The 85027-nt window shown below is 60.1% G+C and carries 48 protein-coding genes and 1 tRNA gene; 24 read left to right on the forward strand and 25 right to left on the reverse strand.

Annotation, left to right across the window (positions count from 1 at the left end):
- The 4 genes from WAW39_RS18990 to asnB all read left to right on the forward strand — a co-directional run.
- The coding region (locus WAW39_RS18990; protein WP_422320742.1) for a lipid II flippase MurJ at window positions 1-568 on the forward strand (568 nt) is incomplete at its 5' end.
- The gene (locus tag WAW39_RS18995) at window positions 565-1836 is read left to right on the forward strand and encodes an O-antigen ligase family protein (protein WP_422320743.1); all 1272 of its coding nucleotides are present in this window, start codon (window positions 565-567) and stop codon (window positions 1834-1836) included. The genes WAW39_RS18990 and WAW39_RS18995, both read left to right, overlap by 4 nt.
- A complete protein-coding gene (locus tag WAW39_RS19000; protein ID WP_422320744.1) occupies window positions 1833-3971 on the forward strand; it encodes a glycosyltransferase in 2139 nt (712 codons plus the stop codon). The genes WAW39_RS18995 and WAW39_RS19000 overlap by 4 nt, the downstream gene beginning before the upstream one ends.
- A 3-nt stretch (window positions 3972-3974) precedes the next feature.
- The gene (gene asnB / locus WAW39_RS19005; protein ID WP_422320745.1) at window positions 3975-5927 is read left to right on the forward strand and encodes an asparagine synthase (glutamine-hydrolyzing); all 1953 of its coding nucleotides are present in this window, start codon (window positions 3975-3977) and stop codon (window positions 5925-5927) included.
- A 147-nt stretch (window positions 5928-6074) separates the two neighbouring features.
- Here asnB and WAW39_RS19010 read toward each other — a convergent pair whose 3' ends face one another.
- The 8 genes from WAW39_RS19010 to WAW39_RS19045 all read right to left on the reverse strand — a co-directional run bounded on the left by WAW39_RS19010 (window position 6075) and on the right by WAW39_RS19045 (window position 15899).
- On the reverse strand, window positions 6075-7127 hold the full coding sequence (locus WAW39_RS19010) for an acyltransferase family protein (protein ID WP_422320746.1): 1053 nt from the start codon (window positions 7125-7127) through the stop codon (window positions 6075-6077).
- Entirely contained in the window at window positions 7124-7825 is a 702-nt protein-coding gene (locus WAW39_RS19015; RefSeq protein WP_422320747.1) for a GDSL-type esterase/lipase family protein, read from the reverse strand. The genes WAW39_RS19010 and WAW39_RS19015 overlap by 4 nt, the downstream gene beginning before the upstream one ends.
- A gap of 358 nt (window positions 7826-8183) precedes the next feature.
- Entirely contained in the window at window positions 8184-9326 is a 1143-nt protein-coding gene (locus WAW39_RS19020) for a glycosyltransferase (protein ID WP_422320748.1), read from the reverse strand.
- 164 nt (window positions 9327-9490) lie between these two features.
- Complete coding sequence (gene lpxA, locus WAW39_RS19025; RefSeq protein ID WP_422320749.1) at window positions 9491-10291, reverse strand: acyl-ACP--UDP-N-acetylglucosamine O-acyltransferase; 801 nt, start codon at window positions 10289-10291, stop codon at window positions 9491-9493.
- 18 nt (window positions 10292-10309) lie between these two features.
- Window positions 10310-11629 (reverse strand): bifunctional UDP-3-O-[3-hydroxymyristoyl] N-acetylglucosamine deacetylase/3-hydroxyacyl-ACP dehydratase, encoded by a 1320-nt coding sequence (locus WAW39_RS19030; RefSeq protein ID WP_422320750.1) that lies wholly within the window; start codon window positions 11627-11629, stop codon window positions 10310-10312.
- Between the two features lie 97 nt (window positions 11630-11726).
- On the reverse strand, window positions 11727-12968 hold the full coding sequence (locus tag WAW39_RS19035; RefSeq protein ID WP_422320751.1) for a PQQ-binding-like beta-propeller repeat protein: 1242 nt from the start codon (window positions 12966-12968) through the stop codon (window positions 11727-11729).
- Between the two features lie 30 nt (window positions 12969-12998).
- Complete coding sequence (locus WAW39_RS19040) at window positions 12999-14726, reverse strand: hypothetical protein (RefSeq protein ID WP_422320752.1); 1728 nt, start codon at window positions 14724-14726, stop codon at window positions 12999-13001.
- 27 nt (window positions 14727-14753) lie between these two features.
- The gene (locus tag WAW39_RS19045; RefSeq protein WP_422320753.1) at window positions 14754-15899 is read right to left on the reverse strand and encodes a glycoside hydrolase family 75 protein; all 1146 of its coding nucleotides are present in this window, start codon (window positions 15897-15899) and stop codon (window positions 14754-14756) included.
- Window positions 15900-16057: 158 nt separating this feature from the next.
- On the opposite strand from WAW39_RS19045, the gene WAW39_RS19050 reads away from it, so the two are divergent.
- A complete protein-coding gene (locus WAW39_RS19050; protein ID WP_422320754.1) occupies window positions 16058-17434 on the forward strand; it encodes an apolipoprotein N-acyltransferase in 1377 nt (458 codons plus the stop codon).
- Here WAW39_RS19050 and acs read toward each other — a convergent pair.
- Complete coding sequence (gene acs, locus WAW39_RS19055; RefSeq protein WP_422320786.1) at window positions 17431-19359, reverse strand: acetate--CoA ligase; 1929 nt, start codon at window positions 19357-19359, stop codon at window positions 17431-17433. The two genes, WAW39_RS19050 and acs, sit on opposite strands and share 4 nt — an antisense overlap.
- A gap of 230 nt (window positions 19360-19589) precedes the next feature.
- On the opposite strand from acs, the gene WAW39_RS19060 reads away from it, so the two are divergent.
- The 3 genes from WAW39_RS19060 to WAW39_RS19070 are packed head-to-tail and all read left to right on the forward strand — an operon-like array spanning window position 19590 to window position 22189.
- On the forward strand, window positions 19590-20597 hold the full coding sequence (locus WAW39_RS19060; RefSeq protein ID WP_422320755.1) for a peptidylprolyl isomerase: 1008 nt from the start codon (window positions 19590-19592) through the stop codon (window positions 20595-20597).
- Window positions 20594-20965, forward strand: coding sequence for a type II toxin-antitoxin system RelE family toxin (locus WAW39_RS19065; RefSeq protein ID WP_422320756.1), 372 nt, complete (start codon window positions 20594-20596; stop codon window positions 20963-20965). The genes WAW39_RS19060 and WAW39_RS19065 overlap by 4 nt, the downstream gene beginning before the upstream one ends.
- A gap of 57 nt (window positions 20966-21022) precedes the next feature.
- A complete protein-coding gene (locus WAW39_RS19070; RefSeq protein ID WP_422320757.1) occupies window positions 21023-22189 on the forward strand; it encodes an aminotransferase class V-fold PLP-dependent enzyme in 1167 nt (388 codons plus the stop codon).
- A 6-nt stretch (window positions 22190-22195) separates the two neighbouring features.
- Here WAW39_RS19070 and WAW39_RS19075 read toward each other — a convergent pair whose 3' ends face one another.
- The 8 genes from WAW39_RS19075 to rpmI all read right to left on the reverse strand — a co-directional run bounded on the left by WAW39_RS19075 (window position 22196) and on the right by rpmI (window position 28854).
- Window positions 22196-22663, reverse strand: a complete 468-nt coding sequence (locus WAW39_RS19075; RefSeq protein WP_422320758.1) for a DUF3368 domain-containing protein — start codon at window positions 22661-22663, stop codon at window positions 22196-22198.
- A 7-nt stretch (window positions 22664-22670) separates the two neighbouring features.
- Entirely contained in the window at window positions 22671-22913 is a 243-nt protein-coding gene (locus tag WAW39_RS19080; RefSeq protein ID WP_422320759.1) for a UPF0175 family protein, read from the reverse strand.
- Between the two features lie 37 nt (window positions 22914-22950).
- Entirely contained in the window at window positions 22951-25344 is a 2394-nt protein-coding gene (gene pheT, locus WAW39_RS19085) for a phenylalanine--tRNA ligase subunit beta (RefSeq protein ID WP_422320760.1), read from the reverse strand.
- 81 nt (window positions 25345-25425) lie between these two features.
- The gene (locus tag WAW39_RS19090; protein WP_422320761.1) at window positions 25426-25833 is read right to left on the reverse strand and encodes a GxxExxY protein; all 408 of its coding nucleotides are present in this window, start codon (window positions 25831-25833) and stop codon (window positions 25426-25428) included.
- A 64-nt stretch (window positions 25834-25897) separates the two neighbouring features.
- A complete protein-coding gene (gene pheS / locus WAW39_RS19095) occupies window positions 25898-26923 on the reverse strand; it encodes a phenylalanine--tRNA ligase subunit alpha (protein WP_422320762.1) in 1026 nt (341 codons plus the stop codon).
- A 68-nt stretch (window positions 26924-26991) separates the two neighbouring features.
- The gene (locus WAW39_RS19100) at window positions 26992-27849 is read right to left on the reverse strand and encodes a metallophosphoesterase (protein WP_422320763.1); all 858 of its coding nucleotides are present in this window, start codon (window positions 27847-27849) and stop codon (window positions 26992-26994) included.
- Between the two features lie 272 nt (window positions 27850-28121).
- On the reverse strand, window positions 28122-28517 hold the full coding sequence (gene rplT / locus WAW39_RS19105; protein WP_397380479.1) for a 50S ribosomal protein L20: 396 nt from the start codon (window positions 28515-28517) through the stop codon (window positions 28122-28124).
- 121 nt (window positions 28518-28638) lie between these two features.
- The gene (gene rpmI, locus WAW39_RS19110) at window positions 28639-28854 is read right to left on the reverse strand and encodes a 50S ribosomal protein L35 (RefSeq protein ID WP_377164684.1); all 216 of its coding nucleotides are present in this window, start codon (window positions 28852-28854) and stop codon (window positions 28639-28641) included.
- Window positions 28855-29042: 188 nt separating this feature from the next.
- Between rpmI and WAW39_RS19115 the strand changes: the two genes are divergently transcribed.
- From WAW39_RS19115 to WAW39_RS19130, 4 genes are all read left to right on the forward strand, one after another.
- A complete protein-coding gene (locus WAW39_RS19115) occupies window positions 29043-30710 on the forward strand; it encodes a hybrid sensor histidine kinase/response regulator (RefSeq protein ID WP_422320764.1) in 1668 nt (555 codons plus the stop codon).
- Window positions 30711-30751: 41 nt separating this feature from the next.
- Window positions 30752-31855 carry a 6-bladed beta-propeller gene (locus tag WAW39_RS19120; protein ID WP_422320765.1) on the forward strand — a complete coding sequence of 368 codons (1104 nt, stop codon included), beginning with the start codon at window positions 30752-30754 and terminating at the stop codon, window positions 31853-31855.
- A gap of 123 nt (window positions 31856-31978) precedes the next feature.
- Window positions 31979-32557 (forward strand): SixA phosphatase family protein, encoded by a 579-nt coding sequence (locus tag WAW39_RS19125; protein ID WP_422320766.1) that lies wholly within the window; start codon window positions 31979-31981, stop codon window positions 32555-32557.
- Window positions 32558-32679: 122 nt separating this feature from the next.
- Window positions 32680-32880, forward strand: a complete 201-nt coding sequence (locus WAW39_RS19130) for a hypothetical protein (RefSeq protein ID WP_422320767.1) — start codon at window positions 32680-32682, stop codon at window positions 32878-32880.
- 32 nt (window positions 32881-32912) lie between these two features.
- On the opposite strand, the gene WAW39_RS19135 is transcribed toward WAW39_RS19130, so the two are convergent.
- Window positions 32913-33800 carry a helix-turn-helix transcriptional regulator gene (locus WAW39_RS19135; protein ID WP_422320768.1) on the reverse strand — a complete coding sequence of 296 codons (888 nt, stop codon included), beginning with the start codon at window positions 33798-33800 and terminating at the stop codon, window positions 32913-32915.
- A gap of 108 nt (window positions 33801-33908) precedes the next feature.
- Here WAW39_RS19135 and WAW39_RS19140 point away from each other — a divergent pair, with 108 nt between their 5' ends.
- Together WAW39_RS19140 and ftsH are read left to right on the forward strand one after the other, a co-directional pair.
- On the forward strand, window positions 33909-34772 hold the full coding sequence (locus tag WAW39_RS19140; protein ID WP_397384479.1) for a phosphoenolpyruvate hydrolase family protein: 864 nt from the start codon (window positions 33909-33911) through the stop codon (window positions 34770-34772).
- A gap of 116 nt (window positions 34773-34888) precedes the next feature.
- A complete protein-coding gene (ftsH, locus tag WAW39_RS19145) occupies window positions 34889-37036 on the forward strand; it encodes an ATP-dependent zinc metalloprotease FtsH (protein WP_422320769.1) in 2148 nt (715 codons plus the stop codon).
- Between the two features lie 582 nt (window positions 37037-37618).
- Here the strand turns inward: ftsH and rapA are convergent.
- Together rapA and WAW39_RS19155 are read right to left on the reverse strand one after the other, a co-directional pair.
- Window positions 37619-40354 carry an RNA polymerase-associated protein RapA gene (gene rapA / locus WAW39_RS19150; protein ID WP_422320770.1) on the reverse strand — a complete coding sequence of 912 codons (2736 nt, stop codon included), beginning with the start codon at window positions 40352-40354 and terminating at the stop codon, window positions 37619-37621.
- Between the two features lie 21 nt (window positions 40355-40375).
- The gene (locus tag WAW39_RS19155) at window positions 40376-40951 is read right to left on the reverse strand and encodes a hypothetical protein (protein WP_422320771.1); all 576 of its coding nucleotides are present in this window, start codon (window positions 40949-40951) and stop codon (window positions 40376-40378) included.
- Between the two features lie 84 nt (window positions 40952-41035).
- On the opposite strand from WAW39_RS19155, the gene WAW39_RS19160 reads away from it, so the two are divergent.
- The gene (locus WAW39_RS19160) at window positions 41036-41473 is read left to right on the forward strand and encodes a GAF domain-containing protein (protein WP_422320772.1); all 438 of its coding nucleotides are present in this window, start codon (window positions 41036-41038) and stop codon (window positions 41471-41473) included.
- 112 nt (window positions 41474-41585) lie between these two features.
- On the opposite strand, the gene WAW39_RS19165 is transcribed toward WAW39_RS19160, so the two are convergent.
- The 3 genes from WAW39_RS19165 to WAW39_RS19175 all read right to left on the reverse strand — a co-directional run bounded on the left by WAW39_RS19165 (window position 41586) and on the right by WAW39_RS19175 (window position 77582).
- The gene (locus WAW39_RS19165) at window positions 41586-76229 is read right to left on the reverse strand and encodes a beta strand repeat-containing protein (RefSeq protein ID WP_422320773.1); all 34644 of its coding nucleotides are present in this window, start codon (window positions 76227-76229) and stop codon (window positions 41586-41588) included.
- Window positions 76230-76616: 387 nt separating this feature from the next.
- A tRNA-Arg gene (locus WAW39_RS19170) sits at window positions 76617-76688 on the reverse strand.
- A 348-nt stretch (window positions 76689-77036) separates the two neighbouring features.
- Complete coding sequence (locus tag WAW39_RS19175; protein WP_422320774.1) at window positions 77037-77582, reverse strand: HNH endonuclease; 546 nt, start codon at window positions 77580-77582, stop codon at window positions 77037-77039.
- Between the two features lie 116 nt (window positions 77583-77698).
- Between WAW39_RS19175 and WAW39_RS19180 the strand changes: the two genes are divergently transcribed.
- The 7 genes from WAW39_RS19180 (at window position 77699) to WAW39_RS19210 (ending at window position 82130) form a co-directional block, all read left to right on the forward strand.
- Window positions 77699-77941: a hypothetical protein gene (locus WAW39_RS19180; RefSeq protein ID WP_422320775.1), complete on the forward strand. Its 243-nt coding sequence runs from the start codon at window positions 77699-77701 to the stop codon at window positions 77939-77941.
- Window positions 77941-78399, forward strand: a complete 459-nt coding sequence (locus tag WAW39_RS19185) for a type II toxin-antitoxin system VapC family toxin (RefSeq protein ID WP_422320776.1) — start codon at window positions 77941-77943, stop codon at window positions 78397-78399. The genes WAW39_RS19180 and WAW39_RS19185 overlap by 1 nt, the downstream gene beginning before the upstream one ends.
- Before the next feature lie 102 nt (window positions 78400-78501).
- A complete protein-coding gene (locus WAW39_RS19190) occupies window positions 78502-79329 on the forward strand; it encodes a hypothetical protein (RefSeq protein ID WP_422320777.1) in 828 nt (275 codons plus the stop codon).
- 202 nt (window positions 79330-79531) lie between these two features.
- The gene (locus WAW39_RS19195) at window positions 79532-79783 is read left to right on the forward strand and encodes a helix-turn-helix domain-containing protein (protein WP_422320778.1); all 252 of its coding nucleotides are present in this window, start codon (window positions 79532-79534) and stop codon (window positions 79781-79783) included.
- A gap of 105 nt (window positions 79784-79888) precedes the next feature.
- Entirely contained in the window at window positions 79889-80713 is an 825-nt protein-coding gene (locus tag WAW39_RS19200) for a hypothetical protein (protein WP_422320779.1), read from the forward strand.
- Between the two features lie 222 nt (window positions 80714-80935).
- Window positions 80936-81481: a hypothetical protein gene (locus WAW39_RS19205; protein WP_422320780.1), complete on the forward strand. Its 546-nt coding sequence runs from the start codon at window positions 80936-80938 to the stop codon at window positions 81479-81481.
- Window positions 81482-81806: 325 nt separating this feature from the next.
- Window positions 81807-82130 (forward strand): hypothetical protein, encoded by a 324-nt coding sequence (locus WAW39_RS19210; RefSeq protein WP_422320781.1) that lies wholly within the window; start codon window positions 81807-81809, stop codon window positions 82128-82130.
- A gap of 27 nt (window positions 82131-82157) precedes the next feature.
- On the opposite strand, the gene WAW39_RS19215 is transcribed toward WAW39_RS19210, so the two are convergent.
- The gene (locus WAW39_RS19215) at window positions 82158-82394 is read right to left on the reverse strand and encodes a helix-turn-helix domain-containing protein (RefSeq protein WP_422320782.1); all 237 of its coding nucleotides are present in this window, start codon (window positions 82392-82394) and stop codon (window positions 82158-82160) included.
- Window positions 82395-82463: 69 nt separating this feature from the next.
- Here WAW39_RS19215 and WAW39_RS19220 point away from each other — a divergent pair, with 69 nt between their 5' ends.
- Window positions 82464-83207, forward strand: coding sequence for a DUF4339 domain-containing protein (locus WAW39_RS19220; RefSeq protein WP_422320783.1), 744 nt, complete (start codon window positions 82464-82466; stop codon window positions 83205-83207).
- Window positions 83208-83281: 74 nt separating this feature from the next.
- Here WAW39_RS19220 and WAW39_RS19225 read toward each other — a convergent pair whose 3' ends face one another.
- Window positions 83282-84466, reverse strand: coding sequence for a tyrosine-type recombinase/integrase (locus WAW39_RS19225; RefSeq protein WP_422320784.1), 1185 nt, complete (start codon window positions 84464-84466; stop codon window positions 83282-83284).
- A gap of 273 nt (window positions 84467-84739) precedes the next feature.
- Here WAW39_RS19225 and WAW39_RS19230 point away from each other — a divergent pair.
- Window positions 84740-85027, forward strand: a 288-nt coding sequence (locus WAW39_RS19230; protein WP_422320785.1) for a twin-arginine translocation signal domain-containing protein, incomplete at its 3' end; no start/stop codon positions are given.

Consider the following 85027-nt stretch of genomic DNA (forward strand, 5'->3'; position numbering starts at 1 on the left):
AACCATGGCGGCATGGCTCACCGCAGGCTCCGTGGCCGTGATGGGCTACTCGGACAAAGTCTGCGCCATCGTCCTCGCCGTCACCGCCGGGCCCGCCTCGGACGTGCTCTTCCCCCACTTCGCCGAGCTCGTCGCCCGCCGTGATTGGAACGGCCTGCGCAAGCGGCTCTTCGCCAGCGCCGGGATCATCGTCAGCGCCTCGCTGCCCATGACGCTGGCCATGTGCTTCCTCGCCCCGTGGATCGTCCGCATCCTCTTTGAGCGCGGTGCCTTCGGCCCGCAGGACACCCAGCGCGTGGCCGAGGTGCTGCGCTACGCGGCCTTCCAGATTCCCTTCTACATTCTCGGCACCGTGGCCGCACGCATCGTCATCTCCTTGCAGGCCTCGCGCCACATGCTCACCATCGCGTTCAGCGCCCTCTTTCTCAATGCTTCGCTCAACTGGCTCTTCATGCGCCATCTGGGTGCTGCGGGCATCGCGCTTTCCACCACCATCGTGCACTGCATCTGCGCCTTCGCCACCTGCGCCACCTGCCTGCTGGTGATCCGCCGAAAGGAGGCCGCATGAACACCGCCCCCAGGATGCCCGCCTACATGCAGATCGCCGCGAAACGCCGCGAGCGCCTGGTGAAGTTTCTCCTCCTGGCCGCGCTCGCGCTGCTGGTGCCTGCCATGACCAAGGCCTTGTACTGGGCCGATGGCGCAGGCGTCATTCCCTTCAAGCCACGCGACTACACCCTGCTCACGCTGGCGGGTGCCGGAGTGATGTCTCTGCTGAACAAGCCCAGCATCTGCCCGCCCGCTTTTCTGATGCTCATCGTGCCGCTGCTGCGCGTGCTGGATGCCGCGTTTCTGCAGCGCTTCACCATCACGGCCCTGGGGGATCACAGCATTGTGGTGATGTCCCTGCTCTCCAACTTCCTCGTCACCTTCACCACCGTGCTGCTGCTTTCCACGGAGCCATGGCGGCGCGTGGCCATGTGGGCCGCCGTTTGCACCGCCGTGCTCTCCGCAGGCTGCGTGTATTACGAATGGCTGGGCTTCCGCTCCTTCACGCGCATCCCAGGCCGCATGGCCGGCTTCCCGGACGATCCCAATGACCCGCCGATCATCATCACGCTGATGCTCTCGGTCATCTTCACGCTGAATCCCCGCTTCTGGTGGAACGTCGTGCTCATCGGCTTCGTCGCGCCCGCCATCGCGCTCACCCTCAGCCGCAGCGGCATGGCGGTGTTTTCCTGCCTGATGCTCTGCTACATCATTGGAAATCTGCGCAAGCACTTCATGGGCATGCTGCTCCTCGTCGTCATCAGCGTTCCCCTCGCCATCGGTGGCGTGGCGATCCTGGCCCAGACTTCCACCAAGGTCGGGATCATGACCAACAAGGACACGACGGACCGTCTCAAGGCCATCTACGAACTCGACTTCGAGCGCATCAAATCCCCCGAACGCGGCAAGGATCTGCAGGACGGCTGGGAGGCCGCCGGCAAAAAACCTCTGTGGGGTCATGGCACCGGCGCAGGCACCAGCATCTGGAAGCCGCACAATCAAATCGTCTCCCTCTGGATCGACATCGGCATCCCCGGCGTGCTGCTCTACATCGGCGGCCTGCTGGTGCTGACCATCCGCTGCTTCTTGGTCAAGATGCGTGGTTTCTACTGCCTCGTCCCGCTGTGGCTCTTCATCCCCTGCAGCCAGATTCTCGTGGAATCCCCGCACTACTGGTTCGCCGCCGCCGTGTGCTGCAATCTGGTATACAGTGGGCGCTTCCGCCTCGTTCTCTCCGCTCCTCCGAAGGCGCAGGCCACGCCTCACTCCCCGCTGCCGCAGCCATGAAGATCGCCTTCATCATTCGTGATCTCGGCCATGGCGGCGCCCAGCGCCAGCTCGTGCTGCTCGCGGGTGGTCTGGTCAAGGAGGGCCACGAAGTCTGCGTACTGCATTTCTACGACGGTCCCTTTCGTGCGGAACTCGAGGCCTCCGGTGTGCAGACGATCTGCGTTGGTAAAAAAAGCCGCTGGGATCTCACCGGCTTTTTCATCCGCCTCATCAAAGCCGCCCGCAGCGTCCGCCCCGAGGTGCTCCACGGTTACCTCGCGGAGTCCAATCTCATGGCGCTGTTCCTGAAGCCCTTCTGCGGCTTTCCACGCATCGTCTGGGGCGTGCGTGATTCCCAGTCAGACGCGCACCTCTGGGGCATCCTCAGCAAGGCCAGCTTCCGCCTCAACTGCCTCCTCGCCCGCTTCGCCGATCTCATCCTCTGCAATTCGCAGGCCGGGCGCGACTACTACGCCGCCCGTGGTTATCCGCTCCAGAGGATGCACGTCATCCCCAACGGCATCGACACCGAGCGCTTCAAGCCGCAGCCGCGCACTCCGAACAAGGAGCTCACCTTCGGCCTCGTCGGCCGCATGAACCCGATGAAGGACCACGCCACCTTCCTCGCCGCCGCAGCCCTCGATCCGCATGCCAGATTCATCATCGTCGGCTCGGGTGATGCCGCCTACGAGCAGCAGATGCGCGACCTCGCCGCCAGACTCGGCATCGCCGACCGCGTCACCTGGCTGCCAGCGCAGGACGACATGCCCGCCGTTTACGCGAAGTTCGACTGCCTCGTGAATTCCAGCGCCTTCGGCGAAGGCTTCTCCAACGTCATCGGCGAGGCCATGGCCTGCGGCGTGCCCTGCATCGCCAGCAACGTGGGCGACAGCGCCTGGATCATCGGCGACAAAACACAGGTCTTCCCCGTGGGCGATCACACCGCGCTCGCCCACTGCATGCTCGCCTTCCACCCGCACAACCCACGCCAGCGCATCGTGGATGAATTCAGCGTGGCAAAGCTGGTGGAGCGCACCAGCCGCCTGCTTTCCAAAAAAGTGCTCTGGCTCACCACCGGCCTCGGCAGCGGCGGCGCGGAGATGATGCTGGTCCAGCTCATTCGCGGACTGCCGCAGTTTCAGCACGTCGTCATCTCCCTCACCGCAGGCGGCAAACACGCCACCGCTTTGCGCGACGCCGGCATTGAAGTCCACAGCCTCGACATGCCCGCCGGCAAACCCACGCTGAGCTCCCTCTGGCGCTTGTTCAAACTGGTCCGGCAGACCCGTGCGGATGTGATGATGGGCTGGATGTACCATGGCTGCTTCGCCGCCGTACTCGCACGCTTCATGCGTTTCAAAAGCGTGCCCATCATCTGGAATGTGCGCCAGAGCCTCTACGATCTGAAACACGAAAAGCGCGGCTCCGCTCTCGTCATCCGTGCCCTCGCCAAACTGTCCTGGCTGCCGCAGCGCATCACCTACAACACGCAGACAGGTGCGCGTCAGCACGAAGACATTGGCTTCCGCGCCAGCAAAACGCAGCTCATTCCAAACGGCTTTGATCTCGCCAAATGGCAGCCCGGCAAGCCCGTCCCCGGACGCATCGGCCGCTTTGGCCGCAATGCCCCCATGAAGGATTACGCCACCTTCATCGCCGCTGCGAAACTCATCGCTGAAAAACGCCCTGACACGCAGTTCATCATCGTCGGTGCTGACACCGAAACACTCGACGTTCCTCCCAACATCCAGCTTTTGGGCGAGCGCCACGACCTGCCCGAGCTCACCGCCTCGCTCAACATCGCCGTGTCATCCTCCGCTTTTGGCGAAGGCTTCCCCAACGTCGTCGGCGAAGCCATGGCCTGCGCCGTTCCCGTCGTCGCCACTGACATCGGCGACACCCGCTGGGTCACCGGTGAGGCCGGCCACCTGGTGCCGCCAGGCGATCCCGCTGCACTTGCCAAAGCCTGCATCGAATTGCTCGATTCCGGCATCACTCAAGATCTTGCCGCACGCACACGCATTGAGCAGCAGTTCTCCATCGAAAGCGTCCTGCAAAAATTCGCGGCCCTCCTAAACTCTCCCCATCAATCCGCCGCAGCTCCCGTAGTCCCGGTGCCGCATCCTCTCGCATCCCCCCTTCCCCATCCCTGACCCATGTGCGGCATTGCTGGCTTCTTCAATCCTCCCTCAGCGTGCCCCGCGCACGAGATGAATGCCATCGTCACCGCGATGACCGACGCCATCATCCTGCGCGGCCCCGATGACGCCGGAGCCTGGGTCGATTCATCCAGCGGCATCGCATTGGGCCATCGCCGCCTTTCCATTCTCGATCTCTCACCCCTCGGCCACCAGCCGATGAACAGCGCGGATGGCCGCTTCGTCATCGTCTTCAATGGGGAGATCTACAACTTCCAGGATCTGCGCGCCGAACTCGAGCCCCTCGGCCACACCTGGCGCGGCCACTCCGACACCGAGGTCATGCTCGCGGCCTTTTGCCATTGGGGTGTCGTCGAAGCCACCCGGCGCTTCAACGGCATGTTTGCCTTCGCCGTGTGGGACAAGCAGGAACGCATGCTGCATCTCGCCCGCGATCGCATGGGCGAAAAGCCCCTCTACTACGGCTGGATCGGTGAAACGTTCGTCTTCGCCTCCGAATTAAAAGCCATCCAGCGCTTCCCCGGCTTCAACGCCGCTGTGGATCGCGAGGCCCTCACCTCTCTGCTTCGCTTCAATTACATCCCCGATCCGCTCTGCATCTATCAGGGTTTCAAAAAGCTGCCACCCGCTGCAATGCTGAGCTTCAAAGCGCCCTCCGAACGCCCGCATCCCGGCTACTACTGGAGCCTGCCGCACGTCGTTGAACACGGTCTCGACAATCCCTTCAAGGGCACCGAGGCCGAGGCCATCGACACCTTTGAGTCCATGCTGAAAAAAGCCGTGGGCATGCGCATGATCTCCGACGTGCCGCTCGGTGCCTTCCTCAGCGGCGGCATCGATTCCTCCCTCATCGTGGCGATGATGCAGAAGCAAAGCGCCCGCCCCGTGCGCACTTTCACCATCGGCTTTCACGAGAAGCAGTACAACGAAGCCGAAATCGCCAAGAGCGTGGCCAAGCATCTCGGCACCGAACACACCGAAATGTACGTCACCGGTGAGGACGCGCTGAATGTCATCCCACAGCTTCCCGCGCTCTACGATGAACCCTTTGCCGACTACTCGCAGATCCCGACACATCTCGTCTGCAAGATGGCGAAGCAGCATGTCACTGTCGCCCTCAGCGGAGACGCCGGCGATGAACTCTTCGGTGGCTACGAACGCTACGCCATGGGCCGCAGCCTCCACAGCAAGTTCGCCTGGATGCCCCCTGCATTGAAAAAGCTCACCGCAGCCGCACTCACCGCAGTGCCTCCCGGCCCGCTCAACACCCTCGGAGCGAAACTCCTGCCCAAGAGCAAACGCCACATTCCCGTCGGCGATAAGTTGCACAAACTTGCCGAAGTCGTCGCCGCTCCCGGCATCGAGACGCTTTACCTCAATCTCATGTCCTACTGGAAAAAGCCCACGGACATCGTCATCGACGGCAAAGACCCCGTCACCGCGATCACCAACACCAAGGCATGGCCGCGCGTGAGTGACTTCACCCACCGCATGATGTATCTCGACATGGAGACCTACCTCCCCGGCGACATCCTCACCAAAGTGGACCGCGCCGCCATGGGCGTCAGTCTCGAAGGCCGCATCCCGCTGCTCGACACCAACCTCATCGAGTTCGCCTGGACCATCCCGTATTCCATGAAAGTGCGCGATGGCAAAGGCAAATGGCTCATGCGCGAAACGCTCTACCGCCACGTGCCCAAGGCCCTGATCGACCGCCCCAAGCAAGGCTTCGGCATCCCATTGGAAATCTGGCTGCGCGGCCCCCTGCGCGAATGGGCCGAGGATCTGCTCAGCGAGTCACGCCTCAAACGCGAAGGCTTCTTCCACCCTGCCCCCATCCGCCAGAAGTGGCAGGAACACCTCAGCGGCACCCGCAACTGGCACTTTTACCTCTGGGACATCCTCATGTTCCAGGCCTGGCTCCAGGCGCAGAAGGAGCGCGGACTTTAGTCCGCAGCAGGTCGCTCACGCCTAGCGTTAGTCATCCCAGACAGAAAGCCGCAAGCACGAGATCTTCGGCGCGGCGAAAGCCCCAAGCGAATGTGACGCCTCTGGTGTTGCGGAATGCTGCGGACTAAAGTTCGCGCTCCGTACACCTCACGTAAACCGTCGCAGCCTGTCCCGCACCCACCGCATGGACGGCCGCTCAATGCAAACCGAGATCACCCACGCCAGCACCACCATCGCAGCCACCGTGATACCAAGCCTCAACCACGCCGAGTCCGTCACACCACCCAGCGCATTCAAAAGCACCAGTCCGATGTTTTGATGAATGAGGTACAGCGGATACGAAATCGCTCCCAAAAACACCAGCGGCTTCGCATTGAGAAAAGGCAGCCATCCCGTCGTCGCCAGATGCAGCAGCAGCCCAAAGCCAACGACAAACACAAAGTGCAGCGGAAACGCCGCCTTCCACCATGCCAGCACCGCGCAGGACACCAGCACCAGTGTATGCCCAAGGCTCCACGCACGCCGGCGATGCGCATCGTATAAAATCATGCCCACGCCAAACAGGTGAATGTAGTCGAGACTCGTGACCGCCTTGATCTTCCCCGTCAGTCGATAAACCAACGACTCCGGCTGCCCGTAAGTGAGCACACCATGCGCCGCCGCCGCTGCACCAAGCCAGAGCAGCAGCACCGGCACCGTCAGCTTCTTGAACGCCCCCAGCCGATGCAGCATGAGCATGGCCACGTAAAATAAGATCTCAAACTCCAGCGACCAGTACGCACCATCAATCATCTGCGCCCGCGCAAAACGCGGCAGCAGCGTGATGTTCCAAAGCGCATCACGCGGCGTGACCTCCATCCCCGGCAGCCCATAGTTGGCGGTGACCAGCAGCGTGATCAGCGCGCAGGCCCAGAACGTCGGATACAAACGTGAAAACCGCCCCACCGCGAAGTGCATCGCGGACCTCGCACGATCCAGTGTCATGAAGATGACGAAGCCGCTGATCATGAAAAACAGATCCACCCCCGTGCCGCCATAAGGAAACTCAAAAGGCGGGTCGTAGAGATGAAACCACGATTGCTCAAACGCCCAGTTCTTCGCGATGCCGCTGGTGAAATGAAACAGGATGACCGCCATGGCCGCAATGCCGCGCAAAGCATCCAGTTCAGCGATTCGCAGCGTGGGATTGATCGACTTCATGGCAGGGCGGCAGGCAGTTTGAGAACAGGCGTAAGCTCACGAGCCAGCACGACATAACCCGCCTTGGAAAGATGCAGATGATCCTCCTGATAAAGCTGCAGTCGCTGATTGCCGTCCGTTTCCAAAAATGCGGACGAAAAATCAAAGAACTCCACCTTCTTCTGACCATCGAGCTTTTTGAGCCCCCCGTTGATCTCACCAATCCAGGGCCGTATCGGCGATGCCGCTTCATACACAGGCAGCAGGCCCAGCAGCACGATGCGCGTCGTCGGATGCTGCGTGTGAATGCGCTCCACAATGGTTTCAATTCCACGTGTGGTATCCGCAGCGCTGAAGTGCCGCCAGAAGTTGTTGATGCCGATCATGAGCACCAGCGTCTCAGGCGACGGCCCGTCCAGAATGCCATGCTCCAGCCGCCACAGCACATGCTGCGGACCTTCACCACCGATGCCAAAATTCAGCGCCTGCGCAGGTGCGATGCGCCTCTGCCAGATCTCCTTGTCCCAGCTCTCCGTCAGCGAATCCCCAATGAAAATGAGTTTCGCCTGCGCTTGCTTCATCGTCTCAGCCTGCTGCTTCACCGTATTCGCCCAATACTCCGTATCATCCCGCATCGCGGGCTCCCACGACACTTCCGCTGCATTCACCCCCAGGGCGGCAAGGCAGAACAGACCCAGAAGATGTCGGAACAATGACATGAAAGCCGAAAAGCTAAGCGCCTGCCCTCACGAGATCAAGCTGCGTGGCAAAACAACCGAGCGCAGATGTTTACACTTGGCTGTCACCTTCCAAAGAGCGCGACAGCGTCTTGGAGTGCGGTGACAGAGATGCACGGCGCAAGCCTGCATCGACGGCACCGCTTTCGCGGGGTGTCGAATGCTCTGAGGCCCCAGCAAGTCGTCCAGCCTGCGAAAGCAGCAGTGCTTGCGCGTGGCACAGCGTGCTTTTCTTCTTACCCACCCCTCCAGCCTGCGAAAGCGGCGTCGCGCCTAGGCTTGCCGCCGCACTCCAAGACGCTCCGCGCTCGCGTGGGCGCTGGATTTTTCCAGCCCAGAATTATCGCCCCACCTTCTGCTCATACTCCCGCACAATCGCCCCGAAACAAGCCTCCTGGCTGAACCTCGTCTCCGCGATCTGCCGATGATTCGAAACCCGCCCCAGCACACAATCCTGCGCCCATTGCCCGATCACCTCCGCGAATCCATCCACATCCTCCTTGCCCGCCGACCAGCAGTGAGACAGCCCCATCTCCGTGAAATCATTGTTCCCCGGCACCCGGCTCAAAATCACCGGCAGGTCACAGGCCAGCGCCTCCAGCACGGCAAAGGACAGCCCCTCGTAGCGTGAGGTCAGAATCATCCCATCCAGCGCCTGATAAAACGACAGCGGCTCCGACAAGTAAGTCTGGCGCACAATGCGCGAACGAATGCCCAGTTGGTCCGCCAGAGCCGCACACTCAGCCGAAAGCTCGCCCTCGCCCAGATGATACAGCCACAGCTCAGGCCTTTTTTGGCAGGCTTTGGCAAAGGCGTGATACAGCGTCAGCGGGTCCTTTTGAAACGCCAGCCGCCCCACCGATCCCAGCAGGATCGCCCCCGCCGGAACACCCAGCGCTGCACGAATCTCCTGCCGCTTCGCAGCATCAGCAGGCCGAAACCGCACACAGTCCACCGGGTTCGCGATCAAGCGCAGCCGCGCCTGCGGAATCTTTAAAGAGTCCCTCGCAAACGCCCGCTCCCCCTCAGACAAATTGATCGTCGTGCCGATGCGTCCGAGCACCGTCTCCACCGCATTGAACACCCGCGACTTCATCCCGCCCTTGCCAGACAAGCCGTAATACGCATGCGGCGTGTAGAAAACCGGCTGTCTCACACCGAGCAAGACCAGCGCACGCGCCAGCGCGCCAGCCTTGGAACTGTGCGCATGGATCACATCCGGCCGCGCCTCCCTCACCAGCTTGCGCAGTTTAAGCAGCGCCACCACATCATCTGGACCGGGCGCATTGCTCACCGCGAGATTCATCGTCATGCCACCCGCCGCAGAAACCTTCTCCACCAGCTGCGTCAGCCGGTCCGAACCCCGCACATCCGAATACGCCAGATGGATGCGATGACCCCGCTCCATCAAAAACGACGCCAGTGCCTCGACGTGCCGGAACACGCCATCCACTCCGGGTTCAGTGACTAGAAGGATTTGCATCGCAAAAAGCCACTTTAGCACCATTCAGCGCAGGCACGAAAGCAAGGATGCAGTGAAAGTAGCCTTGTGGCTGTACAACAAGGACAGCTCAACGTGGCCCCAGATTTCAAGACGCTCCCAGCCGTAATGTTTGCACCACACTCCACTGTTCCGCAGGAGCAGGGCTACTCTTCCTCTGCCTCGGCCTTGCCGCCGAAAATGATGCCCCGCTTCGTCGTGGCGACGAAGTCGGCGAAGGCCGCCGCCTCCGGCGTCAGCTCTCCAGCACGAAGTTCCTCCACGGCCTGGGCGTTATTCAATCCATTGCGATAAACTTTGCGAAACGCCTCACGCAGGGAGCGCATCTGCTCGCGGCTGAATCCCGCACGCTGCAGCCCGACGATGTTCAAGCCACGCGCACGCGCCGGGTTGCCATCCGCCGTGCAAAAAGGCGGGATGTCCTGCACCACTTTGGCACAGCCCCCGATGATCGAGCGTGTGCCGATGCGGCAAAACTGATGCACCGCCGTCAGACCACCGATGATGACATGATCCTCAACGACCACATGCCCCGCGAGGGTGCCGTTGTTGGAAAAGATGACGTGATTCCCCACGATGCAGTCATGCGCGATGTGCACGTAGGAGAGGAAGTTGTTGTGGCTGCCGATCACCGTCTTGTCCCCGGCAGACGTCGCACGGTGCACGGAGCAAAACTCACGGAAGGTGTTGTTGTCACCCACTTCCAGCCAGGTCGGCTCGGCGCTGTATTTCAAATCCTGCGTCTGCTGGCCGATGGAGCCGTAGGCGAAGAACTTGTTGTTCTTCCCGATCTTCGAAGGCCCCATCACCGTCACGTGGTGCTGCAGCCAGCATCCGTCTCCGAGCTCCACGTCCGCGCCAATGATGCAATACGGACCGATGTGGACATCCGCACCGATTTTGGCGGAGGGATCAATGATGGCGGTCGGGTGGATCGTGGCGGGCATGCGTGAACAATCTAACTTTTAACGATCCACCACGCTGAACATCAGCTCGGCCTCGGAAACGACCTGCCCATTCACACTGCAACGGCCAATGCCGCTGGCGATGCTGCGCTTGGTCTTGAGGATTTCCGTTTCGATGAGGAGCGTGTCACCAGGAAGCACCGGCCTGCGCCACTTCACATTGTTGGCGCTCATGAAGTAGCCGATCTTGCCCTGATTGCCTGGCATGCGCAGCAGCACGATGCTGGCCACCTGCGCCATCGCTTCGAGTTGCAGCACGCCGGGCATGATCGGATGGCCGGGGAAATGCCCCTGGAAATACGGCTCGTTGATCGTGACATTCTTGATGCCCGTGCACTTCGATTCGCCTTCGAATCCGATGATGCGGTCCACCAGCAGGAAGGGATAGCGGTGCGGCAGGATGTTCATCACCTCGTTGATGTCGAGGACGGCCTCGCCACCCGGGATGTGCACCGGCGCCGGCACCATGCTGCGCATCTGGTTGTACTGCGCCACGATGGCGCGGGCCAGCTCAGTGTTCGGCCCATGGCCCGGACGCACGGCAATGACGTGACCCTGGATGCGTTTGCCGGAGAGCATCAAGTCTCCCACGATGTCCAGAATCTTGTGCCGGACAAACTCGTCCGCAAAGCGCAGCGGCTGCTTCGAGAGCAGCGTGTCCCCGCGAATGACCACAGCCGCTTCCAGCGTGCCGCCTTTGATCAGCCCCTTCTCCATCAGCGGGGCGATGTCCTCATAGTACACAAAGGTGCGCGCAGCCGCGATTTCCTTCTCGTAGGTCTCAGGATTGATCTCCGTGCTGAAATACTGCGTGAAGCGTCCGCCCGGGCCCACGTTCGTGCAGGAGATGCGGAATTTTTTATCAGGAACGATGGTCAGGATCGTGCCGTCACGGGTTTCCTGGTAGATCGGCTCACGCACTTCGAAAACCTTGCGCGCCTCCTTTTGCTCCTGCAGTCCGGCAGACTTGATCAGTTCCACAAAGGGCATCGAGCTGCCATCCGCGATGGGCGGCTCGTTGGCATCCATTTCAATGATCGCATTGTCCACGCCCATCCCCGCCAGCGCAGAGATCACGTGCTCGACCGTGTGCACATTCACCCCGCCCTCGGCAATGGTCGTGGCACGCTCGACTTTCTGGACTTTCTCGACCAGCGCCGGAATGAAGGGTTTGTCCTCCAGATCGATGCGGCGAAACTTGAAGCCAAAGTTCTCCGGGGCGGGTTGGAGGGTGAGTGTGACCTGTTCGCCGGTATGCAGCGAGGTGCCCGTCATCGAGACGGACTTGGCGAGTGTGTGCTGACGGTCTGAGGCGGCCATAGGCGGGAGCGCGTTCGTTAGCGTCGCGGCCCGGTGGGGTCAAAGGGAAATGCTGGGCATGCACCTCCCCTCCCCGGGCTAATCCCGATACCCGCCGCTACTTCTTCCCGATGCACCACAGGTGCTTGTAGCCCCGGATGAAAAGCTGGCCTTCGCTAACGGCGATGGAGCCGATGATTTTCTCCCCCAGTGAATTCGTCGCCAGCAGTTCAAATTTCGGGCTGGCCTTGAAGACGAAGCAGTCGCCGATTTGATTCGCCGCATAGCATTTGCCATCCGCGCTCAGCACCAGCGAAGACCAGTTGTTCCCCTTGAGACGCTCCTGAAACACCATCGCTCCCGTCTTGAGGTCCCGGCACTCGGCGATCCCGCCATCACTCAGGATGTAGTGGTAGCCGCCATGCACCACCCCGCTGCCGATGCGCTGGCTGACTTTCGGCAGATGCCAGACTCGGTTCTTTTCCGTCACATCCCCGTCGCCACCGGTCTTCACCGCCAGTGCAGCGCCGCCGTAGCCGCTCATGGCGATCATCACACCATCCGCATAAAGCGGAGAATTATAAACGAGGTCAGTCAGGCCGCTGGAGGTCCACAGTTCCTTGCCAGTCTGCGGATCAAAGGCACAAGCACGCCGGGGGTAGCTCATCAGCAGTTCATACCGCGCGCCGGTTTTGCGCAGCAGCGGATCGCTCCACGAGCCCAGCCACTTCTTGTCCGCCCCCTCGCCAGATGCCCCGCCCGGCTCCTTGTGCTGCCAGAGAGTCTTGCCCGTCTTTTTGTCAAAGCAGTACAGCACCGTGTTCTCTCCGGGCCCGAAGTTCAGAAACACCCGGTCCCCCGCGAGCACCGGCGATGTCCCATTGCCCCAGATGTGGTGCTGCTTGCCCAGATCTGTGCGCTTCCACACTTCCTTGCCATTCATGTCATAGCAAAACACACCCGCCGAGGCAAAGAACACGATCACACGCTCGCCATCCGTCGCGGGTGAGGCTGCGCAGTAGGGGTTCGTCCCATGCGTGAGCTCCGGCTCTTTGTAGATCGTCCCCGCCTCCCAGAGTTGCTTGCCCGTCTTTTTGTCAAAGCACAGCAGCAGCCGCTTCCCTTCCTTCTCAATCGCCTGCGTCACCAGCACCTTGTCCCCCCATACCACCGGCGTCGAGTTCCCCCGCTCCGGCAGCTCCACCTTCCACACCACATTCTCCGTCTGGCTCCACTTCTCCGGCAGCTTTGACTCCGCAGAGGTGCCGTCCCCGTTCGCCCCCCGCCACATCGGCCAGTTCTCAGCATGCAGTGCGGCCAGGGGACCAAGAGCGAGGGTCAGTAGAAGTGTGAGTTTCATAAGGAGAGAGTATACGCTGTTACTTGGCTGTTACTTGGCTGCAACTTTGTACCCAACGTAAGCGGTGGAGCTGATGCCCAGGAGGGTGGTGAGGTAGGGATCAAAGGTTGGCATCTGCCAGTCGGCAAGGCTTTGCCAGATGAAGACGAGACCGAGGACGCCATTCCAGATGATCATCTGCAGGCGTGAGATTTCCGCCTCTCCGCCTTCGGAGACGATGTCTTCCAGAAAGGAGCGGCTGCGCACGGACCTTCTGTTGGACCCCACGAAGGAGGCTGCCAGCAGGGTGCCGCCATTGATGCCAAGGAGCAGCGGTGCGGAGCCGGAAAGCACGTCCATCTGCGCTTTCATGGCCCACAGAAACAGATAGCAGCCGGTGCAGATGGCGAGCCACCAGGCGAAGACGACGCGTGAGGCGCTCCAGGGGCTTTGAGTCCAGTGTGTGATCAACGGATCATTCTCCGGCACGCTGGTGCGCAAAGTGCCGGTCTGCATGGAGACGAGGACGATGAGCCACAGCACGCCGGCCATGGCCGCCCAGGCGATGGAGCGCATAAGCACAGGACGCAGGGGGAGCGTCACGATGCAGTCATGCTGCAGCGTTCCGCCGTTCACCACGCTGGGCATCTTCAGAGTGGTGATGCGGCCCTCGGCATCCGCAGTGCGCAGGGAAACGGTGATGGAGGCCTTGCTGTCCACGCCATAGGTGGTGACGAGATCGCGCCATTGATCCACCTCCGTGCTGACGGGCGAGATGCGGCGGAAGAGCAGCACATTGATCGTGTCATCGTCGGTCTGGCCCTTGAGCGTGGCGCCGGCCAGGGTGCTGTGGCCCTTGGTATCCGGCTTCATGCTGGCAAACTCACGCCCGCCGATGGTAAGGCACAGGTTGTGCCTGCTGCTCTCCAGCCACGACTGAAACTTGAGCTTGTCATCCTTGAGCTTTTGCTCCCAGCGCATGCCCCGTTCCGCAAGGAAGCGGGCAAAGGTTTCCGGATTGTGCGCGAGCTTGTCGCTGATCATGAAGGTGCCGATCAGCTCGGGGTTTTTCTGCACCATCTCCAGCAGCCGGGCCTGAAAGGTGAGCATGCTGGGGGTGAGCGTGACCGGAGCCATTTCAGGGCGTTTGTCTGTCTGGCCGCGAACATCTGCATCGTTGAACATCTGCTCCAGCGTGGCGGGCTCAGGCACGCCGGGTTTTCCAAGAAGGCGGGGGTCAACGATGATCTCCCGCAGCCATGTGCGAAAGGCAGCCTCCTGCGCGGCGCTCTGCACCCGGCCTTTGTTGGATCGCAGAGAAAGATAGGTGCGGTAGGAGGCCGGGGTGAAGCCGGAGTCTTTGAGCAGGGCTTCGTTTCCTTCCGCACGATCCATCAGCCAACCGTCAAAATTGCGCACCCACACCGTGAGCATCGGCGGCATGAAAATCCCGCGCGCACCGTCCATCTGCTCCCCTTTGTCACCACATTCGCCGAGGCGCGCGGCAAAGACGACCTGTGGCGGCACATCCGCGCCCACAGGCACCACGAGCTCGCCCAGCGGCCGCGTCATGATCATGCCGCTGTTGAAAGCCGCGTGCAGGCCAAAGACGAGCAGCGGCACGGTGATGAGCGCCAGAAAGCTGAATTTGGGATTGAACGTTTCAGGCGCCAGGAGGGTGCGCAAATGCTCGATCAGCAAGGTGAGGCGGCGCTTTCTGACGGGAACAGCGGAGGGTGGCGGCAGCACTGCGGGCGGTGGTGTCACGTCATTGCTCATGGGATGTCTTTGGGGTGTCGGTTCGTGTTACTGCCAGCGGTGCAAAGTCGTGCCGGTGCCGAGTCCGCCGATTTCTTCCAGCAAACGGGCCACCTCGCTCTGGAAGACTGACAGGTCGGGTGCGGCCATGGCAAGCCTTGTTTGTGGAAAAATGACGTAGGTCACAGTTACATTATCCGCCGCACTGTTTCTGCCCGTGGCCTTGGGATTGACGGCCTGCGCGACCTTGAGCGAGGCCTCGCCCATCTTGGCATCGCCACCAGTGTCGCCGATCACACAGGGATAGACCTTCCCACCGGCAATGACGGCCACGAAATCTCCCACCTGCACGCTGAAGGGCAGCTTCAAGCGGTCCGGCCAGGTCTGCGGCACCACGATGAATGGATCCAGACTGCCCACCAATGAGCGCCGGGTGCGCAGATCCTCATCATAGTACTTCGCGCGGCGGTCCAAGGCGGAAATCGTCTCCTCAAACTGCTTTTGCACCGACTGCCAGATGTAGCCGTGGTCATGAGCAGCCTCATCGGACACCTGCTTGTGGAGAGTCCGCAGCTTGGTCAGCGTGTCGGCGTAGTATTGCACGAAAGGATTGGCGGCCTGCTGACCTGCGGACTGTGCCCACGAATAAGCCAGCAGAGGCTGAAAGCTCCGCGAGATGCGTGCATCATCGTAATCCTGCAGGCGTGCGAGCCTCACGGGATCCGTGCCATCGGTGTCCACGTCCATGTCGGACTGAAAGAGCACCGCCTTGCGCCCGGTGGTCGGAGCGGTGAGATGCAGCACCGTCGCGCAGTCAAAGTAGTCGTCCGTGCTCATGGACTCTCCTGCCGCAAGAGCGCTGATCTTCGCATCATAGAACGATTTGAATTTCGGCGAGACCTCCGCAGTGCGCAGCAGTTCGGTCAATTGGGGGAGGGCCGAAAAAAGTCCCGGATTGAGCTTTTCCAAGGCCTCGATCTTCCTCAGCGGCTCGGGGCGAATGACCGAAGCAGTCTTTTGCACTTGGAGGTAGGCAGGAGTGGCTGATTTCTTCAGCGGCAGCGGTTCACTCGTGCCCTCCACCCATTCGGGCAGGCCTGCAGCGCGCTCCTGCGGGGGTGGCTGCTGCTGCTTTGAGCAGCCGAAGAAAGGCAGGATGGAGAGCATCAGCAGAAAGGTGCGCAGCAGGATCATGAGAATGATGGGATGAGTAAGGCATGCTTCGATCTATTTGCCGCCTGCGTCGAAGCAAAAAGGGAAACTCCTCAATGTGAAGAGAGAGGTATGGCAGCGCTGATGGCTGTGAATGGGGCTTGCACATGAGGGCTGGATTTACATAAGCTCGCCGCAACATGGAGCATGCGAACCGAATCCTCCTGCTGATGGCCAGCGCGGTCACGTATGCGTTTGCCTTTCCACCTTATGGATGGTGGCCGCTGGCAATTGTCAGCGTCGCTGTGCTGAACGGCTTTCTTTATTACAACCATGTGAGCGCGGTGCATGGGCTCATGGCAGGCTTCTGGTGGGGCATGCTGGCGTTTGGCACCGGGCTGTCATGGATGTGGAATATTTTTGGGCCGTTAAGCCTGCTGCTGTGGGGCATGCTGGCGGTGTTTCCGGCGGCGTTTGGCTGCGTGGTGGCGCTGGCATGGAAACGGGGCTTGAAGGGCTGGCGGATGGCGCTGTTCATTGCACTGGCGTGGACTGGCACGGAATTTGTGCGCTGTGAACTTATGCCCCTGCGTTTTCCCTGGATGAACCTCGGGCTGGCGCTCGAACCCTGGCCGCTGGTCTCATGGGTGGGGGGGTATGGACTGGGCTTTCTTTGCATGCTGACCGTGGCGGCCATCATCTTCAAGGCGGCCAGAGCTCGGTGGCTCATTTTGATCTGGGTGTTGATCACATCATCGCCAGGAATGAGGGAGCCGATTCAAGCAGACACGGTGGTCAAAGTCGCCGCCGTTCAGGCGGAAGGAGCAGCCACCGAAACCTACATCACGCTGGCAAACAAGGCTCCTGCTGAAACACAGCTCATCGTCTGGCCGGAGAACACAATCCCCATCGATGTTCGCAACGTCGCCAAAAGTGAACTCGCCAAAGTTCAGGCATTCGCGTTGCAACGAAAGGCATTGCTCGTCTTCGGCACCCAGACCCGTCTCGAAGGCCCCAAGTGGCAGAACACCGCCCTCACCATTGATGGTTCTTCTGTTCTCGGTGAGCACGGAAAAAATCATCCCGTTCACCTGTTCAACGACGGTGAGCACGGCAAGACCGCCCTGCCCATCATCACCACCCTCGGCAAAATCGGCACCCCGATCTGCTTTGACTGTGACTTCCACGACGTGGTGCGAAAGATGACCCTGGCCGGGGCGGAGTTTTTCGCCGTGCCCTCCATGGACGCCGCAGGCTGGCCGGCACGGCAGCACATCCAGCACTCCCAGCTATTCCGGGTGCGGGCTGCGGAGAACCATCGCAGCATGGTTGTAGCTGCATCCTCGGGCGTCTCGCAGATCATCGACTCCAAGGGCACCGTCATCCAATCACTGGCACCCATGAAGTCTGGCATCATCAGCGGCTCGATTGAGCGCCGAAACGACCTGACCTTTTACACCCGCACAGGATGGCTGACGCCGTGGGTGGCGCTGGCCTTGTCACTCATCTGGACCGTCCGGCTGCTGGCATTTTCAAAACCGAAAATGCCGCAGCCAGCCGATGTCAGTTTGAATTAGTCTTCCCCACCCGCAGCAAGCTGCGCAATAACGTTGATGTCTTCCAGCGTCGTGGTGTCGCCCTTGATCAGCTCGCCGGCGGCGATCTGCTTCAGGAGGCGGCGCATGATTTTGCCAGAGCGCGTCTTCGGCAGCGCCGCAGCAAAGCGGACCTCATCCGGAGTGGCCACAGGGCCGATGACTTTGCGGACGTGCTTCTTCAGCTCTTCTGCAAGTTCGCGGCTGGACTTGATGCCTTCCTTCACGGTCACAAAGCACACGACGCCCTGGCCCTTCATCTCATCAGGGCGGCCCACCACAGCGGCTTCCGCCACGGCAGGATGGGACACGAGGGCGCTTTCCACTTCGGCGGTGCCGAGGCGATGACCGGCCACGTTGAGCACGTCGTCGATGCGGCCGATGATCCAGAAGTTGCCCTGCTTGTCACGGCGGGCTCCGTCACCAGCGAAGTACCAGCCTTTGAACTCGCTCCAGTAAGCCTCTTGATAGCGCGCTTTGTCTCCCCAGATGCCCCGCAGCATGGAAGGCCACGGCTTGCGGATGACCAGCTTGCCCTGCTCATTGACGCCGACCTCTTTGCCAAGGTCATCGACGATGGCCGCATCCACGCCGAAGAACGGCAGTGTCGCGGTGCCAGGCGTTGTCGGTGTGGCACCCGGCAGCGGCGTGATCATGTGACCGCCGGTTTCCGTCTGCCACCAGGTGTCCACGATCGGGCATTTGCCGCCGCCGACCTTGTTGTGGTACCACATCCACGCCTCAGGATTGATCGGCTCACCCACGGTGCCAAGCAGGCGCAGGCTGCTGAGGTCATGCTTCTTCAGCCACTCATCCCCCCACTTCATGAAGGCGCGGATCGCCGTCGGGGCGGTGTAGAACACCGTCACGGCGTATTCTTCGATGATCTTCCAGAAACGGTCGTTCTCAGGCCAGTTTGGCGCACCCTCAAACATGAGCGAGGTGGCACCCAGGGCGAGCGGGCCATAGACCATGTAGGTGTGACCGGTTACCCAGCCGATGTCGGCGGTGCACCAGTACACATCGTCGTCGCGCAGATCGAAGACGTATTTGCAGGTCATCTGCGCGTGCAGCAAATAACCGCCCGTGGTGTGCAGAATGCCCTTCGGCTTGCCCGTGCTGCCGCTGGTGTAAAGAATGAACAAAGGCGACTCCGCATCCATCGCGGCCGCTGCGCAGCGTGCGTCCACGTATTCCAGTTCACGGTGCCACCAGACGTCGCGGCCCTCTTCGATATGGATGTCCTGGCCGGTACGCTTGTACACGATCACCGTTTCCACGGGCGTGTCCTTGGCCTTGAGGGCGTCATCCACATTCTTCTTCAGTGGCACCACGGCACCACGGCGGTAGCCGCCATCGGCGGTGATGACAATCTTCGCACCGCAGTCCAGCACGCGGTCCTTGATCGACTCGGCGCTGAAGCCGCCGAAGATCACGCTGTGCATCGCGCCGATGCGGGTGCAGGCCAGCATGGCAATGGCGGCCTCAGGGATCATCGGCATGTAAATGATGACGCGGTCGCCCTTCTTGACCTTGTGGCGCTTCAGCACGTTGGCAAAGCGGCACACTTCGCGGTGCAGCTGCTGGTAGGTGAGCACACGCTTCTCTCCGGGTTCGCCTTCCCAGATCAGGGCGGCCTTGGTCTTGCGCGGGCCGTCCAGATGGCGGTCGAGGCAGTTCTCACTGACGTTCAGCTTGCCGCCGATGAACCACTTGGCGTTCGGGCACTTCCAGTCGAGCACCTTGGTGAAGGGCTTCGTCCAGTGCAGTTCCTTGGCTTCACGTCCGAAGAACTTGTCCGGATGCTTGATCGACTCCTCATGCATCTTCTTGTACTGCGCCATCGAGCTGATTCGGGCCTTCTTGGAAAACTCAGCGCTCGGTTTAAACACCCGGCTTTCAGTCATCAGGGATTTGGAATTGCTGGCTGCCTGGGGGGCGGTTTTGGCAGCTTTCTTGGGGGAGGATTTGGCGGCGGCTTTCTTGCTCATGGCTGGTTGGGGTCGGCGATTGGGAGGCGCAGATTAGAAACCGGAGCCGCCCGCGTGCAAGGTGAAGCTGCATCTACACGCTCCTGACAGGCGAACTTCACCTTGCCACAGCCGCCCCAAGCCTTACGATAAGCTCCTCATTTGTCATGATTCCCCTGCGCATAAGCCTGTTTGCCCTCCTCTCCGCCTGCTCCAGCGTCCTCGCCCAGCAGTACACCAACAGCATTGCGGCTGTCGTCGATGGCATCCCCATCGCCTCTTCCGAAGTGGAGGAAACCATCAAGGCCCAGGAGCAGGTGATCCAGTTCCAGTTCCGCAATGACCCCGCACGCATCAAAAAGGAAATCGCTCTCCTGCGCGAAGGAGCCATCGAAACGCTCATCGACCGCGAAATCCTGCTCGCCGAGTTCCGCAAGATCGGCGGCGTCATCAAGGCCCAGTACGTCGATGACGACATCAACGGCATCATCCGCGAGAGCTTCAAGGGCAACCGCGACGCCTTCGTGGATGAACTGACCAAGGGCGGCATGACCGTGAAAAAGTTCCGCGAACTGCGCGAGAAAATGGTCATCATGAACGTCATGCGTGCGCGCAATGCCGGTGACCACCCCCCCGCCACCCCCCGCGAAGTTCAGGAGTACTACGACAAAAACGTGGATAAATGGCGCGAAGGCGATCAGATCAAAATCTCCACCATCACCATCCCCAAGTTCACCGGGGACAAAACCCCTGAGCAGCAGCAAAAATTCGCCCAGGAGCTGCGCACCAGAATCGTTCAAGGCGCTGATTTTGCCAAAATGGCGAAAACCAATTCACAAGACAGCCATGCTGAAAATGGCGGCGCCTGGGACTGGATGTCCAAAACCGACCTGATGCCCGCCATCGCCAATGCCGCCATGGAACTTAAAACCGGCGGCGTCAGCCCGGTTCTTGATCTGGAATCCAATTTCATCATTGTCTCCTGCGATGCCAAAAAGCTCGGTGCCGCCCCGGACATCGAAAAGCTGCGCCCGGAAATCGAAAAAATGATCAACCAGGAAAAATCCAAGGCCAACATCGACAAGTGGATGGAAACCGTGCGCAAAAAGCACGTCATCAAACGCTACAAGACCTCCAACACCCCGCTCGCCCCTATCCCTGCCGCACAACAATGATCCAGATCGTTTTCAATGACATCAGCGCCGCAGAGCTCTCCCACCTGCCCACCCAGGTGCAGTTCCATCTGCTGGAAGCGCTGAACATTCAGCCCGCCGATATCGACGAATCGATCCTCAGCAAACGCTACGGCGTGCTCGAGCGCGGCGGCAAAAAACTCTACCGCTGCCGTGCCGGCGACCACCGCATCTATTTTGCCGTGGTCGATGGCAATGTCAGCGTGCACCGCGTGCTGCACAAAAACACCCTCACCGACTTCCTCTTTCGCAGCAATCTGCCCGGTGGCGGCGAAGACGAGGCCCTGAGCCAGTCCAAAAGCTTTTGGCACCTCATCGATGAAGGCGCCAAGACCTTGAAGGTCGCCTAGCCCGCCTGCCTTGGCGAATTCGTCACCCAGGGTCATGCGGCATTCGTTGTATTAGCCATGCTCACTCTCGATGCCCTCCTTTCCGATGAAGCCCTGCGCCAGCAGGAGTTTCCCGTGATCAAGGACAGCCTGTTCCTCGCCCACGCCGGTGTCACCATCCTGCCGCGCCGCGTCACACGCACCATGCAGGAATACCTCGACCAATGCTGCCTGCGCATGCAGGAGTATCCTGAGGCCTGGAAAGCGGTGAACGAAACACGCGTCGTTGCCGCCGAATTGATCGGTGCCAAAGCCAGCGAAATCGCCCTCATCGGCCCCACCTCCGTCGGCCTCAGCTTGGTGGCCAATGGCCTGCCCTGGCAGGCCGGTGACGAAGTCGTCTGCTACCTCGATGACTATCCCGCCAACGTTTACCCCTGGACCGATCTCGAACGCCATGGCGTCGTTTTAGAGCGCCTCCAGCCCGCAGCCCCCGGTGCCATCACCCCCGAACTCGTCGAGGCGGCGCTGACACCCAAAACCAAGCTCGTCGCCCTCGCCTCCTGCCATTTCCTCAGCGGCTACCGCATTGAAATCGACCGCATCGGCCGCATGCTGCGGGAGCGCGGCATCCTCTTCTGCCTCGATGCCATCCAGACCGTCGGTGCCTTCGAGACCCGTGTCGACCACGTCGATTTCCTCTCCGCCGACTCCCACAAATGGATGCTCGGCCCCATGAGCGCCGGCATCTTTTACGTCCGCGAAGAACTGCAGGACAGGCTGCGCCCCAGCCTCCTCGGCTCCTGGAACGTACGCAGCCCCAACTTCATCGCGCAGGAAGAGATCGCCTTCGAGCGCGGCGGCCGTCGCTACGAACCCGGTGCCCTCAACATCTCCGGCATCCTCGGCATGAAAGCCGGCATCGACCTGATTCAGGAGGTCGGACTCCCCGCCATCAGCGCCCAGCTTTTAAAGCTCAAAGCCCGCCTGCATGCCAGACTCCAGCCCCTAGGCTTCACCTTCCTAGGCCCCGATCCGCGCAGCATCAACGCCTCCTGCATCACTACAGTGCAACATGCCGAGCGCTCGTTGGCGGACATCTCCGCACATCTCACCGCTCACAACATCACCACCTCCCTGCGCCACAACCGCGCCGGCCAGCCCCTCCTTCGCTTCAGCCCCCACTTCTACAATACAGAAGCGGAGATGGACCGAGTGGCACAGGTGATTGGTGAGGCTGCCTGAGCAAACTCAGCTCCATTTCTCCCCCACGGAGTTGCAGACGGTTTCCAGCAGCGCTTGGTCAAACCAGCAGCTGCCTTTATCAATCATTTCATGAATCAAAGGCCGGACTTCCTCGATCAATTGTTTCTGTCTGGCCATGACCAGAAGTCCAAGAAGACCCGTGACTTTCAAGCCATGCCGGGCAGCGAGCCTTCGTCCCAATCGTTCGTCCATCAAAATGGCATCCGGACGCAGTTCCAATGCCAGTGCAATAGCCTCTGTTTCACCTGGATCCAACCCCGCCTCCGACACGCTCGATGGAATAACTGGCGGTGACAAAATTTCAAGCCAGGCAGGCAGCGCATCATGGGCGCGCAAAAGTTCTCTTTCGACCGCAGGAGGAATCACCACCCGCTCAAACATTTGTTTCAGCAATGACTCCCGCCCTGCGAGCAGAAGTGCGCTGAGCGGGGATGTATCACTGATGACCAGCATATCCTAGTCAGCCGTTTAAAGTCGCAATCGTCTTCAGATCTTCGGCAAAATCCGCTTCATCGTAGTGCAATGAAATGCGTCTGCGCGCCAGCTCACCCATCATTTCAGTTTGAGAGATGCCCGCGATGTCGGCGGCCTGCCCCAGAGTCACTTCTTCGGCAGCAAAAGCCCCCACTGCCAGATGCAGCTTTGCCTTTTGCGGCTGCATCTTCTGTTCCAAAGATGCTGGCAGCGGGAAGGTCAGAGTCATGATGTCACTATGACACCATGACTCCGGAATTCAATCTTTACCTCCGCACCGTCGCAGGCAACGTCTTCTCCAACGCCGTAAGGATCGCCGTATGCGCGGCATCCACCTCGGCAGTTTCGAGGGTCTTCTCCGAAGACCTGTAAGTCAGCGTCCAGGCGATGGACTTGCGGTCCTTCGCCATCTTGGTTCCCGACGGATCAGCAAAGACGTCAAAGACCTCAGCACCCACAAACAACGGATGTTTCTGGGAGGCAAAGAACGCGGCCACTTTGGCGTGCGGAAGATCCGCGGGGACTTCCATGGCGACGTCACGCGTCATGCCAGGGAAGCGCGGCAGCTCCTCAAACTTCGTCGGGCCCGTGCTGCCCTGACGCAGAGCGCTGATGAGCAGTTCGGCGACATAGACGGGATGACGCGCATTGATTTCACGCGCACGTGCAGGATGCATTTGCGCGATCCAGCCCAGGATGCGGTTCCCGGCACGCAGCTCGCTCGTCAGCAGGTAGTTGGCGCTGTTCTCCTTCGCGGGACGCACTTCGAGAGGCGTGCGCGTGAGGTGTTGGATCTGCCCCACCAGTTCATGAATGTCCGCAGCCTGCGGCTCGCGGCCATGCCAGCTTGTCGGCGAAACAGGGCCACTAAGCAGCACGGCGAGGCGCTCCTCTTCACGGCTGCCGCCTTTCGGCAAAGTGAGGAAGACGCGGCCCAGTTCAAAGAAACGCAGGCGGTGCAATCCCTGCCGGATGTTGAGCGCCGCTGTGGCGACAAGACCCGGAACAATGCTCGGGCGCAGCGTGGTATGATCTTCACTGAGCGGGTTTTTCACCGCCACACCCTGGCCACCTCCGAGACTGTCGGCAAGCTGCGCATCCGCAATAAGCCGCAGCGTTTGCGCTTCGAAGAAGCCGCGCGCGGCAAGCGACTGCCGCAGGTTCATCGCGAAATCATACGTGCGGTCAGCAGCTTCGACCGGCGATGCGACCGCAACCTGACGTGATGGCACGCGATCCAATCCAATCACGCGGGCGATTTCCTCCATGAGATCAACCGGACGTTGAAGATCGAGGCGATAGCTGGGAATACCCCAGTGGCTCTCATTCTTGCTGGCGGACTTCTTGCTGAGGCCGAGCTTTTCGAGGATGGCGTGAATCTCATCGCCAGTCATGTCCGGCGTGCCGAGCAGCTTGCGCGCACGGTTTTCATCCAGCGTCACTTCTCCGACGAGCTTGGGCGCTTCGCCCGCAACTTGCACCACATCCTCAGCGGTGCCACCCGCGATGGTGAGAATCAGCTTCGTGGCGAGTTCCGAACCTCCCTGCACCTGCTGCGGATCAATGCCGCGCTCAAAGCGGTAGCTGCTGTCGCTGCTCAGGCCGAGGCGGCGCGAAGTGCGGCGGATGCCGCTCGGGGCGAAATAGGCGCTCTCCAGCAAAACGTTCACAGTGCCTTCCGTGACACCCGTTTCTTCACCACCCATGACACCCGCAATGGCGACCGGACGACCACCATCCGCGATCACAAGGTCATCAGTCTGCAAAGCGTACGTCTGCCCATCAAGCGCGAGGAACTTCTCACCTTCAACAGCCATGCGGACAACGATGCCACCGTTCAGCTTGCCCAGATCGAAGCAATGCAACGACTGCCCCATCTCCATCATCACATAGTTCGTGATGTCCACGATGCTGTTGATCGGGCGCAGGCCGATGCTTTCCAGACGACGACGCAGCCACTCCGGACTTGGGCCGACTTTCACGCCCTTGATGAGGCGCGCGGTGTACAGCGGGCAGGCTTCAGCCGCCTTGATCTCGATCTGCTCTTCATCCGCCTTCTTCGTCTTCGTGCTCGCATTCGCATGATGGCGCTCGCCCTTCAATGGCAAGCCCGTAAGAGCCGCGAGTTCACGGGCAAGCCCCAGATGGCTGAGAAGATCCGGACGGTTCGGCGTGATCTCCAGATCGAACAGCACGTCGGCCGGATTGAGCTGGTTGAAAGGCGTCCCGACCGGTGAATCAGCCGCCATGATGAGCAGGCCGCCGGTGTCCTCGCCAATGCCAAGTTCCTTGCCGCTGCACAGCATGCCAAGGGAATCGACCCCGCGCAGCTTGCCTTCCTTGATGGCGAATCCGCCGGGCAAAACAGCCCCCGGCAGCGCCAGCGGCACCTTGTCGCCCGCTTTGAAATTCTTCGCACCACACACGATCTGACGCAGAGTGCCACTGCCGTCATCCACCTGACAAACACTGAGTTTGTCAGCATTCGGATGCTGCTCAAAAGACTGAATCTGCGCCACGACGACCTTGTCAGTCGCGACCCCGCGTTCTTCGATGCCTTCGACTTCCACACCCGCAAAGGTGAGGAGATCAGAAAGCTGCGGGACAGTGTAGGAACTCAGGTCAAGATGAGTGCTGAGCCAGGAGAGGGAAACTTGCATAATGCGGAACGGGGTTGGACAGGATTAACAGAATTACAAAATGGATCAGGATTAACGCGATGTATGGCGGAGCACCGTTCACTAAGCCATGGTCTGGAGTTGGGATTTAGGGCGGTAAGTTCGGAACTTATGGCGCCAGTCGAGACTCTTGGCGCCAAAGTTGATGATGAGGCCATCTTCGATGCCGGTGGTAGCCAGGTAGTTCACCGTTTGAGTTTCATGAATCTTGGAGATTGCCTCACAGGATTTGAGTTCCAACAACAGCCTCAGATCCCCTGCGGCGATGATAATATCTGCTTCGAACTTTCCGACCAGCTTGCCTTTGCAGAAAACATTCAGCGGCACATTCGACTCAAAGCCAAGGCCAGACTCGGCAAGCTCGATCTCCATGGCACGATGATACACCGACTCCAAAAATCCAGCACCCAGCTCACGATGGATCCCCATCGCCATGCCAATCACCCGGTGTGTCAATTCATCGATCGTCATCAATCGTCCCTACGTTAATCCTGAAATTCCGAAATCTTGTAAATCCTGTCAAAAAACAGCTTCCTCACACCGCAAACTGCTGCAGAAACCGCACATCATTCTCAATGAGATGCCGGATGTCAGTGATGCCATGCATGATCATGGCCAGGCGGTCGAGCCCAAGACCAAAGGCAAAGCCCGTGGTGGTCTCCGGATCAAAAAGGTTGTCGCCACGCGCTTTGTTGATCTCAGCGAAAACAGCCGGATCAACCATTCCGCAGCCCGCGATTTCAATCCAGCGCGCATCCTTGCCCTTCGCTTCCAGCTTCACATCAATCTCAAAGCTCGGCTCCGTGAACGGGAAGAAGTGCGGGCGAAAACGCACCGCCGTGCCGACACCAAAGATCTCGCGGAAGAAGTATTCCAGCGTGCCTTTGAGGTCGCCGAGGCTGACGTCCTGATTCACATAAAGTCCTTCCAGCTGGTTGAAAACACTCAGGTGCGTGGCGTCGATTTCATCACGCCGATAAGCAGCCCCCGGCGCAATGATGCGGATCGGCAGCGCTTTGGCAGCCTCCATGGTACGGACCTGTACGCTGGAGGTATGCGTGCGCAGCAGTCGGCCATCAGGAAGATAGAACGTGTCCTTCTCATTGCGTGCCGGATGGTCGGCAGGCGTGTTCAGCGCATCAAAGCAATGCCATTCGGTTTCAATCTCCGGGCCTTCCGCCAAAGCGAAGCCCATGCGGCGCAGCGTGCGGATGGCAAGATCACGAATCTGCGTGAGCGGATGCAGCGCACCAACGCCTGCTCCCGGACGCCCCGGCAGCGTGATGTCGATGCCTTCCACCGCCTTCGCATCCTGTGCGGCCTGCAGCGCGAGTTTCTTCGTGTCGATGCCTTCCGTGATGGCGGTGCGCACTTCGTTGAGCTTGGCGCCCACTTCCTTCTTCTGCTCTACCGGTACATCCTTCATGCCCTGGCTGAGAGCGGTGACACTGCCTTTCTTGCCCAGAAAGTTCACCCGCACAGCTTCGAGGGCGGTTTCATCCTGCGCAGCGTCAAGGGCGGCAAGGGCTGCGGTTTTGAGAGAGTCGAGTTCGGAAAGCATGGAACCGGTCACTTAGCTGCGACATGGCCCGCATGCAACTGTTGGAACCACCGGCCTGCTCTTTCAAATCACGCCCGCAGCAGCTCCGGGCTGCGCAGAGTCAGCTCCGTCACCTCCGGCGGGGCGCCGATGCGCAGTGGCACTCCCACGCAGCCGATGCCGCGGTTCACATACATCTGCAGGCCCTCCACCTTGTAATGTCCGGCGAGGTACTTTTTGCCAAACTTGGCGCGACGCAGTGACATCGGCGCCTTGCCACGGAAGACGAGCTGCCCGCCATGCGTGTGCCCGGAAATTTGCAGCGCCTTCACGCCGGCCGCAGCGATTGTGTCAGCAGCATCCGGCTCATGCATCATCAGCACCAGCGGCTGGTGCTGCTTCCAGTCCTGCAGCGTTTTACGCACATCAGGTTTGTTCACATACCTGGAGTCAAACCCGCCGAGCACCAGCGTCCCGTTCTCCGTATGAATGCGACGAATCTCATTGCGCAGCACCGGAATATTTCGCTCTGTGAGCGCCCGAATGACCTCAGGGGCACCACTGGCGAAATCATGGTTGCCCAGGCTGGCATACACGCCGTAGGGCGCTTTCAGTTGGGAGAGAATTTCCGCCACCTTCGGCGCAGGACGCGCAGTGTGGGTCACAAAATCACCGGTCAAAGCCACCATGTCCGGAAGCAGTGAATTGCAGACCTCCACACTGTGCAAAATATCCTCCTCCGTGGTGAAGGGCTCCAGATGCAGATCACTCAATTGGGCGATGCGAAAGCCATCCATCGCCGGCGGCAGTCCGGGAACCAAAATTTCGACACGCTCAACCAGCAGCTTCAGCTTTCGCTCACGCGCGAATGCGGGCGAAGCGGAAGCTACTGCGGCCAGAACAGTGAACTGGCGCAGGATGCTACGACGGGAGTAAGGTGCAGACATGATGGATCAGCAGGCTGGCTCAATGAGAGCGTTGAAGCGCATCTCATGATACGCAGGGGGATGGAGGAACGACGTGCAGAAAGCCACGTCTTCTTCAAGCACTCGTGCTGGGGAAAAGCCGTGCATTGATTAATGACCGACAGTTCGCCCAAAAGTTCAAAGATTCAACCCATGCACGGGTTTCACACCCCTTGCCCGGTGTGACGCGGGCACAACAAAACAGCCGGAGCTTGCGCCCCGGCTGTTGAGAATCTTGTAGGTTCCGTTGGAGCTTACGCTGCTGCGGTTTCCTTCGGCGCTTCGGCGGCCTTCTTTTCCAGCGCGGCCTTGGCCTGCTGAACGAGAGCTTCGATGGCGGCGATGTCTTTGACGGCGAGGTCCGCGAGGACTTTACGGTCAAGATCGATACCAGCGAACTTGAGGCCTTCCATGAAACGGGAATAGCTCAAGCCGAGAGGACGGGTGGCGGCGTTGATGCGCTGCACCCACAGGTTGCGGAAGCTGCGCTTCTTGGCCTTGCGGTCACGAGTTGCGTAGGTTTCGGCTTTACGGACGGCGTCCTTCGCATAGCGGAAATGCGTGGAACGGAAGCCGCGGTAACCTTTGGCTTTTGCCAGCACGCGCTTACGGCGCTTCCGGCTGGCGGGGGAGTTGGTGGCTCTTGACATGTATCTTTATCTATGATCAGGCTGTTGTTTGGGTAGCGATGGCTTGCCTCACCTGGTCGAAGGCCTCCCAAAGGAAGCCAGGCAAGTTCATCGTGGTCTCTATTGAGAGACCGTGGTCGTCTTAGCGATGGGAGAACGGCATGTTCGCCTTGATTGCTTTGACATCCACTTCCGCCACGAGGGCGACTTTACCGAGGTTACGTTTACGCTTGCGGCTCTTATTCTGCAGAATATGGCGCTTGCCTTGTTTACGGCGCAGCACCTTACCCGTGGCAGTTATTTTGAACCGCTTGGCGTAAGCTTTCCTCGTCTTGGCGATACCGGCATTTTTGGACATAGGGGCGGCGATGGTAAAGGAGAAGCCCGGTTCGGCAAGGTGTTTTTCACCTTCTCATGCACTCTCATCAAATTTCCTGCATACGTTTGCTCTCAAATATGGGAGTCAGAAATATCTAGAATATCAAAAATTAAAGTTGTCTTAATTATCTAAGATTGCTAAATGAGTCGGAATCACGCGGATAATTCATGACTTCCTCCCTCTCCACTTCCTCCGCAACTCCAGCAGCATTCGCTGAACTGGAGCAGGGGCTGGAGCACCTCAAGGTGGCCAATTATTACCTTCGTGTCGCACTCGATCAGGTCGCCGATGGCGTAGTGATCGTGGAAAGCGAAGCCAGTGACGCCAAAAGCGGCCAAAAGGTCCTTTTTAGCAACGCCGCCGCCGCCATGCTGGCAGGTGCAGACCCCGAGGCAGGACTCCGCGGCCTGGGCCTCAATGATCTCGTCGCCAACGTTAAAGACGCTGCCACGCTCCAGCAAAGCCTCCGCCTCGCCGTGGATCAAGGCGGCTGCCATGAGTGTGAATGCCAGCTGCAGAGCCTGCGCACCCAAACCCCGGTGCCCAGCAAGTGGCGCGTGCGCGCCGTTTTCAACAGCATGCGCAAGCTGCTGAACTTCACCATCCTCATCAGCCCTGCTCAGGCCGCTGCCACGACGGCGAGCTCCAAGCCTGAGCCTAAACCCGCCGCCGACGATCTGGACGCACAGTCTGCACAGATGCGTAAAGACAACCTCGCAGCGCTCGCCCAGGGCATCGCCCATGATGTGAACAATCTGCTCGGCCCCGTCACGGTGCGCCTCTCCGCGCTGATTCAGCAGGTGCAGGAGCATCCGGCCCTGGCTCAGGAACTGCAGCTCGTGTTCGCCGGCCTGAAGCGCGCCAAGCAGTTCACCTCCCAGGTCGTCACCGCCTCCAAGTCCTCCCCTCGCAAGCTGGAACCCACCGACATCGTCTCCTTGATGCGCGACACCGTGGAATTCGCCGGTGCCGGCTCCAACGTCCATGTCTGCGTGCGCAACGATGAGAATCTGCGACAGGCCATTGCCGATCCCGTCAAGCTCAGCCAGGTGCTCCAAAATCTCGTCATGAACGGTATCCAGGCCATGCCACACGGCGGCTACATGGATGTGCAGGCGGCAAACCATCTGGTGGGCCCGGCTGGAGACGGCAAACTCAAGCCCGGCAAGCATGTCCACATCATCGTGCGCGATCGCGGCTGCGGCATCGCCCGGGAAAATCTCGACCGCCTTTTCCGCGAATCCTTCACCACCAAGGCCGACGGCAACGGCATCGGCCTTACCACCTGCAAACGTTTCGTGGATGAAATGGGCGGAGACATTCGCGTGACCTCCACCCCGAACATCGGCACCGAGTTCAGCGTCTTTCTTCCTGCCGCCGCAGGCTCCGGTGGCACCCGGCCTCTCACGCCTGCGGATTCGGCCCCCGTTCCGCTGAAGCATGGTAAAGGCAAGGTGCTCATCGTCGATGACGAGGACGACCTCCGCAAAGTCGCCCACATGATCCTCACCCGCTGCGGCTACGAAGTCGTGCAGTGTGACAACGGCCAGGACGCCGTGCGCATTTACCAGAGCCTCTTCCGCACTGGCACTCCGCCCGATGTGGTGCTCATGGATCTCACCCTGCGTGGCGGCATGAACGGCACCGAAACCGCCGCCGAAATCCTGCACCTTGATCCCGAGGCACGCATCGTCTGCACCAGCGGCAGCGTGACCGAGGAAGTGCAGATGATCTTCCTCGAACGCGGCTTTGTCGGCGTCCTGCCCAAGCCCTACGAAGCCGGCGAGCTCACGCAGGTCGTGCATCGTGTGGCCACCATGATGAAACGTCATTGAGCCGCGGCACATGCGTGCTTGAGTGAAAATTTCCGCTCCGCATGAAAACACGCCGCCACTTCCTCTCCGGTCTCGCCACCGCCGCCGCCGCCAGTTTCACTGAAACACTGCGCGCTGCACCTGACCCCAAGAAGGACGTCGTCATCGGCCACGGCAGTCATCGCTACAAGGTGAACAAAGAATGGGTGCCCGCAGGTCAGGGCCGCCATCACCCCATCCTCAACTGCCACGAGATGGTGCAGGTCAAAGACGGCCGCCTCTTTATGATTGGCGACCACTGGGACAATCAGATGCTCGTCTTCAAACCCGACGGCACCATCCTCGACTCCTGGGGCAGCGTCTGGCCCGGCGGCCATGGACTGACCCTCTCCAATGAAAACGGCGAAGAGTTCCTCTTCGTCACCGACAGCGGCCTCTGGAAGTCCGGCAGTGGCGGTTACCGTCAGACCGGCCGCATCACTAAGACCGATCTCGGCGGCAAAGAAATCTTCTCCATCAGCCATCCCATGAGCGCCGGCGCGTATGAGCCCGACATGATCTTCAATCCCACCGAAACCGCCATCGCCCCCAATGGCGACATCTACGTCGTGGACGGCTACGGCTCGCAGTTTGTGCTGCGTTACGATGCACGCGGCAAGTTCATTCAGCGCTTCGGCGGCAAAGACGGCGTCCCCGCCGAAGAACGCCTCAACAACGCCCACGGCATCGCCATCGACACCCGTCAGGGCGCTGACAAAGCCACCGTCATCGTCACCTCACGCGTCGACAACTGCTTCCGCCGTTTCACCCTCGACGGCAAATACCTCGAAACCCTCGCCGTCCCCGGTGCCATGGTTTGTCGCCCCGTCATCGCCGGACAAGAGCTCTACGCCGGCGTCTGCTGGTCCAAGACCCCCGAGATCAACAAGCTCCCGCAAAACCCCAGCGGCTTCACCGTCATCCTCGATGCCACCGGCAAAGTCGTCAGCGCCCCCGGCGGCACCGAACCCGTGTATGAGGAAGGCAAACTCAAGCCCCTCATGCAGGCCGAACGGATTTTCGATCATGGGCACGATGTCTGCGTTCTCGACAACGGTGATCTCATCGTCTGCCAGTGGAATGCCTTCCAAACCTACCCGATTAAACTCGAAAAAGTGGCCGCATAATCAGGTCTGGCCAACTTCTGTGTTTGCGCTGCGGCAAATGACGAATGAGTAAGTGCGAATGACAAAAAACCCGGACCTCATCGGCCCGCGGTCTTCCTCCGCCCCGCCCCTCGCTCTTAATTCATGAAATACCTCACCATCGTGCGTCATGCCAAATCCAGCTGGGGACAGCCTGGACTCGCAGATCATGATCGCCCGCTCAATGAGCGTGGGCAGCGGGCCGCCCCGGCAGTCGCCACATTTTTGCATCGCACTTACTTCGGCGGCGCCGATTCCCCTCCCCTGCTGCCGCTGCCAGATCGGCTCGTCACCAGCACCGCCCTGCGCGCCCTGAGCACCGCGCAGATTATGCGCGAGACCTTTGCCATGCCCGTGGAAAGCCTCCTGCTGGAGTCCCGCCTCTACCTCGCCGATGCCGACCGCATTCTCGACGTCATGCGCGGCTTTGAGGAAAGCTGGAATCACACCATGATCTTCGGCCACAATCCCGGCCTGCACGACTTCGCCGAGCACATCCTAGCCCGCGCCAACATCCCCAAGGTCCCCACCTGCACCGCCATCATCATGGCCTTTCCCCACGAGTACTGGGGCCTCGCCGACTGGAACGAAGCCCAGCTCATCGGCTACATCACCCCCAAGTCCCTCGAACGCCGCTTCCCTGAACTCTACGCCGGCATCTCACGCGAAGACGGGGACGATTGAGCTCAGCTCCATTCCAGCCCTGCTCGCGTCGGTACTTTTCGCTTCGAATCTGATACTTTGCTACCCCTTCAAATTCAAGATGTGAGAGTCGTAACTAGCATGACGTAGCGCTGTGCACGCGAATGAAACAAAAACTGGAAGCCATTGAACTGGCCGCCCTTCGCATTGCATGCGAAAACGAGTTGCCAAAGTCCACCTCGGACAATCTCAACCTGCTGTTTCGTTCCTTGGTGCCTCTTCTCAGACGGCAGCAGGATGAGATCGAACGGCTGCAACAGCACATCGCTCACTCTTGCATGAATCGCTCGGTCACGGAAACTTGAGCGAGTGCGGCCATTCTCACTCCCTCTCCATTTCACCCATCCACCCGGCTCCGGTGCTCGCTCGGCCGCCACCCGATCCACTTCTTGAACGTGTTGCTGAACACAAACGGGTTCTGATACCCCACCTCGTGCGAGATCGTTTCGATCTTCAAATTTGTCGTGCTCAGCAGCTCAGCCGCCTTGCGCATCCTCAGCCACGTCACGTGATGCATCGGCGTGCGCCCCAGCGCCTTCCGGCAGAGCCGGCGCAGGTGCTCGGCACTCACATGCGCTTGATGCGCCAGTTCATCCAGCGTCCAGTCATAGCCCACATTGGCGGAAACCTTTTCCCAGATGCGGTGCAGCCGGTCGTCCACCTGCCAGGGCTGCGCAAAGCGCTCGATGTAATGCTGCACCAGTTCCACCCAGTGAAACATGGCGGCGGGCTGCGCTGCGTTCCCAGCTTCCTCAACGAGTCCCTCAATCGCATTCCACAGCGCCGCACCGGCAAAGGGGGCCATCAGCGGCGAGCTGCTGCTGAGGATCGGCGTCTGCTCCGGCTGCTGTTCATAGCGCACCCAGCAGCAGCGCCAGATCTTGCCCGGCACCGCATGAAAGGCGTTCACCATGAAAGGCGGCAGCGCCACGGCCATGCCTGCGGTGCATTTCTTCCACACACCATCCACCAGCACACGCCCCTCCCCTTCCAGGCAGGCCAGGAAATACAGGCCGCCTTGGTGCATCCGCACGATGCGGTACGGCGCACGCGCCGTCATCACCCCCGCATGCGCGATCCGGTGCGTCGCCAGCGTCCCACACAGCGGCGCACTGCGCAGCCACGCCCTCGTGTCCCTCTCCGACCCACGCACCATCCGGTACTCCGTGTCAGGCCCGTGGGTGTGCGTTTCGGATAGCTCTTGGATGGCGGCGCGGGCGTGCATAGGGCGGAGTTTACGGTTGTTTACAATTGTTGACCGTAGTTGACGATGGTTGCAAACCACTGTCATCCACCGTCAACTATCGTAAACCACCGTCAACCACATCAAGTCATGCCCAATCCCTGGACCGGAATCGGAAACCCCTACACGAAGCAAGAAGTCGTGGACCGTCTCAAAGCCACTCGCGCCAAGGGTGAGCCGATCATCGCCGCCGGTGCAGGCACGGGCATCAGCGCCAAGTTCATCGAAAAAGGCGGGGCCGATCTGATCATCATCTACAACAGCGGCCGCTTCCGCATGATGGGCCACGGCAGCACCTGCGGCCTCATGGCTTATGGAGATGCCAACGCCATCGCCATGGAGATCGGCGAGTACGAAGTCCTGCCCGTCGTCAAAGAGATCCCCGTCGTGTGCGGTGTTCACGCCACCGATCCTCGTCGCCGCATGTGGCACTGGCTGGGCCGCGTCAAGGAAATGGGCTTCTCCGGCGTGAACAACTTCCCCACCCACACCATCGTCGACGGCCATTTCCGCGGCGTCCTCGAAGAAACGGGCATGAGCGTGGAGAAAGAATTCGAAATGGTCGGACTCGCCACTCGCATGGACATGTTCAGCATCGTCTATGTCGCGACCCCTGAAGAAGCCATCAAAATGGCCAAGAACGGCGCAGACGCCATCATCGCGCACGTCGGCACCACCGTCGGCGGCAGCATCGGCGTCACCAATGCTGTGGTCAGCTGGGACCACACCGTCAAAGTCACTCAGGACATCATCGATGCCGCCAAAAGCGTGAATCCAAACGTGTTCACCCTCACCCACGGCGGCCCAATCAACACGCCTAAGGATGTGGAATTCATCCTCAGCAAGACCTCGGCAGACGGTTTCGTGGGTGCCAGCAGTCTGGAGCGCATGGGCGTTGAGGATTCGCTGACCAGCCTCACACGCGAGTTCAAACGCATCCCTATCGGGCGTTAGCCCCCGGCTTTACCCCCTCAAAAGGGTGTCCTTATCCCCGGCGAATCGCATTTTGCAAAAAAATTACCGGCGTGTATGGTCGGACTCGCGTTACTTAGCTGTAACAACCCCCGCACATGTCCGACGACCCCTTCAACAATCGCCCCGACGGCCCCAACCGTCGCAACCAAGATCCGCAGTTCAACTGGCGTGGTTTCATGCTCTTCGCACTCGCGATCACCCTGCTGATCTCGGGCTTCATGATGAACAAGGGACTGACCGGAAGCCGCAAGGTATTCGACTACGCAGAATTCAAGAAGCACGTTGAAGCTGACCGCATCGACCCGAACAAGCCGCTGTCCCTCATCAATTCCGACGCCACCTCAAAGCAAACCATTGAGGGCAGCTATTTCCCACTGCCTGCCAGCGTCACGCCTCCCGTGGTCGCCGCAGCAGGCAGCCCCGAGCCCGCAACGCCCGGCGTGATCAAACCTGTTCCTGCTGAGCCAGCCAAGGAAATCACTGAGAAACCCGCCTCCGAAGCCGCCAAAGCGGACTCGAAAGCTTTCAGTGTGGCCGTGAACATCGAGTTCCAAAAGGAGGAGCTCCACAAGCTGCTCGACGCTCACAAGCTCGTGCTCATCCCCGTTTATGACAACGAGATGTGGTCCTCCCTCATTGGCTTCCTTCTGCCTCTGCTGGTCATCCTCGCCTTCTTCTACTTCCTCGTGCGCCAGCAGCTTCGCAGCGCAGGCCGTGGCGCCATGAGCTTCGGCAAGAGCAAGGCCAAGATGCTCGCCCAGGACCGCAACAAGGTCACCTTCAAGGACGTGGCCGGCGTTGAGGAAGCCAAGGAAGAAGTGCAGGAAATCGTCGAGTTCCTCAAGGATCCGAAGAAGTTCCAGCGCCTCGGCGGCAAGATCCCCAAAGGCGTCCTCATGACCGGCCCTCCCGGCACCGGCAAGACCCTCCTCGCCAAAGCCATCGCTGGCGAGGCCGACGTTCCCTTCTTCAGCATCAGCGGCTCTGACTTCGTCGAAATGTTCGTCGGTGTCGGTGCCAGCCGTGTGCGTGACATGTTTGAACAGGGCAAAAAGAACGCCCCCTGCCTCATCTTCATCGACGAAATCGACGCCGTGGGCCGTCATCGCGGTCACGGCATGGGCGGTGGTCACGACGAACGTGAGCAGACTCTCAATGCATTGCTCGTCGAAATGGACGGCTTTGACACCCAGGAAGGCATCATCATCATCGCCGCCACCAACCGCGCCGATGTGCTTGATCCCGCCCTGCTTCGCCCCGGCCGTTTCGACCGTCAGGTCACCGTCAATCTTCCCGATGTGAAAGGCCGCGAGGAAATCCTCCGCGTTCACGCCAAGAAGGTGAAGCTGGCCGACAGCGCCGACCTTTCCAAGATCGCCCGTGGCACCCCCGGATTCTCCGGTGCCGAACTGGCCAACCTGCTCAACGAAGCCGCCCTGCTCGCCGCACGCCGAAACATGAAGTCCATCACCAACCCCGAGCTCGAAGAAGCCCGTGACAAGGTGCGCTGGGGCCGCGAACGCCGCAGCATGGCCCTCACCGAGAAGGAAAAGGAAAACACCGCCTATCATGAGGCCGGCCACGCCATCCTCAACGAGGTGCTGGAACACACCGACCCCCTCCACAAGGTCACCATCATCCCTCGCGGCCCCTCTCTCGGCGTCACCATGATGCTTCCTGAAGAGGACAAATTCACCCACCGTAAGAGCGAGCTCATCTCCAATCTCATCGTCACCATGGGCGGCCGTGTGGCCGAAGAAATCCAGTTTGGCGATGTCACGAGCGGGGCCAGCGGAGACATCCGCATGGCCTCACGCATCGCCCGCAGCATGATCTGCTCCTGGGGCATGAGCACCAAGCTCGGCATGATCGAATACGGCGAAAACGAAAGCAACGCCTTCATGGGTCGTGGCAGCAGCAACTACAGCGAGGACACCGCGCAGAAGATCGACGAGGAAGTGAAACGCCTCATCGACGAAGCCTACGCCAAAGCCAAGGAAGTCCTCCTCCAGCACAAGGACAAGCTCGACGTCCTCGCCCACGCCTTGCTCGAGTACGAAACCCTCGACGGCACTCACATCAAGGAAATCATGGCCCACGGCCGCCTCCTCAATCCCCCGGAAAACAAGAGCAAGCCGCCACCCCCGCCCCCCCTTCCCAAATCCCCAGACGCACGCCCAGTAAAGCGTGAAGACGAGGACGACGGCGGCATGGCCCCAGGCCTGACCGGCGTGCCGGCCTGACCAGCACAGGGATCATCCTGATCCCTTCAATTCAACACTCATCGAAGGGGGATCAGCAATGATCCCCCTTTTTCTTTCGCCTTCAAAGCTGCCAACTCGCCAAACTCTTTTCCGCTTGAAAGCCTGACACTTGTTCCAAAGTCATGGTTTCGATGCTGGCTTGTGGGCAGCACAAGGCACCAGACGTGCAAGCTCCCAGGTATGGAGGTAGGGAGGCTTGTCCTCAAGCCTCCGCCGAACGTCTCCAGGATAAGTTTGCCGAAATCAGTTTCGCAAAACGCTACGCTACAAAGTGGGATGCTCTTGTGGTGGAGAAGTTTGCACGCCGCCAGAACCACTTGGAATCCTGCACAATCTCGCCCCGCGCACCAGCCCTGAAAGGGCTGCGTAATTGAGCCCAGGGTCAGCCGAGCCTCAGCGAGGCGACCCTGGGTACAGCACCACACGACCGGCAAGCAAACCCGGCACTCCGACGCACCCAACGTCCACCAGCAGCGCCTGCAAAGAGCTCCGCAGCAAGTTTGCGCCGCGATCGGACAACACTCTTACCCACCCTAGACGTCGTCCAATCGCCCCCCTTCCTCACTTCAACCGCAACACCAGCCGCACCGCATCCAGTCTCACCGTGGTCGCACCAATGGCCGCTGCCAGCGCATCCCGCTGATCACGCAAGGCATCGATCTCCTCAGAACGCACATGCGGATTGCGCGCCTGCAAATCTTCCAGTCGCGCGATCTCTTCATCCATCTGCTTTCGCATGGACGCCACCGCTCTCTGCTGCAGCGTCTTGAGCTGCGCCTCGGCAAGCTGCTGCGCCTTGCCCAGCATGGTGGGCAGCAGCTTGTGGCGCACCGTTTCGTTCTCCACCGTGCGTGTCGGATCCCCCGGCGTGAGCTTGGCTCGTGTAAAGGCAGGATCAGCGCTCAGATCCTTGCCCAGATGATCCACCGCGACCCGCAAAGGCATGGCAGGCATGAAGCGCGTGGCATGCAAGGCAGGCGGCGCGATGCACTCCGCAATAAAACACGTTTGCAGCACCAGCCCTTCGCCACCTGACGCCTTCCAAAACGCAAATCCAGCATTGCCAGCAGGCGAGCCGAGCAGCACATCCAGGCCCGCGCAAACCAGCGGATGATCCCAGGTCAGAAACGCCTCATGATCACGCGAGAGCGCACGCTCACGATCAAAGGAAAAAGTAAGCCCTTCTTCCGGCAATGATGGCAGCGCGTCCGTGATCAGATTGTCAGGACGAATGTACCACGTCCGGTGCGTCATCTCCTCGATGTGCATGCCAAAGTGGTCGAGCAGCCGGATGAAGAAGCGCTCGAAATCCAGCCCCGCATCCACATCGCGAATGCGCTCGATCATGCGTGCCGCAAGGCGCGGCTTGCACGAGTTCAGCTCCAGCAGCCGGTTGTGACCCCGCTCGAGCTTCTGGCGCACTTCAAGACTCAGCGCCTCCGTGCGCCGGATGCAGTCGGCCAGTTTTTTGGCATTGAAGCCGGTGCAGAGTCCTTCAATCTCCGCCGCAAAGCTGTGCAGCAGCTGCGTCGCCCCCTGCAGGCTGTGTTCAAAGGCGTCCAGGCCTTCATGATACCAGCGCGCCAGCACCTCCCCTTCACTGCCTGCGATGAACGGCACATGAATGTTGATCGTCCCCTTTTGGCCAATGCGGTCCAGTCGTCCGATGCGTTGCTCCAGCAGTTCCGGATCTCGCGGCAGATCGTACAAAACAAGATGCTGCGCGAACTGGAAATTGCGGCCTTCGCTGCCGATCTCGGAGCAGATCAAAATGCGTGCCCCTTCGGGATCGGCGAACGCCGCCGCGTGCCTGTCCCGCTGCATCAAGGTGAGTCCTTCGTGAAACAGCACGGCATGCACATTGATCTCGCGCAGCAGGCGCTCATGGGTGTCTTCCGCGAGCTTGCGCGTGCGGCAGATGAGCAAAACTTTGGCTTCACCAAGTTCGCGCAGCGTCGCGGCAAGCCAGCGGGCAAGCGCCTCGTCGGGTGTCGCCCCAGCCTCAAGCACAAGCTCCCGCAGATGGCACTTCCTCGGCGGGAACCCCTGAATCACGGCACGGGTGTTCCGAAACATCACGCGACCAGTTCCAAATTCATCCAGAAGGTCCGCCACAAGTCGCTGACGTGCGGTTTCATCGCCTCCGACAAGCTCGGCGGCATGCTGCTGCACCCGCGGCGAATGGCTGCCAAAGAGTTCACGATCCGCCGCGCTCATGAGCCCGCCTTGCAGGATGCGATCCACCACCTGCGCCACCTGCTCATAGCGGGTGGATTCCGCCAGGAAGGCGTCCAGATCGCCATAGCGGTCCGGGTCCAGCAGACGCAGACGGGCAAAGTGGCCTTCAGCACCAAGCTGCTGCGGCGTGGCGGTCAGCAGCAGCACGCCAGGCACCCGCTGCGCGATGGCTTCGACCACCTGATAAGCAACCCCCGGCGCTCCGACAGCCCACTCCAGATGATGCGCTTCATCCACAATCAGCAAATCCCAAGCCGCATCCGCAGCCTGCTGCGCACGCTTGGGTGAGCCGCTCAGAAGCGACAGCGGGCAGAGTACCAGCTGGCTGTCCAGAAAAGGATTGCCCTCAGGATCTCCCGCTTCGATGGCCGCGCAGCGCTCTTCATCAAACAGGCTGAACATCAGATTGAACCGGCGCAGAAGCTCCACAAACCACTGGTGCGGCAGCGCATCAGGAACCAGCACCAGAATGCGCGAGGCACGCCCCGTGAGGTTCAGGCGATGGAGGATCAGCCCGGCTTCGATCGTCTTGCCCAGCCCCACTTCATCCGCCAGCAGGACGCGCGGCAGCAGGCGCCCCGTGACGTCGGCAGCGATGGACATCTGATGCGGGATGGGATCGACCCGCCCCCCGATGAAACCACGCACCGGCGAGGCCTGCATGCGGCAGCGCCATTCCACCGCCTCGGCACGCAGGGCAAAGGCCTGCAGATCGTCGACACTCGCCGCCAGCAGGCGCTCCTGCGGCCCGCCAAGGCTTAGCGTATCGGCAAGGTCGGACTCAGGGACGCTGCGTGTACCACAGTGGTAGAGCAAGGCCCCGTCTATCGAGGCAACAGAGTCGATCTGCAGTTCCGTCCCATCGCGCAGGGTGATTTTATCACCAGCCTTGAAACTGGCGCGGCGCAGGGGAGCCCCGTTGCGGGCGTAGCGCCGTTTTTCACCTGCGGCAGGAAAGCGCAGGTCAATAAAATTGCCTTCGATGCTGCTGACGATTCCGAGACCCAGTTCGGGCTCGCTTTGACTGATCCAGCGCTGGCCGGGTGCGGGGGCTTCCATCAATGCCGTGTTTGTATTTTCCTATTTGCCGAACAACCGCCCAAAGAAGGATTTTTTCTTCGGTTCCGCCGGGGCCTGGGTCGGTGCCTGGGCAGGCGCGCCCTGCTGCGGTGGCACCATTCCAGGAGCCGCATTGTTGGTGAAATCGATGACGCCGGGCTTGATCGAGGGGGCGGCACTGGGATTCACATTGATGACTTTCGGCTTCTTTGCGACGCCCTGGGCATCGTACTCATAGATCACCTGCTGATAGCACTGGCCGTTGAGATTGAAGGAGCGCATCTCCGTGGCGCGTCCATACGCATCAAAATAGACCTGGGACCGGGCCACAAGGTTGCCACGTCCGTCGTAGATGTGCCCCTGGGTGGGCAGCCCGCGTTCATTGAGCAGGTAGTGCTTCTTCGATATCAGCGCCCCGCCCGCATTGTAGGTGGACTCGATGAGCTCGTTCGTGGTTTTGTCAACGATGGTCTCCGAGTGCGAGTTGTCGGGGTGGTAGGTGCTTTTGGCCACAATGGGGGTGCCAGCCGGGGCGGCGGGCTGCGCGATGGCAGAGGTCACCCAAAGAAGGACAAAAAAAGCAGAGCAGGTTTTCATGACAGAAACGAAGATGGCGGCAGAATAACGCCCCGTTTCGCCGCGACAACGACAAATCCCGACTTCACACCCCTTCCCTGCGTCATGTTTTCCTCCACCGACCCCTCCTGGGCTGAATTTCTCACCCAAACCATCGCGGATTTCGGCTGTACCACGGGCACACTTCACCGTCTGGACCCGGCGGACCGCCATCTCAAGCTGGTGGCCCATCAGGGCATCCCGGAAGCGCTCATGCCCATCATCCAGTCCATCCCCGTGGGCAAAGGCATTGCTGGCGTGGCCGCAGAGCGCAAGGAACCCGTGGAAATGTGCAATCTGCAGACAGACACCTCCGGCGTGGCCAAACCCGGCGCGAAACAGACGCAGGTGCAGGGCACCTTGGCCGTCCCGGTGCTGGATGGCGAACGCCTCTGTGGCACCTTGGGCATCGGCAAGCTGGCGCCGTATGACTTCACTTCGGAGGAGAAGGAAAAGCTGATTCAAACCGCCCGCAATATCGCCGCCAGGCTCTTGCCCGGCTGATTTTCTCCGCCATCCCTAATCCTCCCTGTAGCCTGTCCGGTTGACCCGCAGGCAGCAAAAAGCCCGATCGCGCCACTGAGGCCGACCGGGCTTTTTGATGAATCAGACCCGCTTACAGGCGGCTGTAACGGCGGCGGCGGTTGTAGAAGAGGCCCAGGAGTCCAAACATCAGGAACAGCATCCGGGAAGGCTCAGGCACCACAACGATGACGCCGTAGGTGCTGAAGGCGCTGACATCCCATGCCAGTCCTGCACCAAGCGCTGCAAGATCGAGATCGCCGGCAATGACACTGGTGCTTGCATCGTAGGTGTTGAAAGCCCCGACACTGAAGCCACCGCTCAGGTTGGCACCGCTCCAGTCAATCAGGTTGAAGACCTGGCCTTGCTGCGCTGAAACACTGCCGACCGAGTTCACCACGATGGCTCCCTGACCCCAGGCGGCGCCTGCACGGTTGCCAACACTCAGAGTGCTGTTAGTGCCGCTGAGATTAATGAAGTCATGATTCGTGGAGGATGTCGGTGCCCCCTTGGTGTAGATGTCTGCACCTGATCCCAAAGCGTCGAAGTAGTCCTTGGCGTTGGTGTAGGTGGTGGCACCGATGTTGAAGGTGTAGCTGTAGTCTGTCACCGCAGCGGTGGTCGGAGTGGTGATGCCCAGCTGAATCTGCGAACCGGTGGCCACCGTCAGTGCTGTGTTATCAGCCGTGATCGTCAGAGTGCCCTTGTCTGCATTCAAGGAGGTGACTCCAGGAGTGAGAATGCCCACGCTGTTCACTCCACCCACCGTCACCGCACCAGCGATGACGCCGGTGGTGGTGCCGTCGCCAGCACCTGCAAGAACTGCCGCGTTGGTCAGCGAACCACCGCTTTCACCCACAATCACCGACCCGGCTCCCGTCAGACTGCCTGTGACACGCAGCTCACCGTTGGAGACCGCAGTGCCGCCGGAGTAGCTGTTGCCAGTCGTGGACAATGTGGTGACACCCGTGCCGGTCTGGGCGAATCCACCCGCACCCGTGATGGTGCTGGCGCTGAAATCAGTGCCCTGTGCGACGGCATTGCTGCGATTGACTGCAAAGACCGCACCTGTGCCGACACTAACCGTGCTGTTAATGTCCAGTGCGCCGGTCGTGCCGCCGTTGCCGAGCTGCAAGGTGCCTCCCGAAACCGTTGTTGTGCCAGTATAGGTGTTAGCCGTGGCGGCAGCGAGGATCACCGTGCCGGCACCGACCTTGGTCAGGTTCATGCCAGAGCCAGAGATCACGTCGCTGATTGTCAGAACGTCCGTGGCGTTGGTGGCTCCAATGGAGCTGCTGCTTTGCAGGACGACCGATCCACCCGTTACGGCAGACACTCCGGTGCCGGTGAGTGCGCCATTTCCACCTACCCCGGTGCCGTTCAAATTCACCGGTGTTTCAGCCACCGTCACACCACTGATGTTGAGCGTAGCCCCGCTGGCGACCGTGACGCCACCCGCCACCGTTCCAAGACCTGTGGCATTGGAGACAATCACCGTGCCGCCGTTGATGCTGGTGGCACCAGTGTAGGTGTTGGCGTTGGCGAGGGTCAGTGTGCCCGAGTCGTTCTTGGTCAGAGTGCCGGCACCCGTGCCAATGATCCCGTTGATCACCGTGTTTCCGGCACCTGATACTGTCAGGCCGAAAGCACCACTGATGCCGCCATTGATGCTCAGGGTTCCTGCGTCCGACTGGATGGTCGAGGCGCTGCCGAGGGCGACGGTGCCATTGTAGATGTTGTCACCGCTAAGGTTGCGGAGGGCACCACTGTTCGAGGCACCCGTTCCATTGATGGTCAGCGCCTCACCGACGATGTTGATGCCGCCCTGGAGTTCCAGAGAAGCTCCACTGGAGACCGTGGTGGCTCCTGCCGTCGTGCCCAGCGCCAGATTGTTGGCGGCACTCAGCACACCAGCGCTGACAGTGGTCACACCGGTGTAGGTGTTGATTCCGCCGAGAACCAAGGTGCCGGCACCTGCCTTCGTGATGGCCGTGCCGCTCACACCACCATTGAGGGCAAGCGCGTTGGACGAGTTGACCGTGATGGTGGCGGTGGCGGCGCTGAGGGCCACGTTGCTGTTGATCGTCGCGGCGCTGGATCCTGCGTCCGTGGTGATGCCGTTGGCAATGGTCAGGGTGTAACCACCGTCGCTGTTCAGCACCACCGCACTGCCGGTGCTTTGTGCGTTCACCGTGAGGCTCTTGATGCTCATGTTGGCGCCCAGAACCATGTTGCTCTGGTTCGAGTTAACGGTGGCGGAGAGGAACACATCCGTGCTGACGTTAGGAACGAGTCCCGTGGCGGTGCCGGCCAGATCTGTCGCCCAGTTGCTGGCCGTGGAGCCATTGGAAACCGCCCAGACATTGGCCGCACCGCTGTAGCCACCCGTCCAGTAGGCCGCCGTGAGCGCTGTCGTCGGTGCAGTGTTGAAATACACCAGCGTGTCCGTGGCAGTGATGCTGGTGACCTTGAAATTGGTGACGTTGTAAAGGTTGCCCACGGTATAAGTTCCTGAACTAGTTCCTGAACTGCTGGTGCCGTTCACAAGGCCGCCGGAAGCAGCAGCGAGGATCGTGGAGGTGGCCCCCGGCGTCTGCCCGCTGAGGAAGTAGGCGTCCACGGTGACATTGCCGGTCACATACGCCATCGCTCCGGCATTCAGCAGAATGCTGCTGCCGATGGTTCCCACTTCGACACCCAGGCGGCTGCCCCCTGCGAGATTGAGGATGGTGCCGGTATAAGGCGCCAGTGTCAGCACACCGCCAGTGGTGCCGGTCAGCAGGTTGAAGGTGGCTCCGCTGGCAACTGTAAGCGAAGAGGTGCCGGAAATGCCATCAATGACGCCAGCAGTGACATGACTGACTTCCAGAACACCGCCATTCACCGTGGTGTCACCATTGTAGGTGTTTAGGTTGGTGAAGATGAGCTTCTTGGTGCCACTCTTGACGACGTTGATGTTGTTCTGGACGACACCGCTGTAGGAACTGTCCGTCGTCGGAGTGACGGTGAGGGTCTTCATGACCGTGGCACTGTTGGTGATGAAACCGCTGGAACTGCTGAAAGCCGCACCCGTGATCACCGAGGAGTTGAGATTGCCGATGGAGGCGTTGAACCCGCCAAGATCAAGGACACCGCGGCTGGAGGTGGTGACGTTGGTGCCGGTGGGCAGGGCGGCGGCCGAAGCGAGCCGGAGGGTGCCGTTGGCGATGTTGGTGCCACCATTGTAGGTGTTCGTGCCCGAGAGGATGACGGTGTCAATGCTCTGCTTGGTCAGACTGCCTGCGCCACTGATGTTACCCTTGATTTCAAGAATCGCGCCACGGGCGGTATCGGTCAGCTCGCTGCTGTTGTTGGTGTCGGAGCCGACGCCAGTGGTCAGGGTGGTCGTGCGTCCGTTGTCAGTGCCGTTCGGGCCATCGGTGAAGGCGTTCTGGCCGACGAAGGAGTTGCCCAGCAGGCTGATGCTCACACCGGCTCCCAAGGTGCGGAAGACCGTGCCAGAGTTGCCGCTGGAGACGTCATCCGTGCGGAGGAAGCCTTCAATGGCACCACCGTTGATCAGAATGGTGGCCACCGTGGTGTTCTGGTCGGCGTTCACCTGGAGCGAGCCGGCGCCGAGGTTGATGGTGCCGCTGCGGGCATTGTCCACGCTCCAGCGTTCGATGGAGCCGGCCTCATAGTTGATCGAGCCGGCGGTGGCTACGGCGGCGGTAGCCTTGGTGAAGCCGGTGGTCAGGATGTCCAGCACACCGTAGCGCTTGACCGTGATGCTCGTGGAGGCGTTGGCGAAGGCGTTGGCGTTGGTCACGCCGATGGCACCTTCCTCGATGCTCACATTGCCCGTGAAGCTGGTGCTGTTGTTGCCGCCGACCCAGAGGTAACCGTTGCCCCACTTGATGAGGTCACGGCTGCCGTTGAGGCCCAGGACGTTCAGGCCGGAACCCGTGGCACCAGAGGTGATCTGGTTGTTCACAGCACCCGCGTTGATGTCGAGGATTGAGTTACCCGCGCCGGTGAGGAAAAGCGTTCCTGCATTCAACACGGAACGGGTGTTGCCGGTTTGCACACGGAGGCGGGCCGGTGAGAGACCGGTCGTGTCTGTCGAGAAGGACTCAAGGTCACTAATGCCCACGACACTGTCAGTCAGGTTCGGCGTCGACACGATGATCGAGTTGTCCACCGAGATGATGCGGCCCATCGTGTATTGTCCGTTGAGCGAGTTGCCGGGCTGCGCCAGCAGGTTCAGCGTGGTCCCGGAGGCCGTGTTCGCGCTGCTGGAGTTGAGGGTGATCGTGCCGCCGTCACCGGATGCGCCGAAGGTGTTCAGAGTCAGTGCACCGCCGTTGACCGTCCAGTTGCCAGAGAAGCCCGTGCCGTTGGCGGCTGCGGTCTGATCCTTTCCAATCACAAGCGCACCAGCACCGAATTTGACGATGCTGCCCGCGTAGATGTCACCTGTGAGTGTGGTCGTGCCAGGATTGAAGATGATGCCTTCCTTGGTTCCGGTGGTTCCGAACCTCAGGTTGGTGGCGATGGTGGTCGTGCCCGTGCTGATGAGGCCGCCACGGTCTGCATCCGTAGCGCCGTCGGCGAAGGTAATGGTGTTGTATTGACCCACACCGCTGTTGATCCCGAAAGCGGTGCGCAATGCATAGACCGTTTGATCTTGCGTCAGCGTCACGACAGCGGTGGTGATGTCCACCACGCTGCTGGCATTGGTGTTGGTGCTGAAGACACCACCGGCGAAGATGTTGCTGTAGGCCACCTGATTGGTGGTGGGGGTCAGCGTGCTCTGCACGGACTGGAAGCCGGTCGTCGAGTTATAGCTCAGGAAGGTGTTGTTCGTCGCATCAATGTAATAAGCAGGCAGGATCCCGTTGGCCGCAAAGCCCGGGGTCACATTGCGGTTCACCGTGCCCGAAAGCGTCGGAGGCGTGGTGTTCCATGCCGTCACAAACAAACGTTCGGTTTCATCGTTCCCAGTGTTGAGCCCAAGGAAGTTTCCATTGGGCACGATGGAGAGGGTACTTCCCACGCCAGCGCGATTCAGGCTGGCCACGGTCAATTGTGCCACACCGTTGGTGATCCGACGGTCAATACGGATCGAGGAGCCTCTGGAATAGTTGATGGCTCCCACGGTTTCCGTGCTCGTGACGGCAGCGTCGTTGCGGGCACGGAAGTAAAGCTGTCCGCCATTGAGGTTGATGGCCGTGTTGTCATCCCAGCGATCCGTCAGGTTGGTGGCATCGTTGTCGAGCCAGAGCACGGAACCGGGGTGGAGGTTGACGGCGTAGGCGTTGGCCGTTCCGTTCACGTTGCGCAGAGTGGCGCTGCCGTAAACCTGCAGGGTGCCAAAAATGTCCACCGCCCCGCCCACACCCAGAGGTCCTGCGGTCGCCGTGGCGTTCTGCCGGATGACCATGGAGGAGCTGCGGCTGATGATCGTGCCACCGGTGTAAGTGAAGAGATCCTGGCTGTCGATGCCGCCGTTCACATTGGCCGCCTGACCACCCACGAGGAGTTTCGTGCCACCAGAATCCACGAGCACGCCCAACAACCCTGCGGCAGTGGAGTCGAGTGTCAGGGTCTGGCCATTGCCGCCAATTCGGTAGATGTTTCCGGCTCCCACACCAAGTGCGGTGCCAGTGTAGCTGCGGGCCGCACCCGTCGCCGCGAAGTAGAATTTGCCGTTGCCGATGGTGGCAAGATTGAAGTTGTTGGCGTTGTTCACGTCCAGCCCGATCACGCCTTCAGAATCAGCACTGATGGCGTTCTGGAGGTAGGATTGGCTCAGGGCGGCGTTGGCAAAACGCAGGACAGCCAGTTGCACTCCGGATCCCAGCACTTGCAGCTGACCCGTGCCAAAATTGATGTTGGCAAGGTTGGTCAGATACATGTTGCCGGTCGGATTGATCCGGATCGTGCTGCCGCGGAGCATGGCGCTCAGGTTCAGGAACGTGCCGTTCTCGCTGTTGACGTCACCAAAGCGCAGCAGACCGCCGTTGACCACAATGCCGAGGCCGTTTGCCCCCACCGTGCCGGCGTAGAGACCACCAAAGGTGCTCGCGGCGCTGTTGAGCCAGAGGTCGCTGCCGCCGCCCTTGATGATGGCCTGGCCAATGCTGCCTGGAGCTGAACCTGCACCGTCATTGATGACACCGTTCAGAAGAAGCGGTGCGCTGCTGACATTGAGCGTCGGCGTCCCGGTCAGATTGGTAAGGCCGTTGATTTCCAAGCCGTAAGTGTTGCCGCCAGTCACCGTCAGCGTGGAGCTGCCGATGGTGAGATCCTTGAAGGCAAGGAGTTTGTTCGCCGCAGTGCTGGCGATGTTTCTGTTCACATCGATCGTGCTGCTGCCGTTGATGATCAGGTTGTTGCCTGCGGCGTTGTTGCCAATGACGTAGCGCTCACGGGTGGTGGTGTTCGCTCCGTCGATCCGCAGATTAAGGATGCCAGAATACAGGGTCACATCACCTGCACCGATACCGCCATTGTTGATGCCGCTGAAGAGCGCGGCGAAGTTGGCCGGCGTGCCCGTGGTGGTGCCGCGCACCGTGATCGAACCCTGCACGTTCTGCAGGCCACCAGTGAAGGTGTTGATGCCGTTGTTGAATGCGGTGAAGCCGTTGCCGAGTTCGAGGGTGCCGCCGCCGGTGTGGACCAAAGTCGCACCACCGGTGACCTGACCATAGACGGTGAGGGTCGGCTGATTGGTGAAGAGGTAGTTATAAGCCGGTGCGCCTTCCATGGTGGCGGCGCTCAATGCGAGCGGTCCGTTCACCTGGAGGTTGACGTTGTTGCCGGCGTTGTTGAACAGCAAGGTCTGGCCTTGCTCACCAGGAGAGCCACCGAAGCGGATACCACCGGTCAGGATGCTCAGCGCATTTGCAGCACCTGCGGCGCGGTCGTTGTTGATCACGGCGTAAGGATTGCCTTCACCGATCACCAGACCGAGGTTGAACACCGTGTTGGCAGCATCAGCACGGAGCTGGAGCTGGCCGCCGTGGTTATTGATCACCACGAGGCCGTTGGTCCCGGCGTTCATCTGCGAGAGGGTGGCCGTGCCGCCGAGGTTGGCCTGCACCGTCGCGGACCGGAAGGCAATGCTGCCCTGATTCACGATCCAGTTGCCGCTGAAGCTGGCCTGCGGGGAGTCGATGACCAAGGTGCCGCCCCCCTGCTTGACAACGTTGCTGGCGTTCGTGATCTGACCCGTGGTCGTAGGCGACAATCCCGGCAGGGTGCTGGATTTCGTCTGGGTCGTGATCGTGCCGATCGTGACGGTGTTCTGGTTGTAAATGTTGAACTCCTTCAGGCCGCTGCCCGCGACCCCGACTTCAATGCCGGTGAAGATCTGGACTGCCGCATTGGGGTTGATAAAGCCACCGCTCTGGAGGCGGATGCGGTCCGTGGCGGCTGCATTGTTGTTGTTGCCGAAGGTGATGCCCGTGTCAAAGCGGCCGGCATAGACATCCAGGCCGATGCCAAGGCCCTCTGCGTTGAAGACAAGAACCGCCGTGTTGAGGAGGAAGCGGTCATTGGCACCGATGAGCTGCCCGGCGGCGGCGATGTTGCCACCGGCCGAAGTGCGGTCGAAGCCTGCGTTCACGAAACCATTATCCGCCGTGTAGGTGAGGAATTGCGCATCCGTGGCGTTGACGATCCAAGGAGCCACCATGCCATTGGTGACGCCGCCGAGGGCGACGAGGCCATTGGCCCCGATGCCGCTGAAGAGCTTTACGCGCTCATCGCTGCCGAGGACGCCGCCGTTGGCCGGGTTGATCTGAAGCGAGGCCGCGTTGCCGGCAATGGCAAGTCCGTTGTTCGTCTGCGTGAGACGGGTGATGTCAGCGCCGGCTCCGCCACCGATGATGAGGTTCACGGTGCGGTCGATCAAGTCGCGCTGAACGGCGAGCTGGCCGAACTTGCCCACGGTCACGTCACCCACGGTTTCCGTGACTTCGATGTCGCGGTTGCCAATGAGGCGGATCGTGGAGTTGTTGAGGTCGACGGCCTGAGTGTCGAGCCAGCGGCCCTGGCCGCCGTAACCTTCGAGCTTGGTGGTGGCGAGCAGGCCGGTGGAGTAGTCGAAGCGCACTTCCGAGGTGTTGCGCAGAGTGACCGGGGCCAGCATGGCTGTGCCAGCCGCATTGAGGAAGGTACCGCCCAGGCCACCGGCCGTCAGGATGCCCCAGGTGTCAAAACTGCTCGTCGTCAGGCTGCCGCGGAATTCCAGCGTGCTGGCGCGGTTCACCAACGTGCTGCCGGTGTAGTTGTTTGCGGTCATGAGGATCGCAGTGCCACGACCGTTGCTAGCGGTGATATTGTCCCCGTTCAGACCGCTGTGAGGCAGGCCCACGATGAGAGCCGTGCCCGCTCCCGTGAGCACGTTGCTGTTGGCCATGTCACTGGAGACATAGAGAATGCTGCCACCCGCACCGAGGCGGTAGGTGTTGCCCGCGCCGACTCCAAGGGTGGCGGCGTTGTAGCTGCCGTTCAGACCCACACCGTTCTGAGTGCTGCCGAGGAAGGCGGTGCCGTCGCCGATCATCGCGAGGTTGATCGTCTGCGTATAGACCGTGTTCAGTGCAATGATGGCCGAACCGGCGTTCTTGCCGCCACCGTTGAGCCCATTGCCGCCGGCCAGGCCAAAGTAGGAGGTGTTCTGCGGGCCACCAAGGTTGCCGATGAGGAGTTTGAAGTCGGAGAGCGGTGCATTGGCCGCCATGCGGAGGATGCCGTAGTTCGCCATGGCATTGCTGCGCAGGTCGATGCTGCCGGCTCCGACGGCGATGTTGCTGGTGCTGTTGTATTGAATGGCGGAGCCCGGCTGGATGAGGGTGTTGCCGGCTCCCAGGTTGGAAGTGGCCACGAGTCCTGCGATGCCGGGGGTGTCGCTCAGGGTGATCACATTGCCTTCGAAGGTGCCGAAGAATGTGGTGCCGCCATTGCTCACGTAGCCGCCCTTGAAGGTGGCGCTGTTGTCGCTGTTGATGAACAGACCGCCACCGCCGCCCTTCAAAAGGGTGCCGTTGCCGCTTACCGGTCCATTGATGGTGACGTTGCCGTTGCCGCCTGTGCGGCTGTTGTTGGTGATCTCGGCATCCTTGATAAAGCTCAGGCCGGTGAAGCTGTACGAGAGCTGCTGGTTGTCCGCAACGTTGTTGAGGGTCAGGAGAGGAGAGCCCAAAGGTCCGCCGAAGGCCAGCGTGCCGAACTGAACAGTCTTGTTCGAAGCGGAAGATGCCCGGGTCAGATTCAGAGCCGTCCCGCCGCTGCCGATGTAGCTGCCGCCGCCGAGCGTGGCGGTCGAACCGATGGTCAGGTTGTTGTTCGCAAAGGTGGTCAGCACCTGCATGTTGGCGGTGTTGTCACCTTCATGGCTGATGACAAGCGTCGCTCCATTCAGGGTGATCGGAGCGCTGGCTCCAAGCGGATTGGAGGCCCCGTTGGAGAGGCGGACTTCCGTCGTGCCAGCCATGAGTTTCCAAGCGCCCACCGCATTAGCACCGGCACCGCTGTCGCCATTGGTCAGGAAGAGGGTCTGACCGCCGATTTTCACCAGAGTCTTGCCCGCAGCCGCGATCTGCCCGCTGATCACGCCATTCGCAGCCGTGTTGAGGGTCGTTTCACCGGCCGCATTGACAGCGAGAATGCCGTTGATCTGGACGTTCGTGGAATTGCCAGTCCAGCTCAGGGCCGCAGCGTTCAGCGTCACGTTGTTGATCAACGACCAAGCCACGGGAGCGACACCCACCGAGAGCGTGGAAGTCGTATTGGCGTAGGTCGAGCCGTTGCCGAAGCTGTTGAACTGGTCGACGATGATGTTGTAGCCGCTGCCGGAGCCAAACTGAATGGTGGCAATGTTGTCCGTGACTTCGCCCGCCGCGTAGCCAGCCGCTGATGTGGCTGCGAGGTCAAGAATCCCACCCTTGAGGGTGATGGGACCGGTCCCGAGCGCAAGGGTGTTGCGCACGGCAAGTGTGCCGGTGCTGACCGGGGCGACGACGTTCGCGCTGGTGACACGCCCCGCATTGATGATCGTACCACCGGTGTAGGTGTTGGCCAGCGGAGCTCCATCCGCGATGGGGGCCTGATTGAGGGTCAGCGTGCCGTTCCCTGACTTGGTGAGGCCGACGTTGCCATCAATCGTTCCAAGATAGGTGGTGCTCTGACCGATGCCGGTGTTCACCGTCAGGGTGGAGGAGGAGCCCGTGTTCGTCACCCGTCCGACGCCGGACAGACCGCCGATGGTGACGTTCTGACCGTTGAGATCAAGGCCATTGGCGCTGCTGTTAATGACAAGGTTGACCAGACCGCTGGAAGGCACCGCGCTGGCGCTGGCAAACTGCAAGGTGCCTTCCTGCACAGTCAGGTTGCGCAGGCCGGTGGTCTGCGGAGCCATGATGTTGCCGGTGCCAGAGAGCAGCAGGGTGCCCGCGCCGGCCTTGGTGAAGTCGGTGGCTTCAAAGTTGCCGGAGATGACGGAGGCGCTGGTCTGACCGCCGCTGATAAATACGAGAGCTTCCGTTGGCGTCGCACCCGTGCCGAATCGCAGGTTGCTGCTGATAGTCTGGCCGGCGGACGTCACTGCGCCGCCGTTCATGATCAGGCCCGCACCCGCAATGCGGAGCAGCGAGGAGCCACCACCAGCGGCGATGTTGCTGTTCGTACGCAGGTCCAGCACATCGATGGTGCTGTTGTCCACGATTTGGTCGCTGGTGATGTCGGCCAGCGAGGTCGCGGCCGAGGCACTCAACACACCCACCGTGGTGGCATTGTTCAGGAGGAAGCCGTTGATGGCATCGTAGCGCAGGAAGTTCAGTGAGTTGGTGTCCGCACCCGTCGAGGAACGACCGACGATGGAAGGTGTGGCAAGGATGAATCCACCGCCGCTTGCCGTATTGGCCGGCGCAGAATTCGTCACCTTGAAGAACTCATTCACTCCGAGATCCGCAGCCAGGTCGGAAGAGATGATCGTCATCATGCCGTTGGTGCCGCGGGTCAGCGCCGTCGCCGTCAGCGCGGAAGTCACACCGGTTCCCTTGGTCAACTGGACGCGGCCTGCGTTGTAGGTCATCGAGGTCACCGTGAGGGCCTGGTTGACGACACCGAACGTCAGCGCATCAGACGCCGCCACAATCCCCGCCGTCGGAGCACTCAGGGTGAGGACGTTGCCATTGACCGCTGTGACCAGCGTTCCCGCCGTGATATTGGCGGGATTAGTGGAATCAGCGATGGTCATGCCAGGGACGATGCCCGCAGCGTTGCTGACTGTGAGGATGTAGCTGACCGCCGTCTGTGCGCTTGCGGTGACACCCACTGGGGCTGTCCCCACCGTGCCCTGAAGCTGCAGGGTGCCGTCGGTAAGGGTGATCGCGCCTGTGCCGAACGGCGTGCCGCTCGTCATCTGAGTCATCACGGTTCCGCTGCTGCCGATGCCGCCGATGGTCAGGCTGTTGTTGGCATTCACGGTCGAATTGAGCACCAGAGTGCCGCCGCCGAGCTTGGTCAGGCCGAAGGCACCGGTGATGGGCAGCGGCACTCCGAAAGTGGACCCAGTTGAAACGCCAATCGCACTGGCCGCAGTCTGGATCAGCTGATGGGAGGTGGTGAAGGAACCGCCCACGGAGAGCACACCGCCGCGCAGACGCACGTCCGTAGGCAGGCCGGCCACAGTGTGAGCGGTGGAGGTACCGACAGCGATCGGCGTGGTATCACCCAGGTTGATGTCGGCGGTCACCCGCAGCATGCCCGCATCAATAAACCATGAAGTGCCATAGTTGGCGTCCGCAGTGGTCTTGTTGTAGGCCGCATTGTTGCCCGTGATCACCAAAATGCCGGGGCCTTGCTTGAGCAGGTTGCTGCCCCCTGCGCCGCTTGCCGTGAAACCAGCATCAAATTGGATCGCCCCCTGCGTGGTGTTCACCACGAAGTTGCGGTTGCGCAGCGTCGCGTCGGAATTGAGGTTCCACGTCGACGCCGTGTTGATGAAGGTCAGGTTGCCGCGGCCTTCAAAGGTCATCGAGAGCGTGGCGGCGGTGCTGAGCGTGCCGAGAGCGTTCGGGACGATCCGGTCTGCGCCATTCGAGCCAATGAAGGTGCCGCCGTTGTTATTGCCTGAGCCGAAAGTGAGCGTGCCGGCACCGAAGGGACCGCTGATGATGGTCAGCGCATTCGGCGCACCCGAGTAGTAGGAATTGGCACCGACCACCACGCGGGCGTTGTTCAGAGTCGTGTTGCCCGTGTAGGTGTTCTGCGAGTAACCGTTTGGATCCGCTCCGATGAAGACCACGCCGTTGCCCAATTGTCCGGTGGTCGCGGTGCTGCCGATGAGGATGCTGTGCAGGTTGCCGTTGCTGGAAATCGGTCCAAGCAGTTCAAGGCGGCCACTGGTGATGGCGAAGAGGGTCAGGGTGCGGTCCGCGCTCCCGGAGACGATGCCGATGCCCCCGGTGATCTTCGACCCGTAGAGCGAGTTGCTGAAGATCGACATGTTCGACCCGGCATTCGGGTTGCTGATGATGATGTCGCGACCAAAAGTGATCTGCCCGGAAAGGCCCAGGGCGGCGAAGGTGGTCGCAGCGACGGAGCCCGCGGCGACATTGGTGATGAACAGCGGCGAGTCGGTGTTGCCGAGGGCGCCAGCGACGTTCGGCAGCACGTCTGTGCCGACATAGAGGATGCCCGCCTGGGCCTGGTTGCCGTTGACAGAGGTGCCCGTCAGCGTCGTCGTGCCAGTGTAGGTGTTCATGCCATTGAGCACCAGGTTGCTGGTGCCGCTCTTGATCAGGTTGCCGTCCACGCCGCTGATCACGCCGAGGATGCTCAATTCCGCCGTGTTTTCAATCGTGCGGGTGCCTCCCACGCCAGCCGGCGTGAGGTTGACGTTGCCGCGCAGCACGAAGTTCGTGCCGGCCGAGCGGAAGTCAGCCACCAGATCCACGTTGTTGAGAAGGCTGATGCCACCAGCACTCACTGCACCCGTCTGTCCCTGGCCAATGTTAAAACCGCCGTCCGTGGTGTTGTTGATGATCAGCTTGCCGCTGCCCAGGGCGAAGTTGTTGCCGATGTTCAGCGTCGAGCTGCGGTTGGCCCAGGTGTCGCCGGTGTAGTTGTTCCGGGTGTTGAGCGTGATGTTGGTGTTGCCGTTGATGACGGGCTGGTTGGCATAGGCGTTGCCCGCCACCATGGCCCCGATCTGGACAGAGTTGGAACCCGTGAGGACGTTTTCAAACGCGTTCACACCGATCTGCATGGTTCCCTGGTTGCCGCCGCCGCCGAAGCGATAGACGCCGTCCGTGGAGGCACCCAGCGTCGGGGCAAAGTAGTATTGGTTGATCGCGCCGCTGGTCGAGGTGCCGAGCCAGAGATGTTCCACCGCCCCACTCTGATTGAGAGCGGTTTCCATCGCGCCGATGTCGAGCGCTCCATACTGCACACCGTTGTCGAGGGAAATGACGCCGAGGCTGGAGCCCGTGGTGCTGAACTGCACTTTGCCGTCGGCCGCAGGACCGGTGGTCAGCACAGCAAGGATGTTGGCCTGGGTCAGCGCGGTGCCGTTGTTGTTGTTGCCAAAGGCGATGCCGCCAAAGGCCCAGTCATCGCTGACAGCGGTGACTTTCTGGAAGGCGATGTTGCCGATGTCCGCAAGGCGGAGCTGTGCTCCAGCGAGGATGTTAATGTCACCCACACCAAACACGCCCGTGGTCGCGGTGCCTGCGGTGAGCGAGGTGGAACCCACAATGCTGGTCGCGGTGTTCTGGGTGCTGGCCCAGATTTCCAGCCCGATCTGGCCGTTCGTGCCGAAGGTGTTGGCTCCGTTGGCGAGGAAGAGGCCGCCGTTGCCATACTTGACCAGCTTGCCATTCGCGCCGCCCACCACCAGGCCTTCAAGGATGCTCTGATTGGCTGCACCAAAGGAGGAACCGATGAAGTTGCTGTTGGCTCCCAATGTCGTGGTGCCGGTGACTGTGATGCCGTTCTGCGAGAAGTTCAGGTAGATCGGTGAATTGGCCCCGAGATCGGCAATCGTCAGGTTGTTGATCCGCTGCATGGTCCCCTGGTTGTTGCTGGTGATGCTCGCATCACCATTGACGAAAACGTTGCTGCCAAGGTTGCCGGTGAGACGCACGCCGCTCGGGAGGTTGGAGTCACGCCCGGCGTCGTTGGAGAGCAGGCTGTCGATGACCAGACTGCCGGAGTTGATGATGATGTCCTGGCCGTTGGTCGTGCTGGCGATGGCCACGCCGGAATTCGAAACCGGGTTCTGCAGCAGCAGGGTGCCTTCGTTCAGCGTGATCGTGCCAGTCAGACCTGGGTTGCTGGAGGAAATCGTCAGTTGGTTCGGGCCGAACTTGGTCAGGCCGTTGCTGCCGGTGATCTGCGCATTGATCACGCTGGTGGCCACACCAACATAGATGACGGCTTCGTTGGCTCCAAAGGCCAGGGTCATCGGCAGGGTGATGGGTCCATTGGTCGTGCCAGCGGTCTGGACGGGGTTGATGGTGCCGCCCGTCAGCAGCAGGCCGCCGCCGAGGTTGCCCGCACCGCTGTCAAACGTGATGGTGTTGAAGGCAGCCGTCGGGGTGATGTTGAAGCCGCTGCGAAGAGCATAGACAGTCGAATTGGCCGACAAGGTGGCCGCCGCACGCACATCCAAGGTGGTGCCGGCACCAAGCGCGCCGATCGTACCACCCGTGCTGACCGAGCTGTAACCCAGCTGGCCGGCACCCAGAGTGGCGGCACCAGGGATCATCAGAGTCTGGAAGCCTGTCGTGGCCGCCGTTGGATTGTATCCCACGTAGGAGTTGCTGGTCCGATCCACGATCCACACCGGGGCAATGCCACCGTTGATGACACCCGTTCCGTTGGCCGTTGTCCCAGCGACTGCGACACCAGACGTGACGAGCAGCCGGTCATACGAGGTTGGCGCAATCCCGCTGGTGATCACCCCGCTGCCAGCAACTGCAGCAGCACTGATGGTGATGGTGGTGCCGTTGGTGATGGCCGTGATCGTGGCGTTCGCAGGAATCCCGGCGCCAGAAATCGCCTGACCAACCAACATTCCCGCCGTCGAAGCGACGGTAACTGTCGTGCTGGCGGTGGTGGTGCCGGTCGTCGCCACGTAGTTTGGAATCCCAAGGGTGCCCACACCAGAGGTCGCAAGACCAAGAGTTCCATTCGAGCCACGGGTCAGACCTGCGGTTTCCAAAGTGGTGGAGCCTGAGCCGGCCGGCCGAACCACCGTAACGGTGGATCCTTTGTTCACTCCAAAGGTGCCAACGAGTTCGTAGGACTGGGCATTGGCCACGCCATCGAAACGGAAAGTGCCGCCGTTCAGGTCCTGTCCTGTGGCATCCGCCCAGCGGCCCTGGCCGTTGGGTTCGCGACCGAGCTGGTCGAAGATGCGGATCTGACCGCCGGGACGAAGGGTGATCAGGTTGTTGTTGAAGCCGGTGGTCGGGTTGTAGAACGACGACGCGCTCGCGATCCCTGTGACCGGCGCGACGACCTGGATGGTGCCATAGACTTCAACGCTGCCCGTTCCGAGCGGGGTCCGCCCCAACGCACCGACTTCGATCGATACGGCCGAACCCTTGCTGATGGTGGTGCCGCCGCTGAAGTCATTGGAGTTGCGGATGGAAAGCGTGCCGCCACCGTTCGTGATGGCGCTGCCTTGGAGATTGCTCAACTGGGAGCCGACGATGAGGCGGGCGGTGCCAGTCAGCACATTGTCCGCGCCGGAGAGGGCCAGCGTGCCGCCGTTGTTTCCACCCAGGCGATAAGTGTTGTCCGCGCCGACGCCCAGTGTCGGAGCCATGTATTCGACGACGGTATTGTTGAAGTAACCACCGAGGAAAAGACGTCCATTGCCGATGTCTGACAAATTAAGCGCCGTGGTGAACGTAGGAACCGCGAGTTGGAGGGCGGCGCCGAAGCCACCTTGCTGCTTGATCTGCGCGTTCAAGCCCGTGCCGGGGTTGTAGTCGCTGTCGAGCACGATGGCCGGCAGGCTGTTGACATTGCTGTTGAGCAGCAAGCCATTGAGGGCAACACCACCAAAGCTGCCGTTGCCGGCGATGCGCAGAGCCGCGCCCGGATTGACATTGATCAGCGCATCGCTGCCCGTGCCGCCCAGCGGCGTGCCTGTGGTCCCGGTAATCTGAAGTGCACCAGCCAGCACATTGGTCCCGCCGGTGTAGGTGTTGGCCGTGCCGGAGATCCGCAGCGTGCCGTAGCCGGTGGTGGCGCCGCCGTATTTGTTGAAGGTGCCTGCGCCGACGATCGGCCCGGCCAGTTCAAGAAAAGTCGTGCCGCCTGTGGAGGTGTTGATGTTGGAAGAAGAGCCTCCAATGGTCGTCGTGCCGGCCACCCGCAGGGAGTAGCTGTTGCCGCCGGTCAGGGTCAGGGTCGCAGCGCTGAGGTCGAGGTCGCCAATCTGGATTTGGTTGCCCGTGTTCGCGCTCACCCGGTCCACATTGATCGTGGCAAACCCGGCCGCCACAACGTTGATGCCGTTGGTGTTCGGATTGCCAAAGATGATGGTGCCGTTCGGGCCGCCACCATTGCTGTTGAGCGCCAGAATGCCGCCGTTCACAGTCACCGTGCCTGGGGTGCTGTAGTTGGTGCCGCCCACGACGAGCGGATCCGCACCGCCAAGACCGAACGGATCCTGCACCGTCAGCTGACCTTGGTTGATTCTCACACCACCCGTGAAGCTGTTCTGACCTGCATAAGTGAAGGTGCTGGTGATCGTGCCAAGGGTCAGTGTGCTCGAACCATTCTTCACCAGCCTCGTCGTCTTAGTCCCCGCGCCAAGTGCATCGACAATGTTGCCGGTAAAGGTCGTGTTATTGATGCTGTTGACGACCAGCACGCCATTGGACGTGGTCGATTGGTTGCCCACTGTGCCTCCAGTGCCGGACAGTCCCGCTGTCACCACTCGGATGCCGTTGAGGTCGAGGTTGCCAATGTCGTTGAGCACCAGTCCCCCGGTAAGCGAAGGAAGGGAATCCGCGTTGGCAATGGTCAGGAAACCCTCGTTGACCGTGATGTTGCCAAAGATGTTGTTGACGCCAGACAGGATCAGGTCTCCCGCCCCGCCGATGGTCAAGTTCTTCGCCGTGATGTTGCCGCTGATCGTGGCCGCATTGGTGCCAAGGTAACCACCACTGACGTAGATGATGCCTTCTCCCGCGTTCACGCCGCCCGTGGCGCCAAAGGGGTTGATGAAGATGTTGGAACTGATGTTCGGAGCCGCACTGCCCACACCATTGATGAGCAGGCCGCCCATTTCATTGGTGTTGCGCGAGAGGATGCTGATCGTGCCTCCACTGATGCTGGCCGAGGTGCGGACACCAAATGTATCAGCCCTGCCAGGGACGACAGTGGCGGTATTGATGTCGACGACGCTGGAAACGGTGGAACCGGCGAAGGTGTTGGTCAGCGGATTCGCACCCATGGAGGTCACAAATCCAATCACAGGATCGTAGCGGACGAAGCTCGCGGTTGCATCCGTGCTGGAGGCCAGACGCAGGATGGACGCGGCGGTCACCTCGGCATTGATCCCGGAAACAGTGCCTAAGTTGTTCAGGGCTGCGAGACCCGCGACGGTCGTGGTGCTCTGACCGAGGATGGTCGTCCCGAGGACGCGTGCGTCCGCACCGGCAGTGTTGCCGACGTTGCCATCCACTCCAGGAACAATCGTGAGAACGCCGGATCCCACGCGGGCGAGAGTGGTGGCGGTGATCTGAATGTCATTGCCCATCTGTGCGTCGAGTCGGAGGTAGGCCGCTCCTGTGAAGTTGACGGCCGGAATGACGAAGGCTGCGCCTGGTCCGTTGGTGTTCACACGGAGGGAGCCGCCGTTGATGGTGACAGTGTTGGCCGCACCATCACCGAATGGAGTACCCCCTGTTGCCTGAGTCATCACCGTTGCGCCGTTGCTGATGGCGATGCTGTCATGAAGATTGAGGCCGGTCTGGTTGCCATTAAGAATCGCCGTGCCACCTCCATTGAAGGTCAGTAGGCCAGTATTGTTGCCGGTAATGCCGTTGATGATCAACGTCTTGCCCGCCTTCACACTGATGCTGCCTGCACCGGTCATGGTGATGACACGATTCGTGGTCATGTCTTCAGTAACTCGCAGAATGCCGCCGTTGAAGGTGATGCCGCCAGGGGTGACGTTCAGACCACCCGTTGAGCCAAGGTTTGCATCGCTGCTGATGCTCAGGATACCCGCGTTGATGGTGGTGGTGCCGAGGTAGGTGTTGCTGCCGCTGAGCACCAGGGTGCCGAGGCCGGTCTTTGTCAGGCCCGTCGGCGCACCAACGTAGGTGAAGTCGCCGCTGATCACGCCAGAACTGGTCAGCGTGGTCGAGGCACCCACGTCGATCGTGCTGGTCTGGATCAACTGCATGTTATTGGCAACCGTGAAGTTGCGGTCCCAACCGGCAAGCGTGCCGGAGTTGAGGAGGATCGTGCCCGGAATGACTCCAGTGCTGCTGAGGGCCAGAGTACCCTGGCTGATGGCGATGCCGTTGGAACTGTTGCTGGCATTGGTCAGGCGCAGGATGCCCACCCCGGTCTTGACCAGGATGGAGGCTCCGCTGATGGCGCCGGAGAGCGTGACGATGCGGTCCGTACCCGCGATGCTCAGAGCACGATAAGTGGCCCCGGAGAGGTCCACGGCACCCGTCAGGATCAGATCCGTCTGGCCGAGCGGACCTGCGCCGATGAAGGCATCGGCGGCAAAGGCACCCTGCAAGTTGCCCGAGCCTGCAAGAGCAGTAAGAACACCACCGGCGGAGAAATTGATGTTGTTGGCCAGCGTGAAAGGCTGACGCAGAATGATATTGCCCGTCGTACCCAGGCCTCTCTGGTTAGGCTGCAAGGTACCGCCATTGAAGGTGATCGCACCCGTGCCAAATGCGTTCGCATCGCCGATCTGCACGACGGCGTTGCCGTTGATCGTGGTGCCACCGCCATAGCTGTTGGCCGTGTTGAGCACCACGGTGCCGCCGTTGCCGATGAGGTTCGCACCCGGGGTGCCGGTGACCGCGCCGATCACGACCGAGTTTCCGGCACCGGTCAGAACTGCACTGTTGATGTTCAAGATGCCGCCGCCCGTGCCGAGACGATAGACGTTGCCCGTGCCGGGGGTCAGCGTTGCCGCCGTGTAGGCACCGCTCAGTGTGGAACCGAGAAAGAGCTTCGTGCCCGCCTGGCTCACCGCAGTGTCGTAACCGCTCACATCAATCGCGAGTGTACCATCGTAGTTCGGGTTGGTCGAATTCCACGTAACCGTTCCAGAAGCGCCCGCATAGGCCAGGCTCAGAATCCCAAGACCGTTGATATCCGTGTTCACGGTCACCGAACTGGCGGTGGCCAGATTGCTTGGGCTGATCACCCGCAGCACTGCGCCCGGGTTGACCACCACAGCCCCGGTCGTCAGGGCGTTGTTGCCAATGCGCGCCTCCAAGGTGCCCTGCTCAACCGTGATGGCACCCGTGTAGGTGGACGTCCCGCCCAGCATCAAAGTCGCAGTACCCGTCTTGGTGATCGAAGGCGTGGTGCCGGAGAAGGCACCAAGCACGTTCAACTGGTTGAACGTATAGATCGTCGTGCCAGTGGTGCCATTCACCGTCAATCCACCGAAAATGGTGTTGGTGTTGCCACCCTGAATTGCGAGGGCGGTGCTGCCTGCCGCCATCGTCACAGCCCCAATGGCAGTATTGCCAACCGAAGCGTGCAGGATGCCGTTGGCGCTGAAGTTGACGGCATTCTGGACGAAGACGTTCGTGGCACCATTGAGGTAGGAGCCGCCATTGAAGTTGAGAGCGGGGCCTGCGGTGTAGGTGGAACCTCCCAGGCCATACTGCGTGGTGGTCGCGAGCCAGCCATCATTGATGGTGATCGGCGCGGTGAGGGTCGGATTGCTGGTGGCGCTGATGACCAGTTGGCCAGGACCAGATTTGGTGAAGGTGTTGAATCCGCCTCCCGCTGCGAAGGGTGCACCCAGGGTCATGGCGATGCCACCATTGCCAGCGAAGTTGTTCTCCACCGTGATGGTCGGGTTCGCCGTGCCAAAGGTGATGGTGCCGTTCAAGGTCAGATTCTGAGCCGAAACACCAAAGATGAGCTGGGTGTTGACGGTGATGTTGTTGGCGATGGTGCGCGCAGCTCCACCGGCGAGGATCTTGGCCCCGTCGGTGATGACCAGATTGCCCAGACCGACCGGACTGGCCGTGATGGTGGAACCCACGGTGTTCGGCGTGCTGTCAGCACCGAAGATCAAGGAACCGGAGGAGAGCGTCGTGGATGTCGAGCCCGCGACGCCAAAGGTGTTGGCCCCCGCGAGGACCACGCTGCCCGTGCCGGCCAGATTCAGGACGTTGGAAGAACCTGTTCCGGAAACGATGGCGTTGACGATCAAGCTGTTCGGGGACAGACCGCCCGTCGTGATGGTGCGGGTGCCGCTGTTCAGATCGACGGTGCCGGCAATGGTCGGCGTGAAGCTGAAGCTGTCGTTGTTCGAGATGATGTTGCCGCCGAGGGACAGCAGGCCGCCAGTGGTGACGGTCGGTGTCGCCGCCCCGCCAATGTTGTTGAAGGTCAGCGTGCCGGCCATGGTGTTGGCACCAGTGTAGGTCAGCGAGGAGCCCCCGTTGAGGTTGATGTTGGTGGCGTTGGCGATCTGACCAGCAGCGCTGATCGTGACTGCCGAGTTGTTGATCGTGAGTCCGCCTGCGGAAGGAATTACCGTCACGGCGGCCGCGCCGGCGGTATTGACCGTGGTGCCGTTGATGACCGTGCCGCCGCCATACGTGTTGGCCACCTGCGGGGCCAGCGTGACCGTAGCACCGCCCGAAATCACCAGCGCGGTGGATCCACCAAAGATTTGGGAGTTGATCGTGAGCGTGTTGGCGGTGTTGGTGATGAAGAGCTCTCCCGTGGCGCTCAAGGCACCGCGCGCACCGGCCCCAGTCGCGCCGATCGACGCGCTGGCACCGCTGTGCAGCAGGCCACCACTGACAAGAGTCAGCCCATTCGTCGTCAAGTCGGACGTGAAGGTCAGTCCAATCCCCACCAAGTTCAGGGAATTGATAGTGTAACCTGCGACGACCGGCACTGCACCTGCGGCAGTGAGGCGGTAGTTGCCCGTGGCGGTGGAGGCTCCCGGCAGCGTCGTGCCGGTATACCCCGCATACCCAGTCTGGTTCAAGGCACCCACACCGGTGGCACCAACATAACTGGCGAATTCCGTGCCACCCGTGATGGCCCAGCCGCCGATGAGGTTTTGGGTCAGCGCTGGAGCGCTGCCATTGATGTTGGTCAGGAAGATCGAGGAGGTCGCGATGCCGGCAGCCAGGGGCTGGCCCAGATTTGCACCGGTGAAGTTGACCGTGCTGCCAGCCGTGCCGCGCACGAGGTTGGTGATCGTGAGCTGGGCATTGCCCACAGGAGAAGCGTTGGTCGCATTGATGACATTGAAGCCACCCGAATTGGCTCCGCCCTGAAGAGTGACAGTACCGACGGTGGCGGCGCTCTGCGCACCCGCGTAGGTCAGCGTGCCGCCTTGGAGGGTGATGCCATTGACCACTCGGTTACCCGTAAGAAGGTTGGAGGTGTAGAGGCCGGTGTCGTCCAGCGTCAGGGTGCCGAACAAGTTGGTCACAGATGAGGAGCCGCTCAACCGTCCCTGATCACGCAGGGTTAGCCCACCCCCGCGGATGATGGTCGCTCCGAAGTAGGTGTTGTCGCTGGTGAGCGTGGTGGTGGAATTGCCAGACCGGGTGAAGGCCAAATTGCCTGTGATGGTGCCTGCAAAAGTGCCTCCAGGGCTCGCCGTGAGAGTGGCAGCCGTGAGGCTGGAGTTCGTCACGATGCCACCGGTGCCCGCAAGAGAAGTGGTGGTGTCCAAAGTGCCGATGGCCTGGTTCTTGCCGAACAAATCCAGCGTGCCTCCACTGACACGCACGGACTGGAGAGTCGGCGTCGTGTTCGTCGCGATCACCGTCAGGGTGTTGTCCACCCCGCTGTTCAGGGTGAGCAGGCCGTCATTGATCGTGGTCTGGCTGTTGTTGGTGAAGAACTGCTGCTTGTTGATGCTCATCGCACCCGCCCCGGCCTTGATGAAACCGTTGCTGCCCAGCACCTGGGCGTTGAAGTCGAGAGTATTGCCAGTGTCGAGCTGATGAATGATGAGCTGATTGCCACCGGACTGGATGAGGCCGCCCGTGAAGTCGGTGCCGCTGGCGTTGAGGACAAGGATGCCGCCACTGCCGAGGTTAAGGATGGCTTGATCGCGGATCGCGTTCAGGGCGGTGGGACCCTTGATCGTCAAACTGTTCATGGTCACCGAGCCGAAGAGCTGGGTGCTGTTAACCGCGACGTTGGAGTTGGTGGCAAAAACGCGGAAGAGGCCTGGAGCGAGTTCGCTGGCCGCGAGCGGACGCACACCACCGATGGCGGAATACGTGGCAAAGGCGGTTCCATTGCCAGTCGCGCTGGCGTCGGCAATGGTGTCCACGCGGATGCTGATGGTGTTCGATCCGTTGCCGCCCCCACCCCCGATGAAGCCGTTGCCCATGTTAGGGGCAAACAAATTGGCCACGCCAGCACCTGGAGCGCTGCCCAGGTTGTCCCCGCGCACGAGCAAGGAACCACCACCGGAAAGTGAGGCGAAGTTGCCCGCATTCAAGGTCAAGGACTGGGCCGCATTGGCATCCAAGGTCAGGATGGACCCACCGGAAACGACGTTGATGGCGCCCACGGTGCCGAGGTTGATCGTTTCCACCGTCGCCGCACCGGCGTTGCCGATGATCTTGAACTCACCACCCTGCAGGGTGATGTTGCGCACCAAGCCCGCGCCGACAGCGAAGTCGGTGCCGCCAAGGCGGTTGTTCAGATTAGTGCCGCTGTTGTCAAGGATCAGCGTCCCACCCTCAAGAACGGTGTAGGTTGTGAACTTCGTGCTGCCGGCTGCGCCGCTCAGCACCGAAGTGCCTTGGGAGGTGGTGAAAGTACCGATGCCCATCGTGCCAGTGCCAGCGGCGCTGTCGATGGTCATGGTGCCTGTGCCTATCTTGTTCAGGTTGAAGTTCGTGCTGGTCTGGTTGGCGGAGCCGAAGCGACCTGAGAAAATGAAGTTGCTGTTGTCGAAACCGGTCGCCAGGGTGGAAGCAGCAGCGTTGTTGGTCACCAAGCCCGTGCCGGTGATGGAACCGGTAACCACATTGGTGTTGTTGATGTCCAGCGTGCCGCCCGTGGCGAGGTTGATGTTCGAGAATCGGGACAAGCCGTTGGTCGCACCGGAACGCAGGGTGCCGTTGTTGACCTGGGTGATGCCCGTGTAGTCGTTCGCAACATTGCTCAGCGACAGAATGCCGGCTCCTTCCTTGATGAAGGTGAAGGCTCCCGTGTATTTGTTGCCGAGTGTGGCAACGACCGCAGGGCTTTCCACGGTGATCGTCGGCGTTCCAGCGCCGAAAGTGATCGCGCCGTTGAGGGCGAGATTGTTCGAGGAAACACCGCTGATGATCAGGTTGTTGCCCGCGAGCGAGATCGCATTGTAGATCGTGGTACTGACACCGGTAAGCTTGAGGCCGGCGGCAACCGAGAGCGTGCCAAGACCGAGCGGACCACCGGTCTTGAGTCCTGAGGCAAGCGTGTCATTGGCACCGATGATGATGGAACCAACGTTGAGGTTCACACCACCTGCGAAGGTGCTGGTGGCGTTGCTCAGAGAGAGCGCGCCCGCACCGGTCTTGGTCAGAGTCCCGTTCAGAATCTGAGCGGAGATGTTCAAGTTGTTCAGCGAGAGACCAGACGCGTCCACGGTGCGGGTGCCGCCATTGAAGTCCACGACCCCGGCGATGGTCGGCGTGAAGCTGAAGCTGTCGTTCACCGAAGTGATGTTGTTGTTCAGCGTAAGGGTGCCGCCGGTCGTGATGGTCGGCGCTGCAGTACCACCGGTGTTGTTGAAGGTGATGGTGCCGCTGAGGGTGTTGGCGCCCACGTAGGTCAGCACACCACCGCCATTGATGACAATGTTACCAGCGCTGGCGATCTGGCCTGCATTCGTCGCCATGGTCACCGTTGCATTGTTGATGGTCAGGTTGCCAGGAATCTGCGCAACGGATGCAGCCCCCCCCAGGGTCAGCGTCCCCTGGTTGACGATGGTTCCGCCGCCGTAAGTGTTGGCCACCGTCGCGGCCAATGTCAGCGTCGACCCACCATTCTTGACGAGGGCGACTGAGCCCCCTGTGATCTGGCTGCTGATCGTCGAGGCCGCGTTCGTATAGACAAAGAGTTCGGTGCCGCTGGTCGTGAGAATGCCCCCTGTCAGCGTCGTGGCCGCACCGAAGAGCAATCCACCCGAGGTGAGGCTGATGGTTGTCGCAGCGGTTTGGGTGATGGTCGCTGCTGCGCTGACGCGGAGGGAGTTGATCGTCTGCGCAAGGGCCGTCACATTGGCAGCGACGGTCACGTTGCTTGCCCCTGCAATTGAGGCCGTGCTCAGTGCAGTGGTCACATAGGCACCGTAACCGGTCGTGCCAACTGCTCCGACACCACCCTGAGTCGCACCTGGTGTGACATAACTCGCGAAATCGGTTCCGTTCACCGTGGCCCAGCCACCGAGGATGCCGTTGACGAGAGCGGGAGCCCCACCATTGATCTGCGTCAATTCGATTCCGCCGGATCCAATGGCAATGACGCCGGCGGAGGCACGCTGGCCAAGGTTGAGATTGCTGCTGGTGAAGTTGACGCCTGATCCGGCGCTGCGGACGAGATTGCCGATGGTGAGCAAAGCTGTGCCGGTATTGCCCGGAGTGGCGGTGATGGTGGTCTGCCCCGCCTGGACAGTGACGGTGCCGAGGGCTTCCGCGACCGTCTGGCCTTGCACACCCGTCAGGGTGATGGTGCCGCCTCGGGTGCTCACGGCATTCCCCAAATCAACGCGTCCTCCAAGGTTCGCAAGATTGGAGTTGTCCAGATTCAGGGCGCCAAATTCAAGGTTCAATCCAGCGGTGCTGGCAAGCGTGGCGCTGTCGCGCAGTTGCAGCGTGCCGCCACGAACGTTGGTGGCTCCGGTGTATGTCTGCGCCGTGGTGAGCAGTGTCGTGTTGTTCCCGGAACGAGTGAAGGCAAGGCTGCCCCCAATGACGCCGCCAAAGTTGCCACCACCGGTGGAGGTCAGCGTGGCTGTGCTGGCGCTGGTGATTGTGCCTCCGGTGCCGGGGAGGATGTTGGCGCTGGCGAGAGTTCCTACCGCCTGATTGCGACCGTTCAAGTCGAGGGTGCCACCATTCACCGTCAGAGCCTGCGTTCCCACCGCAGCAGCGGTCTGATTGACCACGATGGTGTTATCAGCCGAACCATTGAGGATCATCATACCCTGATCCACAATGTGCGTGCCGATGGTGAACATCGAAAGATTCATGGTGAGCGTGCCCGCGCCCGCCTTGGTGAATCCGTTGGCCGTGTTGATGAGGTAGCTGTTAACCGTCAGATCGCCTGGCGTATGCGCCCAGAAGTGGGATCCACCACTGGAGATCTGTCCGCCGCTGAGGCCGGTGTTCCCTGTTTTGGCCAGAAGAGCGATGCCGCCCAGCGTCAGGATGCTGCCAGTGTTATAGCCAGTGGCACCACCACCGCTCTCAAGCGTAAGAACGTTGATGGAGTTCGTGGTGAACTCCTGTCCGCCGGTAAGGGTTAGGTTCGCGTTGGTGACAAAGATCGAGTTGATGTTGGAAATCGACTCGTTGGCGGCAAGCACTTGGAAACCAAATCCGGGTGTGTAAGTGGCAAAGGAGGCGCCCGTGCCTGTGGCCGATGTATCGGCTAGCGTATCAGAACGAATGCTGCGGTTGGCGAGACCTGGGATAGCCCCACCGCCGCTGGATACCACGGTTCCCGAGACGAACACATTCGCCACACCTGCTCCGGGAGCCGATCCGAGATTGTCCCCTCGGATGACAAGCACGGTACCGCTCGTAGTCAGGGCCGGGATGGAGGCAAAATTAACCGTGGTGGAGCCAGAACCCGGGATCAGTGTAAGAAGGCCGGCACCCGATCCAATCGTCAGCGCATTCAGCGATTCGCTCGTGCCTGCCGCGTTGCCGATCACCATGAACTCGCCACCGGCGATCGTCAGGCCCTTCAACAGGCCACCGAGACGGTTGTTCTCGTTGGTCGCGCTGTTGTCGAGGATGAGCATGCCGCTCTGGTTGACCACGTTGGTGGTGAAGACCGAACTGGCGGTGCCAGAGTAGATGGCCGCACCACCATTGATGGTAAAGTTTCCGGTGGAGGTGCTGTCACCGCCTGTGAGAGCGAACGAACCGGCGCCGATCTTGGTGACGTTGAGGGTCGTAAGAACGCTGTCATTGTAGCCCAGGAAACGGCCGTTGAAACTGGTGCCGGCGTTGTTCAAGCCGAAGGTCAGTGTGCGGGCCGTGCCAGAGTTGTTGGTAATGTCCCCTGCACCGGAAAGCTGGCTCAAAATTTGATCGAAGTTGTTTAGATCCAGGCGGCTGGTGCCGTCTATGTTGAAAGTCGAAGCATAGGGGATCGCATTGGTTGCACCGATGAAGATCGTGCCAGCGCTCAGGGTTGTGTCACCCGTGTAGTAGTTGACGCCATCAAGACGGACTCCGCCATTGCCCAGCTTGGTGATGCCGCCTGTCGTTCCGATCATGGTCGGCAGAATCAAAGCGAGTGTGGAATTGGCCGTGCTGGTTGCCGTAATGTTGTGGTTGCTGCTGCCGATGTTCATCAGACCGCTCGTACTGACGCTGAATGTCGGTGCGCCGTTTGATTGCCCGACGGCTGAAGTGATATCGCCGGTCAGCGTCAATGTGCTGCCAAAGGTCACCGCAGTGTTGGTGGCGGCCCCGGTGGCGGCCTGGGACAGAGTCACCGTGGTCGAGTTGGGGATGGCGGCGATGGTGGTGCCCGCTGGAATGTTGGTGCCGGTCACAGGCATGCCAACCACGAGACCATCGGAACTGCTCACGGTCAGCGTGGTGCTGCCGGCAACCGTGGTGGAGTTGCCCCCGGTGACGCTTGCCGTGCGGACGGTGGCAGCACCGTTGGCACTGGTGGAATCAAAGATGAAGTTGTTAAGGCTGCTGTTGCCCCACAGGTTTAATGTACCACTGCCATTGATCGTGATGTTGGCACCCGTGCCAATTTTGCCGCTCTGTCCGACATTGTAGGATAGCGTGGCGTTGTTGATCAAAATCCCGCCTGCGGCTGGGAGAACCACCGTCCCGTTCGTGCCGGAGAGCGTGGTCGTGGTGTTGATGACGGTGCCTCCTGTGTGGGTGTTCGTACCGGCCAGCACAAAGGTGCCACCGCTGGGGCCGCTGAGCACGAGGCGGGTGTTTCCTCCACCAGCGTTGTCCACAATGGTCGAGTTTACGGTGAGAGCGTTTTGGTTGTTGGTCAGGAAGAGTTCCTTCACCCCGGCACCCACACCCGCGCTAAGACGGCCGGAATTCACCGTGGCACCGATGTTTCCGTCGAACGCACCCGACTTCAAAAAGCCGCCGGACGTCAGGTTCAATGTATCCGTGCCCGTCGTGAAGTTGATGCTTTGAGCGGCGGTATTGGTGAGGAAGTTCAACGAGTTCAGTGAGTAGACCCCATTGGTGGTCGGAACGCTGAAGCTGTTGTTTGCCAGCCTGATGTTCTGTGTGGCGCCTCCCGGTGCCGCAGGGAAGGCAGTTCCCGTGTAACCAGCGTAGCCGGTCTGGTTCAGCGCACCCACACCGGTGCCTGCCAGATAACTGGCAAACTCGGTGCCACCCACGATGGCCCAGCCGCCAATGATATTGTTCGTGAGCGTCGGGGCGGTGCCAAATTTGATCTCCGAATTGCCTGCATTGAGGGAGATGCCAAGGTTGCTGCCGCTGAAATTCAGCACCGAATTCTGATTGCGCGTAAGGCTGGTGAAAGTCAGCAGCGCTGAACCGCCAGAACCGACGGTTGACCCCACAAACGACATGCCTGAGTTCACCGTCAGGGCACCGAGATTCTGCACGGAGTCCAAACCGTTGCCACTGAAGTATTGGAAGCTGGCCGCCTGGAGCGTGACAGGAACCACACCGAGGCGGGTCAGACCCACCAATCCGCGATTGTCCAGGTTGAAAGTGCTTCCGGTCAGAACTTCCACGGCCGTGGTATTCTCAAAGGTGCCGCTGTCGATCAAGGTCGTGGTGCCACCGCGCAGGCTGGTGGTGCCGGTGAAGCTGTTGGCATTGGTGAAGATGGCCGTGTTGTTGCCGGACTTCACCAGGTTGATATTGCCATTGATCGAGCCGCTGAAGCCCGCGCCATTGGCGGCAGTCGTGGTGCCGCCGGCAATCGTGAAGAGTGCGGTGGTGCCGCTGCTGTTATTGATCGTGCCACCCATGCCCGCGAGATTGCTGGCGCTGCCGAGAGTATTCACCGCCTGATTGTTGCCGTTCAGTTCAACCGTGCCGGAATTCACCTGCAGGCTGTTCGGGCCGCCAATGGCATTCACGAAAAGCGTGTTGGCTCCTCCGTTCAAGCTCAAGGTGCCATTGTTGACCGTGGTCGTACCGGTGTAGAATTGAGGACGGTTGAGGTTCAACGTGCCGAGCCCCCCCTTGGCCAGACCACCACTGCCGGTGATGCCAGCTGAGAAAGTGGTGTCGCCGTTGGCATAGATGAACCCTGGAGCAGATCCAAAGGCCACGAGCCCCCCGGAGATTCCCCGATTGCCCGCCTGGGCAATGATGCCGCCGCTGGTGATGGTGAGAGCCGTGTTTTGCGAAATAGGTCCTGCGGCCTGTGTGCCGCCGTATTGATTGAGCGTCAGGCTGTTGATTGTCGTCCCGGTGATGAACGCACCACCGTTCTGGTAGCCCATGGCCACGTTGGTGGTGGCACCCGAGCTTAGGAAGGGTGCGAGTTCCGCTGCGGTAAGTGCGCGGAATCCATTGCCACCGACGGCACCCGCCGCTCCCCCTGCACCGACATACGTAGCGAAAGAGGTGCCAGTGCCAGTCAAAGACGTGTCCACGATAATATCAGGACGGATCGACATCGTTGTCGATCCAACCGCACCAGCGCCACCGATTTGGACCGGAGCTGTGCCAGTAAATGTGAAGTTGGCCACGCCTGCACCTGCAGTGCCACCAAGATTCGTACCACGCAGCAAAAGTGAACTGCCCGTGGTGACAGCACCAAGAACACCACCATTCAGGACCGTTCCCTGGGTGCTGGTCGGTGTCAGATTGATGGTGCTGGCACCCGAGGCCATGGTCACCAGGCCGCCCTGGATCGTCAGGGCCGAGTTAAGCGGAACCGTGGCGGCCACACTCAAGGTGAGCGTATTGGTGGCTTGGTTGATCGCCGTAATGGTCGTGTTGGCAGCAATGCCGGTGCCCGAAATACCCATGCCCACAACAAGATTGTCCACATTCGCAACCGTCAGAGTAGTCGATGCAGACGTCGCCGCACCTGACGTCCCTGAGATCAGCCGGCCCAGCGACTCGGTAGTGCTCGCCGCGCTGTTGCCGATGAGGGTCAGCGTTCCGCCGTTCAGAGTGAGGCCGACGCTGTCCGTCGCCGTGTCCACCTGGCCGCCGAGGCGGCTGTTGACGTTGGTGCCGGAGTTGTCCAGCACCAGCGTGCCGCCATCCAGAACATTGTTCGTGGCAAAGAGGCTGTTGGCCGCGCCGCTGTAGGTCAGGGTGCCCTGCCCGGCCACCAAAATGCCGGTCGAGGTGCTGGTGCCGGTGAGAGTCAGATTCCCGGTGCCCATCTTGATCACGTTCAGCGTATTTGGCGCTGCCGCACTGAAGGCGGCAAAGGAACCGGCGAACGCAGAGTTGGTATTGTCATAACCGACCAGCAAAGCCCCGGCCGTGCTCGCCGCGTTGGTCACCGTGCCGCTGCCGGTGATGGAACCGAAAAGCGCGCTGGCTCCGTTGAGATTGAGATAAGAAGTGGCACTGGCGAGGTCGAGACGCGAATAGCGGGCTCCAGCAAACGCACCCGACGGGTTGGCGGTGATGGCGATGGTGCCAGCACTGACAGTGGTGTTGCCGGTGTAGAGGTTCTGCGCCTGGAGGCCGAGGACTCCCGCGCCAGACTTGGTGAGGCCTGCTGTGCCGAGCATAGCCGCCTGGATGTTCAGCGCCGGCAGGAGGGCGGAGACATCCTGACCATTCCATAGGGTGGAAGCGACGTTGAAGGTGCGGTTGCTGGCGCCCAGATCCACACGGCCTACGATCTGTGCAATCGCCCCGGGATTGCTGGAGGTGACGTTGACATTCCCGTTCAAGAACAGCGTTCCGCCGAAGTCAGCCCCACCCGCCACCACGTCACCTTGGTAGGAACTGATGAGCGCGCCCTGATTGCCGCCGTTGTTGTTGATGTTGAAGCCCGCCAGCGTGTTGTTCCCCGCGAGCAGGAGAAAGCCGGGGCCGTTGATGGTGACGACATTGTTCGGGTCAATCTGCCCGCCATTCACATCGACAGTGATCCGGGCATCCGTGCCGTTGACACCCCCGTTGATGATGACGCCATTGGTGGAGTAAGGGATCGTGATCACGCCGGCAGCGCCGTCGAGGCGAAGATTGCTCTGATCGACAATCGTGCCGCCGCTGTAAGTGTTTGCCGCAGTCAGGCTGAGGGTCCCGGCGCCAGACTTGACCAATGAAACCGTGGCCGTGCCCGCATTCATGGCACGGGCATCAAAGGTATCCACGATGACCGAATTGATCGTGATCGTGTTTTGATTGTTGTAGGTGATAAGTTCGGTGTTGCCTGAAAGTGCGCTGGCTCCGGCAGTCAGGATACCGCGGTTGGTGGTGGTGCCGAAAACGATCGCGCCGTTTTCGTTGGTTTTTAGGATGCCGCCCAAGCCAAGATTGAGGTAATCGGGACCACCAGTGGTCGTACCGTTGGTGAATGTGTAATTGACCGTCGCCGTTCCAGAAGAGCGCAGACTGCCGATGGTCGTGTCTGCGGCAAGGGCGACGCTGGCGCTGTTCGTAGATATGTTGGTCGGCAGGTTGTTACCACTGGCAAGGGCCGCCGCGTAGGGCTGATAACCGGCCTGCCCCATCGCCCCGATGCCAAGATCAGGGATGTAGCTCGCGTATTCGCCATGATTGGTAATCGCCCAGGCACCAATGCCGCCGCCCGTCAATGTGGGAGCGCTGTTGATCAGAATGGTCGGATTACTGCCGATGGTACCAAGGGTTCCAACAGACGCCGCGATGAAAGTGCTGAAATTGACGGTCGCACCCGAGTTGGCGGGGCGGAAAAGGTTGTTCAGGGTGAGAACGGATGAACTGACCCCGACGTTGCCATGCTGCACGGTGATGGCAGAAGCACCTTGGACAAGTGTCACATCTCCGAGGGTTTCGGTGGATGCCATCTGCGCACGTCCAACGTAGTTCAGCGTACCGCCACGCAGGTTAATCGCGGCTGCGTTGTTGATACGATCGTTGTCATTGATGGTTCCGACGTTGTTGTCCAACTGAAGAATGGCATAATTGATGTCGAGGTTGCTGGTGCCGGAGAAGCGGGCACCATCACGCATTGTCGTGGTGCCGGCCGCGATAAGGATGTCACCAGTGGTGTTGCTGTCGGAAAACAGCGAAAGCGCCACGTTTGCGCCGGTCTTCTGGAAGGCGACAGCGCCGGTGATGTTGCCGGAAAAGTTTCTGGCAGCATCCAAGTTCTCGACAAACGTCGATCCTGCGACGCCCGTGATGGTCCCGCCACCATTGACCACCGCGCCCACGTCAAACAGACGCGATGTCTGGGCCGTGCCGTTCAGGTCGAGCGTCCCCCCGAAGTTGATGTTCAGGAAGTTGTTGAAGTAGATCGTATTGTTACCGCCAGCCATCTTCAGCGTGCCCTGGTTGATGACGGTCTGGCCACCGGCGACGTTGCCCGCCACGCCCGTGATCGCACTGGCCGTCGGCGCAAGTGTCAGGATGCCGTCGCCCGCTTTGATAAAGGCGATGTTGCCGTTGCCCTGGCCGTTGCCGCCCTGGAGCAGGCTGGTGATGGTGGTGTTGTCCGTGGCCAGGCCGACGGTGTGGATGATGAGAGGAGCACCGCCCGCAGCATAGGAGAGGACACCGCCGCTGATGCCTGCATTGCCCGCCTTGGTGAGGATACCACCGCTCTGGATCGAAAGAAGGTCGAGGGACTTCATGGTCACACCACCACCGCTTTCCAGTGTCAGCGAGTTGATCCTGCGAGTGTCGATGGCGGCCGGGGCCGTCGTCAGGCGGACGTTGGTGTCCACGGTCAGCGTTGCCACCATTTCCGTGCTGGTGTTCAGCGCACGCAGGATCGCTGTGCCAGTGCCCGCAGCAGCGGCTGCGGCATCCGCAGTGGCGAAGGACACGCCGAGGCCTGTGGCGCTGTTATCAACGAGTGCCCAGGGAACAACGCTCTTGTTCGTCGTGCCGGTTGCCCCGGTCTGACCCACAAACGTATATCCGGCACCGGTTGCTGCAATCGTGGAAACACCGGCACCCGCCGCCGTTCCAAGATTGGTGCCACGGAACAAGGCGGTCGCACCCGCAGGAACCGTCGTGTTATTGATCGTTGTCGATGGGTTGTTCGGGAGACCCGTGACGAGGTTGGTCCCGCCTGCGGCGGACGTGACCGTAATGATGCTCTGACCACGGGAGAATGTGGGAACAGCGAGCGTTTCCGTGACCGTGGTTCCGCCCCCGATCAAGTTGAAGTTCCCGCTCGTGAAAGTGATCGCCCTGTTGGAACCTAAGCGGTTGGAAAGAACGCCTGCCGAGTTGTCAATGGTCAGCGTGCCACCCGGGTTGATCGCAATCGCTCCGGTGCCACCGACAGCTCCCGCCGCACCCGAAATTTCGAGGACGCCCTTGTTGACCGTGAGCGTTCCGACAAACGCAGCGTCAGCCACATTGATCGTCGTCTTCCCGGTGCCGATCTTCGTGAGGTTCGTGACCGCAGCCGCCAGTCCGGTCCCGCCAATGATGATGTTACCAGCACCAGTGGTCGTCAGCGCAAAGGCCCCGGCCACTCCGCCTGAGAGCGTCAATGTTCCAGCGTCGGAACCAATGGCCGAAGCCGAGGCCATCGTGATGGTTCCGGCGTAAGTGTTGCTGCCGGAGACGTTTTGCAGCGCACCACCCGTGTTGATGCCCGTGTTGTTCAGGGTCAGCGCCTCAGATGCATAAGTGATGCCAGCACCGCTCAACTGCAAAGCCGCACCGATGAAATTGCCCACCGTCGTGGCCCCGGCTGTCGTGCCCAGTGCATTGACATCGGAAATATTGAGCGCACCGGCATTGATCGTGATCGTACCCGCAAAATTCTGGCTGGCGCTGATGCCCAGGGTGCCGTTGTCGGCCTTCACAAAACCCGTCGCGTTGGTGATCGCGTTCACTCCCGTCAACGTCAACGTCTGACCTGCCACCACTTCGACGACGTTGTTGGCCGCCGTACCGTTGGCAAAGCTCATCGAACGAGCACTGCTGATCGGAGTGGAGCCAATGGCACGCAAGGTCGCCGTGGTGCCGTTGAGTGTGACGGTATTGGCGGCGTTGCCCAAGGCAGCGTCGCTGCTGAACGCAAGAATGCCGCCAGTGACGCTGATGTTGCCGGTGAAGTCATTGGCGGCGTTCGTCAAAACGATCGCGCCCGTGCCCGTCTTGGTCCAGTTCTGGTTGCCCGAGACCTGACCACTCAAAGTCAGGCCCTGAACCACATTCGATCCGGTCAAGGTGCTGACGCTGATCGTGGTTGAAGCCTGATTGATGTTCGTCAGACCCGTGATCTCCAGCCCATAACCGTTGCCCGGGGCCACCGTGAGCGTCGTGCTGGCCGCCGTCCAAGACAGGGAGTTCATCTGGATCGTCTTGTTCAGCGCAGTCGATCCCGGGAAGCCCGCCAAACCAGTGCGGTCAGGGGCGATGGCGCTGCTGCCCGCAATACTCAGGTCGTCGCCAAAGGCAATGCTCTGACGATCACCATAGCCGGAGCCGTTGTCGCGGAGCGACAGGGTCGTGCCGCTGGCCAGCGTGATGGTATTAGCCGCCCCGCTGTTGAGAGAAGCCGCCCCCGCAGCGACAAGGGTGCCGCTGTTGACACTGACGGTTCCAGTGAAACTGTTGGTGCCAGCCAATACGGTCACGCCATTGCTGCTGCCAGCCGTGTTCCCTGCGATGACCAAGTTCTTGGTGCCTCCGCTTTCAGAGATGTTGCCAGAAAGCGTGAGCAGACTGGTCGTGTTGGCCACCGCGTTGGTGATGTTAAAATCAGCGCTGCCCGTGCTGGCAAGGATGATGTCCGTGGCGATCAGGTCATTCGCCGTTGCCGCCGCTGCCTTGGAAAGCACCGCCGCCAAGGCTCCGTTGTCAAAGGTCAGCGTGCTGCCATTGCCCGACTGCAAGGTGTAGCCAAAGAAAGCGGTGGTTGGATCTCCAATATTCAGCGTGCCGGTCAGGGCGCTGATGTCCAGATTGATGATTTGCGCCGCAGTAAGATTCGCAGTGAGGTTGATGACGTCCCCTGCAACATTGGCAGGCACACCGCCCGTCCAGTTGCCCGCAGTGTTCCAAGTAAAGGGACCGGCACCAGTCTGATTCCAAGTATAGGTGGCACCCTGTGCGACGGGTCCTGGCAGCCATGTTGCCATCAGGCAAATCATGAACCATCCAAGGAGTTGGCGGTGGTGGCGTAATGTCTTCATAATGGATAAGGAAAAAAGTTAAAACAACCTCATGTCTGCCCTCACAAATACAGCGACGCAGCTGCACGCATTCTCTTCGAAAGAGGTGCGGCTGCTGCATTCTTTATTTCTGCGCAGGGTGTGGTTGGAGGCATCTAAAGGTATTCTTTGTATCAAAACACAATGAACCCTTACCAGCCAAGCTATTTTTATCCTTTCGCAAAAAAAACTTAACTCGCTGAAATTCAGCATTTTAAGTTATTCACAATACCCTTTCAAAGGATGGTCGTAATTCCTAATAAATGAGAACCAAGCGAGACCCTTTCTCAAAAAGCCCATAAAAATACCAGCATTTACGGTAAATCAACCACTCACCCCAACCTCCACCTCCCTCATTCCTTTACCGCGTATCCCCGACAGGAATCGAACCTGTATTTAGAGTTTAGGAAACCCTCGTTCTATCCATTGAACTACGGGGACAACTGATTATCAGTATATTACACTGATTACCTCGCTGGATAAGGCCGAAGTAAGAATGAAAGTAAGAATACGTCCACCCATTTCCACTATTATACCAGCCTGTCCATTGTCCAGTGGAACGGCGGAGATTGCGCCAAAGAGGGCCAGCGATTCGGGATTGATCTGGAATCCGGCGAGGCAGTGAAGCCGGGGCGAACTGGAGACATGGCGGCAGAGTTGGAACGCTTGAGCTTGCGGCGGGCGATATAGCGTAGCGCTCAACTCATCCCCTTATGGTGCAAGAGGCACCGCAAGCTGTAGAAGCCCGTCCGTTGTCCAGTGGAACGGCGGAGATTGCCGAGATCACACTTAACCCAGGGGTGGAAGTTCGACAAAGAAGCCAAGTGCAGTGAGCTGATCCCGAAAAGCAGCGAGCACCTCTGAAAAGTGCTGGAACTTCGAAGCCTGATCTGCCGAAAGGGCTGCCAAAAAATTTGCGGGTGGCGTATAGCCAAAGTGCTGCTGATACGCCTGAACGCGCTGAACCACGGCGTCCAGAATGGTGGGGTTATCTCGCGCGGGATTCCGGCCCGCGCCCCCACACAGCCAATCGGTGTAAGCTTTTCCACCCTTTGAATCATCACAGGGCTGGCAAGCAGGGACCATATTTCCGAGACGCGTAGCGCCGCCAGATGTAACGGGAATGAGATGATCCCACCGCTCCACGTGCTCGCTGCCGCAATAAATACAGCCACGGATTCCGACGTGCTCAAAATATTCTGCGGCCTGCCGTAGATGATCGGTCCGAAACTCTCGGTCGAGCAGGTGCTCCTTCATCGCGCGCTGAAGCATGTATAGGCCGCGCGCTGCCGTCATCTTGTTGGGTGCCTTGCGCACAGACTGTTTTGTTGTCATATTGCGCAAACTTAACCCCGCCCCTCTTTTCTGCACGAACTTCCCGGATGAACCGTTTTTCCGCCTTGGAACGGCGGGGCTTGCCACAGCAGGGGTAAACGATTATCCTCTCCATCATGTCCACCCTGACACTCGATCAAACGACCCCGTTTGCCAGCCTCCTTTCGGCTGGCGAGGTGGTATTCGTGGTACAGGGTGGCAAAAAGCTGGGCGTCTTCATCCCGACCGCACCCAAGCCGCAAAGCATCCCCCTCCCTGACTTCCGCGCCCGACTGCGTAAAACTTGGGGCAGCCGCGTTTTCAGTGATGCCGAAGTGAAGGAGATGCGCGAGGCGGAGCTTGAACACTGCCACGGCTGATGCACTGCGCGGACACGTCCTTTCTGTGCTCGCTCTACCGGCAGCAAACCCATTCAGAGCAGGCCATTGCCACGCTTGAGGCCATCGGCGGGCCGATTGTGATTTCTCCTCTGCTGGCCTACGAGTTCCGCCAAGCAGTGCGCTTTCAGGTGTTCCTGCGCTCCCGTGACGCAAAAAAAGGCTATCTGGAAACGGAAGCGTTTTCTATGCTGGCGCAATTCGACAACGATCTGGAATCCGGTGTGGTCATTGAAGCCGGAGCGGACTGGACAGAGGTAGCGGCAGAGGTGGAACGATTGAGCGAACGGCACACGATGCGGCGCGGCTCCCGCTCCTTTGATCTGCTTCACATCGCCACGGCCCTAAAATGGGAAGCCACGGTATTTCTGAGCTTTGACGGCTTGCAGCGTGAGATTGCGGCGGCGGAAGGACTGAGCGTGCTGCCAGCGATGGCTTGAGTCAGCCCACCACCACAGCCGCTCTACCTTCTGACATGACAACAAAGAAAAAAAGCAACGGGATCAAAACTAAATCGGCGCTCCTGCCCCCCCTCGCTGGCGATGGACATCGCTAACCTTTCAGAAATAGTGCAGGCAAAAGAGGCGCTTTACGCCTACCTCGCTTTGCCGGATGCCGCCGCAATTGCCAGTCGTATGCACCCTGCTAACTCTGCGAGTGAAGCGGTGAAATTGATTCTGGATGCGAAGAATGAAGCGTGGCGCATTCGCCTCGAAATGGCAGAAGATTGGGACGAAGCCACGATGGCTAGAGTTGATTCGATGCTGGATACGGAGCTGGGGAAGGTTCCCTATGAACAGCGCAAGCTTCATCCCATCACCGGACCGTTGATGAGCGCACGTTTCCCAGACGGTGCCTTCGTTAAGATGCGAAATAAAGCATTGCAAGAATTGCTGAAAGAGAGGGAGGAAGAAGAGGCAAACAGGAAAGAGGCCGCAAAAATCACCGGGAAACCAGCCCGGAGCAAAGGCGGGACGAATGCTACAAAAAACCGCGAGGGCGCTCTGATGGTTCGATGCGTCAAAAGATATGTGGAATTGGCAGAAACTGAAAAGAAGTCCATCTGCCTAAAGTCCGCCAGAGAGTTCCAAACGACTGAACGAATCAAGAAGGAGCGCTTGACCGAATTCCTGTGCACACTCGTCAGCGGGTTGAATAATTCTCTCAGTGATGAGGTGATCTTGGGAATCTTGAACGATTGCAAAACGATGCGGAGGAAAAGGCCAAAGGGAAAGACGTGGGGAGAAGCGGAACCGGAAGAGGTGCCTGAGAAGCATTTTGAAAATGTCGAACTGCCAGCCGTGTCCGAATGCATGAAAACCCTGAGAGATGCAGTCCAGAAAAAACACGGATGGACGAAATTGGATTGACATAGAATTTAACTTCTTGAACCGGCTGTGGCGTGAGTAAACACCCCGTGGGCGGCATGGCAGCGTGGCCCTGAATGAAGCCAGCGTGAGGAATTACCAAAAAGGGCAGCGCCAGCGTGGCAAGTGGTCTGTTTTTCAGACGGCGTAGCGTGACCTGCTCAACAGGCCAGCGTGAAAGTTCAGATTTCATACTGGTCTCGTTATGATTAAACACGAGAAAGCCCAAGCCGTAGCCGATGCAAAATCGGTTTCCACCATTCGCCTCCAACCACGCTGGCTTCGCCCGGATGCCGCCGCTGATTATTGCGGTTTGTCCCGCAGCAGTCTTTATGAGGAAATGGGGGCGGGAAACATCCGCTCGTACCGCGTGGGAGGCTGCCGTCTCATTGACCGGGAGGAACTCGACCGTTTCATTTCCAGCCATCCCGAGAAAGGTAGCACCAACCTCCAGTAACCCCCCGCCGCCTCCTTGGAGACAGCGGCGAAGGAATCGCCTCAAGCATCAGCGCAGGCGCTCCAATGCAGGCTGGTACAGGGAAGCGCAGCAACCGCTCTCCGCGTGGAATACACACTTCATCCAGCACCCGCCCCCGATGCGATAGAACAGCGCATCGTGCCACCGTCTTCGTGCAATCTCCGCCAAGGTGGAGGGCGCAAAGACCGCCACGGCTGGACAGAACAGAAACGACGATCAAACCGCACTCGCCTTGACTCACTCCGCCAACTCATCAAGACCTGCGTTACCATTTGGTACCCTGTCAAGGCGACACTAGATCAACTCAAAGGCTTCAACGCCTGCATGCGCGAGTTCTGCAAAGAGAAACGAATTCCAGCACGCTCAGTCTGGGAAGGGCCGGGAAGGCATCAGCACATTGCTCTCGGCATCGAACACGATGCGGACATTCAACGTGCGTGGGAAGCTCGATTGAAAAAGCGATGGCTCAAAGCCTTTGACGAGCCAATGCCAACAGACGCCTTTCTTTGGAAGCCTGATATTGAGCCGGAGAAGATCGCTTCGTATCTATCCAAGACCCGAAAATTTGGAAAGACGGTCAAAGGCGCATGGCCGTGGCTGCGGTTCAATCCTGTCTGGGAAGTAGGTTTCCGGCAGCATTCACGCCCCTCGGAAAAACAGAGGGGAAAAAACACCTCACAGTATAGTGCGGAAAAGAAGAGGGAGATTCACAGGCAAGCCCGGAAAACAAGGGGATACCACCAATCCGCACAAACGTCGGAAAAAGAGGGGGAAGATGAATGCTCCCCATGCCCGATTTGCTGGACTCGCTGGGGGCGCTCCTTGTGGCGGAGATCATGCATTTGTAACGGCTCTGTTTCACTGAGAATCCATGGTCTTCCCCACCGCATGGAGGAACACGCTGCCTAATCTTTGAACCGAAAAACCTCCAAATGGCCCGAACACGGACGGCCACCAAAAAGGGGCGCGTGCCATCTCGGCACGTCGAGCCAAGGCAGCCGACATTCGCCCCGATTGGCGCAGGAACAAATCTGGTTTGAGCAGGAAGGCCGAAAAAAACCCGCTGGACTCTTATGGAAATTATAAGACATTATCCAATCCGTGCCAACCGCGCCCCCCAAATATCCTCCCATGAATAATACACGCTCGCTTTGCAAACTCCTTGTCATAGCCGCACTAATCACCTGCCAGCTACCCGCACTCGCTCAAGACAAGATCGAGGGGGCGTTCGGAAAAAAGCTTGGAGAAATTTTCAATCCAAGTTCAGCAATAGGCAAAGGCGAACTCACGGATGGTACCGTGATGTATCAGTTCAAACCGGAAAAGCCGTTTCGCTCGCTCAAAACATATTACGTTCTAATTTCTCCAACCTCGAATCAAATTTATTCCATCTGGGGCATAGGCTCCACAGCGAACGCGGCAACCGGCAAACAGGAGCAAGCCGTTCTGATGGAATTGCTCACGCAAAAATATGGCAGCTCTGAAAAGGAAGGAATCACTGACGCGCTCTACGACAGGAAACAAATCTCCCAAGGCCCGCGACAAATACTAACAAAGGTTACTGGTTTCAGCGATGTAACAATTGAAATCCGATATACCGACATAGAGCTTGCGGCTCTTGCCGAGAAAGAGCGGTTGGTAATTGAAGCCGGAAAGGCAAATGGCGCAGGACTCTAGCCCCCTCGCTGATGAGATGTGTGAATGCGTCATGAGTCCTTGTCTGAGACGATGGAGCGAGGTTTTCGTGGTCAGGCCGAATTCGGCCTCACCGTCTGTTCGGGCAGAATTACCCGAATAAAGCGAATGAAATCGCCCCTTTTGAAGGCGAGGCCAAATTCGGCCTAGCCGTCAACCAGCCTGCCAATTTGGAGCAGCCACAGGCACCACGTGCGGCGCTGAATCCGTCAAAAAGTGGGGTGATTGATGGTTGTGCAATGAGCACGCTGGCACCCGCTGAAAAAAACCCGTCAAGACATCCACGCCACCACCCGCCCCCAGCACCATGAAAACCCGCCTACTGCTTGCCGCCCTCGTGGTGGCCTTTCTCCCATCCTGCGCAGAACTCGCAGAATCGGCCCGCCTTGAAAAGGCACGCCGTGCCGCCGCCCGCGAATCGGGCCAAGCCACCAAAGCGATGTACCGCGCTGAAAAGGACTACAACGCCGGGCGCATCACGTACCCCGAATTCGTGGCCGTCTGCCAGCGCCAGCGCGTGGCCTTCGATTCACATATCGCCGCCAGCGAGGCCGCAAATCCGGCCTATAAGCGGCAGGGCTTCGCGTACCTCCAGTGCATGAACACCGCCGCCCGTTTCAGCACTTACTAAGCCATGAGAAACAAACCAGAAACCATCTCAACCGAACGCCTCTGAAACAAGTTCTGGAAAGTTCACGCCTAACCCATCCGCAATCTTGAGCAGCACCCAAAAAGTAGGGCATGCATCGTCGCTCTCAAGGTGCGTGATCGTGGTTCTCGCCAAACCGATTTGCGCCGCCAGTTTGTTCGCTGATATGCCTTTGCGCATGCGTTCACGCTTCAGGAGAAGAACGAGTTTCCGTTCGCGGGGATCAAGTTGAGATGGACGCGCCATCAGCAATACAAGCTGTGCTAGATCGAAAACACCTTGGCATCATAATGCCACCCCTCTAGAGTACGGGCTATGCCTGAAAAACTCTATTATATTCAGAAGGATGGAACCGAGCTGGGGCCGCTGAGCTTTGCACAGATGCGCTCCTTGTGGGGCCGTGCCGAAATCACGGTGCGAACCTCATTTCGGTATGAAAAGGAAAGCATCTGGCGACCTGTGGCACTTCTGCAAAGCGAACTAGACCAACCGCAAGCAACGGCCCCCGCTCAATCAGCACAAAAAAAAGGAGCCAAAAAGGCGGGTGATAATGACAAAAAAGGCTGTGGATGCCTCATTCTAGGAGTGGCCTTTTTGATCTACATCGGGAATACCACAAAACCGAAGGATACCTCTATTTCTGTTCCTACCAGTTCACAACAAAACACCGTTGCATCCTCTCAACAATCCGACTCGCCTAAAAAACGCCCGCCCGCCTTGAGCATCCCTGAGAAGAGCGAGCAGGCGCGCACTCTGCCTTCAAGCAACGGCGGCAGCACTGGCAATCGGGACCGGCTGGGTAAAACCATCGAAGGACAAAACTGGTATGGAGCCTCATCAAAAGAGCTTTTCGAGAAGTTGGTGCAATACTCCGTTCAAGGAGATTCAGCCGCATACAAAAAGTTGATGCTCGCAGGCTTGCAGACTGGCGACACGACCTTTTTCAAAGACCACGAAAAAGTGCTTATCATGGATACGGCGCTCTTTTCTGGCCTTGTGAAGGTCAGAAGAACAGGGGACGTGGCCGAATTCTGGACGAGCTTAGAGGCGGTTAAGTAGAATCCTTCGACATTCGTTTTCTGCTTCGATGAGCCCTTTTAGCGAGCGCCGGGCCAACAAAACCAACGTTCTGCTTACGCTGCCGCGCTGGCCTGCTTCCAAATTCGCGGTGCCTTGGCTACGACTCGCGCCTGTGCGCTCGTATCCAAATGCACATAGCGGCGGTGCGCTTCATCGGTGGAATGCCCGCTCATGGCCTTCGTGACGGCTTCTGGCGCGTCGGAGTTCGCCAGCCGTGAAATCATCGTGTGCCGCAAGGAATGGAAGCTCAGGGCGCTGAAACGGCGGCCCTTGCCCTTCCGGGCCTCGCCTAGCTCGCGGTCAATGCCTGCCTTGTCCAGCAGCCGGGCAAACGCATTCGACAACCCGCCAGCGCTGCCGGATTTTTTTCCATAGAGCGACGGAAAAAGCGGGGCGTCCTTTTTCATGGGGATGGTCAGGCTTTTGAGATAATCCCGCAGATCGGAAGCCATCACGACAACGGTTTCGCGTTCAGTGGCGCGCTGCTTCCGGTGCGCCGTCTTTGCCTCGCGGAATCGAAGCAGCTTCCCGCCTTCGATGTTCTGGCGCGAAAGATTCGCGGCATCGTTCAAACGAATACCAGTGTGATAGGCAAAAAGGATCATGCCCTGCCATTCGGTGTCTGCCACGGAGAGCAAGGCTTTCACCTGCGCATCTGTGAACGGGCGGCGTTCCTCGCTGGTAGCGCTGGCGAGTGGCTTCACGGCCTGAACTGGGTTGGAGAGAATGACCGCCTTCCGGCGCGCATCCTCGAAAACGCCGTTGAGTACTTTGAGCGCAAAGCCTGCGGTGCCCGCTGTCTTGCCCGCCTTCATTTCCGCATCACGGAAGGATTCGACCTCCTGCGCGGACACACTGGCAATGCGGGCGTTTGAACGTGCCTCGCCAAGATGGGCAAGAAAGCCATCGAAAATAGGGCTGTAGCGTTTCAGCGTGCCGTCTTTCGTCCCGCGTGCTTCCAAGCTGGCAACGTAGTCTTTGAAATGCTCGCGGGTGGAACGGGTGTCCAGCCCTTCCCCGTGCGTACGCTCCATGAGATCATTGAGCATCTTCACAGCGGCGGCGCGGGTGAGTTCTGCCCCCTTGGCTTTCTTGGCGGCTTCCTCGAACGCCTCCGCAGCTTTCAGCGCCAGCTTTCGGTCTTCCAGCTTCGTTGAACGCTTCGCCTGTTTGCCCGTTTCATCAGTGAAGCATGCCGTCCAAAAGGGGGATTTGGGGTGTTTCCAGACAGAGGCCATATTCGATGCCGCAAACGGTAAGAATAAAAGTAAGAATGTCCACCCTTGTTTTCAGGCGTCCATTTTCGTCTTTTCCCCAGTGAAATGATTTCCCGAACAGGGGAGGATAGAAACCCTCGTTCTATCCATTGAACTACGGAGACGACGAACGCACCCCACGTTTCCACCGGTTCCCGCCAGGATTCAACTCCCGAATGCAAGTTGCAACCATCTGCAACATCCTCCCCTCCCCCACGTTTCCCGCCTCCCTTATATAAACCCAACTCGCCACCCATGACTCCCCACCCCCTCTCACGCCGCCACTTCCTCACCACCACCGCCGGCCTCGCCGCCAGCGCCTTCACCGGCCCCAATCTCCTCCTCCGCGGCCAGGACACCGCCTCCAAGCGCCTCAACCTCGTCCAGATCGGCGCCAACGGCAAAGGCCTCGCAGACACCGGCATGGTCACCCTCAATCACAACATCATCGCCATGGTCGATGTCGACACCAAGCGCCTCGATGAAGCCGCCAAAAAGCGCGAAAAGCATCACCTCGACTCCTCCCAGCCCGCTCCCCCCGCC

The organism is Prosthecobacter sp., assembly GCF_049294395.1.
GTDB lineage: Bacteria > Verrucomicrobiota > Verrucomicrobiia > Verrucomicrobiales > Verrucomicrobiaceae > Prosthecobacter.

Excerpts from the sequence above, each read along its gene's own strand:
- WAW39_RS18995 (WP_422320743.1), top strand. The coding sequence starts at position 565 with ATGAACACCGCCCCCAGGATGCCCGCCTACATGCAGATCGCCGCGAAA.
- WAW39_RS19000 (WP_422320744.1), top strand. The coding sequence starts at position 1,833 with ATGAAGATCGCCTTCATCATTCGTGATCTCGGCCATGGCGGCGCCCAG.
- asnB (WP_422320745.1), top strand. The coding sequence starts at position 3,975 with ATGTGCGGCATTGCTGGCTTCTTCAATCCTCCCTCAGCGTGCCCCGCG.
- WAW39_RS19010 (WP_422320746.1), bottom strand. The coding sequence starts at position 7,127 with ATGAAGTCGATCAATCCCACGCTGCGAATCGCTGAACTGGATGCTTTG.
- WAW39_RS19015 (WP_422320747.1), bottom strand. The coding sequence starts at position 7,825 with ATGTCATTGTTCCGACATCTTCTGGGTCTGTTCTGCCTTGCCGCCCTG.
- WAW39_RS19020 (WP_422320748.1), bottom strand. The coding sequence starts at position 9,326 with ATGCAAATCCTTCTAGTCACTGAACCCGGAGTGGATGGCGTGTTCCGG.
- lpxA (WP_422320749.1), bottom strand. The coding sequence starts at position 10,291 with ATGCCCGCCACGATCCACCCGACCGCCATCATTGATCCCTCCGCCAAA.
- WAW39_RS19030 (WP_422320750.1), bottom strand. The coding sequence starts at position 11,629 with ATGGCCGCCTCAGACCGTCAGCACACACTCGCCAAGTCCGTCTCGATG.
- WAW39_RS19035 (WP_422320751.1), bottom strand. The coding sequence starts at position 12,968 with ATGAAACTCACACTTCTACTGACCCTCGCTCTTGGTCCCCTGGCCGCA.
- WAW39_RS19040 (WP_422320752.1), bottom strand. The coding sequence starts at position 14,726 with ATGAGCAATGACGTGACACCACCGCCCGCAGTGCTGCCGCCACCCTCC.
- WAW39_RS19045 (WP_422320753.1), bottom strand. The coding sequence starts at position 15,899 with ATGATCCTGCTGCGCACCTTTCTGCTGATGCTCTCCATCCTGCCTTTC.
- WAW39_RS19050 (WP_422320754.1), top strand. The coding sequence starts at position 16,058 with ATGGAGCATGCGAACCGAATCCTCCTGCTGATGGCCAGCGCGGTCACG.
- acs (WP_422320786.1), bottom strand. The coding sequence starts at position 19,359 with ATGACTGAAAGCCGGGTGTTTAAACCGAGCGCTGAGTTTTCCAAGAAG.
- WAW39_RS19060 (WP_422320755.1), top strand. The coding sequence starts at position 19,590 with ATGATTCCCCTGCGCATAAGCCTGTTTGCCCTCCTCTCCGCCTGCTCC.
- WAW39_RS19065 (WP_422320756.1), top strand. The coding sequence starts at position 20,594 with ATGATCCAGATCGTTTTCAATGACATCAGCGCCGCAGAGCTCTCCCAC.
- WAW39_RS19070 (WP_422320757.1), top strand. The coding sequence starts at position 21,023 with ATGCTCACTCTCGATGCCCTCCTTTCCGATGAAGCCCTGCGCCAGCAG.
- WAW39_RS19075 (WP_422320758.1), bottom strand. The coding sequence starts at position 22,663 with ATGCTGGTCATCAGTGATACATCCCCGCTCAGCGCACTTCTGCTCGCA.
- WAW39_RS19080 (WP_422320759.1), bottom strand. The coding sequence starts at position 22,913 with ATGACTCTGACCTTCCCGCTGCCAGCATCTTTGGAACAGAAGATGCAG.
- pheT (WP_422320760.1), bottom strand. The coding sequence starts at position 25,344 with ATGCAAGTTTCCCTCTCCTGGCTCAGCACTCATCTTGACCTGAGTTCC.
- WAW39_RS19090 (WP_422320761.1), bottom strand. The coding sequence starts at position 25,833 with ATGACGATCGATGAATTGACACACCGGGTGATTGGCATGGCGATGGGG.
- pheS (WP_422320762.1), bottom strand. The coding sequence starts at position 26,923 with ATGCTTTCCGAACTCGACTCTCTCAAAACCGCAGCCCTTGCCGCCCTT.
- WAW39_RS19100 (WP_422320763.1), bottom strand. The coding sequence starts at position 27,849 with ATGTCTGCACCTTACTCCCGTCGTAGCATCCTGCGCCAGTTCACTGTT.
- rplT (WP_397380479.1), bottom strand. The coding sequence starts at position 28,517 with ATGTCAAGAGCCACCAACTCCCCCGCCAGCCGGAAGCGCCGTAAGCGC.
- rpmI (WP_377164684.1), bottom strand. The coding sequence starts at position 28,854 with ATGTCCAAAAATGCCGGTATCGCCAAGACGAGGAAAGCTTACGCCAAG.
- WAW39_RS19115 (WP_422320764.1), top strand. The coding sequence starts at position 29,043 with ATGACTTCCTCCCTCTCCACTTCCTCCGCAACTCCAGCAGCATTCGCT.
- WAW39_RS19120 (WP_422320765.1), top strand. The coding sequence starts at position 30,752 with ATGAAAACACGCCGCCACTTCCTCTCCGGTCTCGCCACCGCCGCCGCC.
- WAW39_RS19125 (WP_422320766.1), top strand. The coding sequence starts at position 31,979 with ATGAAATACCTCACCATCGTGCGTCATGCCAAATCCAGCTGGGGACAG.
- WAW39_RS19130 (WP_422320767.1), top strand. The coding sequence starts at position 32,680 with ATGAAACAAAAACTGGAAGCCATTGAACTGGCCGCCCTTCGCATTGCA.
- WAW39_RS19135 (WP_422320768.1), bottom strand. The coding sequence starts at position 33,800 with ATGCACGCCCGCGCCGCCATCCAAGAGCTATCCGAAACGCACACCCAC.
- WAW39_RS19140 (WP_397384479.1), top strand. The coding sequence starts at position 33,909 with ATGCCCAATCCCTGGACCGGAATCGGAAACCCCTACACGAAGCAAGAA.
- ftsH (WP_422320769.1), top strand. The coding sequence starts at position 34,889 with ATGTCCGACGACCCCTTCAACAATCGCCCCGACGGCCCCAACCGTCGC.
- rapA (WP_422320770.1), bottom strand. The coding sequence starts at position 40,354 with ATGGAAGCCCCCGCACCCGGCCAGCGCTGGATCAGTCAAAGCGAGCCC.
- WAW39_RS19155 (WP_422320771.1), bottom strand. The coding sequence starts at position 40,951 with ATGAAAACCTGCTCTGCTTTTTTTGTCCTTCTTTGGGTGACCTCTGCC.
- WAW39_RS19160 (WP_422320772.1), top strand. The coding sequence starts at position 41,036 with ATGTTTTCCTCCACCGACCCCTCCTGGGCTGAATTTCTCACCCAAACC.
- WAW39_RS19165 (WP_422320773.1), bottom strand. The coding sequence starts at position 76,229 with ATGAAGACATTACGCCACCACCGCCAACTCCTTGGATGGTTCATGATT.
- WAW39_RS19175 (WP_422320774.1), bottom strand. The coding sequence starts at position 77,582 with ATGACAACAAAACAGTCTGTGCGCAAGGCACCCAACAAGATGACGGCA.
- WAW39_RS19180 (WP_422320775.1), top strand. The coding sequence starts at position 77,699 with ATGTCCACCCTGACACTCGATCAAACGACCCCGTTTGCCAGCCTCCTT.
- WAW39_RS19185 (WP_422320776.1), top strand. The coding sequence starts at position 77,941 with ATGCACTGCGCGGACACGTCCTTTCTGTGCTCGCTCTACCGGCAGCAA.
- WAW39_RS19190 (WP_422320777.1), top strand. The coding sequence starts at position 78,502 with ATGGACATCGCTAACCTTTCAGAAATAGTGCAGGCAAAAGAGGCGCTT.
- WAW39_RS19195 (WP_422320778.1), top strand. The coding sequence starts at position 79,532 with ATGATTAAACACGAGAAAGCCCAAGCCGTAGCCGATGCAAAATCGGTT.
- WAW39_RS19205 (WP_422320780.1), top strand. The coding sequence starts at position 80,936 with ATGAATAATACACGCTCGCTTTGCAAACTCCTTGTCATAGCCGCACTA.
- WAW39_RS19210 (WP_422320781.1), top strand. The coding sequence starts at position 81,807 with ATGAAAACCCGCCTACTGCTTGCCGCCCTCGTGGTGGCCTTTCTCCCA.
- WAW39_RS19215 (WP_422320782.1), bottom strand. The coding sequence starts at position 82,394 with ATGGCGCGTCCATCTCAACTTGATCCCCGCGAACGGAAACTCGTTCTT.
- WAW39_RS19220 (WP_422320783.1), top strand. The coding sequence starts at position 82,464 with ATGCCTGAAAAACTCTATTATATTCAGAAGGATGGAACCGAGCTGGGG.
- WAW39_RS19225 (WP_422320784.1), bottom strand. The coding sequence starts at position 84,466 with ATGGCCTCTGTCTGGAAACACCCCAAATCCCCCTTTTGGACGGCATGC.